This is a genomic window from Streptomyces sp. NPDC001020 (genome assembly GCF_053599115.1).
This window is the reverse complement of record NZ_JBSFLQ010000007.1, coordinates 89,988-205,330: the sequence shown is the minus strand read 5'-3', so window position 1 is coordinate 205,330 and position 115,343 is coordinate 89,988. Positions and strand designations below refer to the sequence as shown.

Below are 115,343 nucleotides of genomic sequence, written 5' to 3'. Positions count from 1 at the left end.
CGCGAAGGCAGCGAGAAGCTGGTATGGCTTTGCTGGGTGGTTCTGGAAGGCCGCCCCGAGCACGTAGCACGCACGGGGCACACCCGGACAACAGCACGGACGGGGGACGCAGATGGGAAGAGAAGCCGTATGCCCGGAATGAAGCTCTATTCGCTCGAATCCAGCGATCCGCGGCGGCTCGGCCCTTACCGACTGCTGCGCAGGATCGCCACCGGTGGTATGGGCCGCATCTATCTCGCCCGGCAGGAGGCCCCCGGGACCCCCGCCAGCGCAGCCGGGCCCACCGGCACCGTGGTGGAGCACGGGCTCGTCGCGGTCAAGACGCTCCTCGCCGAGGGGATCGTGAGCAGGCCGGACCGGGAGCGGTTCGCCCGCGAGGTGGAGCTGGCGGGGCGGGTGGACAGTGCGTACACCGCCAAGGTGCTCGACGCCGACGCGAAGGCAGAGCGCCCGTGGCTCGCCATCGAGTTCATTTCGGCGCCCAGCCTTGCCGAACTCGTCGTCAGCGCCGGGACTCTACCCGTCGACGCGGTGCGCTGGGTCGCGGCCGGGGCCGCGCGGGCGCTGGTCGAGCTGCACGGCCTGCAAGTCGTCCACCGGGACATCAAACCCCTGAACATCCTGCTGCCCCACGACGGACCGCGCCTCATCGACTTCGGCATCTCGCACGCCCATGACCACACCAGCTCGACGACGACCATCGGCACCTTCGCGTTCACGTCACCAGAACAGGCGTGCGGCAAGAGGTCAACCGCCGCATCCGACATGTACTCCCTGGGTGCCACCCTCTTCTTCCTCGCAGTCGGTCGCCCACCGTACGAGCAGACCGACCACTCCATCGGAATCCTCGCCCTCGTCCAGCGCGGCGAGCTCGACACGAGCGGGCTGCCGCCGGAACTGGAACCCCTGATCCTTCCGTTGCTGGAGGTCGATGCCGGGAGTCGTCCCACCCCGTCCGACGTACTGCGTGACGTCCTCGCCGTCCTCGACCAGGGGCCGGCGGACCTGGGCGCCGAGCGGTGGCTGCCGCAGGCCTGGACCGCGCTCATCGAGGAGTACGCGGAGCAGGGACGTCAACTACGCGACGGAACAGTGGATTTCGACGCTGCGGAAGCGCCGACCGAGATGAAGCCCGAAGGCACCGCGGAGAGCGCTGACGAGGCGATCAGCGAGATGCGCGAACAACTGGACGCCTTGCGCCGGCAGCGGGACGCCTTGGTGCGGGCGCAGGCCGAGGAGCAGGCGGAGGCGGAGGCGCGGAAGCTCGCGCGCCAGGAGGAGGCGGAGAAGAAAGAGGCCCAGCGTAAAGAGGCGCAACGCAGGGAGCGGGAGCTCAAGGAACAGGAGAGGAAGAAGAAACAACAGAAGGAACGCGAACGGAAGGAGAGGCAACGCCGGGATCGTGAGCGCACAGCGCCCAAAAAAACCGAGGCCCCCACGAAGAGCACAGGCACTGGCTCCGCCTCGATCCCGACGCCCAAGGCCCAGCCGAAGTCCACATCGGACCCGAAGCCCTCTGCGGCCAAGAAACCCACCACGAATTCGGGTTCCTCGGAAGGTTGGGGCGGCCTGCTCGTAGCCTTGCTCGTCATCGGGGTCCTGATCTGGCAGCCCTGGGACAAGAAGGACGACACCACCCCGAACAGCCACCCCAGCTCGCCTTTCACCTTCTCCCGCCGCGGCGGCACCAGCGGCCTCGACAGTAGTGGCAGCCTCGGCGGCAGCGGCGCGGGCGGCTCTTCCCGCTCGTCGGGCAGCAGCTCCGCCCGCACCGAGCCGGAACCTGAACCGGAGACCAGTTCCCCCGAGCCCGACCCCACCGAAAGCGCCTTCAAGTCCGTCTCGTTCGGGGACTGTCTGGACGTCGTCGACACCGGCTACGGCGGCCTGACCAAGTACGACTGGAGCAAGGAGGAGCCGAACACGACGTCCTGCGGCTACGGGACGCGCGTGAAAGTCACCGGCACCACCGGCGACTGCGCGTCCGGCGTGGGCAAGGCCACCTGGTCGTACTACTCCCCCAGCAGCGGCAAACGGACCGCGCTGTGCCTCACCGGCCAGTACCGCCAGGGTGACTGCCTGCTCGCCAAGCACGAAAACAACAACGTCATCAGCAGCATCGCGATGCTGTCGTCCCCGAACTGCACGGACCGGAGGGTTCCCGCCGCGTACAACGAGATCCTGGTCGTCACGGACATCTACCGGGCGACGCCGGGCGCCGACACCAAGGTCTGCCGCCACGGGCAGTACGACGCCAACACGTACTGGTCAACGAAGGTGGACGGCGGCGCGACGCTCCTGTGCCTGAAGGCGTTCGACTGACTTCGCTACGGCTGACGGGCGCGGCTCCGAGCAACAGAAAGCCCACCTCTCCGCCTATCCGTGCTACGAACTGGTGCCGGGCTCGGGGCGGTTGCCCCGAGCCCGGCACCGGCCGTTGTTCGACTACAGGTTCCGCACCCGGATGTCGCGGAACTCGATCACGTCGTTGTTGCTGTGGTTCTGCAACCCCACGAACCCCTTGAGGAACTGGCGCAGGTCCGTGGGCGGGTCACCCGCCCGGGACGACGACTTGCCGGGCGTGTTGTCGAACTCGTTGATCACCACGCCGTTGCGGATGATCGTGTAGTGCTGCCCGACCGCACGGATCTCGTAGTCGTTCCACTGTCCCTTCGGGGTCACCCCCGCCTTGTCCAGGCCCAGCGGCTTGAAGTTGTACACGGATCCGGTCTTCTGGACCTCGCCCGTCGTCCCGTCGTAGATCTGGATCTCCTGGCCACAGTAGACCGCGACCCACTCGGGAGCGGTGCGGGCCGAGCCGATGGTCCCGCAACTGCCGGGCGGGCGGTCGGCCAGCGGCGTGCGTGGGTCCGGGAACCGGATGAAGACCCCGCTGTTGGCGTTGCCGGTGCCCGGAGCCATGTCCCGGAACTGGAGCCTGACCGAGAAGTCTCCGAGCTCCTGCTTGGCGTACCACAGCATGCCCATGCCGCCGGAGCTGCGTATGGTGCCGTCGGGCTGGAGTGAGAACTTGCCGGCGCCCGCCTGCCGCCAGTCGGCCAGGCTTGCCGCGGTTCCGTCGAAGACCGGCTTGTACCCGGCGACCTTGCCGATCTCGCTCTGGGCCGCCGCCTTACTGATCGCCGACGACTCGCGGTTGTCGAGGACACCCTCCTTACGGAGGTCGTTGACCACGGCGTTGACGTGGCTGACGAACTCCCCGTGGTTCGGCCAGGAGGCCTCGTCGTCGATCAGGTCGTTGACCGTGCAGCCGCCGCCGGCGCGGTGGTTGGTCACGCCGGTGTCGGTGTCGAGCAGCCTGACGGTCGGCCGGGCGTCGGGGGCCGGGCAGCCGGCCTTGGCGTCGAACGTCGCGGTGGCCTGCTCGCCGTCGGCGAAGGTGACCTTCAGCTTCGCGTGGTAGGTGCCGTAGTCGGTGTAGGTGTGCGTCGGGTTGGCCTCGTGCGACGGCTTGCTGCCGTCACCGAAGTCCCACTCCCAGGCCACACCGCCGGCCTTGGCGCTGGAGAACGCCAGCGTCTTCGGCTTGCTCTGGGTGACCACGCGCGCCCCGGCGTCCTGCGGCTTCGGGGTGGCCGGGCCACCCTGGTAGGTGATGCGGATGAGCTTCTGGTTGTTGTGCAGGCTGAAGAAGCCGCCGGCGTAGTCGAGCATGTACAACGCACCGTCGGGGCCGAACTTGGCGTCCATCCAGCTCTGCATCTGGGTGCCGCCGCTACCGGGCGCGATGATGCTGCGCAGGTCCTCGCCGAAGGCCGGGGCACCCTGGTCCTTGACGTGGTCCGGGTCGAGAGTCACCGCAACCCGGTTGTTGGCGTTGGACTCGTCACCGATGAACCACTTGTCCTCCCAGTAAGCCGGCCAGGCCACGCCACTCTTGGTGTCCACCTGGGAGCGGTGGTAGGTCGGACCGGACATGACGGCCTGGCCGCCGCCCTTGAGGTACGGCTGGGTGTAGGTGGCCTCGCTGTCGACGTAGGTCGGGACACCGCTGCCGTCGGAGCGCTTGGGGAAGACCGGGCCGCCGCCCTGGGGCGAGTACCAGATCATGTTGTCGCGGGCCGGCGGGATGTCCACCAGGCCGGTGTTGCGCGGCGACTCGTTCTTGAGGTGGTCGCAGTCGTACCAGCCGGTGAGGACGCTGGCGTCGGTGTTGCTGCGGTCACGGTACGGCTGCCGGTTGCCCATGCAGTACGGCCAGCCCTGGTTGCCCGCAGAGGTGATGACCGTTGCCGTCTCGTACTTGGCCGGGCCCAGTTCGGGGCTCGACGCCCCCGCGTCCGGCCCGACCCAGCCTGCGTTCAGCCAGTTGTGCACCGGGTCGACGGAGAGCCGTGCGATGTTACGGACGCCCATCACGTAGATCTCCGGGCGGGTCTTGGCCGTGCCCGGCGCGAAGAGGTTGCCCTTGGGGATGGTGTAGGTGCCGTCGGACTCGGGGTGGATACGGATGATCTTGCCGTTGAGGTCGTTGGTGTTGCCGGCGGTGCGGCGGGCGTCCTGGAAGGAGGTGCCCTTGTAGTCCTGGGTCCAGTTGTTCCCGGAGTAGCCGCTGGAGCCGCCGGAGGAGTTGCTGTCACCGGAGCCGATGTAGAGGTTGCCGTCCTTGTCGAAGGACATGCCGCCACCGGCGTGGCAGCAACTGTGGATCTGGGTGCTCCAGTGCAGCAGGTCCTTGCGGGTTCCCTGGTCGATGGACTCGGTCGCGAAGTCGTAGGTCAGCCGGGAGACCGTCCGCTGGCCGATCCGCTTGTCGCGGTCGATCGACTCGTGAGGCATCCAGTAGACGTAGATCCACCCGTTCTTCTCGAACTTCGGGTCGAGGGTGATACCGACGAGGCCTTCCTCGTTCTTGACCAGTTCGTCACCGCTGCCCCGGTTGCCCATCACGTCGAGCGTGGTGAGCAGCTTGACCTTCTTGGTCTTGGGGTCCCACTGGTGGATGGTGCCGCAGCCCAGGCCGACCTTGGGGTCGTTCCAGTCGACGATCGGGCCGGACGGGCAGGCGGCCTTGCCGATGTAGAAGGCCTTGCCGTCGGGGGCCATGGTGAGACCGTGCGGCTCCCCGATCTGGTCGAGCTGGCCCGCCTTGTTCTGGTCGGTCAGCCGCTCGATCTTGTAGTTGGAGGCGATGGTCGCCTGACAGTCGCCGCGGACCATGCCGGTGGTCCACTGGATGGCGCCGAGGAGGTGGCTCTGGAACTTCGTGTCGGTGGTGTAGCTCTCCTCGGTGCGGCCCATACCGGTGTAGAAGGACCGGCCGCCGTCGTAGTCCCGGCACCACGAGATCGGGTGGAACGGGCCGTTGGCGCTGAGTCCCGGCTTGTACTTCCACTCCTCGACCTGGGCGATGGTGTGGACCTTGCCGATCGGGTTGGGATCCCAGTTTATCCACTGATCGGAGCGGGTCCAGTTGAGCGGCAGTCCCTTGTTGGCAGGGTGTTGACGGTCTGTCACATCGACAACGGACTGCTGGACCTTGGAGTCCTGCGGAGGCGTCGGGTTGGCATTGAAGAGCCGCAGTTCGGCGAGTTGGGTCAGCGGCTCACCGCTGTTCGCGGTGATCTCCAGCCGGTAGTGCTGGTACGCCTGCTTGTTGGTGAACTGGAACTGCCTGGTCTGGAACCGCGACGGGAAGGTCTCGCCGGTCCGGGTGTCGAGGGTCGTCCAGTTCTGGCCGTCCTGCGAGCCCTGCAGCTTCCAGTCCTTGGGGTCCCGCCCCGGATAGTCGTTGGCGGAGGTCAGCGCGTAGTTGACCACCGCGACCGGCTTGTCCAGCTTCATGGTGACCCAGCCGGTCGGCGCATGGGTCAGCCACTTGGTGTCGTTCTTGCCGTCGAACAGCTTGTCCTTGGTCTCGTTCGGCGGGTTGTCCTCGTTGACCGCGTACTCGACGATCTTCTCGGGGTCCGGGAGGCCCAGCGCCGGACGGGTGCCGATCAGGCCGGTGAACCAGGAGGAGTCCGCCTGCGCCCGAGCGGCGTCGTGGACGCCGACGAAGCCGCCGCCGTTGTTCACGTACGACTGGAACGCGGCCTCCTGGTCGGCGTTGAGCGTCACGCCGTCGGCCGACAGGAACACCACCCCTCGGTACTTGGCGAGGTTGGCGGCGGTGAAGACGCCGGGGTTCTCGGACTCGACGACCTCGAAGCCGTTCTTCTCGCCGAGGTTCTCGATCGCCGTCGTGGCCCGCTTGACCGGGTCGTCCTGCTTGGCGGCCGGCCCGTGGAAGACCAGGACGTTGACCTGTCTTTCGGTGTCGACGCCCTGGTCCTGGCTCTGTCCTGAGGGCGGCTGCGCGTGCGCCTGCACGGCCGGCATCGCGGACAGCCCCATGGTCAGCGCGGCGCTGGACAGCAGGACGACCGCGCGGCGCCAGGACCGTGCGTGCCGAGGGGCCCGCACCGGACGCGACGGCGGCGCTCCGCTTCTTCGTGACGGGGCGAACCGGTTTTTCATGCCCATCAGTCCTTCTTTCGAGGGAACCACCGGATTCAGCCGGTGGAGGAACCGAATCCCGGGAGCAGGTTGTGCCCGTCCCGCAAGGGATCGGTTCGGGCTGGACCGCAACCCCCGGGTTGGAAGCCCGTGTTCTTCAGGCGAGGGAGCGGAGTCACGGTTGCTCCTTGACTCGATCCGGCAACGGAAGAGTGATCAGGAAATGGAGCAAGGGCTGCCGCCGGCAGCAGCCTGTGTGGAGTTGTGATCTGGCGAGCCCAGGTCACAACTCCACAGAGGCCCTAGTGGTGGGGCATGCCGCCGGGGACCGTGCCGTCCGCCTCGGTCACGAGGAAGATCCCGGCCATGCCCATGTCCGCGTGGCTCTGGACGTGGCAGTGGTACATCCAGGCGCCCGCGCCGACCCGGTCACCCGCGATCACCTGGAACCCGAAGGAGTCAGCGGGGCCGACGGTCTTGGTGTCGATGACCCGGCTCACGTCCTGCGGACCTTGCAGGATCCCGGTGCGGTTGTCCACCCAGCGGTGGCCGTGCACATGAAAGGTGTGGAAGAACTCACCGTGCGTGATCACGATGAACTCCACTCGCTCACCGCGGACCGCTTTGAAGGTCGGTGCGTTGTGGGCGGCCTTGTTGTTGATCGTCATGTCGTTGAACACGACCGTGAACTGCTTGTCGGGCAGCACATCGCCCTTGCGGCGCACGATCACGGGACCGTACAGGCCCTTCTTGATACCGCCCGTGCCGTGCTCCGTCCCCACCTGGTGATCGTGGTAGTGCCAGTAGCCGGCGCTACCGGCCTCCCACGTCCCGTCGTGGTTCGGTCCCGGGGCGTGGGTACGCCAGACGTAGGTCCGCCGGCCGCCCGGCTCGACGACGCTGTCGTTCATCTTGGTGCCGTCGCTGGCTACGTCGTAGTCCATGCCGTGCACGTGCAGGCTCGCGGCGACGTCCAGGTTGTTGACGACCTCGATGTTCATCGTGTCGCCCTCGGTCAGCTCGATGAGCGGGCCGGGAATCGTCGCCTGGCCGGGCTGCAGGCCGTAGCCCATCTCCCCGTTCGGCAGTTTCTCCATGTACAGCGTCAGGTTGCGGACGTTCCCCTTGTTGTGTCCCTGCCCGTTTCCTTCACCGGGCTTGTCCTTCGGGGCGGCAGCGGCGGCGGTGCCCAGCACCGTGGGCACGGCCGCCGCAGCGGCCACCCCGGTGGCGAACGCTCGCCGGGAGAAAAGGCGTCTCGTGCCTTCGCCTGAGTCGGTCATCGCTCTCCAATCCTCGAAAAGCGTGCGTACCTGAAGGCGTTCGTGGTCATGGTGTGAGCCGCCGCCGACGGCATCTGTCCCGTCACGGCGGTACGCGGTGGCGCGCCGAGCGTTCGGCCCCGCGAGGCAGGCGGGGCGATCGATGGGCCGGATACGCCCGGGATCGGATCGGCCGGGCGAACAGGATTCGCCTCGAGACTGCCTCACCGTAACGGGCGCTCCACCAGTTTTTCCAGACTCAGGTCAAAGTCGGTTGGATTCTGGTCATAGGTCTTGGCGGCCAGTCAAAAGCTGAGTAGTTTCCCACCGATGCCGCATTGACGCAGTTTGTGTGAACCACGCCCTCCGGTTCGCGGTGCCACCGTCCTCACAGCGACAAGAGGCGGACGCCGCCTGTTCGTGAGTGACGGCGGCCACCGTCGTCGTCACGCCCCGGCGATCACCCGAAGCGCGGCACTCACCGCGTTCCGTCCAGGGCGCGGGTCCGGTGAGCGGAGTACTCGCGCCTCGAACACGCTCATCCCGGCGGCTGGTCGTCCACCCGGCGGACCGCAAGTTCTGCGCGGTGCCGCACAAGCGAATCCCCGAAAGGTGCAGCGGTGTTCAGAAGACTGCTCCATACCAAGACGGATCCGCCTCCCTCAAGTCCCGTGCGACGCAACAGATTCGGCGCTCATCCGGCGCTGGTGGCGCTGGTGACCGTTGTCTTCGCGGCTTTCTCCTTGGCCGTGCCGGCCGCGTACGCGGCGGTAAGTCGCCCGGCGGGGTCCACAGCCACCCAGGTACTCACCTGGACGGCCGGTGACGATTACACGCGGTACACGTCCGCCCCCACCACCGCGGTGGCCGGGCCCGCGACCATCGTGTTCGAGAACAGCGCGGCGACCGGCAACACGACGGGGATGCCGCACACCCTGACGTTCGACATCTCGAACCCCGACTACAACAACGACGTCAGCCTCAACATCCAGGCGAGCCCCTCGGACTCCAGCGGAGGCAGGCACACGGCCGAGGTCACCCTCACGCCCGGCGTATACCGCTACTTCTGCGCGATGCCGGGCCACCAGTTGATGACGGGTCTGCTCGTCGTCACCGCCGCGCCCGGCGGCGACACCACCCCGCCGGAAACGTCGGCGACGGTGTCGGGGACGAAGGACGCTTCCGGGAACTACGTATCGACCGCGACGGTGACGGTGACCGCATCGGACACGGAGTCCGGCATAGCAAGCGTCGAGTACTCACTCGACAACGCCGCATACACGGCCTACACCAAACCAGTCGAGGTGAACAGCCTCGGACAACACACCCTGGCCTACCGCGCAACAGACAAGGCCGGCAACACATCACCAACCAAGTCCGTCCAGTTCACCATCGTCGCAGCACCCCCGAACGACAAAACACCACCCGACACATCAGCAACCGTGACCGGAACCAAAGACACCTCCGGCAACTACGTATCCACCGCGACAGTAACCGTCACCGCATCGGACACAGAGTCCGGCATAGCAAGCGTCGAGTACTCACTCGACAACGCCGCATACACGGCCTACACCAAACCAGTCGAGGTGAACAGCCTCGGACAACACACCCTGGCCTACCGCGCAACAGACAAAGCCGGCAACACATCACCAACCAAGTCCGTCCAGTTCACCATCGTCGCAGCACCCCCGAACGACAAAACACCACCCGACACATCAGCAACCGTGACCGGAACCAAAGACACCTACGGCAACTACGTATCCACCGCGACAGTAACCGTCACCGCATCGGACACAGAGTCCGGCATAGCAAGCGTCGAGTACTCACTCGACGGTGCGGCTTACGTCGCTTATACGGCGCCGGTCGGGGTGAGCAGCGTGGGCCGACACACGCTGGCGTATCGGGCGACGGACAAGGCAGGGAACACGTCGCCGGTGAAGTCCGTGGAGTTCACGGTGGTGGCGGCTCCGCCGGAGGACAGGACGCCGCCGGAGGTGTCGGCCTCCGTCTCCGGCACGAAGAACAACTCCGGTGAATACGTCGGAAGCGCGACGGTGACGGTGACCGCTTCGGATGCGGACTCGGGTGTGGCCACGACCGAGTACTCCCTCGACGGCGGCCCCTACCTGCGGTACTCCGCCCCGGTGGTGATCGACAGAGCCGGAAGCCACACCTTCCTCTACCGGGCCACCGACAAGGCCGGCAACACGTCCACGCCGCAGTCACTGTCCCTCACCATCGTCGACAGCAGGCCGCCGACCGACTGCCCCGAAACGGACGACCGCTCCACCGTGTTCCTCGGCTCGCTCAACACCGGTGTCCCGAACCGCGTCACGGCCAACGGCTGCACGATCAACGAGCTGATCGAGGATCACCGCACCTGGAACAACCACGGCGCGTTCGTCTCACACGTCGGGGAGATCGTAGCGACGCTGCGGAAGGAAGGAGTCCTCGACCAACGGGAGGCCGCCGAGATCAAGAAGGCAGCCGGCCAGTCCGGCATCGGCATGCCGAACCGCGGATCCGCCGGCAACTGAGTCACGGTCCAGGGCGGTGACACCACCCCCGGCCATGTCCCTCGGCGGTCTGTAGTCAGCAGCCGCCGAGGCGACCGAACAACACGCCCAGGACTGATGGGGCGGAGAGCCGGACGGCTCGAACACATCGGTACATCGCCTGCCGGGGCACGTCCGCAAGCGCCTCGGCAGGCGCGAGTGATCAGGATGTCCCGCGTATCGTCACCGGCGGTGGACGCTGACGGCATAGCCGCCGCCGTCGTAGGGGTCGGCGTCCCAGGTGGCGAAGCGGTCGACGAGGGTGAGGCCGGCTGCGGCGCAGCAGTCGTCGTACTCGGGCAGCGTGATGCCGGGCGGCACGGGCAGATGGGCTTCGTCCAGGCCGAAGCCGGCGACCATCAGGCCGCCCGGACGCAGGGCCGCGGCCAGGCGCTCGACCACCGTGGCCTCGGTGCCGGCAGCGAGCAACGGGAAGACGTTGCCGGCAGCGACCACGAGATCGAAGTCCGCGGCGATGCCGAGCCGGTCCGGCTCGAACCCGGCCAGATCGACCTGGAACCAGGGCAGCCCCGGCGCCTGCTTCCGCGCCACCGCCAGCATCGACGCGTCAAGGTCTATCCCGACACAGTCGTACCCGAGTTCCGCGAGCCGGATCATGACCCGTCCGGTACCGCAGCCGGCGTCCAGCACCCGCGCTCCGGAAGGCACGAGAGCCGCGCAGAACCGCGCCTCGCCGTGCACGTCCTTCCCGCTACGGGCCAGGGCAGCGAACCGTGCGGCGTAGTCCTCTCCGGACGTCTCCCCGGTCAAATCCTTCCAACGGCTCATGGGGCCAACTATAGGTCGACCGCGTGCCACCTGAGGAAGCGACCGAGATCGCGACGCTGGCCGTCGCCGAGGAGGGCGGGAATGCAACCGATCGTAGGCGCGGCGACATCACCAGCACGACCGGCACGAAACTCCGGTCCCGCTATCGACCGCCGCTCCCTGTTCCGGGGAGCGGCGGGGCTCACGGCCACGCTCGGCCTGGCGGCGACGGTCAGCCTCGGAGCAGCGGGCAGAGCCTCGGCCTACGGCTGGAACCGTACCCTTCAGCAGGGCGCCTCCGGCTCCGACGTGGTGGAACTGCAGATCCGCGTCGGCGGCTGGGCCGCGTCCAGCGCCCAGCAGACCTACGTCGCCTGGGACGGCGCCTTCGGCCCGGGCACGGCCGCCGCCGTCCAGCGCTTCCAGTCCGCGTACGGCCTGAGCGCCGACGGCATCGTCGGCCCGCAGACCCAGGCCGTGCTGAACAGCCTCGAGGCCGGCGACGGATCAACCGCGCACTTCGACTTCAGCGAGTTCTACTCCAAGGACGGCTCCGGCTTCAGCGGCGGGAAGGTCGGATCCGCGACGGTCAAGGAGAACGTGCGCCGACTGATGTACAAGCTGGAAGCCGTACGCAAGAAGGCCGGCAACAGCTCGATCACGATCAATTCCGGCTTCCGCAGCATCGCGCACAACGCCGCGTCGGGCGGCGCGTCCAACAGCATGCACCTCTATGGCGTCGCCGCGGACATCGTCGTCAGCGGCCACAGCACCCTGCAGACCTACCGGATCGCCGAGACCTGCGGCTTCTCCGGCCTCGAGGCGTACACACACTCGTGGCAGCACGTCGACAGCCGCGTCCAGTACCCCTCGTACGGCTCCGGTTCGTGGTGGTGGGAGAGCGGTGTGGCGTGATCCGCCCGCTCCGGCACACCGGGCCCGTCCGCGCCGTCTCCGGCGGCGCCGGGCGGGCTGCCAGAACCGCGGAAATCAAGGAATGCTCAGTGGTGTGGGGCAGGTCTGGACGTCCAGAACCATTGTGTCCGAGTTGCCGTTGCGCCCGACTCGGGTAAAGCCGAGGGCAGTGTAGAGGTGCACAGCGGGGTTGCCGTCCTCGACGCTCAGGCTGAGTCGAGCGGCCGGGGCCAGCCCCTCGGCGGCGGCCTGGATCAGCGCCTCCATCAGGGCCCGGCCGTGCCCGCGGCCGCGGTGTTCGGGCAACAGGCCGAGGGTCAGCTCGGGAACGTCTGGAGCGACGAAGCCGTATCCGGGCTCACTCTCGGGGAGGTGCCGCGCCCAGGCCGCACCGATCGGTTCGCCGGCGTCGGTCTCTGCGATTACCCCGAAGTCGTCCCTGCGGGGCCAGCCGACGAGGTAGCGCGCGGCGTGCGGCTCAGCGGCGAGCTGCTCGGCGGTGAACCGCTGCTCGCCGTTCCAGTTGTATGCCTCGAGCAGGATGCGCCAGAGGAAATCGGCGTCGCGGGCGACAGCGGGGCGGACAGACATCGACGGCCTTCGGGTCGGGAGCGGTGTGGTGCGTAGGTGCGAGTGTCGCATCTGGGGTGATCATTGTTCAGGTGATCGCCCTGTCCTGATCCTGGGCGGTGGGGTCGGGGTACCGTCTGAGTGGTGCCGCAGAACGGAGTTCGCCATGCCGCAGAGCATCGAGGAGCACACCGGCGCTCGGATCGCCCGCATCCGCAAGCAGCGTGGCCTGACGCAGCAGGGGCTGGCGATGCGGGGTCACGTGTCCAAGTCGCTGTTGTCGAAGGTGGAATGCGGACAGAAGCCCGCCTCTCCGGCTCTCGTCGCGGCATGTGCTCGTGCCTTGGGTGTTTCCACGTCGGAGTTGCTGGGGCAGCCGTACACCGAGGAGCTACGCCGCGACCGAATGGACACGCTGATCCAGCCGATCCGTGAAGGGCTGGAGAACTGGGACATCGCTCTCGACTGGGAGACGGCTCCCCGTCCGCCTGCTTTGATCCGAGCAGATGTTCAGCGCGCTCTTGTGCAGCGCCGTCAGGCGCAGTACACGGACATGGTGCGCGATCTGCCGGCACTGGTCGACGAGTCGGTGCAGGCCGTGCACACCAGCACCGGGGAGGAGCAGCGGCTGGCCTACGAGTGCCTGGCAGGGGCGTTCCGGTGTGTGTTCACCGTGGCGTGGAACTTCGGCTACATCGACCTGGCGACCGTCGCGCTGGATCGCCTGGCGTTGACGGCACCGCGCGCCGACGAGCCGGGCTTGGCCGCCATGCACGCCTACCTTCGCGCGCAGACCACGATGTCGTCCGGCCGCTATGACGTGGGCATCCGTGTGATCGATCAGGCCCTGCGAGACCTCGACGGTCAAGATGCACGCCGCCCGGCTGGCGTTGAGGCGATGCGGGGGGTGATGCAACTGCGTGCTGCGGTGATCGCGGGCCGGATGAAGGAGCGGGAACACGCCGACGCCCGTTTGGCCGAAGCCCGCGCCCTCGCACAGATCACAGGTGAACTGCCCGACTTCGGTGTCACCTGGGGGCCGACCAACGTCGGTGTGCACGCGGTCGCCATCGCCTCCGAGATGGACGATTTCGGGCATGCGATCGAACTCGCCGATGAGGTACGCATTCCGCGCGGCTGGACCCGCTCCCGAGCCGGACACCACTGGATGGACCTCGGCCGGGCCCGTGCCTGGTCAGGCCATTCGGAACAGGCGCTGGACTGCCTGCACCAGGCCCGGCGTCTCGCGCCGCAGCAAACGCGCTACCACCCGACCGTGCGAGAGACCGTGCTCGCCCTCAAGCGGCACGAGCGGACGCGCAGCCACTCGCTGGCGCAGTACGCGGAGTGGGTCGGGATATAGCAGTTTCCGGGCAAGGACAGTTGCACGTCTTGGTGCAACTGCCGTGCACCGCTGCTCGGCAGGCTGACGTTCGTCAAAGCCCTCGCGACCAATTGGGTCTCCCTTGCTCGAACGGAGTCAGAACCAGGGGAAGAACGGTCCGAGGGCATGGCCAACGCCGACAAGGAGCGTCAACATGCCGCACTGTATCGTCCGAACTTTCGAGCCTCTACGACGGCTGATCCTGCAGCCACTCAACATAGTGAAGGTACAGGCATGGTGAGCCTGGCGGGTCGGCTGCGTCTGCTGCCCTGGGCCGGGCCGGAGGGCAAGCCGTGCTACCTCGCGGGCGAGGGGACCGGATACTTGTCCCAGCTCGCGGACAACATGGAGTCGGCCCAGCTCGGCCTGGCCGGTGAACTCCTCCAAGAAGCGAAGCATGTTCTGCACGGGCGTCAGTGGAGTCAGGGTGAACTACATCTGCTCGCGGTCCAGTTGACCGAAGCACTGATGGATGTCCACCGGATCGCGGTCAGCCGAGGGGAGCGCCTGCCTGCACCCGCCTACGAGAATCCCGACACGATCGACGACGAGGACGACCCTCGCGACCCGCGCACCTCGCTTGACTGACTGCGATGCCGCGGAGCACGCCGCCTTGCCCGCCGAGCGCGGGCAGCAGCGGCGCCTCGGACAGGAAGTGGATCCGGATCTGTCCCCGGTGGCACCCCAGCAGCGCAGGCCGGTCTCGGATCGGCGCTGCGGTGCCCGGTGCCACCCGGCCAGGACTCTCGTTCAGGTCACATCCCGGCGCGAGACGAGCAGCGCGGAGAGGCTGAGGCACACCACCACGTACGCCGCCAGCACCACGCTCGCAGCCAGTGGCCCGGAGACCGAGACGACCCCGGGGATCGAGGTGTTCGGCTCGCCCGACGGGTCGAGGGCCGTGGCGAGTGAGCCCGCGCTGGGGCCGATCAGCAAACCCTGCACCGCCTTCAGCCCGGGCAGCGTGCCGGCCAGGCCGGACACCAGGTTCTCCACCGCCAGCAGCCAGAGCAGGCCCACCCCGATGGCCGGCCCGGTGCCGCGCAGCAGGATCGACAGGAAGATGCCCAGGCTCGTCGCGGCCATGCTGATCAGCCAGACCGCGCCGATTCCGGCCAGCAGTGTCATCGCGTCCTGCCAGTGTGCGGGCCGGCCGGTGAGCGCCGCCACGAGCGCGCTCGCCCCCGCGCTCGCCACCAGCACCACCACCGAGATGCACAACGCCGCCGCCGCTGCCGCCCCGGCCTTCCCGAGCACCGCCGAGGCACGGCCGGGCCCTTGGACCAGAAGCGTGCTCCAGGTCCCCCACCGGTGCTCCCCGCCCACGAGGACAGCACCGAGAATCAGCATCAGCGCGCTGCCGAACATCGGGTACAGGTCCACGGTGCCCGACAGGAACTTGTCCGGCAGCAGACCGTTGATCAACTTCTCTGGATCGCCCGACGCCCCGGTCGGCCGGTTCCTGACGGCCAGCCAGACGACGTACGGCACCACCATGCCGAAGGCCACCGCCAGCCCGGCCCACGCCCCGCCGACGATCCAGACGCCGGGACGCTTGCGTGTCGACAGCAACTCTGCCCGAAGGACGCCGTTCAACGGTTGACCACCTCCACGGGTTCCGGTCCGGTGGGCCGAGGGTCTTCGACCAGATCGAAGAACAGGTCCTCCAGGGAAAGGACTTGCTTGCGCAGTTCGCTGACTTCCAGCCCGTTGACCACGAGCAGCCGGTTGACGGCGGCGGCCTCACGTGGGTCGACGACCACGCGTAGTTCCCCGTCGACGACCGCCGTCGAGCGGACAGCCGACATCTGGCGTACGAGTTCGGCGGCACGCTCAGGCGAGTTCACGGTCACCGACAGCCCGCCTTCGTCGGATCCGCGTCGTAGTTCGGCAAGTTCGGCCACCGTGCCGTCGGCGATCAGCCGGCCCCGGCGGATCACGCCCACCCGGTCGCACACGTGCTCCACTTCGGCAAGCAGATGACTGGACAGGAGTACGGTGCGGTTGTCGCGGCGCAGGCCGGTGATCAGGTCGCGCATGCTCGCCATGCCTTCCGGATCGAGCCCGTTGGTCGGCTCGTCGAGAATGAGCAGCGCGGGGTCCTTCAGCAGTGCGGCGGCCACCGCGAGGCGCTGTTTCATGCCGAGCGAGTACGCGCGGAAGGCGACGTCCGCCTTGGCGGACATCCCGACCTCTTCGAGAACTTCTGCGATCCGGGCTGCGGGTACGGAGGCGTATCCGGCGAGGATGCGCAGGTTGTCCCGGCCGGAGAGATGCGGGTACAGGGCCGGGGCCTCGATCAGTGCTCCTACCCCGCGCAGGCTGCTCCGGGTTCCGGCCGGGTGGCCCAGCACCCTGGCGGTCCCCGAGGTGGGCCGGATGAGCCCGACCAGCATGCGCATGGCGGTGCTCTTCCCGGCGCCGTTCGGGCCGAGGAATCCATAGACCTCCCCGCGGCGGATGCGCAGGTCGAGGTCGAACACGCCGGTTTCCGGGCCGTACCGCTTGGTCAGCCCGCTGGTACGGATCGCGATGTCGTCGCCGTCACTCATCGGTGCCCTGCCCTTCGCCGGAGCGGCCACGGGCGGCCAGCGCCAGGACACCGGCGACCACCACGGTCTCAGCGGCGAGTATCGCCACCGCCCACGTCGGCCCCACCCAACGCTGGAGGCTGTGGAACCAGACCCACATCAACGCGCAGTAGGCCGAAAGGAGAAGCAGCAGCGACCCGACTCCGTAGAGAACGTAGGTGCGGATGTCGCGGGGCGGATAGGCGCTGAGCCGTTCCCCGGCGGCGGGATCGCGCCAGCGCAGTCGCAGCCGCCAGAACCGGTAGGACTCGCGGCGCAGATCGGCGATGTTCAACGCATGGGTGAGCATCACGTAACCATCCGATCGAAGAATCGGCAGCAGATTGATCACGGCGGCACCACTGCCGAAGAGCAACAGGCCGGCGACGAGCGGACGCCCGAGCGCCCCCTCACCGGCGAGCCACCACCAGGCCGCAACCGGAACCAGTGCCAGCAGGCTGACGAAGACGCCGGCGAACGCCGTACCCACCCGAGCCCTGCGCTGGTGGAACAGCACGATGTCGTCCGTGCGGCAGTAGGGAACCAGCATGGGAAACCGCCAGCTGAGCCCGATCTCGGCGACCACCCCGCCGAAATGACGGCATGTCACACCGTGCGCGAACTCGTGAAGCACGGTGATCCCCCACAGCAGTACCGCCGACAGCGGCAGGGTGATCACCGAAGACCCCTGGTGGGTCGCCTCATGGGTCAGGGTGGCGACATGCGTCCAGACGAACACCTGGACAGCCACCAGCAGGACGAACGCCGGTATCAGGAACGCCGCACGGAAGGCGAAGGCCAGTCGAGTCGCCAAAGCGGCGCACAGCTGGTCAGGGCGCAGAATCACCCAGCGTCGGCGCAGCCAGCCCTGGCGCGCCGACTGCTTGGCCTCGTGGGCCTGCTTCAGCCTCTCCAGAGCCGCGTCGTCGGCGTGTCCGTCGATCAGTTGGTAGCGGCCGAGCATGGTGAACATCTGCTGCCAGTGCCCGGGACCGAGTCTGCGGTCGTAGGTGTCGGTGTATCTGCGGCCGATGTCCTCGAGGGTGTGCCCTCCGTCCATCAGCCCCATGATGAAGTGCTCACGGGGACCGACGCGGTAGTAGCAGCCGGTGCGTGCGTCCTTGATGTGGTGCACGGTCCTGGGTCCTGACCGCATGGCCGGACCGAGTACCACCTCCGGCCGGAGCCGGGGCCGGTCGTAGGTCGTGTCGGTCACCGCAGCGCCTCCTGGGGTGCCATGTCGGCCAGCGCCTTGCAGAGGACGTACGACAGGTAGATCTCGTCGAGGATGCTCACCCCGAGCCGGTTGTTGGTCATGTGGACGTAGGAACTGAGCACGATGGCCAGCGCGGTCTGCGGGTCATGTACGGGTCCGTCGCGGAAGGTCAGGGACCCCGCATCGGCCAGGTCCAGTACTCGGTCGCGGAGTTCGCCACAGTGGGCGAGCCAGGACCGCTCCAGAGGGGTCGGCGCGGCCGGGGAGTCGTCGCGGGTGCTGTCCCGCACATGCTCCACCCGGGTCACCAGCCGGCCCTTCATCCGCTCGTAGCTGCGGTCGAAGCGCTCGTGCTGGCTTTCGCTGGGCTCCTGGTACGAGGTCTCCCACATGGTGCGGTAGCGTTCCAGGAACCGGGCCACCGCCTCCTCGTCACGCAGGAACGCGAAACACAAACCCGCAGTCAACTGCGCGGCTTGGCCGAGCAGTACGGTGCGTACGTGGACATTGGTGGTCTCCAGCAGGGTCATCACCGTCTCGCTGGATTCCTGGAAGTGCCACTCGGCGAGTTCCATGCCGGCCGGGCCGCCGTACCGGTCCAGCTCCCGCTCGTAGGGGATGCGGGCGACGCTGTTGTTGTCCCGGAACGGCATCGCGCCGTCGGCACCGTACAGCTCGTTCCAGCGCTCCTCGGTGTATTCGGCCAGGAACATGTTCTTGTACAGGTCGCCGCTGGCGTTGCGGTCCTCCTCGTACAGGGCGGGACGCCCGCGCAGGTACTGCTCGAGCGCCGCCCTCGCGGTCCGGGCCACTTCCGCGGTCACCGACACGTCGGTCGGCAGCAGGCGCAACCGGATGTGCGGGCCCTCCAGCCAGTAACGGATGAAGAACCAGGAGCGCAGCAGACCTCGTTCACGCAGGCGTGCCACCAGCGGCCGCACACAGTGGACCAGTACCGGATTGGCGTTGGCGGCGTAGAAGACATGAAAGCTGATCCAGCCGTCGCCGTCCGACTCGGCCTCGATGTGCTTGCCGTCGTTCGCGTCCTGATCGCCGCCCATCACCGCTCCGCATCCGTTGCGTTGATTCCGTTGAGTTCGACCGTGAGTTCGGTGACGTACCGCTGTCGGTCGTCGCGCAGCCACAGTTGGTCGGGGCCGGGCAGCATCTCGGTGAGCGTCACCGCCGAGTCGCTCTTGCGGACCGCGGTCTCCAGCAGCCGGAGGCACGCATACGAGTCGAAGTCCACGTACTGCGGTTTGCGTTCACCGCCCAGGCCGGCGAACACGTGGCGGGGCAGCCCGGCCCGCCGCTGCCACTCCCGCCACGCCAGGAACCACTCGTGGTCCGACTGTCCGGCCGTGACGGGCGGAAGCTGGTCGGCGGCGAACCGCCAGGACTTGCGCTGCAACACCACATTGCCGAGCCGGACGCGAGGAAGGACGCCGCTGTCACCCTCCGGGATGCCGGTGCCCTCCCACACGTCGAGCTGGACCATGGTGGTGCAGGAGAAGTTGAGCAGCACCTGCTGCACCTCCGGCAGTGCCATCGGGAGCAGGAAGCCGAGGTAGACGGGGATCACCTCGACGCCCAGTCTGCGGGAGCGCAGGAGCAGCCGGTCGGTGGCCGCTTCGTGCTCGACGACGAGGTCCTCCACCGGGATCTGCTCGTGCGGCGGGCGGAAGCTGGTTTCCCCGGGGCAGACCACCTCGTAGGGCGTGACGACCGGGTGCAGGTTCAGGTTCGTCGTGTCGTAGCCGCCCTTCAGCTCCGCGAACACGGCTCCCTTCGGTACGGCGTCGTCCAGTGACCGGCGCAGTGAGGTGGTGAGACCTTCGTCGAGGCAGTGAGCGAATCGCGAGAAGAGCAGGGTGAGGCCGGAGTAGATCCGGTTGACGACCACCAGCGGGTCGTCGGCGCCGTTCTCGGCGAGTTGGAGGAAGAACGACAGCGAGCGCAGTCGCTCCGGCCTCGGCAACAGACCCTCTACGGTGGCCAGGAAGTCCTCGTCCAGCTCGATGTCGGCTCCGGCGGCGGAGGCGGTCCGGTACCGGAGGTTCATCTCCTGGGCCACTGCGGATCGCGCGCGGTCGATGCTCGCGATCTCCTCCTGCCGGAACCAGTTGTCGTACGTACGGAAAGCGGTGCCGTCGAACCGCTGATGGCGCATCAGCCGCTTGTTGTAGTTCTCGTAGAAGTCCTGGTTGAACTGGTGGGCGAAGGCGAGGAAGTCATCGCAGCGCCCGCCTTTCCCGTAGCGTGCCTGGAAGAATCCCTTGGTGACGAGTCTGCGTATCAGGTTTCCGTCGAACGCCGGGAGGACCCGGGCCAGTTGTTGGAGCCCGGGAGCGAGCTGCCGGGTCCAGGTGGAGGCGTCACCGGTCACCTCCAGTCCCGGCAGGGTGGTGTCCTCGTAGACCAAGGTGCGCAGCACCGGTGTGTCGTCGCGGCCCAGGACGCGGTGTGTCTGTGCAGCCGACTCCTTTATCCGCGCGAGCAGTTCACGCCTACGGGTCAGTCCGGCGTCGGCAAACCGTTCGACGTCCGCGCCCATCCTTTCGACGAGCACGGCGATGTCGTCGGCCCAGCCCGCTTCCAGCCGCGACAGCCCTTTGCGGTAAGTGGTGACCGGATCCGGGTCGTGGATGTCGATGTGCAGATCCGGAACGACGAGCAGTCCCAGCCTGAGCAACTGGGCCAGGTATCGCTCCACTTCCTGTTCCGTCCGCTTCGTGTCCATCGCGCACAGCCGCTGCACGACGTCGCCGAACCGCAGTGCCCCACCCTCGGCGAACAGCGTGAGGACATCGGCGAGGGTTTCCCCACTGGGCAGGAAGAAGAGGCTCTCGTGCACGGCGTCCAACGTGACCGCAGCGTCCGCATCACCATCGGCGCCGCGCAGCTTGCGCAGGTAGCGCACCTGGTCGCGGTGCATCTGCGTGCCACTGGTGGCTCGGACCGGCAGATCGCGGCGGACCTGTGGGTCTGCGGTCAGCTGTTCCGAGAGCCTGGCGAGCAGCGCGATGTTCAGCCGGGTGCTGCCCCGTTTCTCCCACCCGCGCACGGACGCGGCGAGCGGCCTGCCGTCGGCGTCGGCGAAGGTGCCCGCGGACACCGCCGTCAGCGTGCTGAACGGGCTCGTCTTGCACGCCGTGCGCAGCAGGTACTCGAGGAGCGACCGTTCTATGCGCCGTTCCCGCTTGCTGAGCGGTCCGTCGGCGCGCCGCAGGTAGTCGTCCAGATACTCGTCGAGCGACGGGGACGACAACTGGATGCCGTAGCGCAGGTCCGTCTCCGTCGCGATGCGACGCAGTTCCCGTCGGGCCGCTGTGATCTCGTCGCTCAGGACGCCGGAACCGGTCCGTAGCAATTCCTCGTGTCGCTGCCGGTCGGCCGACCACGCGCGCAACTCGTCGAGTTCGTCGGCCGGCAGCAGTGGCTCGGCCGCGGTCAGGCCGCGCGGAGCACGGGCGTTGAAGACGTCTCGGCGTAAGTTGATCAGCGTCCGTCGTGCCTGAGGATCGTCGAGGCTGTGGGCCACGCGTTCTTGCAGGGAGTCGGCGAGCCGGGCTCCGCGCTCGCGCAGCCGCTGCCGCGCGTCGAGCACGTCGTCCGCCCATGCCGCACTCGCCGGAGTGGCCAGCGCGGCCGCGGTATCGAAGGGCAGCCCACCGACGCGCAGCATGAACCTCGGCACCAGGTGCCATGTCACGCCCTCCGCGCTCTCGTGATCGGACGGGATCGTGGCGGACGCCATGCGGGGCGATGTCGATGGCAGCGCGCTGGATGTCACGGATCAGCCCTCTCAGACCAGCCGATAGTCGAAGTCCGCGCTGTCCGCGCGTTCGTGGCCGAGCAGCAGGAACAGGAAGGTTCGCTCGTCTCCGTCGTCGAGGCCGACCGCCTCGTCGATGGCGATGTTGTCGAAACCGAGTACCGCCCCGCAGCCGACGTCCAGCGCGGCAGCGGCGGTGTAGGCCGTCTGCGCCACTGCGCCCACCTCGGAGTTCAGCACTCGATAGCCCCGGCTGCCGTAGGCGTCGAGCGTGCTCCGCCATCGCCCCGAGATCGCCAACACGGCGCCGACCTGTTCCAGGTTGTAGTTGCTCAGGTAGTAACTGCGTTGCAGCTTCTCGGCGAGCGGCATCTCGCGCACGACCCGCAGTCGGTGTCCGGCACCGTCATAGCGGTAGGTGCCGCTGGGAAGCCCGGTGACGCGGTTCGCCAGCACGTACAGACCCGTCAACCCGACCTCGTCGGGCACCACGTCCGAGAGGTATCGCTGCCCAGCGACCGTGCCCGCAAGTACGGTCGCCAACTCGTCCAGGCGCAGGGGGCGGGAGCGCGTGAACGAGCCGAAACTGGTCCGCCGGGAACGCAGTGTCTCCCCGATGTCCCGGCCGAGGCGGTCGGTCAGCGGCTCCGGTAGCTCGACGTCCTCGCCCCCGGCGGGCGGGATGGGTACGAGGCGCCGCGCCACCGAGGGCCCCGGACGTTCACGGCGGTCCGCCAGGACCGCCCGGTGCACCCGCTCGATCTGCTCGAAGGTGCGGGGGCGGGCCGATCTCTCGAAGCTCGGCCGGTCGACGAGACCGCCGCGGTCCACCGGATCGAAGTGGGCTGAGCGCTCCGCGAGTGGGCCGAAGGGCAGGGGGACGACGGCCAGTGCGGTCTCCTGGTCGGTTTCGAGCCCGAGCAGCCGGTTCAGCCGCTCGTCGTCGAACCACAGCACGCGAGTGAGACGTCTGCCCGTCCCCCGCGCGATCAGTTCCCAACTACCCAGCAGAGCGCCTGCATCCTGTGTCACCACGTGGTAGCAGAAGCTGTTGTACTTGAAGGAGTTCTTCCAGAAACGCACGGTCACCACGAGGAAGCCGTCCGCCGTCTCGGCCCCGCTCCCGGGCTCGCACGCCGCGCGCACCTCGTGCGAGAGGTCACCGACGAGCAGGCGCTCGAAGCTGTGGTGTGCCGTCGAGTAGTGGTAGACGCCGGGGGCCAGCGGGCTGCCCGGGCCGGCCACCCAGTAGACCTCCAGCGGGTACATTCCTCCCCCGGAGGCGGTACCGCGCCCCCACAGTGCCTCCGGGTAGAGCACCCGCACATGGCTGTCCTGGTTCCAGCTCACCCGCAGCCTGCGGTCCAGTACGCCGTACGACAGCCGCAGCAACGCGGCGAGCGAGTCGGTGGTCCAGGGCTGTCCATGGCCGGCGGCCGGTTCACCGAAGAGCACCTCCGCTGTATCCGCCAGCGGCAGACCGATGCCCGGTGGGAGCGGGAAACGCCGCACGCCCAGGTAGGTCTTGTGTCGGGACGGCTGGTCCTCCCAGTCGGGGCTGAAGCCGACCGGCTCCATCGGCTCCCGACCGCGCCGGAACACAGACTCGACATAGTCGCTCACGACCTGCGTTCGGTCTACGGACACGGGGTCTCCTCCTTCGGCCCGCGGGGGCCGACGTTACGGACGGGGCGCACGGCCGGCTTCGGCGCTGCGGGGACGGCTCGAGGAGCCCGCCGGCGACGGCTCAGGGGAACGGGTGCGGCCTGCGGTTCAGCCCCGTGGGACCGAACCCCTCATCACGGGTGTGGATCTCGGCCAGTGCGCCGTCGAGGTAGGCGTGAAGCCGCGGGTGTTCCAGCACGCGCTGCCGCTCCCAGCCGAAGTCGATCGGCACCAGTCCCGGGGCCAGCACGCACAACGTGCGAATGCCGGTACCGTGCTGCTCCGGGCAGGTCTGGTCCACCGCCACGACATCGCTGCCGACGTCGCGCAGCCGTTCCATCACGAACCGCGCGTCATCCGCCAGATCCAGGGTCTCGGGTCGCTGGGCGAGCCACGGACCGTACAGCTCGTCCATCGACCGGGGCGGTGCCGCGTCCAGCAGGAAGTCGGCTGTCGACGCCATTTCCGGCAGGCCGTACAGCAGCGCGTGGTGGGTGAGTTCGTGCACCCTGTTGTAGTCGGTGGCCATCGCGCGCAGGTCCGGCAGTTTGGCCTCCACCCGCTCGTCCATTCCCGGGATGTAGGAGGCCGTCTCCGCGATGGCGGCGCGCACCGCCTCCACCGGATCCAGGCTCGCGCCGGCGGCGAAGCACAGCCTGCCCAGCCCTCCGTCCAGCCGCTCGGCCACCGCCATCACGGCGGGCACCGGGATGTCGACGCGCATGTCGAACAGCCGCATCCGGTAGCCGAGGCGTGCCACCCGGTCCAGTACGAACTGAATCTCCTCGTCCACGCAGGTCGCCTGGTCGATCTCCGGCAGCTTGGCGCCGCCGTACCAGCACAGCAGGAACGCGTCACGCTCGATGAGTTCGAGCATGCCGTGCAGCAAGGCCTCTTCGACGCTGCTGCCGCTGGCACAGCCGTTGGAACACTCCTGGACGAACTTCCGGTCCTGGCGTCGATCCAGGTAGAAGACGAGTTGCTCGGGCACGAGCAACGGCCGTTGCTCACCGAAGGAGTAGCCCCACACCCAGTGGGTCGGGGTGTCCGGGTGATACGGCTGGTAGTAGTCGTGGTGTCCGGCATAGAACTCCGGACTGTACGAACCCATGGTCGTGGGGTCGAGGGCGTTCGGCTTCAGTTCACGGTAACTGGCGTACGTATTCGGCTGCTTGGCCCGTGGAAACTGCCCCGCGTACCGCTCCAGGCCTTCCAGGATGCCGTACCGCTCGCTGCTGGCCGAGCTCTGTGACTGCCCACTCCACCACATCTCGTGGTAGTCGTACTTGCTGCGGACCCTGAAGTACCCGCTGACCGGCAAAGTCGCGCTGCACTGGTACACGCGGCGTGCCGTGCTCGCCAGTGCTCCGCACACCTCATTGACCAAACCGGCGGCCGGCAGGGCCAGATCCGCCGCCGAGGCCCCCCGGTAGCTGGTCGGGCCCGTCTTCGGGCGCGGGCCCAGCGGGAGCATCGCGCCCTCTGCGGTGTCCTGCACCGGCGTGGCGCACGACTCGCACTCGGAGTCGGCGATCAGATCATGGCGGTTGACCGTCAGGTCGCCGGTCCGCAGTTCTACGATCCGCCCGATCCGCCGTTCTCCTATGGCTAGTTGGACGTCGGTCGTCTCCGCGCGGACGATCTGCGCCACCTGTTCCAAAGCGAAGGCCGTGAGCGAGGAATCGTCACCCGCGACCCACACGTCCGCGCCGTCCTCGATCGGTTGACGCTCCTCGACGGGACGCAGCGCCAGCCAGCGGCGTTCCAGGCAGCGTCCGCACGGCTGACTCGTGCCGTCGGCCCGGTGCAGTGGCCCCATCAGCACCGTCCCGCCGTACAGGCGCACCGGGTAGACCAGACCGTCGGCCGCCCGTGCCGCGCTCGGCGCGGACCGCTCGGGCAGGCCGAGCACCCCGACGTCGACCGTGACACCCGCAGGGGCAATCCCGGCCAGATAGCCGCGGACGACGTCGATCGTCCCACGGTCGGCCGAGACCGTCGCGGTGGTCACCGCGCTCGACTCCACATTCATCCGTCCACCCAGTCGATGAGAAGATAGAGGGTGTGCGGCTGCTTGCCACTTCTCGGACGAGACCCTCTTGCCGACGGGTACCGTCTTGCCAAGCAGCCGCACTTGTCAGCCGGAGTGCCGGGTCCGTGGCAGGTGCCCACCGACCCGATCAGCCACCGACGTCAGCTGGTGCTGGAGGAGCAGGAGCAGCAGCTGCTGGTGGAGCAGGAGCAGCAGCTGGAGCAGGAGCAGCTGGAGCTGGACCACGCCAGCTCGACGGACTCGTCCGTCATCTCCTCGATCTCGAACGTCGCGCTTTCCAGAACACTCAGTTCGTCCTTGAGCTCAGCGGACATGGCGATCCTCTCTTCGGTGGGATGTCCTCTGGATGTGCCCCTCGGAACGGATGTCCCGAGAACCGTGGCGCGCCTCAAGTGGGCGCGGACCAGCCCACTGCTGAGCTATTTCGCAGCGAGCAGGATCGTGCCTGTGACCATTCCGCGGACTGCCTGCAGGTCGATCGTCGTGGTGTCGACGAAGAGAGCGCGCGTGCCGTCGGCTTCCAGCCGGGCGAGCGCCTCGGACATCGGCACCCCGGCTTGACCGAAGGACCATTCGACCTTCGCGTCGTCCTGGGCAAGGGTCCTCGGGTCGAGGTCGGTCATCAGCGGGTCGCCGAAGTCCATGGGTGCGCCCTCGTAGTGCCGGCCGACCGCGAGTCCGACGGCGTCCCGCACCGCCTCGCGTACCGCGGCGCGCACGGACAACGCCGACCCGATCGCCCAGTCGATCGCCCCCTCGGCGCCCTCGACCACGGCGAGAACGGCGAAGCACGGTGCGGCACCGGGCAGCGCGTACACCCGGGCGTGCCGGGCGATGGGCCGCAAGCTGCCCAGCACGTAGGCCGTCTCGTCGTCTCCGCCCAGCCACTCCTCGGAGAGGGGGACGGCCGGTTCACCACCGTGTAGCGCGCGGACGAGTCCGCGGTGCGCGAGCGCCGAGCACAGACCCCTGTCCTGTACCTCCTCGACGGTCCAGCCGACCGCCGCGCCCGCGGGGCTCGGCTCGAACATCAGCCGGGAGTTGGCCGGTGAGAGCGGGTGGACGGCCGCGGCCGGCACCTGCCACCGGCGCTCGTCGTACAGTGACACCGCGGTCACCGCCGGGCCGACCGATACCGATCGCTCATCGGGGGCGTGCAAGCCGCTGAACAGGTCGAGCCGTTCGGCCGGAACCACTTCGACATCGTCCGGAACAGGCCCGTCGGGCAATCCGACGGGGCCGAGCCGTCCCACGTAACAGGCGACCGCCGACTGCACCGAGCGAGTGCGCGCGACGAGGGCCGTGTCGATGTCGAACGCGACGATCTCGCGCGCCTCGTCGCTCAGGGCCGCGGCCGGCCCCAGTCGCACCCGGCCCGTCTTGAGCGGTATCTGCCGGATCGATTCGTCGGTCCATCCGGACAGGATGCCGAATTCCGGGGAGACCAGGACAGCCGCGCGTCCGTAGGCGTCGCTGTCGTCCGCGGGCGGCTGCTGGACTTCGTCGGACGGCACCCCTTGGTGGCGCAGCGGGCATCCGGGGTGAGGCAGCACTCGTTCGCGACGGGACTCGAGCGTGGTCAGATCCTGGATCACGGCGTGCCGCTCGTCGTCCATCTGCAATTGGCCGGTGCGCAGCCGGAAGATCTCGAACGCCAAGGCGTTGCCGACCATGGACTGTGTCATCGGGCTGCCGCTCGGGGCCTCGGTACCGGTCGGGCCGACAGCCAGCCCGCGCCAGAAGTCGGCCATGCGACGCGGGTCGGAGTTGGCGGACAGGCGGAGTTGCGCGCACACCCAGCACGGCTGCTCACCGGGTCCGGAGATCGGACCCACCACCATGCGGTTCGGGTCGGCCACCACCGTAAGCAGTCGCGGGCCTTGCGGAGCACCGTGCAGACGTCTGGTCAGGTCGAGCAGCGCAGCGCTGCCCGACCCGTCGGCGACAGCCACCACGACGTCGAACGCAGTCAGATCCTCGGGGGTCGACGGCAGCACGACGACGTGTGCCGGTGCGCCCCCTTCGGCGAGCCGAGCCGTCTCGCTCTCGAAGTCCCGTCCCCAGGCGGCGTCGTCCAAGGACACCTCGGCCAGTCCGTTGCGCAACAGGCCGCGCACCGCCGCTGCCGCGACGCCATTCGGTGAGCCGCTGACCAGGACCCGGGAAGAGCGGAAGCGGGCGAAGAGCTCCTGCGGCGTCCGCTGATCCGCGTGCATGAAATGCTCTACGAAATTGATCTGCGGCGCGAACGAATCCAATACGCCGACCGGCAGCATCCGCACGTCAGGGCTGGGGACGGCACGAGCGAAACCTCTGTCGAGCAAGGTACGCATCAGGCCGACGGCGGTCTTACGTCGATTTCCGTCCAGCCCTTCACACAATTCCCCGATAGTGTGCTCCCCGGTCATTCGAGGACCGAGAGCGGACATCCATTCATAGGCGCCGGCACCTTTGAGGACACAAGAAGTCTCTGAACTTCTGAGATAGATACCGGTATCGACACGGAGGAATACAACGTCGTTACGCAACCGGGGTCTTATCTCTGTCAGAGATGCACCTTCGACCGTTCGCATATCGTCCTCTCGCAGGATGGTACGCCGGCGGTGGGGCGACGCTACCCGCGTCCACCGGGGAAGAGTGTGTGGCCAGCCGAGGGCGGCGTCAACACTTCGTGCAAACGTCGACAAGCGGTGCCCGATTGGACCACTTTTGGAATCACGAGTGGATCATGAAGGAAGCAGGGCCAAAACACCACCGCCGCCGTTGCATTATCGCGGCCCGTCGGCGGAGATTCGGAGGCCGTTAGGACCCTCGGCCTTTGACCCTGGTTTGCTGAACGGAACACAGCACCCGGCCGGAATCCCCAGACAAGCGGCGATCAAGGAAGCGTAAGCGGCTTGAGTGAAGTCGCCGTGCCGGCGGCGTTAGCCCAGTGGTTTGCGCCGGCCCACCCGGAATAATGGTTCCGGGTGCAAAGGAGCCGGCAGACTCATGGATCACCGGCTTTGAGCTACTGGCGGGCACCTTCCTGATGACCGGAAGCCCACGGTGCGGTGAGGATCGCGACGGCGCCCGCCGCACCTACTGCCCACACCGCGACAACCGTCGAGGACAGAGTGAGCGGCACCCTGGAGGGAGAGAAGGTGTGAGGGCGGGAGAGGAGGCGTGATGCGAACCAGCGACGAGATCTATCACCGGGTCCGCTGGGACCCGCGGTTCGACCCGGCCAGGTTCGTGCTGGGGATCAGCCAGCGCGGGGATGCCGTCAAACGCATCCCGCTGTCTTCCTTCGTACCCGGGGGCGACATCCCGTGGCATCGGGTGGTGTTCGTCGAGGCGGACGGCGAGGTGGTCTGGGACCGGGCCACGGGTGTGGACCGCATCGACGCGTCGGGCGCCGGCCGGGTACGGGAACCTCAAACGGACCCGGGATTCGGCAAGAACTCGGGCAGAGTCGAGCCCGTCGGTGTCCTCGACGTGCCCCCGACGGCCCGCACTGCGGTGGCCTGGATCCCGCCCGCGGAGCTGTGGCCGCCGATCCAGGACATCCGCCGGGATCACGACCCGCAGATCCACCGCTGGCCGCCACACGTCAATGTGCTCTTCGGCTTCGTGCCGGAGTCCGACTTCGAGCGGGCGGCCCCGCTGCTGGCCGCGGCGACGGCCGAGACCCCGGTCTTCACCGCCCGGCTGGACGGAGTGCGCACCTTCCGGCACCGGGCGTACTACACCGTGTGGCTCGACCCGACGGCAGCCGGCGATGCCCCGTGGGCGGACCTGCACCGCGTACTGCAGCAGCGGTTCCCGCGCTGCCGCGGGCCCGCCAGGGCTTTCACCCCACATCTGTCCCTGGGCCGGACGCGGGATCCACGACGAGTCACCGCCGACTGCGCCACCCGGCTCGACGCCATGACGGCGACGGTCTGGGAACTCGTCCTCCTCTCACGCAGGGGAGACGAGCCGATGCGGCCACGGGCCACGGTCGCCCTGCGAACGGGCGAGGTCCGCCGACTGCCCGCGCCCGGCGTCGAAGCGCCGGGTCCGGAGGACACGGCATGGCTCTCCGCGATCACCGACAGGTGAGGCCGTCTCCCACATGTCCTCGGGTAGACCAAGCCACCTCGGAGTCCGCGGCTCGAAGTCCGTAGATCGCCCACGCCGGTCAGGCCTCCACGGGTTCGGGCGAGCCGGTGTGGCGATGGGTGACGGCCAGCGTGGGGTAGTCGGTGTATCCGATCTCGCCACCTGTGTACATCGCGTACTTGTCCCGTACGTGATTGAGCGGCGGACGAGACGGCGGCCGGAGGGCCGTATCCCTGGGCCGCGCGTTCGGCAGGACCTCAGGGGCGAGCCTCCGGCTTCTCTGCGTCACACAGGGAGCCCGAGCCCGGGTTCTCCGCGTCCGGTGCGGCGGTGAGAAGCCGATGCGCCTCCTCGGTGGCCAGGGCCGGGTCCAGGGTGTGCAGCGCCAGCCAGGTGGCGCCGCCGAGTCCGTCGCGGGCGATACGCAGGTCGTGCCCGGCCAGCGCCGCTCGCAGCCCGTGCCCCACCGGGGAGAGGGTCGCGGCCACACCCCCCGCCAGGACCAGGGGAGCAGCCGCGTCCCCGCCTTCCTGCTGCGCGCGCAGGCCGAGGGAGGACAACAACTGTGTTGCTCGGCCCACGATGTCCGTGGCCTCCGTATCGCCGGCGTCGCATGCCGAGTCGACGGCACGGGAAAGCCCGGCCAGCCGCACCGGCGGCCCCGCGTACGCGGCGAGGATCAGCTCCTCCCGCAGCGCGTTTCCGGACGGATGCGGCCCCTCGCCCAGCAGCGACTCCACGACCCGGGCGCCCAGCACACCCAGTGGCTCGCGGGCGTCGAGGGCGCGCAGGGTGGCGCGCAGCCCCTGCCGGCCGAGCCAGAAACCGGACCCGTCGTCGCCGAGCAGCCAGCCGTGCCCGTCGAAGGACCGGACGACCACGTGGTCACGTACGACGCCCGCCGCGGCGCCGGTTCCGGCGACCAGCACCGTGCCGTGCGGCGCCGGAGTGCCGGAGGCGAAGGCCGCCTCGAGGTCCGAGCAGTGCCGCGGCACACACGAGGGAACGGCCTCGGCCCACAGACGCCCGAAGACGCTTTCGTCCCCGTGGTCGCCGGGCGGGGTGCCTCCCGCGGTGCCGACGACGGCCGACACCACACGCGCGGGGTCCACACCCGCCAGTGCCGAGGCCAGAGCCTTCTCCAACTCCTCGGCGGCAACGCCGCGATGACTGAGGGGGTTGCCGCCGCCCGCCGTGCCCCACCCGACGGGACGCCCGTCGAGCGAGGCGACGAGTACCCGTGTCGAGGTCCCGCCGAGGTCGGCGCCCAGCACCAGCGGACCGGCCAATGCCGTCAGCCCTTGCGGAGCGTCACGAGGGCGAACGCCCCTGGTGGCAAGGTGAGTCGCACTCGGCCGTTCGTCTCGTAGGGCGGCCGCTTGCCGGGACGCGGGTCCATGACGACACGGCTGACGTCGGCGCCGGGTGTGAGCATGACCTGCGCGGCCGCGTCATGGTTCCAGTTGGTGACGACCAGTGTGCGTTCCGCGGCGTCCGGCGCGTTGGCGAACTGCCCTATCACCACGGGGTCGCCACCCGCGTCCGCGACCCACGTGTCGGGCACGAAGGCGGGCAACCCCGATGGGGGCGACGCCACTTGGGTCAGTGACACGGACTGGCTGGTCAGCGGAAGGATACGGGTACCCACGTACTGGAGCACGGGGTTGATCGCCTTGGCCGCGTACCACAGCGGTGTCCGCTCGCCGTCGACGGTGATCAGGGCCGGCTCGAAGGCTTCGCCACGTGCCACATCCGGTGTCCAGTACGTGAAGTACTGGATGCCCTTGTACCCATAGGCGAGCGCGACGCCGATCTCCCAGCTCAACTCCTTCGCGTCGGGCATGCGGTGACCCGAGTACTTGATGCTCTGGATGAACGTCCAGTACGGGATGCCCGCTTCGAGTGCGACCGTCCGGGCGATCGCCAGGTTGTTGAACCACCCCTGGTCGTCGCCGTCCTGGAGCAGCGGGTAGCGGTCGAAGGAGAGTATCGACGGCTGCACCGCCTGAACGAACGACCGGTAGTAGTCGATGTTCCCGGACGGCAGAAGGTTGATGTACGGCAGTGCGTCCGGGGCGAGTTGGCGCATCGCCGCCACATACCTGGCGAGTGTGGCGAACTTCGCGTTGCCCGGCTCGTCGTACAGGTTGATGCCGCCGAACGCGGCTCCGGAATAGCGCGGAAGGGTGCCACGCACGGCCTCGAGGACTTCCGCGTCGCTCAGCATGAACGCCTGTTTCGCGGGGCCGCCCGCGTCGAACCGGTGGGTGAGGGTGGTGATGTCGGGGTCGACCGGGATGAAGTCGATCCCGTGCGCTGCCGCCAGGGAGAGGACCCGGCGGCTGATGATGTCGTCGTTGAGGTAGTTGCCCCCGACGGCGAAGGTGAATCCGGCCTCGGCGATCTCCGCGTAGCGCGCGTCGGTGGACTCGAAGGGATGCGGTGGCCACCACATCCCGATCGGATACCGGTTCCCGTTCAGCATGCGGGGAACGGGAGCCGTCGCCGCGGCGCCGGTGGTGGGTGTGGCGGCGGACGCGTGGCCGGAGGCGGCGGTGGGCAGGACGACTCCGGCCGCCCCCGCTCCGGCCAGCGCCATCAGTGATCTTCGCGTGAGCCTGCTCATGTGCTTTCCTTCCGTGGCTGGTACGGGAGTTGCGAAAGCCGTGCGTGTGCTCGTGTCGCGTCGGTCAGGTCAATCGGGCTGTCTTTCAAGGCACATCAGGTGGCATCCCGGCGGATGCGGCCCGCGTAGCGGGCCTCCAGCTCCTGGTTGTGCTCGTCGCCTCCTGGGACGTTGGCCGAGAGATAGATGGGCGGCTGGTGGCCCCGGGCCACCAGCAGGCCCACGGCGTCCGCGGTCATCATCTGCGCGGCCATGGCCGCGGTCACCGAGGAGACGGCGCAGACGGACCCCCCGCCGGGCAGCGGGAGTACGGCGTCACCGAAGGGCGCGCAATTGTCGATCACCACATCCGCCACCTCGAACAGCCGTTTCCCGGAAGGATGCCGGCTCACCACCTGACGTGAGTGGTCGAGGGAGGTGAACGCGATCACCTGGTGCCCGCGTTCCTTGGCCAGCACCGCCATTTCCACCGTGGAGCCGTTCCCGCCCGAACTGGACGCGATGACGAACGGATCGGCCGGGCCGATCGGCGCCAAGTCGTAGATACGCCGCGCCGTTGCGGGGTCCCGTTCGGTCAGCGGGTCGAGGTCCTGCGGCGAGTCACCGCCGTAGAGGATCCCGTCACGCAGCGACAGCATGTTGGTCGGCACCAGGCCACCGGCCCGGCCCGCGACCTCCATGGCCAGGGCCGTCGAGTGACCGGTCCCGAAGGCCTGCACCACGGCGCCCGCCTCCACCGCGTCGGCGACGATCTCCGCGGCGGCCCGTATGTTCCCGGACTGGGTGGCCACCAGACGCTGGACGACCTCGGTGAGCGCGGCGGTGTAGGCGGCCTGGCCTACGGGTGTGGTGCTGGACATGGGCGACCCCTCATGACGGCGGCGGGACTGTGTGCGGACTTGCCTTCGGCGGTGCGTCGTTGACCTTGGATGTGTCGTCCGGGGCGACGTGGTTCCGCTGTCGATGCGTCAGCCCGCCACGACGGCCGGACACCGCCTCACGCGCCGCGGTCAGGGCTTGCTCGCTCGCCGCGAAGGTGTGCTGGGCGACGCCGAGATAGAGGCAGTCGATGAGCAGCATCTGCGCGTGCCGCGCCGCGATGCCCCCCGATCGGAACCTCAACTCACGTGTGGCGGTGACCAGTGCGAAGTCAGCGGCCCTGGCGAGCGGCGACCGGGGGAAGTTGGTGACGGCGACGGTGGTGGCCCCGCGCCGGCGGGCGAGTTCCAGGGGTTCGGTCACCTCGTCGGTCTCGCCGGAGTGCGAGATGCCGAGTGCGACATCGCCGGGCCCCAGCAGCGCGGCGCTCGCCAGGGCGTCGTGCACGTCCGTCCAGACGAACGCGATGCGGCCTATGTGGTGCAGTCTCAGTCGGAGTTCGGCGGCGATGGTCCCGCTGCCGCTCACCGCGTAGATGTCGGTACGCCGGGCCGCCGCCATGGCACGGACTGCCTTCTCGACGACCTCCACGTCCTGGCGGGCCGCGGTCTCCACCAGCGCCCGCCCGTCCGCCTCCACAAGTCCCGTCAGCACGCGATCCATTCCGTCGTCCGGGCCGATCTCACCGCCGAACGCCTCCGACCAGCCGAGAGAGCGGTCGCGCCCGGCCTCGGCGGCCAGCGCGTGGCGCAGGTCGGCGTAGCCGCCAAGGCCCAGCGCGCGGCAGAACCGGGTGACGGAGGTCAGCGAAGTCCCCGCCCGCGTCGCCAACTCGGCGATCGTGGACCGCCCGGCGAGTGCCGGATCCGCGAGGACCGCCTCTCCGACGCACCGCTGGGAGGGCGTAAGGGAGGGCAGCAAACCTCTGATCAGCACTGTGACACCGCTGTCGTCGGTGCGTGTGTCATGGGCGGAGGGCCGGGGACCGGAAGTCACCCCCTGAGGGTGACGTGAGCGATTCACGTGAACAAGACCCCGGAGGTGAAATATTTTCACCGGCCCGACCGAAGGGCCCGCTGCTCCCGGGATCAAGGGCCGTTCGAGGGCCCTCGGGGAGCGACGGACAGGCGCGCGCGGCCGTGTGAATTGACCCTTGATTCCATAGCGGAATTGCACCTCCTGCAAGGGCCTTTCCGTTTCCTACAGTTGTGATCACACCGACGCGAACACACTTCGAACTCCCAGGAGGCCGACGCCATGATGAGCACCAACCACGACTTCGCCCCCGTCCTCACCCGGGCCGTGGATGCCGAGACGACAAGCGATCCCAGCAGCACCATGACGCTGCTGGCCGACTCCGACACCACCGGCGGCCTGCTGACCAGCTACCGATCCTCCTTCGCCCCTGGGGCCGTCGGCGCACCGGCGCACTTCCACACCCGCGCCGCCGAGGCGTTCTTCGTCATCGACGGCTCACTGCGGGTGCTCGTGGACGAGGAGATCAAGGTACTGAACGCCGGGGACTTCCTCCTCGTACCGCCGAACACTGCGCACGCCTTCGCCGCCGCCCCCGGATGCGAGGCCGACGTCCTGTTCACCTTCACGCCCGGCATGGCACGCTTCGACTACCTGCGGCTGCTGGGCCGCGTCATGCGCGGCGAGGCGAGCCCCCAGGAGATCAAGGACTCCTCCGAGCGCTTCGACAACCACTACGTGAACAGCCCCGCCTGGAACGCTGCCCTCGGCGTCCAGTGACATCCAGCGGCGAACGACGGGAGCTGGTCTGCTGTGGACGGGCGTGCTGGAGCACATGGTCCGCGGTGCCGATCGGCGCCGTCGCCGTCTGGGTCACCCTAGGAGGCCCGGCTCCCCCGGTCGCCGCTCCCGCCTCCGCACCCTCCACTCCCTCCGGCACGGTCCGCCCGGCCGCGCGACGCGACCAGTGGCGACGCGGACCTATGACCACGATGCATGAGTTGCGGCGTGGATGGGGTCCTTGCAGGCTGTATCTGGCAAGCGACCTTGATGACGTGGAGAGGTGATCGGGTTGCAGGACCATGCGCGCCCGGTCAGCCCTCCGACACGTTGGTGTGGGTGACGCGTGCCGCCTCATGAGCCGGTATCGCCGGTGAGCCCGGCCGTGATTCTTCGACGACCGGCCCCAGCGCAGGCATCAGTCGGACGGGAGCCGGCTCGGCAATCCCCGTCCCACTCCGGAGCGGATGTCCGGAGTGCTTCTTCGTGGCACGCGCTGTGGAATCCCCGCTCGACCCGTGGTCTCCGCTGACTCTGCGGTCCGCCGTGACCCGAATGGGCGACGCGTACGACCACGGTCGCCACTGCCCGCCACCAACGACAAGGAGCGACAGAACATGGGTGGAAAGCAGAAGACACTCGCCATACTCACCGGAACCGCGCTGGCGGCCGGAATCGCCAGCCCCGCCTTCGGGTCCAGCGTCCCTCACTCGCCGGCCCCGCCCACCGCGGCCACGGGGTCGGCGACATCGGTCGTGGAATGGAACCGCGAGCTCATCACCATCCTCAGCGATCCGAAGGCGCAGCCGGCCACCGTCCACCCCACCCGCAGCTTCGCGCTCCTCCAGGCCGCCGAATACGACGCGGTGGTATCGATCACCCGGGCAGGTCCCGCCTACATGTTCTCGGTGTCGGCGCCACGAGGCGCTCGTGCGGATGCCGCAGCGGACCAGGCAGCCCACGATGTGCTGGTCGCCCTGTACCCGGCCAAGCGCGCAGGCGTGGACCAACGGCTGCGCAGCCAGTTGTCCGCGATTCCCAACGGCCCGGGCAAACAGGCGGGCATGGCGGTGGGAGCCGCGGTCGCCCGTCGACTGATCAGCCTACGGTCCCACGACGGGTCCTCAGCGAAGCCGCCACGGTTCCGCCCCGGCGACGCGCCCGGTGACTACCGGACCACCCCTCCCGACTTCCCGGCGCCCGTGTTCACCAACTTGGGCTCGGTCAAGCCGTTCGTGCTGGCCAACGGACGCCAGTTCCGCCCGGCGGCGCCACCGGCCGTGAGCAGCGCCGCGTACGCCACCGCCTTGAACGAGGTCAAGCGCCTGGGAAGCAAGACCAGTACCACCCGCACCCCTGATCAGACCGCGGCAGCGAAGTTCTGGGCGGCGGCGCCCGTCTGGAACGTCTGGAACCAGATCGCGCAGGACCTTGTCACCTCCCAGAACGCGAGCCTGGAGAAGGCGGTCAAGGTCTTCGCCCGGCTCGACTTGTCCCTCGCCGACACCGCGATCGCGATGTACGACGCCAAGTACACCTATCGCGTATGGCGGCCCGTGACCGCCGTCCGGCTCGGCGGTACCCACTACAACCCGCGCATCGTCGGCGATCCCAACTGGACCCCTCTGCTTGAGACCGCCCCGGATCCGTCCTATCCCGGCGCTCACGGCGCCCTCAGCCAGGCGGCGGCAACGGCGCTCGCCGGGTTGTACGGTGCGCGGCAGCATCTCGCGGTGACATCGAAAGGCATCACCCGAACCTTCGCCGGCTTCCAGGACGCCGCCACCGAAGCGTGGCTGAGCCGGATCTGGTCCGGCCAGCACACCTCTATCGACAACCGCGCGGGCCAGCAACTAGGCACGCAGGTAGCCGACTTCGTGGCGGGCCGCCTCTGACCGTCCGCACCGGGCGACATTCCTCCGAGACATGGCGGTGGCCAGAAGCCGGTGGGCTGTCCGGCCCACCTCGCAAGGCGGTGGTGCGCACTCGATACGCACCACCGCCGTCCACGCTGCGACTACACGACCACAAGGCGCACCGAGTACGCATCGGCCGGTGTGGGATGCACAGTCCTTGCCTGCTGGACTCGTGTGCGCTGTGAAGTGTGGACACGCTGGGGCTCCGGTGGTCGTGAGGTGCCTGACTGTTGCCGGTCAGACACCTCATCCTTGGGTGCCCGGCCTGGTGCGAGCCCCGTTATTACTGCAGCACTGCCTTCATGACGCTGCGGGAGCCGGCCTGCAACTGCGATCCCGGGCATCGTGGCCGTAGTCAGTCGGGCGTGTCTCAGGAGAAACCTGACGGGTAGTAGTGCCATGCAAGCACCATAGCCCCGTAGTTCGCACGTGAGTTCGGGCTCCCCTGTCGCTTCCAACGGGTCGCCGACCAGAGCTGATGTACGCAACGAGCCGTACCCCGGCTTCCGCAGACCTCACCACGTTGCCAGACCAAAGCCCCGCCGGTTCGGCTGAATGCCTCCTTCGCCGAAGCAACGCCCACTGCTAGCGTCGGGCGAAGCGGGAGACGGGGGCAGGCGATGGCAGCAGCCGAGGTGATCGATCTGGTCGCGATGGGCGAGGACTTCGTCCGCGACCCCTATCCGGTTTACGCGGCGCTGCGGGAGCGCGGCCCCGTGCACAAGGTGCGGATTCCAGAGGGTACGGAGGCCTGGCTCGTTGTCGGGTACGAGGCCGGCCGGGCCGCACTCGTAGATCCGCGGTTGTCCAAGCAGTGGAAGAACGCCTCGCCCTCCTTTCCGATCCCCAGTCCCTCTGCGGGGCCGCACATGCTCAACTCCGATCCGCCGGACCACGAGCGGCTGCGCAAGCTGGTCGTCCGCGAGTTCACCCCGCGCCGGATCGAGCAACTCGCGCCGCGTGTACGGCAGATCACCGACGAACTGCTCGACACGATGGTGGCGCTTCCGGAAGGGCGGGCCGATCTCGTCGAGGCACTCTCGTTCCCGCTGCCGATCTCGGTGATCTGCGAGCTGCTCGGTGTGCCGATGCTGGACCGGGCCGCTTTCCGGGCCTGGACCGGCACGATCCTCACCGACCCCAACCCGGGGGCGCGGCTGGCGGCGACGGGTGAGGTGTCCGCATATCTCGTCGACTTGCTGGAGCGCAAACGCCTGACCCCGGGCGAGGACCTGATGAGCGCTCTGATCCGCACCACCGACGAGGACGGTGACCGGCTGTCGGCGGACGAACTGCGCGGTACCGCCTGGCTGCTACTGGTCGCGGGGCATGAGACCACGGTCAATCTGATATCCAACGGAGTGTTGGCCCTGCTGACTCATCCCGGCCAACTCGCCGCACTGCGCGAGGACATGGCGCTCATCGACAACGCGGTGGAGGAGATGCTGCGCTACGACGGGCCGGTGGAGACGCCGACATTCAGGTTCACCACAGAGCCCGTCGAGATCGGCACTACAGTCATCCCCGGCGGTGGCGAACTGGTCCTCGTCGCTCTGGCGGACTCGAACCACGACCCGGCACGGTTCCCCGACCCCGGCCGCTTCGACATCCGGCGGGCCGCGGGCGGTCATGTCGCCTTCGGTCACGGCATCCACTACTGTCTCGGCGCGCCGCTCGCCCGTATGGAAGCTCGTATCGCGATCCGAGCCCTACTGGAGCGCTGCCCCGACCTCGCGCTCGACGTCCACCCGGCCGCCTTGATCTGGCGCCACGGCCTGCTCATCCGGGGCCCGCGTCAGCTGCCGGTGCGGTGGAAGTCCTGACCTTGAGCTTGCACGATGGCCCACCCGCCGACATCGATTCGGTCATGGTGGCACAAGGCCGACTCTGGCTGCGGAGACGACCTGCCCACCCCGAGCACGAGAGCCCGGGGCCAGGTTCCGCGGCCCGCACCCGGCCAACGGGGCCGCCCCGCACGCGCGGGGATGGCGGGTTCCCTACAGCCAGCCCTCCAGGGCGTCACGCAGGTGGTTGTCCGGACCGCGCAGGAACAGTGCGGGGATCTCGGTGTCAGGTGCGGTCGCGGGCCGGTCGTCGTCTTCGTCCAGGCCATCATCACCAGGGCCGATGATGAATGGCCGGTCGCTGGGATCGTCAGTGGGGCGCCGTTGCCAGACCATGGCGTGGTTGCGGACGAAGACTTCGCCGAAGTACCAGTAGGCGACCTGCACGAACGGGCTGTCCTCGACGTCCTGGATTTCCTCGTAGCTGGTGAACCGGTCACGGATCACCTCTTCCAGCCGGTCGAGGGAGTCCATGGTGAAGTCCCACACTCCGCCCACCTCGGCCTCCCACGCGGCAAAGGCGTCCTTCTGAGTGGCCAGCCAGTTGACAAGTGTGGCGTTTGCGGTCCAGCTCTCGTTCCCCGTCATGCCGGTGATCATACGTACCCCACACCGAACGATAACGATCCGGCACTGCATGGATGTTGAAGCTCGGCACGCCAGCTTTCCGTTGTGACGCCGACGAGTTGACCCCCTAGGCTGAGGCGCTTGGTGCCGCCAACGACCACGGGGGCCCCTGGCGTCACACGGGACCCATCCCGCCCTTTCTGGGCCCTCACGGGAGAACACGTGAGCCACCCCATACCCAGACGCAGTGTGCCGCGCATACTGCGCACCGCACTCGCAGTCGCCTGCGCGGCAGTCATCACCGCAACCGGGCTGCCCCAACTCACCGGAACCGCGGACGCAGCGCCCCGCAAGCCGAAGAAGGGCAAGGTCTGCGACGAGCAGTTCGAGACGTCCGGTACTCCGGCCCCGGACGGCTCCCTGCCCTGGGAGACCGACAACAGCGTGCGCCCGGCAATGGACTGGGACTCCTACGGCTACGACAACCCGCGTCAGTCGTTCGACGGGCTGACGCTCCCGGATGACCCGGTCGAGCGGGAGAAGTTCCTCAAGGGCATCGGCGTCAACTACGAAAAATACGACAAAGACGACCCGCGCCGCATCTACGCCCGCTACTACCGAAACCAGCGACTCGGCAACCGCAAGGCGCCCTCATTTCAGGCGTACCTGGACACCGACTACATCGGCACCTACGGCAACAACAGCCGCGGCAATGCCTTCCACGGCAAGCTGGTCAACGATCTCAAGCTGCACGGTCCGGACTGGATCTGCGAAGAAGAGATCGAGGTCACCGACCCCAGGACCGGCAAGAAGGTCATCCGCCGCCTGGATGCGGTCAACTACAAGACCAAGGAGTTCGTCGAGGCCAAGGCCGGAGGCGCCCACGACTCCAAGCAGAACAACTCCACCCGCGGCCTGATGAACGACCCCCGCTTCAAGGACTTCCGCATGCGCTACGTCTTCGGCGGGCAGCAGGAGAAGGACACGCGGAGTCTGATGGACAAGTACCGCCAGGAGTTCGGCCGAGACTCCCGCGGACGCCCTCGCCTGACGACGTACGAGCACCGCTCCGTGGGCATCCCCCAGTACCAGCGGGGCAAGTACTCCCGCCTGGACACCAACCTCGCCCCGCCCGGCCGCTACTCCTACGCCGGCGGAGCAACCCGCGTGGTGGAGGGCTCCGCCCCCAGCAGGGAGATCGCCCGCAGGGAGAACGCCTACGTGCGTACCCTGGATCCCTCCGGAAACCGGGTCCGTACCCCTGGAGGAGTCGACTTCACCACCCTTGAACTGCGGTATGTGGGCAAGCCGGTCAAGGGCAAGGGCCTCGACTACGCGTTCTCCGCGAAGAAGAACCCCGACCCCGACGCTGAGCCGGGCTTCGGCGGCAAGGCCAAGTCGAAGCTCATCTCGGATTCCTTCTTCACCTGGCTGGCGCTGACCCCGGAGAAGTTCTGGGTCAATCTGAACCCGGACCAGCCCGACAAGGTCATGGACGACAAGTTCGGCAAGACCGACGCCGGACGCGTCCTCCTCGAAGCCGACCTTCAGATGAAGCACGACTTCTTCAAGGCCATGGACCCCAAGACTGATCTCGGGAAGCGGTTCTGGGCGGCACTGCCCAGGGAGAACGGCCGCCCGTGCTTCGACGGGATACGCAACTGGATCGAGCCCAAGCCCGCTGAGGTCCGCGAGCAGGACGGCGGCGTCTACATCCTGGATGCCCCCCTCAAACTCCAGTCCACCCCGCAGGACTTCGCCACCCAGCCCGGCAGCGAGAGGATCTGCAACCCGTCCAAGGCCGAACGGGACCAGGCGCAGCGGGTCATCAACCAGATGATCGTGCCCGAGGTCGAGAAGACCATCAACACCGCCCCGCAGTACGCCGACCTGCGCCGCGTCTACACCGCGCGGGTGGCCGCCGAGTGGATCCGCCTCCAGGATGCCAAGTCACCCACCGACTACCACAAGATCATCAACAGCAACGATGTGAAGCCGTGGCCGATCGCCGCCCCCAACCAGAACTGGGACAAGAACGAGCTGTTCCAGCGCTACCGGAAGATCTTCCTCAACGGCGAGTTCGAGTACGACGTGGACACCGCCCAGGGCTTGATGGTCTACATCGTCGGCGGCGTCGACTTCTCCAAGTCGCCCAAGCGCAACATCACCGGCCGACGCTTCCGCACTGAGCACCGCAACCTGCCGCGCACCACGACCCTCAGCGTCAAGGCCATGGCCGACGATGCCGAGGACGACAGCATGCTGTACCTGGGCGGGAACACCGCCAACGATGCCACCGGCGGAGGAAGCGACCCCACCCCGACGCCGACACCTACGGACACCGGCAAGCCCACCCCGAGCCCCACCGACACCGGCAAGCCCACCCCGACTCCGACCGAGACGGGCAGCCCGTCGAGCCCGGCACCGAACCCGACCCCCACCAGCGGCACTCACACACAGCCGCCGACGGACCAGGACCCGGACGGTAACCTTGCCGACACCGGCTCCGACACCCCCATCGGCATGCTCTCCGCCATCGCCGCCGCCCTTGCGGTGGCCGGTGGAGCCCTGGCGTGGTGGATGCGCCGCCGCAGGACGACCACGCAGTAGGCCGACCACGCGCACAGCGCACCACGGCCCCCGTACCCAATGTTCCCTGGGTACGGGGGCTTCCCCACGTTCCAGGCGAAGCACAGCGACTGCACGTGGTCCAGGCCGGTGTGCGAGGTCACCGTGTCGAACCAGGCATCGACCAGGAAGAGGGTCCCAGCCGCGGCGGCCACCGGAGAGGCCCGTCCGTCCCTGCGCCGCACCGGCCATGCGGTGCCGATCCGTGCCTGCCGGCCGGGCGGCGAAGGCGCTGTTCTACTGTCCTAGGAGCGAATGAGCGTGGTGCGGGCTTGCTGGATCCACCCCGACACAGCCTTGGCATCGCAGCTCTCGGCGACCGACTCGGCCTCGTCGAGGTGGTGGAACGCCGCCGATGCGTCGCCGGTTTCGGCCGAGAGGTAAGCCAGCGCCACCAGGCCGGCCGCTTCCCCGGGCCTGAAGCCGATCTCCCGGCGCAGGGTCACCGATTCGGTCAACCGCTCGCGGGCCTGATCGAAGTGGCCCGCGTCCTTGTCGGCGAAGCCGAGATGGCGTATCGCGTAGGACATCGTCATCCGGTCGTCGACGGATTTCGCCAGCTCGTAGGACCGCTCGAAGTATGGCCTGCCGGTGGCACCGTCGCCCTTGACCACCTGGTGCCAGCAGCCAACCCAGAACAACGCGTCCGCCTCACCCGACACGTCCCCCAGACGCTGGTACAACGCAGCCGCGCGCTCGAACAGCACCAGTTCCTGGCTGTTCTCATCGCGGTCGTTCAGGAAGCGGACGTGCAGTACCTTGCCCCGCGCCATGGAAAGCGGCGCCTCGATCGCGTCCAGCACATCATCGGACCGGTCCAGCGCGGACGTGTCCCCGCCGAACATCGCCACTTCGAACAACTCTCCTGCACGTTCGATCCAGTCCTGCCCTTGCATAACTTCCAGCCCTCCCCGTTGGACGATGGCAGCGCCGAGGCTGTCTCCTCACTCCCGGCGAAACTAAGGGCAGAGGACACCCAAAAGTCAGCGCCAGCATCCGCCGCTTGACGGTGGAGGGCTTCGGTGCCCTCCCGGCCTCATGGGCGGCCTGCCGCGGCAGAGTCTCGCATAGGCTCCGCGCATGGCCACCCATGAGCGTGAAATCACCGCCCCCGTCGACCTGTGCCTGCCGGACGGGCGGCTGAACCATTCGGCCGTCGGATGGTCCAGACAGCCGCTGCACCGGGCGAACCTGCGGGGCTGGGGCCGGACCAAGCGCTGGGAGTACTGGTGCGTGACCACACCGACCCACCTCGTCGCGCTCACCGTGAGCGATCTCGACTTCCTGACCCTGGACACCGTGTACGTGCTGGAGTACGGACCGGAGGACCGGCGCGAGTCCGGGAGCCCGTACGGACCGGAGGACCGGAGGCGGCCGGGCGCCTCCGGCGGGCCGCGAGTGCGTGAGTTCGAGCGCACAGCGATCGCGCCCGGCTGCCGGAGCGACCGCCTCCCGGAGACGATCGCGGGAGCGGCCGGCTCCCCCGCCGCGGTGGTCGGCCCGCCCCGCCCCACCGGCGGTAGGGTCAGGATCGAGATCCGCGAGGAGGACGGCGGCACCCGTCTGCGAGCCCGTTGCCTGACCCCGTCCTCGCCGAAGGAGACCGTGGAGGTCGACCTCTTCGCCGCTCTGCCCGTCGGCCACGAAACCCTGTCGGTCGTCGTGCCGTGGGACGAGCGTCGCTTCCAGTACACGTCGAAGCACACGGCCCGCCCCGCCTCCGGCACCGTCCGGATCGGGGGCAGGGTCCTGGATTTCGGTGAGGACGCCTGGGCCGTACTCGACCACGGGCGGGGCCGCTGGCCGCGCTCGGTCGACTGGAACTGGGGAGCCGCCTCGGGCCGCACGGGCGGTCACACGGTGGGGCTGCAGTTCGGCGGACGCTGGACACGGGGCACCGGCGCCACCGAGAACGCGCTCTGTGTGGACGGCCGACTCACCAAAATCGGGGCGGAGTTGGAGTGGCGCTGGACGCCCGGCGATGTCATGGCCCCGTGGACCATCACCTCGCCGGGCGACCGGCCCGCGGTGGACCTCACCTTCACCCCCTTCCACAACCGCTCAACCCGCACCGAAGCCGGTCTGATCGCCAACCGCACCGACCAGTGCTTCGGCCACTACTCCGGCCATGTCCGCGACGACGAGGGACACGAGATCACCGTGGACCGGCTGCTCGGATGGGCCGAGGACGTCCACATGCGCTGGTGAACCCGCGCGCCGAGCCCCGCGCCCGACACCGCCCCCGCCGCCCATCTCGCGAAAGCCGCCGCGCGCCGATTGTGACTGTGTGCCGGACCGTGGAGGCCCTCACGCCATCCTCCAGTTGAAATGACTGTCCGTCAGATCTCGTCGCTCACCGAGACGCTCGGCGTCGCCCTGGTCGTGGTGGGCGTGGTCCTGTGTGCGACATCCCGCGAGTCCCACTGAGCTCTGTCAAGGACTCCCGCGCCGCAGTCATCACCTCCGCCCCATACGACGTCTGTCCGAAGGACGAGGCGCGCCGGGCTCACTGGCAGGGGACTCGTGCCCGCCCCCGCCATGACGACATCACGCAGTCAAAGTCAGTAGTGCTGGTGTTCTCGCGCTTGGCAGTCAGGATGGCTGGACTTGGTCGAAGAGGGCGAGGGCTTCGGCGGGGTCCGGGCTCACGAGGCGCTCCAGACCGGCGGTCGTGATCTTGGCCCACCTGCCGGCCCGCTCCCACATCTGTTCCTCGAAGGCGCGGACGGCCTCGTCCAGATCTCCAGGGCCGGTGGCGATGGACTCGGCGAGTTCGGCGCCTTCCAGCATCGCCAGGTTCGCGCCCGCTCCCAACGGGGGCATCAGATGGGCGGCGTCGCCCAGTAGCGTCACTCCGAAGACGTGGGTCCAGGTGTGGGACACGGGCAGGACGTAGAGGGGGCGGTGGAAGAAAGCGGTGCCATGGCGGAGGAGGTCGAGGACGGGAGCGGCCCAGCCGTCGAACAGAGCCAGCAGACTCGATCGCACGGCCTCGACGTCAGCCAGGTCCAGGTATGTGTGCCAGTCCAGCGGCGCGCGGAACTGGGCGTACACCTTGACGTGGCCGCCGCTGTTGCGCTGGGCGACGAGCGCTCGGTTCACGCCGTACACAGCCACGGAACCGTCGCCGATCAACCGGGCGAGGCCAGGGTGGCGGGTGTCGACGTCGTCGAGGGAGGTCTCGACCAAGGTGACGCCCGGCCGCTTCCCGGCGCTGGCCAAGGCCGTGTACGACGGCACGGACGTGGACGCCGAGGCGTCCTTCGCGACCGGCTTGGAGTGGGTCCTCGACGCCGTGGCCGCCAAACTCACCCGGCCGCCGGCGTGACTCAACTCCTGCCGAATGTGGGCGAGGTGGGGGTCGGTGTTTCCACGGGCCGTGCGGGCCTGCGCCGCCACCACTTCATAACGTCGGTGCTGCTCCCGGGTAGGTGGGCCCCTACCTGGTCACGCCGTGGCTGACGCGAGAACGCTCCCCTCCTCGGCAGGGAGCGGGTCGTCAGCGTCCTGCGCCGCTGGCGGCCGTCGCCGGGGCCTCACTCCTCGTCGGTGACGTCCGGTCCGTGCAACGGACGCAGGCCTGGCCCTATGCACGACACCCAGGCGCTGATCCCGCAGGTGAAGGGCATACCACCGATCCGCTCTCGGCGCGGACGCCGGCGACGTCCGGGCAAGCTCCACGCCGACAAGGGTTACGACTACGACCACCTGCGGCGACGGCTGCGCCAGCGCGCCCAATCCCCAGGCCGCTATCGGGTGCTATCTCCAGGTTCTGTCGACCGGGTGGCCTGATGTTCCCAGGCCGCGCGGGTCCCTAGCGTCGTGCAGGTACCTCCCACCCGATCCGAGGAGCACGATGCGCGTCGTCCGTCTGATCACCGCGGGTCTCGGCCTGACCTGCTTAGTTGCGGGCGGCATGCCCGCATCTGCCTCACCCGCCCCGGCTACCCGCTCCACCGAGTCGCCCCGTCACCCTCTCGTCTGGAGCACCTGTTCACCGCAGCAGAAGGAGCTGCGCGCCGCAGGCGCACGGTGCACGAAGGTGACCGTGCCACTCGACTACGCCGACCCCGACGGCCCGACGATCAAGATCGCGGTCTCGCGGATCGCCGCGACGGGAGCACATGGGAAGCGCCGGGGCATCCTACTGTCCAATCCGGGCGGTCCCGGCGGCACGGGCCTGGCCAACACGCTGTACTTGCGGACCGCGTTGAAGGACACAGCGGACCATTACGACCTGATCGGCTTCGACCCGCGTTTCCTGGGCGAGTCCACACCCCTCGCCTGCGCCCCCGCAGCCCCGGCGCCCGCTCCCGGCCCCACCACGACCCGTCGTGAGGACTTCGACCGGTCGGTACGCGACGCCCGCGACACCGCACGCCGTTGCCGGGAACACGAGGACAACGCCCGGCTTCTGCCCCACGCCACGTCCCGGAACGTCGCCCGCGACATGGACACGATCCGCGCGGCGCTGGGCGAGCCCAAACTCTCGTACTACGGCGTCTCGTACGGTGCCGACCTGGGCGCCGTCTACACCCAGATGTTCCCTCGCCGCGCCGACCGGATCGTCCTCGACTCGTCCACGGATCCCACCGCCACCCAGTACCAGCTGTTCCAGCGTGCGGGCCGGCCCCTCGAAGAAGGACTGGACGCCTGGGCCGGATGGACTGCCCGGCACGACAAGACCTACCGCCTCGGCAGCACACCCGCCCGCGTCCGCACGCAGGTCCAGGAGTTGCTCGACGGTGCCGAACGGCGCCCGGTCGTCGTCTCCGGCGTCCGCCTCGACGCACCATTGCTGCGACTGGTGCTGCGGCAGTTCATCCAGCACGAGGAGTACGACCCGGCGCTCGCTTCCACGGTGCGCGACCTGGTCGGCGCCGCCGCGGGCCGGCCGGTCGAGCCCGGTCCGGAGCTCGCCGCCATGCTGGAACTGCTCGCCTCCCCCGATCTGGCGGACAGCATGCTGGGCGGGGCGCTCTTCATGTGCGGAGACCGCGGCTGGCCCGCCGGGGGCTGGCCCAAGAACCCGGAGACGTACTGGCGGAATATGGAACGCAGCCGTGTGAGCCAGCCCGTTTTCGGTCCGCTCGTCAACGGCATGACCGCGCCATGCGCGTTCTGGACGAGCACGTCCCGCGAGCCCGCGACGGTGATCGGCAACGATGTGCCCCTGCTGATGCTCCAAGCTCGGCACGACAACAACGTGCCGTATGAAGGGGGCCTGGCCCTGCACCGCCGCCTGACCGGTTCACGGCTGGTGACGGCGGACATCCGGGCGCACGGAGTGTTCGGGCGCGGGCTGGACGGCCTCACCCCCGTTCCCTGCGCCGACCGAGCCGTTGTCGACTACCTGCGGGACGGCACGCTCCCCGCCGCCGACCTGACCTGCCACCGTACCGAGGGGGCCCGGTGATCCACAGGAGACGGTAGCTGTTGAGTCGGCACGGAGCGCGGTGCCGGTGTTGCCATCGCTCCGTTTCTCCGTGCCGCTCGCCGAACCCGGCTCACCCGTCTGCTGAGTACCAGGGATTCCGCTGTTCAAGAGTGGTTGAAGCGACTCCAGGGGGCGGAGATCGTGCCAGGTCGCCGGCTTCCGGGGGACTGGCTGCCCCGCAAGGCCGTACTCGATCAGGAGCACCGCATGCTCTTGCCCGCCGTGCTGACGCAATGTAGGGCCTCGATCGAGGCGCCGCCATCCTGCACAACCTGCTGGACGGCCTCATCTACCGGGTCCACTCCAACCTGGGGCGGCATGCTCTGGGAAACCTACGCAAGGGGATGTTCGTAGCCGCGCGCATCGTGCCCGTCCACCCCGACGCCGACGCCTGGGTGGTCAGCGGCAACCTCGCCACCTACCCACCCGGCGACGGTTCGGAGTGGCGCAGGTCGCCGTTGCGGGCACCGGCCCCGGCACCCGCACCCTGTAGGCTGCGGTCTCGGCGCAGTCGATGAGCACGACGGTGGCGGTGTTCGCCGAACACCCCGCCCAGGGCGAGCGACGGGCCGCTCCGGTCCATCTGGCCACCTCGGCGGCCTGTGTGGCGCAAGCCCACGTAGCTCAGGCGCAGTCGGCTGCGGACGGGTGACACACCGGCTTCCCGAAAGGTACCCCCGGCCACTCGCCCGATCGCATGGTCTGTCCGCCCCTGGCAACCGTTCCTTGAGTGCGGGTGGGAATTCCTCACTGCTGAACATGCCGCGGCCTAGGGTTCATGAAGGTTCCGACGCGTCACCAGGCCGCGAGTGGAACCGCCGCCGAGCTGATGGACGGCCTGCACCGGCAGGTCCTCGACGGGAACGGCGAGGGAAGGAACAGGCGAATGATCCCGCTACCGGCGCAGCGTACGAGGAATGCGGGCGTGCCCGATACCGGGGACAGCCAACAGCGACGCAGACGGGATTGCGATCCCCTCTCAGACAGGCACCGGCCTTGAACGCGCCGCTCGCGGAGACACTCTCCGCCGCTCTCCTGGTGGCAGTCCTTGCCTGCGCGGTGATCCGCCCGTGGGGCTGGCCGGAGGCCGTCGTGGCAGTCCCCGCCGCCGGCGTGGTCATCGCCGTCGGCGCGATCTCCCTGCACCACACGGCGGCCGAGGCCGCCCGGCTGGGACCGGTCATCGGCTTCCTCGCCGCGGTCCTGGTCCTGGCCCAGTTGTGCGACGACGAGGGCCTGTTCCACGCCTGCGGTGCCTGGATGGCCCGCAAGGCTGCCGGCAGCTCGCGCCGACTGCTGATCCAGGTGTTCACGGTCGCCTCGCTGATCACGGCGGTACTGAGCCTTGACGCGACGGTGGTCCTGCTGACCCCGGTAGTGTTCGCCACCGCCGCCCGGCTCGGCGCCCGTGCCAAACCGCATGTGTACGCCTGCACCCACTTGTCGAACACCGCGTCGCTGCTGCTGCCGGTCTCCAACCTCACCAACCTGCTGGCCTTCGCCGCCAGCGGTCTGAGCTTTACCCGCTTCGCCACCCTGATGGCGCTGCCCTGGCTGGTGGCCATCGGTGCCGAGTACGTGGTGATCCGCCGCTTCTTCGCCACCGACCTGGACGCAGGGGCTCAGGCACCGCCCACACCGGAGCCGCGCGAGGTGCCGGTATTCGCCCTGGCCACGGTGGCCTGCACCCTGGTCGGCTTCGTGGTGACCTCCGCGTTCGGGGTCAACCCGGCATGGGCGGCGGCCGCAGGCGCGGCCGTGCTGGCCGGACGTGCCCTTGCCCAGCGCCGAACCACCCCCACCGCGATCGTGCGCGCCGCGGCGCTGCCGTTCTGCGCGTTCGTCCTGGCCCTGGGCATCGTGGTCCGTGCGGTCGTCGACAACGGCCTGGCTGCCGCGCTCGGTCACGTCGTGCCCGGCGGCACCGGCCTGCCCGCACTGCTGGGCATCGCTGTCCTGGCCGCCGTACTGGCCAACGTCATCAACAACCTGCCCGCCGTCCTGGTGCTGCTGCCGCTGACCGCCCCCACCGGGCCCGGCGCCGTCCTGGCGGTGCTGCTCGGGGTGAACATCGGCCCCAACCTCACCTACGCCGGATCCCTGGCCACCCTGCTGTGGCGGCGCATCCTGCGCGAACACGACAGTGACGTAGACCTGGGCGAGTTCACCCGGCTCGGGGCTCTCGCCGTGCCCACCGCCTTGCTGCTCGCAGTCGTGGCACTGTGGGCCTCGCTCCACGTGATCGGAGGCTGAACCCGTGACTGTCATCGCCTGGATCGTCGAAGGCACCTGGGCCGCGTGCATCGACGCCATCCGGATCCACGCACCCGAGGGCACCGACGTCGTGCTGTTGCACGTCACCGGATCTGAGGTACCCGGAGCTGCCCACGGTGCCTACGCCGGACTGCTGGGCCGCGCACGCCCCGACCGGGACCCCGGCACTGCGGTGGAACACCTCGCTGCCGCGGCCGGCGAACACCTCCTGGACGCCGCGGCCGCGCGGCTGAAACGCCCGTGCACCCGCATCGAGCGTCACGGCCGCATCGAACGGGAGGTTGTGGCCGCCGCGGAAGGTGCCGACCTGCTCGTCCTCGCGCGCGACGGCGACCGCACCCACCTGGGGCCACGCAGCCTCGGCCCCGCCAGCCGCTTCGTCGTCGACCACGCCCCCTGCCCCGTCCTGCTCATCTGGCCACAGGCCGCACCCAGTACGGACACCATCCCACCACCACCCCACCCCCCGCACCGTCGGTAGCCGGCCGTCGGGCGCTGCGTTCACCGCCGCTTCCTGGGGTGAGCCGGGGCGCGGGAGCTGTCCCGTCCCGCAAGGCGCTGCGTCGTACGGACTTCGGTCAGCGACGCGGCCGTGCTGCGAGCATCGCGTCGTGAAGTTCCTCGGGGCCGGGAACGGGTGGCAGCGGCGACGTGGGCCCGTCGGGGCGGCAGGAGTCGAGCAGCAGGGAGACCAGGCGCTGCCAGGCGCCGGGGGCGGCGTGGCGGGTGGAGGACAGTACGCCGGCGTTGGCCATCAGGAACAGGATGACGTCGCTGCTGGTGATCTCGGGGCGCAGGCGGTGTTGTTGCTGTGCGCGGCGGATCAGTGCGTCAAGGGCTTCTATGGCGCGGGACCGTGGCTCTTCCATGGCCGGTGAGTCGGGGAAGCACGCGGTGAAGCCCTCGGTGACGGCGCGGTCGGCGGCCTGCATGGCGCAGATGCGCTCGACGAAGCCCTTGAAGCCTTCCCAGGGGTCGGGGTTGAGCGTCGCGTTCTCGGCGAGGCGGGCCAGTTCGGTCATGCGGTCGGTCAGCACCGCCTCGATCAGGGCTTCCCGTTCGGGGAAACGCCGGTAGAGCGTGGCGATATTGACTTCGGCCTGTCGCGCCACGTCCTCCAGGGGCGCGCCCAGCCCGCGCTCGGCGAACACGGTGCGGGCAGCCGCCATGATGCGTTGCCGGTTGACCTCGGCGTCCCTGCGCAGCCCTCGGCTCTGCTCGGTTCCCATGGCCCGGATCTTACAAGTGAAGGTGGCACTGCGGTTTCTGATAGCTTGAGGGCCACACTAAACCGCAGGGGTTCCTTCACTTATGGAGTGTGCTGTGCCCGTCGTCCTGTGGGTCGCCCAGGCCCTTCTCGCCGTACTGTTCACCGCCGCCGGCGGGATGAAGCTGGTCATGTCCCCGGACGCACTGGTCCCGCTCATGCCGTGGGTCGTGGACTTCCGCCCCGAGACGATCAAAGCGATCGGAGCACTGGAGGTACTTGGCGCGGTGGGGCTGATCCTTCCCCGCGCCACGAACATCGCCCCGGTACTCACCCCGGCCGCCGCCGCCGGCCTTGCCTGCGTCATGGCCGGCGGCGCGGTCGTGCATGTCACCCGAGGTGAATATCCCCACAGCATCGGCAACATCACCGTGTGCACGGTGGCTCTGTTGACCGCCTGGGGAGCACTTCGCTCTCTCTCCGCCCACTGATCCCTCCCTCACATCACCCCGGAACGCCGGACGGCTTCGCGTCGCGTTTCGCCTTCGGTGACGTGTCGTTGCACGCGAGACCCCGGGCCCTGCCATGACAACCCGGGGTCTCTGTGTGCGCGGTGTGGCTCCAGCCTGACGCTTCCGCCTTCGATGCGCTCACCCACGTCACCATCCGACTTGGGCCCGAAGAAGCTGCGCCCGTTGCGCTTCTGCGAGTAAGGCGTTCAGGGTCTGAGCCTTTCCGGGGTGGAATCCTGGCGCGGCGGACGGCCGCGCCAGGGTTGACTGCGGCTGGCGTCGAGCACGCTGCAGCCCTTGGGAAGTATTGGAAATCAGCGGTACGCCACCGGAACTCGTGGACCTGGTGTCCTCTCCACGCCGGCGGGGCTTAGCGCCGGTTTTCGTTCGGATGTTCCTGGGCCGGTTCGCCGGCCCTGACGAGCCGCAGGGTGGGGCACGGTGGGGCGAACCCGCCGGGTTCCAGTGCTGCCTCGCGTCAGTTCGCGGCCAGTTGGAGCAGGCGCTCGTTTCGTGGCGGAAGCCGGGCGGCGGGGTGTTCGGGACGGTCGGCCACAGGCATGTCGTCGTCGATGGCCTTGGGTCATCCGCCGTGGTTGCCCTTGGCGGCGGCGGTGACCTGGCCTTCGAGGGTCTTCTCCCGGATGTAGTTGCGCTCGATCTGACCGGCGACGGCGGGCACGGCGAAGAACATGGCGCCCCTGCCGTTCGGGTCGTAGTTGCCGGTGAGCGAGCCGGTGAGGAGTTCGAGCTGGATGCCGTCGGCCTGGAACTCGGTGGACGGCGTCATGAGTTCGGCGGCGTTGCGGGCGAGGTGCTTGAGCTCGTGAACGGTGAAGGTGACCGGTGTCTCGGGCGCGGCAGCTTTGTGCCGTTTTCCTCGGCGCGGTGATGGCTGCGGCACGTGCCGGAGGCCGGGAAGGCCTGTGTGGCTGCTTGCGACGGAGTCAGCAGCTGTTGTGGCCGCGCAGTGCGTCCTGGAGCCACCGGCTCCAGGACAGGGCCGCCGCCGCGTGGTCGTCGGTGCGGGGCGCCAGGCGGACACGCGGTCCCACGATCTGGATCGCGGCGATCACCTCACCGCGGAAGTCGCGGACTGGTGCGGCGATCGAGTACAGGCCCGGTTCGGCCTCCTCGTCGATGACGGAGTAGCCGCGCTCGCGGGTCCCCGCGAGGCGGTGGAGAAAGTCGTCGACGCTGGTGGGGGTGTTGGGTCCGTGGCGCACGAAATCGGTGCGGGCGAGGACCGAGGCGACCTCATCGTCCTCGGCGTCGCACAACAGGGCCTGGCCGCAGTCGCTGCAGTACGCCGGGTAGGGCCGCCCGATCCAGGAGCCGATCTGGTTGCTGCCCGGCGGCACCCGTTCCGCGATGGTGACGGTGGCGTCGCCGACGAGTATGCCGAGGTAGCAGCTCTCGCCCGTGTCGGCGGCCAGCCCTTCCAGCGCCGTCTGCCCGTCCGTGCGCAGCCGGTGGGCTGTGAGCTCCTGTGCGTCCGCGTACAGCCGCCAGTGCGGTGCGAGGGTGCGTGACGCGGCGTCGCGCAGGAGGAATTCCTCCTCGGCCATGGCGTTCAGGGCCCGGGACACCTGACTGCGGTCGCGCCCCATGTCGCGGGCCAGGTCGCTGATCGAGACGCCGTGATGGTTGGCCACCGTGCGACCGGTGAGCGCGGACAGTATGTCAAAGCCCCGGCCCACACTCGATTCCATGCGCGGCAGCCTACCCGGCCCGGAAACCACCCAGCGATCACCTCGGTGGTCACCCGGCGAATCTTTTCCAAGTCGTGCAACATTCACATCTTGTCGTGCACTTAATGCACGCATAGCATCACGGTCAATCGAAGAAGGGAAGTCACACACATGACCACCGCCAGGACGGCATCGGCACTCGATGGAGCGCCGGCACGACCGCCCCTCGGGGACATCAAGCTCCGCTCAGTCCGGTCGATCCGGGTGTACTGGCCGGTCACCGGTGAGACACTCGCCGCCCTGGGAGCGGGCCACACCGAGACGCTGCGCGACGACGCGGCATTCGGCTCGCTGCTGCAGGTCCTGCGTTCGACACCGTGCGCGGGCGACTTCGGTGTCTACAGCGACGTCTTCGAGGTGGGTGTCGGCGTGGAGGGCTTCACCACGGAGCCGGGTGCCCACCCGACCTTCGGCTCCGTCGGTGACAGTTCCTTCTCCCCCACGCTCACCGTCACCGTCCACATCGACGCTCATACGCCGGACGACGAGGTGTCGCGCGTCCTCGGCCGCATCCTGCATGCCCATCCCTGGGAAGTCCCGGTCGTCGAACTGTCCGCTCCGTTCGACCTCGTCCACCGCGCCTGACCGACATCGCAGCCCGCAGGCGCTCCTCCCGGCCGCGGCCGTGCGGGGCCACCCGCGCGCCACAGGCCCCACCACTGGCATCACCCCTTCGCCATGCGTTGCCGTCCCCAGCCGCTGCCCCCAAGGACACGTCATATGCCCCTGCCACTCACGCCGGGAAGCACCCCGGCACAGCCGCACACAGCGCCTTCGTCCCCTCCCCCGTCCCCCGCACCGTCGCCCGTCCCGCCCGGATCCCCCGAAGCGCCCCGCGAGGCACTGCGCCGCTCCATGACCACCCGCCACCTCGTCATGATCGCGATGGGCGGCGTCATCGGCTCCGGGTTGTTCATCAGTTCCGGCTTCACCATTTCCCAGGCCGGCCCTCTCGGCGCCGTGCTCGCCTACCTCGTCGGCGCCTTCGTCGTCTACCTGGTCATGACCTGCCTCGGTGAACTCGCCGTCATCTACCCCGTCTCGGGGTCCTTCCACATCTACGCCGCCCGCTCCATCAGCCCGGCGACCGGATTCGCCACGGCGTGGCTGTACTGGCTCACCTGGGCCGTCGCTCTCGGCTCCGAGTTCACCGCCTGCGGTCTGCTGATGCAGCGCTGGTTCCCCTCGGTGAGCGTGTGGGTCTGGTGCGTGGTCTTCGCCGCGGTCGTCTTCGCAGTGAACGCCTTCTCGGCACGGATCTTCGGTGAGACCGAGTACTGGTTCTCGCTGATCAAGGTCGTCGCCGTGGTCGCCCTCATCGTCCTGGGCGGTGCCGCCCTGGCCGGCTTCCGCCCGCTCGCCGACAGTGGCCAGGCGTTCCCGTCCCTCTTCGAGAACTTCACCACCGACGGCGGCCTCTTCCCCCACGGCTTCTCGGGCGTCCTGGTCACCGTCCTCGCAGCCTTCTACGCCTTCTCCGGGTCCGAACTCATCGGCGTCGCCGCGGGCGAGACCGCAGACCCTGCCACCGCCGTCCCCAAGGCGCTGCGGGTGACCGTCGTCCGGTTGCTGCTCTTCTTCGTCGGCGCCATCACGGTGATCGCCGCCATGATCCCGTACGAGAAGGTCGGTCTCGACGAGAGCCCCTTCGTCACCGTCTTCTCGACCGTCGGCATCCCGTACGCGGCGGACCTGATGAACTTCGTGATCATCACGGCGTTGCTGTCGGCCGGGAACAGCGGACTGTATTCCTGCGCCCGCATGCTGTTCTCCCTGTCGGAAGAAGGACAGGCACCACGGGCACTGCGCCGGCTCAACTCCCGCGGCATCCCCATGACCGCGCTGCTGCTGAGCATGCTGGGCGGCCTCGCCTCCCTGCTCAGCAGCGTTATCGCGGCGGAGACGGTCTACCTGGTGCTCGTCTCCGTGGCAGGCTTCGCCGCTGTCGGCGTCTGGATGTCCATCGTCGCCTCCCAGTTCCTGCACCGCCGACGGTTCGTCAAGTCCGGCGGAGACATCAGGACTCTGGCCTACCGGACCCCGTTCTATCCGGTCGTGCCGGTACTCGCCTTCACTCTCTGCCTGGCATCGCTCATCGGTATCGCCTTCGACCCGGCGCAGGTCACCGCCCTGTACTTCGGCATCCCGTTCGTCGGAGCCTGCTTCCTCTACTACCGCCTGCGATACGGGGCCGGGCAGTCGGCCAAGGCGACGGAGACGGGATGTTCATGAACCCGACCTGTATCCTGCTGGACCTCGACGGCACCCTGGTCGACTCGGCGCCGGGGGTCACCGCCAGTGCCGCGGCCGCGCTGCGCAGCGTGGGTGCAGGGGTGCCGGACGAGCCCACCCTGCGCTCCTTCGTCGGACCGCCGATGTACGAGTCCTTCCGGTACGTCGTCGGCCTCGACGAGGAGACGGCGCGGCGGGCCCTGCACATCTACCGGGCCGACTACGCGGAGCACGGTGCCCTCGACAGCTCGCTGTTCACCGGAGTTCCGGAGATGCTTGACGCCCTGGCCGGACTGGGGATGACGATGGGCGTGGCAACGTCCAAGGTCGAGGACCAGGCCGAACGCGTGACCCGGCACCACCGTCTGAACGCCCGTCTGGCGGCAGTCTGCGGCATCGACGAGTCGGCGGGACGGACCACCAAGCGCCAGGTCATCCGGGTCTGCCTCGCCCGGCTGCGTGCACGTGGTGTCGATGTCTCCCGGCCGCTCATGGTCGGCGACCGGGCGTACGACGTGCAGAGCGCGGCGGCCGAGGGGATTCCCGCCATCCATGTGCGGTGGGGGTACGGCGGCCCCGAGGAGGCCGCGGGTGCCGTCGCGTCCGTCGCCGAGCCCCCGGAACTGGCCGACCTGCTGACGAACGATCCGACCTGACGGGCCGAGCGACAGCCTGCGGCCCCGAAGCAACCCACCACACTGGCCGGCCCGTGCGCGTCGCACGGGCCGGCGCCCGCCCACGACACAGAGACAAGGTTGAACAGCACATGGACCGCTTCCCCGAACCCCGCCTGTGGGCCGCTTTGCGCGAACTGACCGAGACGTCCGTCCACACGGACCTCACCCACGCCTTCCACCCGGGCCAGCCGCACTTTCCGGCGTTCCCGGACGAGCGCCGCGAGATGCTCTTCGACATGAAGCGCGGCGACGGCTTCAATGTGCACCTCTACACGCTCGTCGGCCAGTGGGGCACCCACGTCGACCCGCCCGTGCACTTCGTGGACGGCGCGCGCACTCTGGACGACATCCCCGTCGAGGAAATGCTCCTGCCGCTGGTCGTCCTCGACATCACCGACCGTGTCGAGGCCGACCCCGACTCCGTGCCCACGCTGGACGACGTGACCGCTTGGGAAGGCCGCAACGGCCCCATACCGGCCGGGTCCTTCGTGGCCCTGCGCACAGGCTGGAGCCGCCGCTGGCCGGACCCGTCCGCCATGGCCAACCGGGACGAGGCGGGCATCAGCCACGCGCCGGGCTGGTCGGGCCCGGTGCTGCGCCATCTTTTCGAGGAGGTGGGCGTCACCGCCATCGGTCACGAGCAGACCGACACCGACCCCGGTCTGGCCACCTCGGCAGGTGACTTCAGCCTGGAGCGGTATGTCCTGGAGCGCGACCGGTGGCAGATCGAGCTGATGGCCAACCTCGACCGGGTCCCCGAGGCGGGCGCCCTGATCGTCGCGACCTGGCCGAAGCCGCAGGGCGGTTCCGGCTTCCCGGCCCGGGTGTTCGCCCTCCACGGGGCGGAGTGCACTGTCCGGTGAAACGGCCGGAGCGGTAACCGATGCCCCCGCCCCGGCGGCCAGTAGGCCGCCGGGGTCCTTTCACGACCAGGACCAGGAGTCGAGGCCATGGACGCTGTCGATGAGAAGATCATCGCTGAACTGACCCGCAACGCCCGCATCACCCACGCCGAACTCGGCCAGCGTGTGCAGTTGTCCAGGAACGCCGTGCGCCAACGGGTGGAACGTCTCGAACGGCAGGGGCACATCGGCGGCTACACCGTAGTCCGCCCCTCCGGCACGGCTGCCGGAGACCTCGTCCGCGCCCATGTCCTCGTCTACCGGAAGGACCGGATGCGCGGCGGCGACGTCCTCGCGGCGATCAGACGCATCCCCGAAGTCGTCTCCTGCGACGTGCTCAGCGGCGAGTTCGACCTGCTGGTCAGTCTGGAGGCACAGTCCCTGGAACGCGTAAGGGGCATCTGGAACCACATGGCCCAGATGCCCGGTGTACGTGACACGGTCACCACTCTCACGCTGTCCCGCGTCGTCGACCGCACCCGATCCTGAACCGCAGGGCCGAGGGAGCCGCTGCCCCCGGCGGACCGGCGGACAGCAGCGGTACGCGGGCTGCCCTGCGGGGCCGGCCGCGTCTCATGACCCAGGGGGACTGCGGGCGTCCCGTCAGACGTCCGCCCGAAGCAACCGCTCGGCGCTGTCACGGTCGAGCAGTCCGCTGTCGACGACGACGTCCAGCACGTCGGCACCGGTGGCCAGCGCCTGCCGGGCGGCCTCGGCCGCCGCCGCGTACCCGATGCGGGGCGTCAGCGCCGTCACCGCCCCGACCGACCGCGCGGCCTGCCGCGCCAGCCGCTCCTCGTTGGCGGTGATCCCGACCACGCACAGGGTGCGCAGAGTGGCGCAGCCGCGAGTCAGCCACGCGATGTGCTGGAGCAGCAGGTGGCCGATGAGCGGCTCGAAGGCGTTGAGCTGCAACTGCCCGTTGTCGGCGGCCATGGTGATCGCCATGTCGGCCCCGGCCGTGGCGAACGCGATCTGGTTGACCAGTTCCGGGATCACCGGGTTGACTTTGCCCGGCATGATCGAGGAGCCGGCCTGACGCGGCGGCAGGTTGATCTCCCCGAGGCCGGACTGCGGGCCGCTGGACAGCAGCCGCAGATCGCTGCAGATCTTCGACAGCTTTACCGCCGTGCGCTTGAGGACCCCGGACGTCTGGAGGAACACACCGGTGTCGGAGGTTGCTTCGACCAGGTCGGACGCCGCCTTCAGGTCCAGCCCGGTAAGCGTCCGCAGATGCCGGACAGCGGCCTGGGCGTATCCGGGTGCCGCGGTGACGCCGGTGCCGACCGCGGTGGCGCCGAGGTTGGTCTCGGCGAGCAGCGGAAGCGTCTCGGCGATGCGGGCCCTGTCCTCGGCCAGAGTGACGCCGAACGCGGCGAACTCCTGACCGAGCGTCATCGGGACCGCGTCCTGCAACTGGGTGCGGCCCACCTTCACGACATTCCGGAACTCCCTGCCCTTGGCGCTGAACGCCTCGGACAGCAGGCCGAGTTCGACGGAGAGGTCGGCGAGGGCCGCACTCACGGCGATCTTCAGGGCCGTCGGATAGACATCGTTGGTCGACTGGCATCGGTTGACATCGTCGAGCGGGTGGAGGACGTCGTACCGTCCACGGACGCAACCCAGGCGTTCCAGAGCGAGGTTGGCGATGACCTCGTTGGCGTTCATGTTGGTGCTGGTGCCGGCTCCGCCCTGGACGACGTCCACGACGAACTGCTCGTGGTAGCGACCCCGCTCGATGTCGGTGCATGCCTCGGCGATGGCCTGTGCCTTGCGCGGCTCCAGAGCACCGACCTCCTCATTGGCCATGGCCGCCGCGTGCTTCACGGCGGCCATGGCCCGCACCAGGTGCGGATGGGAGGCCGCGGAGACACCGCTGATCCGGAAGTTCTCCAGAGCGCGGGCGGTGTGCACGCCCCAGTACGCTGCCTGGGGGATCTCCACCTCGCCCAGCGAGTCGGACTCGATGCGGAAGCCGCTCACCGGCCTTCGCCCGTCCCGTTGAAGCAGACGACCTTGGGCTGGGTCATCTCCTCGTAGGCGAACCGCACCCCCTCACGGCCCATGCTGCCGTACTTGAACCCGCCGAAGGGCATCGCGTCGAAGCGGTAGTCGGAGGAGTCGTTCACCATGACACCTCCGGCGTCCAGCCGCCGGGCAGCCGCCAGGGCACGGTCCAGCCGGGTGGTGAAGACCCCGGCGTGCAGGCTGAACTCGATCTCGTTGGCCCGCTCGACGGCCTCCTCGAACGAGTCGAAGGGCTGGAGGACGACGACCGGCGCAAACGCCTCGTCCTGCCACACCGCAGCCGTGCCCGGGACGTCCTCCAGGACCGTCGGGGCATAGACACTGCCGTCGAGCCGATTGCCGCACAGCAGAGTCGCCCCCTGCTCGAGCGCCGCGTCGACGAGGGCCTTGGCTGCGGCCGCCGACCCGGCAGTGATCATCGGCCCAACATCCGTACGCTCGTCCGTCGGATCGCCCGCCCTCAGCCGGAGTGTCCGCGCGACGAAGGCGTCCCGGAAGGCCGCATACACCTGGCGGGCGACAAGGACCCGCTGGACGCCGATACAGTTCTGGCCGGCCGCCCAGAAGGCACCGGAGACACAGCCCTCCACGGCAGCGTCCAGGTCGGCGTCCTCCATGACGATCACGGGCGCGTTGCCACCGAGATCCATCGCGAGTTTCTTCAGTCCCGCCGAGCGGGCGATCGCCTCACCGGTGCGGAAACCTCCGGTGAAGGACACCATCCGCACGTCGCGCGAAGCAACGAGGGCCGCACCCAGCTCGGGCCCGCCGTTGACGACGGTCACGACCTCCTCGGGCAGACCGGCCTCGACCAGGGTGTCGACGAGGCGCAGCGCCGACAGCGGTGTCAGCGCGGACGGTTTGAGTACCACGGCGTTGCCGCCCGCGACGGCGGGCCCCAGCTTGTGAGCGACCAGGTTCAGCGGGTCGTTGTACGGGGTGATGGCGGCGATGATCCCCAGCGGCTCCCGGGTGAACCACCCCTGGCGGTCCTCGGAGCCCTCGTACGCATCGAAGGGCACCACCTCACCGGCGTTCCGCCGGGCCTCGGCGGCCGACAGACGCAGGGTGTTGACCGCGCGTGCCGTCTCCTTGCGGGCCTGCACGATGGTCTTCCCCGCCTCACCCACGATCAGCCGGGCGAAAGATTCGGCGCGTTCCTCCACCAATCGGGCCGCCTCGTCGAGGACCTTGGCCCGGGCGGCCCGCGACATGGCCCGCGCCGTGGCGCGGCCGTCACGGGCCCGCAGCATCACGGCTTCCAGGGCGTCCGCGGCGACGGCACAGACCGAGCCGATCGTCTCGCCGGTGTAGGGGTTGCGCACAGGCGCCATGTCGTCGCCGAGGTGCAGCGCGGTGTTGATCACGGTCTCAGACACGGTTCGTCTCCTCCAGCTCACGTGCACCGTCCACCGGCGCGCCGGAGCGTGACCTGCCGGTGGCTCCCTGGGTTCCGGTACCGCGGTCGTTGCGGCTCTCATGGATGCTGATGATGTCCGACAGCAGGGCGTACGCGGTCTCCTTGCACCCTGCGCCGGGCCCGGAGACCGTAACGGTGCCCAGCAGGTCGGTGTGGAAGGCCACCGCGTTAACCGGTCCTGAGACCCCGGCCAACGGGTGGCTGTCCGGCAGCGCCATGGGGGCGACGCGCGCATCCACGGTGCCGTCGGGGCGCCGGGCCGCGGATCCGACCAGTTTCCAGCGCAGTCCTTCGGCCGCGGCAGCACGTATGTCCTCGGCGGTGATGCCGGAGATGCCTTCGCAGGGCACGTCGGCGCGCTTCAGTTCCGTGCCCAGCACCTCACCGGCCAGGATCATGACCTTCAGCTGGACGTCGTGCCCCTCCACGTCGGCGGTGGGGTCGGCCTCCGCGTATCCCAGCGCCTGGGCCTCGGCCACCGCGTCGGCGAAGTCCATGCCGCTCTCCAGCCGGCCGAGGATGTAGTTGGACGTGCCGTTCATGACGCCCTCGACGGCCGACACCCGCAGCCCCCCGAACATCCGCCGCGCCGTGCGCAGCACGGGCGTACCGCTGAGCACTGATCCCTCGCACTCGAAGGCGACGTCATGACGCCGGGCCAGTTCCTTCAGCGCACGCCCGTGCAGTGCCACCGGGCCCTTGTTGGTGGTACAGACGTGCTTACCGGCCTCCAGCGCCCATCGCACGTGCGACAGCGCGGGCTGGCCGTCCTCGGGATTGGTGAAGGTCGCCTCGGCGACGATGTCGGCCGGGACCTCCCGGATCACCCACTCGTTGCGGGGATCAGGGCTGCCGCCCGCCATGCGGGAGAAGTCCAGTTCGCTGGGCGTGGCCGCGAGCAGCGGAGCCAGTTCGATGCCGTCGGCGCGCACCAGCGAACCGGCACGCAGATCGGTGATGGCCACCACGCGCAGGCCGAACCCCAGTTCGGCGGCGAGTGCGTCGCCCCGCTCGGTGATCAGTTCGGCGAGCGCGCGGTTGACGCCTCCGAATCCGATGAGCGCGAGGTCGTATCGGGTCATCCGGTTCTCCTTCACATGGACCCTGTGCGTGCTGAACAGCGTCGCGCCCGGGGCGGTCATCCAGACCATGCCGATGTGACCGAGCATCATGACGATCCGCTCCTTCGACGAGCGGATCGCTATAGTGCCGACGTGACAGCATTCGGCCCCGACGAGCGATCCGAGCGGTCCGTGCAGGGCGGCGACGCCCCTGACCAGCCCGGTCCTGGAGAGTCCGGGCCGTCCGGGAGGGGCGGGGCCGGGAGCGGCCGGCCGGGCAGGAGCGACTCTGGGAACTCCACGGCCTCGTCGCTACGCGCGGCACTGCGCCTCGTCGACGCCGTCATCGACCGCGAGCGGTCCGGGCGCACCGGGTTCAACGTCAGCAGGCTCGCCGACGAGATGGGCCTGGAGCGCAGCAAGGCCTCACGGATAACGCAGGAGCTGTGCGAAAAGGGCTTCCTCGAACGCCGCGAGGACTCCACTCTGCGCGCCGCCCACGAGTTCTTCGCCCTGGCGGCCTCCCTCAACCCCGGTCTGCTGCACAGCAGCCGGGCGGTTCTGCGCCGCCTCGCGATCCGGCACGGGGCCAGCGCCCGGCTGTCCGTCCGGGACGGTGTCCTCGTACGTCTGCTGCGTGCCGAATCCTCGCCCGGCATGGCCGACCAGTGGCTGACCAGGGCGACGTTGGTGACCCCCTGCTGGTGTACGGGCGCGGGACGCGCACTGTTGTGGGATCACACCGAGGAGGAGATCGCCATGCTGCTGGTGGGTTACGAACTGATCGGTGTCGGCGGCCCCAACGCCGCCCACTCGGCGGCCGAGGTCGCCCGGGCCAACGCACGCGACGCGCCCGGAGGTCTGGTCACCGCGCACGGGGAGTTCGAGCACGGCATCACCGAGTACGCCGCGCCCGTGCGCGACGCCCGGGGCCGGGTCTTCGCCGCCGTCGCCGTCCTGGGGCGGCAGAACGACCTCGCCCCGCACGAGGAACTGGTCCGCGCTGATCTGACGGCGGCGGCGGCCGAGTTGGGGAACCTGTCCTGACCAGGCCCGCCAAGCAACGGCCTGTCAAGGTCCGCCCGATGCTGGCCGGTTCTCATCACATCACCGTCAAAGATCGGCACAGAGGCCGTAGCCGGCTGGTTGCGCCACTGCTTCGCGGCAATGTGGCGCCGTCCCGAGACGGGTGGACGTCCGGTCGCGGTTTCCGCGACTGGCGGCACTCCGCCATGCCACCGCCTTCGTATCGCATGCCGGAATGAACTCCGTTATGGAGGCGCTGCATTACGGGGTTGGCCTCGTCGCCGTCGCGCAGACACCCCGATCCTGGCCACCGCCAACTCGGCCTTGAATTTCGGACTTTGGGTTAAAGACCAAGCTAGCTGCTTTCGACGTCCACGATGTCCCCCACCTGCAACTGCCCGTACAGCCACTGGGCGTCGGCGGCGCCCAGTGCGATCCAGTCGTGCGTTCTGTCGGCGTGGCTGGGATCCCTGGTGACGGAGGGCATGCTGCAGAGGTAGGTGGTCGTGCCGTCGTCGCCGCGGAGCTCGACCAGCCAGCGGATCTTGGCGGTGCGGGCGTTCCTGAGCCCGAGTGCCGTGCCGGGCATGACCTTCACCTCCGCGCGCGCGGCGACTGTCATTCGCCTCTCCGGCGCCGAGGACCGCCACTGTCCCGCGGAAACCGTCAGTGAGCGGTCGCCGACGGTGAGCACCCTCCGGGACAGATCCACGGTGGCGAGGGGCTGCGCGCTGGTACTGGGTGTACTGGCCGGGGAGGGGCGGTCGGCCGCGTCCGGGCGGGTGAGGTTCAGCAGCAGTGTGAGACACAGGACCGCCGCCGAGCCGCCGGCGACTGCGGCGGTCGTACGACGGCGGCGGCGTGCGCCTGCCCGGCGGCGAATCTCCGTCCCGGAAACGGGGGGTGAGGCCTGCCCGGAGCCGGCCAGCTCGCGCAGCCTGGTCGTGAGGTCATCGGACACGGTCGGCCTCCCTTTCGTCCTCGTCGGTGGCCAGTTGCCGCGCCAGCGCCGCCCGGCCCCGGGACAACCGGGCCTTGACCGTCCCCATCGGAACACCCGTTTCGGAGGCTACCTGCTCGACACTCAGGTCGCACAGATGGTGCAGGACTATGGCCATCCGCTGCGCCTCGGGCAGTCTGCGCAGCGCGGCGACGAGCGCGGCCCGCTCGGGGTTGGGGCCAGGCATGTGCTCGGGCGGCGGGGTACGACGCATCAGGTCCAGCCAGCGGCGCGCCCGTCGCCAGCGGCTGACCGCGAGCCGCATCGCCACGTTCCGTATCCACGCCTCGGGAGCCGCGTCGGCGAGGAACGTACGGCGCCGGTTCCAGGCACGTATGAACGCCTCCTGCACAACGTCCTGCGCCTCGCCGTGGTCCCCGGTGAACGCGTAGAGCTGACCGGTCAGTCGGGGGAATGCGGCGGCGTAGAACGCGTCGAACTCCTCCTCAGTCATACCCCGCCACGTCCTTGCTCATGGCTCCGCCACGAAGTGCTGCGAATTCTCCGGAGCCCCGTGCAACCCAGCCGTCTCCCCGTGCGTACAGGTGGTGTACGTCCGCACATCCAAACACATCCCAGGGGGGACACATTGACCAGCAAGCCCCGGAACCAGCGCCGCGCACTGGCCCGGACGAGCATCGCGGTGTGCACACTGGCGGCGCTCGCGGGCTGCGGGCAGGCGGCAGGATCCGCCGCCGACACGACATCGGACTCGGCAGCACCTCGTGCGACGGCCGCTTCCCAGCCCGGGCCCGAGCCGCTGAAGCGGCTGAGCGGCGCGCACGTCAACATCGCCGACGGGCAGACGGTCGGTGTCGGCATGCCGATATCTGTCACCTTCAGCCGTCCCGTGCCGCAGGCCCGGCGCGCCGACACCGAGCGGCAGTTGAAGGTGGTCGCCGGTGCCGAGGGCTCCTGGAGCTGGGTCAAGGACCGCAATCTGCTCGACGGTCAGCGTGTCGACTTCCGACCGCGCACCTACTGGAAGCCCGGGACCAAGGTCACGGTGCACGCCGGTTCCGGTATCACCCGACACTTCACCGTCGGCCGCTCCCTCGTCGCCACGGTGAACGTGCGCACCCACACCATGAAGGTCGTCAAAGACGGCTCGACGCGCACCGTCCCGATCACCGCAGGCGCGCCCGGGATGGACACCTGGAACGGCACGATGATCGTCTCCGACAAGGCGCGCAAAGTCTTCATGGACTCACGGACCGTCGGCTACGGCGATGCCTACGCGGACTACTACCGCTACGCCGTGCACCTCACCGCCTCGGGCACGTACCTCCACCAGAACCCGAAGGCGGACACGTACGCGGGTCGCCAGAACGTCACCCACGGCTGCGTGGGCCTCGCCACGGACGGTACGGCCAAGCGGTTCTACGACGAGGTCATCCCCGGAGACGTGGTGACGGTCGTCGGCTCGAAGGAGACGGTGGCGCCAGGCAACGGCTACGGCGACTGGAACGTCAACTGGGCCGACTGGCGGGCGGGGAGCGCGCTTGGATGAGCACCGCCACCGGTACGGCGTCCGCGCGCGCCGGAACCACGGTGGGGACGGCACCGCCGTCAGCCGTGGCCGGGGCGCCGTGCGACCGCCCGCCGACCGGCCTTGCCCACCCACCCGACCAGAGGAACACGCCCCGTTCCGCAGTACGAGACATCCGCAGCCGCCGCGAACACCGACTTCGCCGCGTACTCCGCCGCGTCCTGGACCCGTCTGGTGCGCGTCGCACACCTGCTCACCGGCGAGTCCACGCTGCTTCGCCCCCACCGGGGGCTTTGGTGAGGGCGCCGTCCACGGCGATCTGGTCGAGGACGAGGCCGACGATGCGGTCATAGGCTTCGAGCGCGATTTGCTTCAGGCGGGCGAACAGGCCCAGGCGTATCCACTGGTCGCGGCGGTTGCGGACGGTCGTAGCCGAGCGAGTGGAGTCCGCGGCGCCCCGTAAGAGCAGCCGAACCGGAGGACGTGGAGCAGCTTGTCGAAGACGATTCGGTCGCTGATCCGGCAGCGGTGGCAGCCCAGCGGGTGGGTTGGCTCGTACTCCGGCCGCTGCGGCAGCAGAACCATGAATTGGTTCCACAGCGGCTCGGTCAGCCATGACGGCAGCGCGGGCACAGGACTCCCTCAATAAATACAGAGCGTGACTTCATGATCGCCGGGGCTGTGTTCCACGCTGCCGCGGGGGTCCAAGAACGCCGACATCTACCGCCTGCAGGAGCAGGCTGTGGAGGTTGTGCTCTGTTCCTGGAGCTGAACCCGAGTCAGCCGAGTTGGTGCCAGGCGCGCGCGTAAGTGGTCGTGTCGCGCAGGTCGCGCAGCATCGGTTCGGAATCGCGGGCGGTAAGCAAGGCCTGCGGGTCGAGGTTGGCGGTGATCAGTTCCGGCTGTTCCGCGCCGGCCTCGGCGAGCGGCCGCCCGTCCGGGCCCCAGATGGCGCTGGAGCCGCAGGCGTTCCAGCCCCCCGTAGTGCCGATGTGATTGGCCAGCACGGCGTAGCAGGTGTTGTCCAGGGCCCGTGCCGGGAACCATGTGCGCGACTCGTGGTAACCGTTGCCGATGCTGAACAGGCCGCCGACGACGTAGGCGTGGCAGCCGTCCAGCGCCGCCGCACGTGCGTGCTCGGGAAAGCCGGAGTCGTAGCAGATACCCAGCCCCAGGCGCCAGTCCTCAAGCTGAAGGGTGCACCCGGCTGCGCCCTCGCGATAGATCTTGCGTTCTGACTTGAACAGGTTCTGCTTGTCGTAGCGGGTGACGGGCTCCCCGTTCGTATCGATGACCAGTGCCGAGACGTACAGATCACCCTGATCGTGGAACGCAGCGCCGACAACGGCAACCGTGCCGGTCTCCCGGCAGGCGTCGGCGATGGGGTCCAGCCGCGGGTCGCCGGGCTGTACGGCGTATCTGTGTGGGTCGGCCTGGATGAGATCGGGCTCGTAGCCGCTGAGGAACTTCTCCGGAAAGACCACGAGTCGGGCCTCAGCCCGGGCAGCGTCGTGGACCATGGCTGCCACGGTGGCCACGTTGGCCTTGACATCACCGGCCTCGGCCTGAGCCTGGGCGGCAGCTATGCGTAGCGGACGCGAGGGGAGCGGGTGGACCCGGTGCTGGGCTGCGTGTTCTGTCACGGATCTTCACACTACCGCCTCGCACTCACCGACACCTATGCGCGCGAGTTCCAGAATCGGCATTCACTGCGGCAGTTACTCATGAGGGCAACCCTTTATCGATTCGGACTGCTGGTGAGTTGGCGGAGGTCGGTGGCTTCGGCGATGGCGTGGTGTCCGCGGTCGTTCGGGTGGAGGTGGTCGCCGGAGTCGTAGGCGGGACGGATGCGAGTGTGATCGGCGGGGTCTTTGAGGATGCTGTCGAAGTCCAGGATGCTGTCGAAGAGGCCACTGCGGCGGATGTAGGTATTGACGGCCTGGCGGCAGTGCTCACCGGCCGGCTCGTAGCGGAAGAATCCGTTGTAGGGCGGGATGGTCGTGGCGACGACGCGGACACCGCGGGCGTGGGCGCGGGACACGAATTCTTTGAACCCGCCGATGATTGCCTGCGGATCGTACTGGTGCGGGGTCTGCTGGATGTCATTGATGACGTCGGTGAGCACGATGGTGTGCACGCCGGGGACCGCGAGCGCGTCGCGGTCCTCGCGTTCCAATGCGCTGGGACGGCCGTCGTCGTTCTTGGTGAGCAGCCGGGTGGCGCTGATGCTGGCGTTGACGACCGAGACGGGCAGGCGGGCTTGTTTGAGGCGCCGCTCTATCTGTTCGGGCCAGGCTGCGCCCGGTGTGTTGCTGTAGCCGCCAGAGACCGATGCCCCGATCACCACCACGGTGTGGTGTGAGGAGGAGACGGTCAGCGCGGTGACGTTCAAAAGTGCGCACAGGGCGAGCAGGGCGGCGGTGAGGCCGGCAGTCCGGGACCGCCCGAGGACAGGCGCCATGTCAGCGTCCGCCGTTGGCTGGACGGCTCGCGGTGCGAGACCCTCGGAGGATCCATCGTCGGCCGGGTTGCTCGATCCAGCGGTACAGGGCCCAAGACAGGCCGAGGGAAACGGTGCAGACAGCGGTGGCGAGAGCCAGGGCGTGCGCTGTCTCGAGTTCGGGTCTCTCGCCGAGCATCTGCTCGACGGCCCGCATGACGAGAAGGTGGATCATGTAGAAGGCGAAGGACCACTCGCCGAGCCGTACCAGCCACGGTTGGCGCCACAGTGACGGGGCGCCGCGCAGGTCATTGAGCGCGGCCGCAGGTATGAGACAGGCCAGCCCGATCACCGTGAACGCCGCGTAGCTGCCGCCACCGGGCACCTGATGTGCGAGGAAGTAACCGATGAGGGTGAGCCCCATGGCTGCCTCCGACCCCGGCCCGCGCCACTGCCCGATCCGGACCAGGCGGCCGATGGCCACGCCGAGGACAAACTCCGGAAACCGGGCCAGGGGAAACGAATACAGTCTCCACCCCAGGTCGAAGGACGAGTTGACCCAAGGCAGAAAGATCACTGCGCCGGTGCATGACATAGCCAGGGCGGTGAGGCCGCGAGGGCTCAAGCGGAGCAGGCCTGCGTACAGGGCGGGGAAGGCGGCGTAGAAGAACGCCTCGCAGGTCAGCGACCAGCTGACCGGGTTCAGCGCCTGCCACCAGTGCAAGTTCCAGGAGCTCACGAGCAGCAGGTTCGCTCCCGTTTCTGCGGGGCCGCTGGGACGCAGACCCGGCACCAGGGTGAAGGCCAGTGCCAGGGCTGTCGCCGCGGTGACCAGGTGCACCGGGTATATCCGGGCGAGGCGCCGCCGCCAGAACGCCCGCGCACTGTCTCCCGGGCGGGCCGACCATGCCAGCACGAAGCCGGACAGGATGAAGAAGAACGACACTCCCGTCGCGCCGGCCCCGAACGCCCAGTCGACGATTCGGGCGCTCTCGCCGCGGAAATAGCCGAAGTTCCGCACGTGGTAGACGAAGACTACGAACGCCGCAGCCCAGCGCATACCGGTCAAGGACGGCAGCGCAGATACTGACGTCTGTGACGCTGCGGCTGTCTCGGTGCGGGTTGCCTGGAGCGTCATGGCTGCACCTGGCCGGTGTACGGGGACGGCAGACCGGTGAGAAGGGCAGCACAAATCAGCGCATGCATGGAGGAGGTCCTGTCACGAGGATTCGGTCGTCACCTCGTGTATGCAGGGCGCACGGGCACCGGCGAGGTAACGCGTTGATGGTTCGGCTGGGCGGTCCGCCCGTCTGGGCAGGCGGGCGGACCGCCCAGCGCTTCGTCAGCCTGCGCGGCCGCGTGTCTGTCCGGGCTTGTCAGTGACGCTGCGGCTCAGGACAGCGCTGGTGGCGGTGACCTGACCGGCCTTGGACCAGCGGGTGTCCTTGAGCATGACGCTGCGCTCGCCGAGGAATTCCAGGGTGTGCTTGTCGAAGATCCACTCGGTGCGCTCGCCGTCGCGGACGCGGGCGACGGCAACGCCGTGGCGGCCTGCGGCGTCCACGGCATCGCCCACGACGGTGACGCCGGGGATCTTGGCTGCGGCCTTGTACAGGGCGGCACTGACCTTCGGCGGTGCGAGCTGCTCGCGCAGCAGGTCGCCGATCGTCACGAACGCCTCCTGGTCCGGGCCGGACCCGGCGCCCTTGGTTTCGTCGTAGATCTTCTTCAGCAGCGCGTCGGGGTCGGTGGGCAGCGACTCCAGGTAGCGGTAGGTCGGGCTGTTCAGCGTGGGTGCCGCATGGCCCTGGGGCTTCACGGTTACAGGACGTCCGGAGCCGGCGCCATCCCCTTCACTGACAGTTACGCCTTTCTGCTCAGTGCCCAGCTTTGTGTCCTCGCCGTTCTCGCGCAGCAAGCCGGGGCGAGTTCCGTCGACGGAGAGCCAGATCTGCCTCAGGTGCGGCTCGTCCAGGCGCATGACGGGGCCGTCGCTCTGGCTGGAGTAAGCGACCTTGCTCGAGATGTACACGTACTGGTCGTCGCGGACGGCAGGCGCGGGCTTGGACGCGGCAACGGTGGCAATACGGTCCAGCAGCACCGCAGCCGGTGTGACGTTGGTTCCACGTGCCGACGGGCCGGAGGCCACCGTCGAGCCGGAGCCGGCAGTGGGGTGCTGTTCGAACACACCGCCGACGGCCAATGCGACAGCCATGCCTGCGGCCAGCGGGATGGCCGTAAATGCCAGGCGGCGGCGATGTCGGGTCCAGGGCTTGGCGGCGGCATCGGTGCTCTGCTGGATTTCGCGCATCAGGTGCTCCTTCAGGAGCCGGTGGCGGCGCCCAGGCAGGTCCCGCTCCGCCGGGACCGGCAGCAGCCGGGTCATCTCCTCGCGCTCGGCCTGGGTTGGCCTGGGGGGCTTAGGGCTCATCGGGACTCCTCCTGGGTGGGCCGGACCGCAGGGACGCGGTCACCATCTACCTGTCCATAGCCCGCGTCCGAGTTCCCGCTCTTCAACCCAACCTCGGCACCAGCGAACCTGCGGAGCTTCTTGCGGGCGCGCGAGAGACGAGATCGGACAGTGCCCACCGGGATGCCCAGCGCCTGGGCCGCGGCCGCGTAGTCCAGGCCGGACCAGATACACAACGCGACCACCTCACGCTCCGCGCGGCGCAGTTGGGACAACGCTGCCTGCAGCACCGCAACCTGGCCCGCCTCGTCGATCCGGTCGACCAAATCCTCGGCGAAGTCCGGGAACACCTCTTCGCGCGGCAGACGGCCGACAGCCGCCTCGTGCCGCCGCGCGGCCCGGCGGATGTTCCTCGCGGTATTTGTGGCGATACCCAGCAGCCAAGGCCGCAGTGACCCGCCGTCCAGGTCCACCGTTTCGCGCCGCCGCCAAGCTTCCAGGAAGGTCAAGGACAGCACGTCCTCGGCCGCTGACCAGTCACCGGTCAGCCGAAAGGCATGGTTGTACACCGCCCGGGCGTAGTCATCGAAGAGAGACCCGAACGTATCGGTATCTCCCGCCCGTATCCGGGCGCGCGCACTCATCTCCATACCATCGGACTGTCCGGTCGGCCCGAACTAGTTCCCGGAGCGTGATGCACGCCACTCAGAGATCGCGCAGACAGGCGGATGATCACGGCCGGCGGTGCGGGCGCCCATACCAGCGGTGAGTGGTCCGGGCTCGGCGGTCAGGCTGCGTACAGTGATGATCGCGTCTGGGAGGTCGAAGAAGGCCTCAATGACGGTGGTTCGGCGTGCGTGGCAGCGCGCGAGCCGGTGGAAGGCGTTCTGCCAGGCATGGGTGCGTCGATGTGCCACCGCTGAACAGCCTGGACCGGCGCCTTGGTTGCCTTGTGCGCGATCCGGCCGTGCAGGCCACGTTCGGCAAGCACGGTGCGGGACTTGGCCGAGTCGTAGCCGGCATCAATAGAACGCGGTCTTGCCCACTCCGGCGGGCGGCCACCTGGCCCATGCGCAGCCCGGCGTATCCCGATTCCTGCAGCAGCTCGAACGTGGCATCGGTCTGCCGGAGTGTGAACTTCCGGCAGACCGACGGGAGCGTCAACGTCCGGTGCGGTGCGTCACGTCACCTTCGCGGTCCGATGCGCATACCTTCGGGCGCGATGTCACTTGCCGTAGTAGGCGTTGTGGATCGAGACCATCGAGGTGTTGCCCTGCTTGTCGGTGATCGCGGCGCGCAAGGAGATGCCCTTGCCCTTGGCGGGGTTCCTCACGGTGATCCTGCCACCCGTGACCGTCACCTTCTTCCAGCTACGGCCGTCGTCGTAGGAGACGCGGACGGTGAGGGACTTCAGGTTGCCGCCCCCGGCCGCGCCCTGGACGCTCACCCCGATGCTCTGCGTCTTACCGGCGGGCGCCTTGCTGTCCAGGCCGAGTGCCGCGTTGAAGCGCGCGGTGGACAGCGGCAGCTTCTTCTGTGTCGTGGTCTTCTTGGAGCGGAACGTCCAGTTGGTGTCGATGCGTGTGGAGGCCGCGCCGACCTTGGTGCTGCGCCGGACGGACGACGTCAGCCTGTACTCGGCGTCCCCTGCTGGGACCTTTAACTCGCCCGTCCCGTCGAGCGGGTCGGCGTTCTCGACGAGCTTGGTGCCGTTCCGGTGGAGCGCCGTCCTGACCGACAGATACGTCGACGAGCCTTCGTGGCTCTGGCCATCGGAGTAGATGGGCAGGCGGCCCACGATGGTGTTGCCGTCCCTGAAGACACCGTGGTTCCCGCTCATCAGGGGTCCGAAGACGCCTGTGTTGAAGGTCTTCCGGTAGGTCTTGCCCGCCTCGAAGGTCTGCGGCGTCCTGCTCCAGTAGGTCGCCTCGATGCTGGGAAGGCCGTCACTGTCCGAAGCGCCGTACTGTTTGAAGTCGAAGGTCCACGGCACATTCGTGGACAGGTACAGCGTGCGCGTGCTGGGGAGCTTCTGCTCGACGTAGATCGCGGAGGCAACGCCCAGCCCCGGCGGATCGAACACGGCCGTGACCGATCCTTCCTTGCCCGCCGAGGAGGCGCCCAGCCCGGCCCGGACCGTGGCCAGGTCAGTGGCCTTGTAGTGCTTGGTGAAGCCCGTGGCGAGCTGCTTCACCGGCGTGGCGGCCGTCGTGTCGTACTCGGCGGTCGCACCCTTGGTCCAGTGTCCGTCCCACTGCTGGAACAGTGAACCGTCGGTGATCTGCGGACCGAGGTGACGGGTGCGGAGGTTGGTGTAGCTGTCGAGCCAGGCGCCGGCGCTGATCACCTTGCCGCCCGCCCGGAGCGTGTAGGACGGCGAGGCGAGGACCGGCTTCGCCGCGGCGTCCGGCACCGTGATGTCCACCGGCTTGGTGGTCCGGGCGTCCACGGTGATCGTCTTGTCCTTGGTGACACTCAGCTTCGGCTGGGCCAGCCAGTCCATGCCCTTGCGCGCGTTCTTCGGATCCATCACGATCCGCGAGTCCAGGAGGTAGTCGCCCTTGGGGACGCGGACCCTGACCGTGCCCGACGGGTCGTACGGAGTGAGGTCGATCCCGTTCGCCAGGCCGGACAGGCCCTTCAGTGCGGTGGTGTACTCGGACGAGGGCCGCCCGTCGCGACCGATGTGCTTGACCGTCAGGTCGTAGGATTCGACCTCGCGGGTCACCGTCGCGGCCGTGCGTACGGACTGGCCGCCCTGTGTGGCGGTGACGTACGCCGAGTAGGAACCGTCCAGGGTGCCCTTCCTGGTGTCGGCGGTGACGGTGACGGACGCCGTGCCGCCGGCCGGGACAGTGACCGTCTGCGCACCGAGCTTGAAAAAGCCGTCGGGGGCAGCCTGTCCCTTGGAGTCTTTCGCGGTCATGGAGAGGCCGAGTGTGATCTCGACCTTGCCCAGGTTGCGGTACGTCAGCTGCCTGGTGACCGCGGCGTCGTCGGTGTGCGGCCACTGCTGCGTGCCGAAGTTCAGCGACACCGGTTCGGCGACCAGTGACTGCTTGATGGCCTTGTCGACGGAGACACGGCCCGCACCCTGTTCATAGGGCGTGTAGCCGCCGCCCTTGGCCGAGCCCGTCAGCGCGCCCTTCAACTCGGCGTACGTCCAGTCCGGGTGCTCCTGCTTGAGGATTGCGGCGGCGCCGGCGACGTGCGGGGTCGCCATCGACGTACCGGAGATCGTCAGATAGCCCGGCGGCCTCTCACCGACCTCGCGCACGAGAGCGCTGCCCGGTGCCGCGGCCGCGGTGATGTCCACCCCCGGCGCGGTGACATCGGGCTTGATCGCGCCGTCACCGACGCGCGGGCCCGTGCCGGAGAAGTCCGCCAGCCTGTCGTTGCCGTCGACCGCTCCGACAGTCAGCGCGGCGTCCGCGCTGCCGGGGGAACTCAACGTCTGCGGGCCGTCGTTGCCGGCCGCGACGGCGAAGAGGATGCCCTTTTGCGCGGAGAGCTTGTTGACCTCCGCCTCCAGTGGGTCCACTCCGGGGCTGTCCTGGCTGCCGAGGGAGAGGTTGACGATGTCGGCGCCCTGCTCGGCCGCCCACTCCATGCCTGCGAGGATTCCGGAGTCGTCGCCTACGCCGTCGTCGTCGAGAACCTTGCCGTTGAGCAGCTTGGCGCCTGGCGCGACGCCCTTGTACGTGCCGCCGGACTTGGCACCCGTGCCGGCCGCGGTGGACGCGACGTGTGTGCCGTGCCCCTGGCGGTCCCGGGCGTCGGCCGACGCGGTGAAGTTCTTCTCGGCGACCACCTGGTTCTTCAGGTCCGGGTGTGTGGCGTCGACACCCGTGTCCAGCACGGCGATCTTCACGCCCTTACCGTCGTACCCTGCCGCCCAGGCGCTGGGCGCACCCATCTGCGCAACGCTCTTGTCGAGGCTCGCCCTACGCACACCGTCCAGCCAGATGTGCGAGATTCCGGAAGCAGTGGTGCGGAAACCACCCGCCTGCTCGCGGGTGAGTGCGTCCCACAGGCCCTTGGTGTCGCCGCGGGGGACGACGACGGCGTCCGCGTCGAGGTTCTTCAAAGTCCTGCGCACCTGGGTGTCGCCTGCGGCGCGCACCTGGGCACGGGCGGCCGCGGCGGTCGCGCCCTGGTAGCCGACAATCACCTTCAGGCCCTTCTTCTGGGCCTTGCGGACAGCGGGTCGGTCGAGCTCGGTGACGTCGAAAAGCCGTTGGTCGAGCCTGCCGGCGGCGATGAGACGTTCGGCGTCGAAAGGCACCACCAGGGTGTGACCGTCGGCAGTGCGCGTCCGGACGGGTACGTGTTCACGTCCCTTTGCCCGCTCGAATCCGACAGCGCGTCCCGCGGCGTCCACCAGGACCCGGTCGCCCGTGATCAGCGTGATGCTGTGCCTGGCGGTGAGCGAGCGGCTCGACCCGGCGTCCCCCGCGCCTAAAAGAGCGTGCCCCGTGCTGCTTCCGCTCGCAGCCGCCGGGCTTGCCACGCCTGCTAAGAGTGCCACGGCGACTGCCGTGACCACGGCGGTTGGGAATACTGTGTTCACTTGTTTACGCAAGTCCTCACCTCGGTGAATGTTCAGGAAGAAAGGAGTCCCTCCGCCCCGCCGGCCGGGACTGATCAGGCTGATGTGGCCGGTTCGTTGGGCTGAAGGGGTCGGCCGCACCGCCGAAGCGGGTCGGTCGAGGAGCTGATCGATCTCCGTGAGCAGACCCTAGAGGTGCGTCACTTCGGCGGGGACCGAACCATGGCGGTGAACACGCTCCGCCCTGCTGAAAGCGATGCCCGGATCACCACGTCGCCGGTCCCACCGGACGCGCCCCGAAGAGAACAGCCTCAGGGGCACAGGGCGCCGACGTGGTCGCCAGAACATGCCTCTGCCCGCTCCTGCCGGCTTGTCGGGCGGTACGTGGACGAGAAGTTCCCCCGTTGCGGTGTGCGCTGATCCCTCCCGCACGCACACCCCCGGACGCGGAGTTGCAGCTGTCTCGGGGCTCGCCGGGACCACTGTGCTAGAAAGGTGTGATGGCGAGGTTTTTCGCCAGGGTGCGGTGTATCTCGCCGCGGTTGGTCGGCAAGAGGCCGCGCAGTGTCGCTGCGCAGGTGTTCCTTCTGCAGGTGGCGCTGGTGCTGCTGCTCGTGGCCTGCAGCGTCTTCGCCCTCGTCCTGCAGTCCCAGCGGGACGACTACGCAGAGGCCAAGCGCCGGTCCATCGCCGTCGCCCAGGCCTTCGCGCACTCGCCGGGCATCGTGCCGGCGCTGCGGAGCCCTGACCCGACGAGGGTGCTCCAGCCGCTCACCGAGGCGGGGCGCAAGGCTGCGCGCGTCGACTTCATCGTGGTCATGAACACCAAGGGCATCCGCTACACCCACCCCGTCCCGAGCCTGATCGGCAAGCGCTTCGTCGGCGCGATCGGGCCCGCACTGGCCGGGAAGGTCTCCACCGAAACCGTCCACGGCCCCCTGGGCTCCGAGATGCAGGCGACCGTCCCGGTCAAGAACGGCGGCAAGGTGGTGGGCCTCGTCTCCGCCGGGTTGAAGCTCAAGAGCGTGAGCAACCAGGTCGATCGGCATCTGCTCTTGATCCTCGCCGCCGGGACCGGCGGGCTCGCGGTGGCCACCGGCGGAACCATGCTGGTGGTCAGGCGGCTGCGACGGCAGACCCACAGCCTCGCCCCGGACGAGCTGGCCCGTATGTACGAGCACCACGACGCGGTGCTGCACTCCGTGCGCGAAGGGGTGCTCATCATCAGCGTCGACCGGCGCCTGCTGCTGGCCAACGCCGAAGCCCGGCGGCTGCTGGAACTGCCCCCCGACGCCGAGGGACGGCATGTGTCGCAGCTGAACCTCGGCCCGGACACGGTGGCGTTGCTCGCCTCCGGCCGCGAGGCCGCCGACGAGGTGCACTTCGCCGGGGATCGGCTGCTGGTGGTCAACCAGCGGTCTACGGGCCGTAAGGGAGGTCCCGAGGGCACGGTGGTGACGCTGCGCGACTCGACCGAACTGCAGGCGGCGTCCGGCAGGGCGGAGGTCGCACGGGCACGGCTCAAGCTGCTCTACGACGCCGGCCTCGGCATCGGCACCAGCCTCGACGTGGTCCGCACCGCCGAGGAGTTGGCGGATGTCGCCGTCCCTCGCTTCGCCGACTTCGTCACCGTGGACCTGGCCGAGCCCGTACTGCGTGGCGAGGAACCGGCCCACAGCACACAGGCCATGCGCCGCACCGCCGTGTGCGGCATTCGGGAGGGCCATCCGCTGTACGAAAAGGGCACGCTGATCGACTTCTTGTCAGCCACCCCCCAGGCGCGCTGTTTGCGCACCGGCCGCTCGGTGCTGGTGGCCGACCTGTCGACCGACCCGGACTGGTACGCGCAGGACCCGGAGCACTGCGAGAAGGTCCTCGCCCACGGCATCCACTCCCTCATCGCCGCCCCGATCCGGGCCCGTGACGTCGCACTGGGCATAGCCGAATTCTGGCGTACCAAGCAGCACACCCTCTTCGACGAGGAGGATCTGAATCTGGCGGACGAACTGGTGGCGCGCGCCGCGGTCAGCATCGACAACGCCCGCCGTTACACCCGCGAGCACGCCCTGGCCGTCACTCTCCAGCGCAGCCTGCTGCCCCGTGCCCTGCCCGAACAGAACGCCCTGGAGGTCGGCCACTGCTACCTCCCCGCCCAGTCGGGCGTGGGCGGAGACTGGTTCGACGTGATACCGCTGCCGGGAAGCCGGGTGGCGCTGGTCGTGGGTGACGTGGTCGGCCACGGCCTGCACGCCGCAGCCACGATGGGGCGACTGCGCACTGCGGTGCACAACTTCTCCTCGCTCGACCTGCCGCCCAACGAGCTGCTGAGCCACCTGGACGACCTGGTGGGCCGCATCGACCAGGAGGAGACGAGTACGGAACCGACCGCCGGCATCGTGGGCGCCACCTGCCTGTACGCGATCTACGACCCGGTGACGCGCCGCTGCACCATGGCGCGCGCCGGCCACCTGGCCCCCGCACTGGTCCAGCCGGACGGCAGCGTCACCTTCGTCGACCTGCCTGCCGGGCCACCGCTGGGCCTCGGCGGCATGCCGTTCCAGAATGCCGAGCTGGACCTCGCAGAGGGCTCCCAGCTCGTCCTCTACACCGACGGTCTCGTCGAGGACCGCACCCGCGACCTGGACGTGGGCATGGAGATGCTGCGCGCCGCGCTGACGGGTCATCCCGGCCGGTCGCCGGAGGAGAGCTGCCAGGCCGTGCTGGGCGAGTTGCTGCCCGCGCGACCCAGGGACGACGTGGCCCTGCTCATCGCCCGCACCCGGGCGCTGCCACCCGACCGGATCGCCGACTGGGATGTGCCGGCCGACCCGGCCGCCGTAGCCGGAATGCGTGGGGCCCTGTCCGCCAAACTCGACGAGTGGCAGCTCTCCGAGCTGGGTTTTGGCATGGAACTCGTACTGAGCGAGCTCATCACCAACGCCATCCGCTACGGCTCCGAGCCGATCCACGTCCGGCTGATCTTCGACCGCACGCTGATCTGCGAGGTGTCCGACGGCAGCAGCACCTCAGCGCACCTGCGGTACGCCGCGACAACCGACGAGGGCGGCCGGGGGCTGTTCCTCGTGTCGCAGATGGCCGAGCGCTGGGGCACCCGGTACACGGCCCGGGGAAAGGTGATCTGGGCCGAGCAGGCGCTGCCGGCACCCGAACCGTCGTTGTGAACATCTTGGTTCGTCCAGGGAAGGCAATGAGCGGGTCCACGCGAGCCCGCCACGTGCTTCTTCACCGTGGAGACGCTGATGCGCAGGACCTGGGCGACCTCCATGTCGTCCCGTCCGGTGGCGCAGAGCCGCAGCACCTCCACCTCGCGGGGCGTCAGGTCCTGCGGCGCGGAGGACGACGGTTGCGACGCGACTGCGGGCGGGGTGCCGACGAACATGGCGATCGCCGGGTGAGCACGGTGCACACCGCCGTTGTCAGGTTCTCCGGGGAGACGTCCTTCGGCGGGAAGCCACAGGAGACAAGCACGCGGCATTCCGGCCGCTCCGCGGCCAGCCGGCGGGTGGCCTGCACTCCGTACAGGACCGGCATGCGGATCTCCATGAGCACCACGTCCGGGCACAGGTCGTGTGCCAAGCGGGCCGCCTCGGCACCGCGCCGGCCTCACCGACCACGTCGATCCACGAAGCGGTGCGTAGGATGAGCGCCAGGCCCCGGCGGACCAACGGCTGATCGACGGCGATCAGCACCCGGACTGCGCTGGGAACGGAGCAGTCTTGTTCGTCCCCGGCTCGCCCGGCATCGGGCCTGTCCCCCTCTCTTCCTTCTTCTGCCGGTTCTCGTCGTCCGCCAGGTGGGCCGGCAGGCGTGCCGCCACCCGGAAGCCGCCTTCGCGGCGTGCGTCGGCCTCCAGCGTCCCGCCGTGGAGCGCGACGCGTTCGCGCATGCCCAGCAGACCGTATCCACCGGATGCACCGGCCGGGGCCCCGCGGCCGTCGTCGCACACCTCCACCGAGATGTCGTCGGCCCCGTAGTCCAACCGCACCCGTGCCACGGCGCGCCCCGCGTGCCGACGGCTGTTGGTGAGCGCCTCCTGCACGATCCGGTAGACGGTCAGGCCCACGGCCGGCGGCAGCTCACGCGGTACACCGTGCACTGTCAGCTTGGTGGGGAGACCGCCGGCGCAGGCCTCGTCGGCCAGCCGGTCCAGGTCCGCCACGCCAGGCTGTGGCGCGGCAGGAGTCCCGTCCGGCTCGTCGGTTCCGCGCAGCACCCCGAGCAGTTGCCTCATCTCTCGCAGGGCCATCCGGCCCGAGGACTCCAGGTCGACGAGGGCGTCGTGGGCGAGTTCCGGGTCACTGCGCAGGTTCGCCCGGGCGCCGCCGGACATCAGGTGCATGGTGGTGATGTGGTGGGCCACGATGTCGTGCAGTTCCCGGGCGATCCGGCGGCGCTCCTCGGCCACTGCACGGTCGGCCTGCAGTCGCCGGTTGGTCTCCACCTGCTGCTGCCACTGGCGCACCGTGATGCCGAACGCGACGACCGCCAGCGCCGAGGCCGCGCCTGCCACCGCCAGCCACGAGGCGGCGCTCAAAGACCGCAGCACCTGTGCTGCGGCGGTCACCAGTGCGGTGACCGCGGCCGTGACCGACCGTGATCTCGTGGCCACCGAGTACAGCGCGACCGACAGGGCGGCGTGCAGCCCGACCGGGGTGGCACCAGCGAGTTCCGACGCCCAGCCGCACAACAGGACGGCGGCGAGCACCGGGACCGGCCAGCGGTGCCGGGCCAGGAGCGGGAGTGCCGCGACGACCGCCAGCAGAGCGCCTGGGGCAGTTGCGGCCATACCTTGGTCCTGGCAGGCGAGGAGGTAGCCGAGCATGTCCGCGGCGGCTGCGCCCACGGTGACCAGTCCGTCGCTGCGGCTCCACCCCCATGGGCCGCACCGCCCGGTCGTCCCCGGCTCCGCCATCGGTGCGGCGGAAAGCGCAGCACTCATCCAGACACCATCCTTTCGACATCGTTCGGCCGCCTTCTCGGCGGTTGCTCCGCGCCAGATCATCGCCGAACTGTCCGCCCGGCAACCACTCCGGTCCTTATGTCCGTGGTCGCGCTGGGCACCGACTACAACATCCTGGTCAGTGACTGTCGACAGCCACTCGCTGAGGACTGTTGACCACCACTGGCGCTGTGTGGCGGACGGCGAGCCATGTTCGTGGCCGCGGCTCATTGCCGCTTCAGGGGGTGGGGCCGGCATTCCACCACGTGGCGTTCGCGACGGTCAGCCTTGCCGATCTTCGGTGGCCGGCCGCGATTCGAACATGGCGTCATCGAGTACGCCTTCCCCGTCCGGGACTTCATGTTGCGCATCCGCGTATCCGCGCGGCCGTGTCCGCGGCAGGCAGGCAGGCAGGCAGCGCGACCTCGTGCCGCACGAGCAGACGATCCACACAGACACGCGGCTCCCTGCTGAGGGCGTTGCGCGATGCCCGGGGCGGCCGGTTGCCGGGATCAGGCGTGCCGGCTCGGGGGACCGCCATTGGTGGCGCTGGTGCGGTGGCGTCGATGGCGTCGCCGTCGTTGTGTCGTGCTTGAGCCGTGGTCGTGCGTCCCGATCACCGGTCACCCACTTTCCGCGGGCCCGGCGACCGCCGGCCCACCGGCGGAGCATCTGTCATGGGTTCTTCTCCCGGGGCCCCACTGGTGGGCCACCCATTTGCTGACGAGTTCCAGGACTTGGGTGCTCACCGGCTGCCTGATGGCGCGCCGGTAGCCTTTGGGGCCCAGCGATCGCGGGTCCGGCCGGAAGAGGTGGTTGAGGTCGGCGACGATGTGCCCTTGGAAGGGGCCGTGTACCAGGCGGCCGATCGCGTCGACGTCCTCGGGCGGAACCTGGAGATCGCCGCCACCTGTGATCGCGAGGACCGGAACCGCGATCCGGGCGAGCGCAGGCGCCGGATCGTAGGCGACGAAATCACGGGTCCACCGCGCGTTGACACGCTGTCCCTGAAGACGTATCTCAGCGTCGCCGGAGGCTGTGATCCTCTCCAGATTCCTGCGCTGGAGGCGGTGGACGTCCGTGCGCAGCACACGCAGGACGAGTTTCACCGGCAGCGGCAGCCTGGTGGCCAGTTGCTCGGCCTGCCAGGCGAGAATGTCGCCGCCGGGCCGTGCGGCGGCGGAGAGCAGGACCACTCCGGCCACGTGGGCGTCGGAGGCGAGTTGTGCCGCGTACCAGGCGCCCTCGCTGTGTCCGACGACCAGGAGGGGGAGGCCGGCGGCTCGGTCGGCGAGCCAGTTGAGCGCGGCCTGTGCGTCAGCCAGCCCGTCCCCCATCCCGGCATGCAGGAAGTCTCCGCCGCTGCCCCCGACACCGCGCTTGTCGTAGCGAAGTGTCGACACTCGCGCCTTTGCCAGGGCGTCTGCGACAGCGCGGGTGACTCCCGTCCTGAGCATCGGTCCACCGGGCAGCCGTACGTCCGAATCGCGGTTCACCCTGCCGGATCCGGGGAGCAACAGGGCGGCGGCGACGGGGTTGGCTGCCTCGGTGAACGTCCCGGCTAGTGAACAGCCGTTGCTGTCGATGACTACCGCCTCGTCGACCACTAGTTTCTTTCTCTCTTCCTCTTTGTCGCCGACTGCCGCGTCACCGCGGAGAGCAGCGGCCTTGACTTGTGCGAAGGCGGGGTCAGTTGGGCAGGGCGTCTTCAACGAGTGCCACCGTCGCGTGAGGATCGGAAACCTGGATCACGAGGCGGGCGTAGCGCTCGTCGGCCAGTTGGATGACCACTGCCTTCGCAGGGTCGCGGACGTCCCAGAAGACCCGTTCGCCATCGACGTGGAAGGTGCCGGCGGTGACGACGCCCGGGACATGGGTGCCCGGGGATCGGAGCCCCTTGGGCTCCTTGACGATCCCGGGGTCAGCCGTGGCGCCGCGCACGTGGGCCAGCGGAATGGTCAGGCGGCTCTTGAGCGCCCAGAGTTTGTCCAGCCCCTCGATCTCCACGATCAGGTTGTCGTCGTCGATGCTGATGTGCGCCATGATGCTTCCTTTGCTGTGAGAGTGTCAGGGTCGGCCGTGGCGCTGCGCCAGGCCGACGCCGGCTCGGATGATGTCCTCGTCGGTCGTGCCGGACCTGGCCCGTGTGCGCAGTCCGATGAGCAGCGCGGTGGCCGCTGCGGGAGCGACGCGGGCGTCACCGTTCTCGGCCGCGCGGTCCGCGTCGCCGACTGCCCTGTCCAGCGCGGTGAACGCCTCGCCGACCAGTCGTGCCACCTCGGCGTCCACCGGTGCCCGCTCGACCGCGGCCAGCAGGACCAGGTCGAGTTCTGTTCCGGTGACCGCGTCGGCGAGGACCTCGTACGTCCCTTCCGTGCGGCCGCCCGCTTCGGCGACGCGCTCGGCCAGCCTGGTGACCTCGTGGTCCAGGGACCACTTCAGCGCGGCCAGGTAGAGCCCGCGTTTGCTGCCGAACGTCTTGTACAGGCTGTTTCGGTGTACACCGAGGTGCGACACCAGGTCGTCCACGGATGTGCCGTCATAGGTCCGGATGGCGAAGAGTTTCGCCGCCGACCGGACTACGTCAGCCTCGTCGAATCCTCTTGGTCGTCCCATGGAAAGACCGTACACGGTTTAGGAATGACCAGTCAAGAACGATCGTTCCTTAACTCTGTCCCCGGTCTCACGTGACGGGAACGGTTCGGCGGGTGCCGAAGTGACCCGCCTCTACGCTTCGATCATGAAGATCGTTGAGCTCCTCGACCGACCCGGCTCCGGCACCGACCCCTGTGTCTCCATAGAGCCGAGCGTTCTGTACTTCGGCACTCCCGTGGTACTCCTGTCCACCGAGAACCCGGACGCCTCCGTCAACCTGGCGCCGATATCGTCCGCATGGGCGCTGGGGCAGGTGATCGTGCTCGGTCTGGGCCCGGACGGACAGACCGCGCACAACCTTGCCGTCCGTCCAGAACTCGTGATCAACATCGCCGGTCCCGGTCAGTGGCAGGCCGTGGAGCGTCTGGCTCCGCTCACCGGACGCCACCCCGTACCCTCGACCAAGCACGACGGTTGCCGCTTCGAGAAGGACAAGTTCGGCGCGGCGGGGCTGAGCAGCCGCCCGTCCCATACGGTCCGGCCGCCGCGGGTCGACGGATGTCCTCTCCAACTGGAGGCGCGTGCCGAGCGCGTCCGGCCGGACGCCTCCGGTGAGTTCCTCATCGTCGAGGCCCATGTGCTGAAGGTGCACGCCGACCCTCATATAGTCGTCCCCGGTACCGATCACATCGACCCGGCCGCGTGGAGCCCGCTCATCTACAACTTCCGGCACTACTTCGGCCTCGGCCCGGAACTCGGCCACTCCTACCGCTCCGCCACACCACGTGAGCAGATGGCAGAAGCACCCAGCAGCGAAGCAGGCGTGCACCCGTGACGGCGCCACATGTCCATCACTACGGTGCAGAAAAAGGGCCTGCACCATGGAAGAGGAGGTCGCCAAGCACCTCGTACAACGCAGCTATGGGCGGTGGCAGTGGCGCTTCGAGCCCGCAGCCATTGTGACTGCGTGTTCTGAGAGGGCGTTAAGTCCGTTTCTGGTAGCGGCCGCGTCCGGGTTGTTCGAGGAGTCCCTGGCGGACGAGTCGTCCCAGGCGGGAGCGGGTGACGTTGATCGAGGGCTCGTCGGTGGGCAGGCCGAGGTGCTCGTGCAGATCGCGGACGCGGAACACCTTCCCGGGGTGCTCGTTGAACGCGGTCACGATGCGCTGGTAGATGGTGGCGGTCTCCGCGGGGGCCGTTGCGTGGTCGGGAGGGGTGAGGCCGTCGATGACCTTGCGGATGGCGGCGAGCTCGGCCGGCGGGCTTCGGTCTCGGCGAGGGCGGTGGTGAGCCGCTCGATCTGCTCGCGCAGGGTGTCGGCGCGTGCGGCGGTCATCAGCTACGAAAACGCAACGAGGACCGCGACCGTAAGGTCGAGGCCCTCGCTTGCGTATCGTTTTAGCGAGTGTCCGAGGTCCGAGTTGACCGCTATCGATACGCTCGCGGTCGCGCAAGGACGGCGCCTGATCGTAGAGGGGCGACCGCATCCGCAGCCGCCCCTCTGTACGGGTTCAGGACACCTTCGGAGTGGCTCGCACCCCGTAGTGCACGTACGGCTCTCCTGTCGGCAGTTTGTAGAACATCACCGGCGTCCAGAACTTCCCGCCCGGTTCGCGGAACAGGAACAGCGTGTCCGAGATCGGCACCAGGTCGAACTCCTGTGTCTTCTTCGGCATGAGTTCCGCCAGTGCGCCGGTGGTGGTGTGCACCAGGCGCAACCCGTTCGGGCCCTCCGACACCTCAGCATGGACGCCGGCCCGTTCGTAAACGCCGAGGTGCCGGCTCGCGTCCACCGTGACCGGGTCCGACGGCGGTTCGAGCGGGCGTGGCATGGCCGCGTCGGCGAGTTCGGCGAAGATTTCCTGGTACAGCTCCACATACAGGTCGCGGGCGTGCCCGCCATTCGTCAGCAGCGTGACCGCGAGGCCCTGGTCCGGCAGCAGCCGCAGGAACGCGGACTGGCCGATCGTGTTGCCGTCGTGGCCGATCACGCGACGGCCGTTCCAGTCGTCACGGATCCAGCCGAGGCCCCACGAATCGCCGAGGGTGTGCGGGTTCGGCACCTCAGCCTGCTTCTCCGCCATCGCCGCGGCCGATTCTTCCGACAGGATCCGCGAGCCGTCCGCGGTCAGACCGCCGGTGAGGTGCAGTCGGGCGAACGCGAGCACGTCCGCGCTCTGGGCAGTGATCAGACCGGCCGGACCGGCCGAGCGCGGCAACTGCCAGGTCGACGCCGGCTCCGGCTCGGCGTCGTCCAGGGCGATGTGGCCGACCGCGGCGCGGAACAGCAACGCCTCTTCCGGCAGCGTGACCGTGTGCGTGAGCCCGAGCGGAGCGAACAGCTTGTCCCGCATGACGGCGTCCCAGGTCTTCCCGGTGAGCTTCTCGATCACCCGTCCCATGAGGACGAAACCCGAGTTGCAGTACGAGAACGTGACGCCGAGCGGGTGGTTCTGCGCGGCGTCTTGCAGCAGGTCCACATACTTCTCGACACAGTCGTCGCCGCGGCCGGTGTCGGTGAAGATGTCGCCGTCGATGCCGCTGGTGTGGGTCAGCAGGTGCCGCATGGTGACGCGCTTGGCCACCTCTGGATCGGCCAGCCGCAGTTCGGGCAGCACGTCGATTATCGGCGCGTCGAGGTCGAGCAGACCCTCGTCGACCAGCTGCATCACCACCGTCGACGTCCATACCTTGGAAATCGAGCCGATCTGGAACAGCGAGTCCTCGGTGACTTCGACTCCGGTGGTCGTGCTCAGCACGCCGTGGGTCGCGAGCACCTCCTCGCCGGTCTCGACGCGCAGAATCCCCAGCGACGCACCGGGAACGCGGTACTTGCGCGCCAGCTCCGCCAGCCGACGGCTCCAGTGCGCGGCCTCGATCGGCACCCGCGAAACCCCGCCGACCGCAACCGTGTACTGCTCAACCCACTCGACGACGCGCCGGTTGTAGTCGACGCGGTGCGATGGCGGACCGTCCAGAATGAACAGATGCGAGCCGCCGGGGTACAGCACCAGCCGCGAAGGCACATCGCGCTCGCGCAGCGCGGTGAACCACTGCTCCGCCTGCCCGACCGGGCACCGGATGTCCTCGGCGCCCTGCAGAATCAGCGTCGGCGTGCGGACCTGCTCGACCTGCGAGTGCGGGGACGACCTCTCGTAGTTGCTCGTCGAGGCGCCGGAGAACTCGTTGACCGCCAGGAAATGCCCGCCGTCGGAGGTGCCGGCCAAGCTGGTCAGATCGCTGACCACACCACCGGCGACGGCGGCGGCGAAGCGGTCGTCCCGGCTGGTCAGGTAGCAGGTCATGAAGCCGCCGTAGCTGTACCCGGTGACGGCGAGCCGGTCCGGGTCGGCGAGGCCCTCGGCCACGAGCTGGTCGATCGGCTCCAGGAAATCCGCAGCGTCCGCGTGGCCCCACGCGCCGACCGCGGCGGCGTAGAACGCTTCGCCGTAACCGTCGCTGGCACGCGGGTTGAGCAGCAGCACCGCCCAGCCGCGCTCCGCAAGCGCCTGGTGGTAAAGGTGAATCGAGTCCGCGGCACCGTTCCAGGCGTTGTGCGGACCGCCGTGGATGTCGATCAGCAGCGGCTGCGCGCCCGTGCGCTCGGGGTCGCGGATGAGCCAGCCTTGCACGACCGTGCCGTCGCTGATGGTGAACTCCCGCGCCTCACGGGAGAACAGTTCCGCTTCGGACACTGCCGCACCGTGCTGTGTGCGCACGTCGAGCGAACCCGTGGCGCGGTCGAGCACCGCGATCTCGCCAAACGAATCGGCCGTGGCCAGCACGATCGCTGCCTGGTCGCCGACCAGGCCCATTCCTGACACCACGTTGTCGGCGCCGGTCAGCACCGGGCGCGGTTCCCCGCCGGCCAAGTCCGCTTCGTACAGATGGGTGCACCCGCGGTCGCGGATCGCGAACAACACGACGTCGCCCGCCGCGGTGAGCTGTGGCAGCGCGCCCGGATAACCGGGGCCGCCGGGCATCACGTTGCGGTCGAGGGAAGCGGCCAGGTTGACCGGTTCGCCGCCGTCCAGCGGGACGCGCATCAGGCCGAGGTGCCCGGTAGCCGTGTCGGTGCGGCCGACCACCAGCAGCGCCGTGCCGTCGGCGGTCCAGCCGACCGTGCCCGCCATGCCCTCAGCGGAACCGACCAGCTTCGGTTCGGACTTCCGCTCGGTGACGTCGAGGACGTAAGCGGCGGACCGGAAGGTGAGGTCGGCGTCGTCGTCCTGTGCCGCGGTGAACGCCACGTGCGTGCCGTCGGGCGACCACGCGGGTTCGCCCGCGTGCCAGTCTCCGAAGGTGAGCTGCCGGACTTCGCCAGTGGCGACGTCGAGGACGTGCAGGTGGCTGCGAAGAGTCTTCAGCAGGCCGGGACCGTCGGACTTGTAGTTCAGCCGCTCGGCCACGATCGGCGCGTTCGCCGCGGGGGCCTCGACGGTGGCGGCGAGATCGGTCGCCGCCGAGAAGGCGATCTTGCTGCCGTCCGGGCTCCACAGCGGTGCGCCCGCGCCGAGCGGGAGCTTGGTGATCTGCTCGGCTTCGCCGCCGTCCGCCGGGAGGAACCACACCTGTGGCGGACCGTCCTGGGCGCGCAGGAACGCGAGCCGGGCGCCGTCCGGAGCCCACTTCGGTGCTGCGTCAGCGTTTCCACGGGTGAGCTGCCGGGCCTCGCCCGACTCCGTGGCCACCGTCCAGAGCGCGTCGACGTTGCGGTCCTCGTCCCGGTCCGCGGTGCGGAGCACGTAGACGATCCGGCTGCCGTCCGGCGAAAGCGCGGGCTGGCTGGGCGCGGCGATGTCGTACAGGTCTTCGATGCCGAGACGGCGGGTCATACGCTGGCTCCTCTGGAGATCGCGGGCTCGTGGCCCTCGGGTTCTCTGAAGTGGCAGGCCGCGGCGTGTCGCCGGGGCGCGGCGTCCTCGGCCGGATCGACGCGAAGACAGATGTCGCGGTCGGTGCGCACGAGCGGGCCGACCGGGCAGCGCGGGTGGTATCGGCACCCGGCGGGCGGGTAGTGCTGGTCCGGCGGTTCCGCGTCCGCGGTCGCGCTCGGCTCGAGGTCGAACAGCGACTTGTGCGCCGACGGGGCGGCGTCGAGCAGGTCGCGGGTGTAGGGATGCTGCGGATCAGTGAGCACCTGCTCCGCCGGACCGGCCTCGACGATCCGGCCGAGGTACATCACCGCGACGATGTCGCTGAGATAGCGCACGACGGCGAGGTTGTGCGAGATGAACAGCATCGACAGGCCGAGCTGCCGCTGCACCGACCGCACCAGATTGAGCACCACGCCTTGCACCGAAACGTCGAGCGCGGAGGTGATCTCGTCGGCGATCAGCGCCTGCGGCCGCCCGGCGAGCGCGCGGGCGAGCGCCACGCGCTGGCGCTGCCCGCCGGACATCTCCCCGGGCAACTGCCCGGCGCGGTCCGGATCAAGATTCACCAGTTCCAGCAGCCGCGCCACTTCCGCCCGCCGAGCCGCCTTGCTGTCCCGCGGCATCGCTTCGTTGATCGACTCGCCGATGGTCATTCTCGGATTGAGCGACGAATAAGGATCCTGGAACACCATCTGCAGCGGGCGGCGGCGCGGCAGCTTCCGCACATCCACTCCACCGAGCAGCACCCGGCCCGCGCTCACCGGCGACAACCCGACCGCTGCCCGAGCGAGCGTCGACTTGCCCGAACCGGACTCGCCGACCAGGCCGACGACCTTGCCCGCGGGAACGGTGAGGGAAACCCCGTCCACCGCGGTAAGTCCGCGCCGTCCGCCGTACCGCACGCTGACGGAATCGAAAACCAGCTCGCTCATTCCGCGCCTCCCGCCACGACGACGGCACCCACTGCTTCCGACATCGCCTCCTCCGGATGCCAGCACGCCACCCGATGCTCCGGCGCGATCACAGCCAGTTCCGGGTCTTCCGTGCGGCACTGGTCCGTCGCCACCGGGCAGCGGTTCGCGAACGCGCAGCCGGCCGGCATCCGGTGCGGTTCCGGAGGGCGGCCCGGGATCACCGCGAGCGGCGCGTCCGGGTCGGTGTCCAGGTCGAGCGTCGTGGCCAGCAGCGCCCGCGTGTACGGGTGCCGCGGCCGGATCTCCGGACCGGTGGCAGGCAGGTCCTCCACGATCCGCCCGGCGTACATCACCAGGACCCGTTCGCACGTCTGGGAAACGACCGCGATGTCGTGGCTGATCAGGATGATCGCGGTGTCCCGTTCGGCGCGCGTCTGCGCCAGCAACCGGAGCAGCTGCCGCTGCACGGTCACGTCCAGCGCCGTCGTCGGCTCGTCCGCGATGATCAGCCTCGGGTCGCCCATCAGGCCCATGCCGATCATCGCGCGCTGGCGCATGCCGCCGGAGAACTCGTGCGGGTACTGCCGCGCCCGCCGCTGCGCCGCCGGGATGCGCACGGCGCGCAGCCGGTCGACCGCCCGCGCGAGCGCCTGGGTCCGCGAAAGCCCTTGGTGCTGTTCGGAAACCTCGGCGAGCTGCTTGCCGATCCGGCGGGTCGGGTTGAAAGACGTCATCGGGTCCTGGAACACCATCGCCAGCGACGTGCCGAGCAGCGGCCGCAGTTCGCGTTCCGGCGTGGTGAGCACCGGCGTACCGGCGAAATCCAGCCGGTCGGCGGTCACCGAGCCAGGCGCTTCGATCAGCCTCGACACCGCGAGTCCGGTCAAGCTCTTGCCCGAACCCGATTCGCCGACGACGCCGATCGCCTCGCCCGCCCGCACTGTGAAGCTCACGCCGCGCACCGGCACCGTCCAGCCGGACGGCTGCGGGAAGGCGACTTCCAGGTTCTCGACCACCAGCACGGTGTCGTCCTTCGCCACTGCCGGATCCACTGTGGACTTTCGGACCGGCCGAGGGACCAGCCGCGGCAGCCGGGTCCGGACGCCGATCACCCCGGCGACCGTCTCACCGAACAGGTTGAACGCGAGCCCCGCGACGACCACCGCGACACCGGGTGCGAGCGCCGCCGCCGGGTTGACGTATATGCCGTTGAGGCCCTCGTTGAGCAGCCGTCCCCAGTCGTAGTCCGGGGCCTGCACGCCGATGCCGAGGAAGGACAGCCCGGAAAAGGCCAGCAGCGCACCGCCCGCGCCGATGGTGGCGTTGATCGCCACAGGCTCGCCGATGTTCGGCAGGATGTGCCGGAACAGCAACCGGATCCGGCCCACTCCCGCGACCCGCGCCGCCGACACGAAGTCCCGGCCGGCCACCGACGCGGACAAGGTCTGCGTCAGCCGCGCGAACTGCGGAGCCAGTGCGAATCCGATCGCCATGACCGCGCCTTGCGTGCCCGCGCCGAAGATCACCGCGAAGAACAGCACCAGCAGCAGCCCGGGGAACGCGACCGCGATGTTCACCGCCGCCGCCAGCAGCCTGCCGAGCGGACGCGGCAGCACCGTCGGCAGCATGCCGAGCACGAGTCCCGTCGCTACGCCGATCACCGTTGCGATCAGCGCCAGCAGCACCGAAAGCCGGGACGCCACCAGCACCCGGTAGAAAATGTCGCGACCCAGTTCGTCGGTGCCGACCCAATGTTGCGCAGATGGACCCTGGCCGATCGCGTTCGTGTCGACCACCGAAGCCGCGTCCTGCCACAGGATCGGGCCCAGCACCGCGACCGCGAGCACCAGCAGGAGCAGGGCGGCCGCGAACCCGCCCAAGGGAGTGCGCAGGGTCGCGAGCCACTGCGCTCCGCGCCGTTTCGCCATCTCAGTTCTCCCGGATCGTCGAACGCGGATCGAGGACCGCCAGCAGCAGGTCCACAACGAGGTTCACCAGCAGCACGCCGATGCCGTACACGAGCACGATCCCCTGCACCAGCGGGTAATCCTTCTGCAGGATGGACTGCGAGATCGTCGAGCCGAGGCCCGGCCAGGCGAAGACGTTCTCCACCAGCACGGTGCCCGCGACCATGGTGGTGAGCATGAGCCCACCGAGCGTCAGCGTCGCGGTGAGCGCGTTCGGCAGCGCGTGCCGCAGGTAGACCAGCCGGGCAGGCAGCCGCTTCGCTCGCGCGGTGCGGATGAAATCGTTGCCCAGTACGGAAAGCGTCTCCACCCGGACAATCCGGGAGAGCGTCGACGTCGGGCCGAGCGCCAGCGCGACGATCGGAAGGACCAGTGAGCCCGCACCGTCGTGCCCGGCCACCGGGAACCAGCCGAGCTGCACCGCGAAAAACGCCACCAGCGCCACCGCGACCAGGAACTCCGGGATCGCGGCGAACAGCACGGTCGTCGAGGTGAAGGTCAGCTCGCTGCCGCGGCGGCGGCCGCCGCGGGTCAGCACGGCGAAGGTCAAGCCGAGCGGGATCGCGAGCGCGATGACCACCACGAAGGCGGGCAACGCCAGCTGCAAGGTCGCGGGCAGCCGGGTGGCGATGATGTCGCCGACCGGTTGCCCGCTCAGCATCGACGTGCCGAAGTCGCCGCGGAACAGCCCGCCGAAGTAGTCCAGGTACTGCTGCCACAGCGGACGGTCCAGCCCGAGCGCGGTGCGGCGGGCGTTCACCAGCTCGATCGGCGCGGTCAGGCCGAGCGCCGCGCGCACCGGGTCGCCCGGGATGAGCTGGATCATCAGGAACGCCATCGTCATCAGCACCCACAGCGACACGACGAACCGCCCGAGGCGGCGGGCGGCGAAGGTCAGCCAGGGGCTGACCTTCGGGCCCGCAACGGCGATCGCGCCGGCCATCAGGAGTACATCCGGATGGAGGACGGCTTCAGGAAGCTGTTCGCGATCTCGAACCGGGCGTTGTTCCCGAAGGTCGGAATCACCGAGTTCGCGAACTGCACGACGTCCTGCCTCTCGAACAGCGCCGATTCAGCGGCCAGCCAGTCCGTGCAGCCCGCTGTCCCGGCCTGCGAAGCCGCCTTGGCGACCAGCGAGTCGTACGTGGCGTTCTTGATGTGCGCGAAGTTCGTGCCCTTCGGGGGCTCCCCGCCGGAAACGAACGGGATCAGCTGGCTCGGCAGGGTCAGGCCGAGCGGCGCCATCGAGATGTCCCACTCGCCGGTGGCGAACAGTGCCTGGCTGAGGCCCGGACTGTCGACCCCCTTGAGCGTGACGTCGATGCCGACGTTCTTCCAGCCCTGCTGCATCAGCTCGGCGCCAGGAGCCATGGTCGGGCCCAGCTGCGTGCCGTAGACGGCGGTGAGCGCGAGGCGCTTCCCGTCCTTCACCCGGATGCCGTCCGGACCCGGCTTCCAGCCTGCCGCGTCGAGCGCGGCCTTGGCCGCGGCGACGTCGAAGCCGGGGATCTTCCCGGTGACCGAATCGCCGTCGCACGGCGAGGGATTACCGGTGACCATGCCCTTGACCGGGGCGCTGCCGTCCCGGGTCAGCACCTTCCCGACCTGGGCGAGGTCGAGCGCCTGGACCAGCGCGCGGCGCATCGCCCGGTCGGCCCCGAACCGGCCGGGCGCCTGATTGAAGAACAGTTCCCCGAACGGAACGGTGAGGTCGGTGTGGAACAGCCGCCGCGCCCGCAGCCGCTGCTGGTCCTGCCCGGTGACCGAGGCGGCGTTGACCTCGCCGGACAGCAGCAGGTTCGACATCGTCGTCATGTTCGGGATGACCCGGATGACCACCTTGTCCGGCAGGCCCGGCTGCTTCGAGTCGAACTGGCCGGGACCCCACGTGTAGTCCTTGCGCCGGGTCAGCGTGTAGTGGTCGTTCGGGACGATCTCGGACACAGTGAACATGCCGGTGCCATTCTCACCCTTGGCCAGCGTCTTGCGGTCGGCCAGCCCCTTCGCGCAGACGATCGGCACGTTGACGAGACTGCGGAGCAGGAACGCGTCCGGCGCGCCGCTGGTGACCTTGACCGTGCCCGCGGCCTCGTCGGCGACCGCCTTCGTGCCCGCCTTCACCGTGACGCCCGCGATCGGCGACTTGTTCGCCGGGTCGCCGACGAAGTTGATGCTCCCAGCCACGTCCTTCGCGGTCAGCGGGCTGCCGTCGGCGCAGGTGATGCCCTTGCGCAGGGTGAAGGACGCGGTGGTCGTGGAGGCTTCCCACTTCTCCGCGAGCGCCGCCTGCGGCTGCCCCTTCGTGTCGAGGTTGATCAGGCCGTCGTAGAGGAACTGGTCGACGCCGCGGGCGATCGAAAGCAAGGTGATCGCCGGGTCGAGCGTTCCCGGATCCGACGAGATGGCATAGGTGAAGGTCTTGCCGTCGGTCAGTTTCTGATGCGCGGTCCGGTCCTGCCCGGATTGCGCTGATCCCCCGCACGCGCTCACGGTCAAGGCCACCACGCACGCCATCGCGGCGGTGAGCCGAGCAGTTTTCATGGGGTTTCCTTAGGAACGTTGGGCGGTCCGGGAGGACCGGGTGTGGCTGATGGGGTGTCTGCCGTTGATGGCTCCAGGAGAATGGCCGCCCCGTCCTCCGGGACGCTCCGACTGCTGATGGAGAACAGCGGGCATCGCCGGTTAAGGACCTGTCGGCGCAGGGTTCCCCGGGCCGCGGAAGTGCTGGTCACGGAGGAACGGAGCAACACGGTTGACCGGGCGTCACACGCGCATACGGGTCGGCATCGACGCCGGCAAGGGCCACCACTGGGCAATGGCGGTGAACGCCGACGGCGAGACGCCGTTCTCGACGAAGGTGATCAACGACGAGGCCCGGGTCCTGACGCTGATCGACATCGCCCGGCAGAAGGCCGACGAGGTGCGGTGGGTGGTGGACAGACATCGTCGGTGATCTGTCCGGCTACCGCGGCGCCGGCCGCCTGGCCTTCCACGCGGGCCTGGCGCCCGCGAGCCGCAGAACCGGCGACTACCCCCGGCCCAAGCGTGACAACCGGCGCCTGCGCCGGCTGTTCTACATGTCCGCGCAGTCCGCAATGATGCGACCGGACCCGTCGAGGGACTACTGCCTCAAGAAACGCGCCGAGGGTCTGAACCACACCCAGGCATTGCTCGCGCTCGCCCGCCGCCGGGTCGACGTGCTGTGGGCGATGCTGCGTGACATTCACCTCCGCCCCGCCGGTCACGCAGACGGCTTGACACGATCACTCCTAGCGGGTCGCGCTCTGCGCGCGTGGAGGTGGTCGACAGCCAGCCGGGCGGCGGCGCCGATGGACGCGTCGACCGCGGGAAGGCGGTCTTCGAGGGAATGGGCGCGGGTGAACACCGCGACCGCGAACTGGCGACCGTCCCCCAAGGTCACCACTCCCGCTTCGTTGCGGACGCCGGGCAGCGTCCCGGTCTTCGCCGCGATCCGCACTCCGGACGGGAATCCGGACGACAGCCGGTGCGGCCAGACCTGCTGGGCCATGATCTTGCGGACCCGTTCGCAGGCTTCGGGTTCGCCTGCCCGATCGGTCCAGATCGCGTCGAGCAGCGCAGTCATCTCGCGCGGCGTCGACGACGTCGTACGTTCCGGGTCGCGCACCGAGAGCTTCAGCATCTGCTCCGGCGTGGCCTCGCCCAGCAGCGCTTCGAGGTCGGAGTCCGAGTTCCCGCCGAGGTCCGCCACGACGGATGCGAACAGGTCCTCGCAGCAACCGATCAGCCGGGTGCGGGCCAGCCCGAGGTCGGCCAGCACCCGGTCCACCGCTTCCTGGCCCACGCGGTGGAACACCAGGTCGGTCGCGGCGTTGTCGCTCATCGTGAGCATGAAGTGCGCGAGGTCGCGCCAACTCATCTCGACATCGTCGGCGCAGCCCGCGGTGCCGATACCGCCGATCCGGTACCGTGCGGTCACCAACGTCTGCTCGGTCTCGTCGAGCCGTCCCGCCACGACTTCGCGGGCGTAGGCGACGGCCACCGGAATCTTGAACACCGACGCCAGCACCACCGGGTCGTCGCCGCCCGCCGACACGTCGGGTCCGTCCGGCACGCCGACTTCGCGAGCGTGCAGGAACCCTTCCGCGCCGGCTTCGGCGAAGACGGCTTCGATCTGTTCACGGATCTCACTCACTGGGACCTCCGTCGGTCGGCGCGTCCGGTGTGGAGGAACTGGGCGCGGCCGGTGCCGTCGTCGCCGACGAACGCGTGTGCCATATAGACACCCGGGACCTGCGGGACGTTGGCGACGAACGTGTCGCCGAGGTAGGGCAGCAGTTCCTCCTTCGCCGGGGGCCCACCGCCGAGTTCGGCGAAGATCCCCTTCGGGGTGCGCTCCATCCACAGCTTGCCGTCTTCCGCGGTAACGACGGTATCGGCGACCATCGACGAGTATTCGCCAACGTACCGGGACAGGTCGGCCTGGGCGGCCGCGGGGTTCGGCTCCGGCAGTGCCGGGAGCTTGACGTCGGCGAGTTCGTCAAGCAGCTTGCCGAGGACCTGTTGGTAGACCTGCAGCGGCTGCCCGCCGTTGGTCAGCAACGCGACCGCGACGTTACGCTCCGGCACAACGCGCAGGAACGCCGACTGGCCGATGGTGCCGCCGTCGTGGCCGATCACCTCGTCGCCCTCCCAGTCGAAGAGCATCCAACCGAGACCCCAGTGGCCGGCCATGATGCCGAGCGCGGGCACCTCCACCTGCGGCTCGCGCATCGCGGCCAGCGACTCCGGCGACAGCACCTGGGTGCCGTCGTCGGCCTTGCCGTCGTTCAGGTGCATTCGGACGAAGGTCAACAGGTCCCGCGGGCGCATCGCGAGCGTCGAACCGGCCGGGGCGTTCGAGCGGGTGAGCGCCCAGATCGGCGCGGGCACCGGCTCCTCGCCCGGCTTCGGGGCGACGTGGCCGATCGCGGCGCGGTAGCGGATCGCGTCGTAGGGACCAGCTGCGGCGTGGGTCAGGCCGAGCGGCACGAAGAGGTGGTCGCGCACGCAGTCGTCCCAGCACTTGCCGCGCAGCACCTCGATGATGCGGCCGAGCACGCAGTAGCCGGCGTTGTTGTAGGAGAACCGCTCGCCCGGCGGAAAGAGCTGCGGCACGTCGGACAGCGTCGCGATGAGCTTCTCCACCGCGTCGTCGCCAGGCCCGGTGTCGGTGAAGATGTCGCCCTCGAAGCCGGCGGTGTGGCAGGTCAGCTGCCGGACGGTGATCGCGGCCGCGGCCTTGTCGTCGCCGAGGGCGAGCTCCGGCAGGTAGTCGCGCACCGGCCGGTCGAGGACGAGGCGGCCCTCGTCGACCAGCTGCATGATCAGGGTGGTCGTCCACACCTTGGTGATCGACCCGATCTGGAACAGCGAGTCCACAGTGGACTCCACCCCGGTGGCCTTGTTCAGGACGCCCGCCGCGTGGTCGACCACCTCGCCGTCGACGAGCACCGCGATCGCGGCGCCGGGAACCTGATGCTCGGTCAACAGAGCGGCGAAGTTCTCCTGGAGCCAAGTCTCGATTTCAGAAATTTTCGACATGTGCACCTTCCGTCCGGGTGAGGATGGTCCGGCGTTTCCGGAATGCTAGGTTGGTGGTCTGCGTCACTTGTTCGTCAGGACCGAGGAGAGCGCGGGGAAAGTTCCTCCGCCCGGACGGATCAGGCTGTGCGCAGCGACTCCACTGCCGTCGCCGCGGCGAAACCGATGAATGCGTCGCGCTCGGGGACCCGGGAACGGGTCCGGGGAGCAACCGGGACGGCGGTCAAGCCTCTTCAACCGGAAGGGCTTTTCCCTCCCGCGGCAGCAAATGCAGCTGCACCATCGCCGCGAACCGGTCTCGCGGGTCGTCGAGATCGATTCCGCCGACCTCGACGAGTCGGCGCAACCGGTACCGGAATGTGCTCGGATGCACGTACGCGACGGCCGACGCGGCACCGATGTCGCCGAAAGAATCGAGCCAGCACCGCAGCGTGTGCACGAGCTGCGATTGATGCTTCGTGTCGTAGGCCAGCAGCCGCGCGATCGGCCCGGTCGCGACATCGCCGCGTGCCGCGGAGAGGTCCGCCAATTCGAGCATCAGCGCTTCGATGTGCGCGTCCTCGGCGGTGATCACTCGCTTTGTGCCGCCGTTGGTGAGCAACACGCGCAAAGCGCGGTCGGCCCCGTCGCGGGATGCGCGCAGGCCCGAGCCGTCGAGCGCGAGCGGTCCGACGCCGATTGCGGCGGCGGCCCGGCGGCCGGTGCGTTCCAGGAAGGTCGACGCGACCCGCACCGAGCGTTCGCGGCAATCGCCGTGGTTCCCGGGCATCGGGACGATGCCGTACGCGACATCGCCGACAAGCGCTACCGCCGACCGGGGCTGGACGGCGCTGAGGTGCATGGCGAACGCGTCGGCGACTCTCTGGCGTTCCGCTACGAGCCGGAGGTCGTCGTCGGGGACCTCGAGGAGTCCCATGGCGAGCACGATGGTGGGCTGCCCCAGCAACCCGAGGCGTGCGATGGCTTCCGGCGCGCCGGAGCCGCCTTCGAGCGCGGTGCTCACCAGATCGGCCCGCAACCGGCGCTCGACATCGGCACCCGCGCGCAGCCGAAGCATATGCAGCGCAACGATCTTCGAGGCGTCGACCAACGCCGCGGTACGTTCCTCGCTGAGCTCGTTGTCGACTGCGGCCCAAATCGAGCCGAGGACCTCGTCGCCGGCTCGGACCGCGACCGCGACCCTAGGCATGGCGATGTTCTCGTCGTAGCCGTCCGGGTAGACGTAAACCGGCCAGTGGTCCCGGTAAAGGCGTTCGAAAACGCCTTCCTTCTCCAACTCGCGGGTGAACCGTTCGGGCACCTGGCGACCGAGAATCGTTTCGACGCGGGAAGGATCGGCCTCGTCCTGGCGGCCGGAGAACGCGAGCACGCGCGAGTTGCGGTCCTCGATGGTGACCGGCGCGTCCAGCAGCGCGGCGACCGCGTTGGCGAGCGCGAACAGATCGCCGGACGGTATCCCGCCGAGCGTCTGCGGGGAAACATCGCCGACGTCGCCCTCGGCGAGCAACGTGCGGAGCATCGCGGCGAGCTGCGCCCACGACGCCCCGCTGGCCAGCCCGAGCAGCGCGACCCCGGTGGAGTTGGCCGCTCGGACCAGCTCCGTCGACGCGGAGACCGGCGACCGCACGACCAGCGCGGCCGCCCCACGTTCGCCGACGGTGTGCAGCAGCTTCGCGATCGCGTCGGTTTCGCGCACGCCGACCCCGAGGACGACCGCCTTGGCGGGGAACTCGGCGTCGTCGTGCGGATCGTGGATCACCACGCCGCCGAGCTGCCGCCGGGTGTCCCGCCCGACGGCGACCGGCTCGAGGAGCACGTCCCCGAGGGCTTCGAGGACGCGACCCAGACTCGTGTGCGCCTTGGTCGGCACGGGTGTCAGCACTCCCCGAAGGTAGACCCGGCCTCGGTCGAACCGGGTTGTTCGATTCGGCCGAATCTACCCCCGGAATTCGTGCCGGGCTACGAACCGATCCACACCTTCGCGGTGGTCACCTCGTCGAGCAGCTCCGGAATCGGCGCCACGCCGAGGCCCGGACCGGTCGGCACCGGCAGGTGCCCGTCGGACAGCACGAACGGCTCGGTGATGTCGGTCCGGTAGAACCGGTCGGACGCGGAGGTGTCCCCGGGAAGCGTGAAGCCCGGCAGCGAGGCCAGCGCGACGTTCGCCGCCCTGCCGAGGCCGGTCTCGATCATCCCCCCGCACCACACCGGAACCGCGTGCGCCGCGCACACGTCGTGCACCCGCCGCGCTTCGAGGTAACCGCCGACCCGACCCGGCTTGATGTTCACGATCTGGACCGCGCCCAGCTTGATCGCGTCCGCCGCCGCGCGCGCCGACACGATCGATTCGTCCAGGCAGATCGGCGTCTTGATCCGGCGCGCCAGTTCGGCGTGGCCGAGAACGTCCTCCTCTTCCAGTGGCTGCTCGATCAGCAACAGGCCGAACGGATCGAGGCCGGCCAGCTGCGGCGCATCGCCCAGGGTGTAGGCGGTGTTGGCGTCCACCTGCAGCAACACGTCGTCGCCGAAGCGTTCGCGGACCGCGCGCACCGGCTCGACGTCCCAGCCCGGTTCGATCTTCAGCTTGATCCGCACGTAGCCGTCGTCCAGGTACCCGCCCACGACGTCGAGCAACTGCGGGATCGTGTCCATGATCCCGACCGAGACACCGCACGGCACGGTGTCCCGCACCGACCCCAGCTCGGCCGCGAAGGATCGCTCGCTCGCGCGGAGTTCGGCGTCGAGCACCGCCATCTCCAGCGCGCCCTTCGCCATCCGGTGGCCCTTGTACTTGGCCAGCAACGGCGTCACCTTCGCCGCGGTCACGTCCTCTGCGGCCAGCAGCGCCGGGACGAGGTAGTGGCGCAGCACATGCTCGGCGCCGTCGTTGTACTCCGACGAGTACAGCGGGCCGGCCATCGTCACGCACTCGCCCCAGCCCTCGCCCGCCGGCGTCACCGCCCGCAGCAGCAGGAGTTCGCGCGCGGACTGGGTGCCGAACGAAGTCCGGAACGGGGCGACGAGCGGCATCCGCACCCGGCGCAGTTCCACACCGCTGAGTTTCACTGCTCCTCCTTGGAAATCACGTAAAAGCCGGCCCGGTCGAAGCCGTTCACCCGGCCCCCGGCGGACATCAGTCCGCCGAGCGTTTCGCGCAGCGCGGCCCGCCACGCGGCTGCTTTGCCGGGGTCGGTGCCGCGCAAGCCTTCGATGTCGGCCGGGACGGCGACGACCACCACCGGGGCATCTGCCGAGCCCGTCGCCGGGCCGCCGTCGGCGTCCACCGAGAGCGCCACGGCAGCGCCCCGCTCGAGCAGGGCCTTCGCATCGGTCCGGATGGGCTCGCCGAACGCGGCGGCCCGCACTGCCGTGCCGGCCAGGTCCCAGGACACCATCAGCCGGTCGGTGTCGCCCGAACCGTTGATGCCGTCCGTCATCGGCCCGTAGAAGTCGCGCAGATACAGCACCGGGAGCGCACCGAGTTTGCCGAGGTTGAAATAGGCGTTGCGGCGCACCAGCGGATCGAACGTCCACTTGATCGCCGAGACGTCTTGCGCCAATGCCCAGCCGCGCTGGTGCAATTTCAGTGCATACCCGATTCCGCGGCCCGCACCGGCCTTGGCGACTCCGGCGATGTGACTGTGCAGACTGCCTTTCCCGGGATTTCCGAAGAATCCGACGCACGCGCCGAGCAGCTCGCCGCCGACAAACGCGCCAGCCACGTAATTCCCGGCCGCCGACAGCGCGCGCAGCAGCTCCGTGGTCACCGGCCGGGTGCCTGGCGCCGACCGCCAGATCGTCTCGAATAGCACTCCGACCGCGGTCAGTTCGGCCATCTCGGTGATCTCCCGTACCTCGACCCCCGACGCGGCGGCCGCCGCCCGCGCGGCCGCGACCGCCTCGTCGCAAGTTTCCGATGTGACCGGCCGTTCCGTGTTCATCGCAAGATTCGTCACGGGATGCTCCTTTCCCGGCTTGCCCCGGAGAGTCACCGTCGGGCTCGACCAGAATTGTTCGCCGGATTCGTCAGAATCGACGGACTCCCCTTCGCCAACACGTTTTCCACCAGCGCGAACAGCAACGTGGTCCGCCACGGCAATTCTTCGATCAGGACATGTTCGTGATCCGCGTGCGCCCCGCCGCCGACCGCGCCGAGACCGTCGAGAGTCGGCACTCCCAGACCCGCGGTGTAGTTGCCGTCCGAAGCACCGCCGACGGTCGCCTCGGTCAGTTTCGGCAGCCCCATTTCCGCGGACAACTCCCGCGCCAGCCCGAACAACGCGGCCGAAGAATCGGCATCCAGCGGCAGACGGTTGATCCCGCCGCTGATCCGCACCTGTGCGTCCGCCAGCACCGGCTGCAACGCCCGCACCGCCCGGTCGACGCGGAGCTGTTCCTCCTCGTCCCACACCCGCACGTCGACCTCGACCGCGGCCGCCACCGGCACGGTATTGACCGTCGTGCCAGCCGAAAGCACTGTCGGCACCACGCTGGTCCCGCGCTCCGCATCGGCGAGTGCGGCGACCGCGAGCACCTGGTGCGCGATCTCGATCCCGGCGTTGATCCCCTTCTCCGGTTCGAGCCCGGCGTGCGCGGCGCGGCCGGTCACCTCGATCCGGTAGTGGGAAACGCCTTTGCGCCGGGTCTTGATCGCGCCGCCGTCCGCCGAAGCCTCCAGCACGAACGCCGCCTCGCAGCCGCGTGCCTCGTCCTCGATCAGCCCTCGCGACGACGGTGAGCCCAGCTCCTCGTCGCCAGTGACCAAAATGGACAATCCGGCCCGGCGCGGCAATGCCGCGGCCGCATGCAGCGCCATCACGACGCCCGCCTTCATGTCGAAGCAGCCCGGCCCCCGCAAGACCCCGTCTGCCACGGAAAACGGGTGCGTTTCCAGGGAACCCAGCGGCCAGACCGTGTCGTGGTGGCCGAGCAGCAGCACGCGCGCCGGGCCGTCGCCGAACCGCCAGCGCAGATGCGTCCGGCCGTCGAGGACGATCCGCTCCGGCTCCACGCCGAGCAACGCCTTGCCGAGGTCCGCCAGCACCTCGGCGCTGCGCGCCACCGCGTCGAGGTCGGACGACGGGGATTCGCAGCACACCAACGTTTCGATGTCGGTGAGCAAAGCTTCCAAGTTGAATTCCATCATCGTGGCTCCCCTCGCAGCGGCTGGCCAGGGTACGCGTCGGTGAGCAGCTGTCCGTCGCGGACCACTGGGGTGCCCGCGACGAACAGGTGCCGGACGCCGACCGAGGGCCGGGTCGAATCGAAGTACGTGGCCGTGTCGGTGATGGTGGCGGGGTCGAGGACGACGATGTCCGCGTCCGCGCCGACGTTCAGCCTGCCCTTGGTCCGCGCGCCGGGCGCGACCTCGTCGAGCACCCGCGCGGGCAGGTAGGAGCAGCGCCGGAACGCCTCCAGCCAAGTCCAGACCCCGGCCTCGCGCACCATCAACCGCAGCGACTTGGAGAACGTGCCCGCCGTGCGCGGGTGCGTCGCACCGCCAGGGGGCAGCGGCCATTCGGTGGATTCGTTGCCGGCGTTTCGCCAGTACACCGGCATGGCGTCGCTCGCGACGATCGAATCCGGGAAGGCGAGCGTCTGGTGCAGCAGGTCCCGGTCCTTCGGGCTCTGCTCGTCGAGGAACTCGAGGATGCACGGCGCACCCGGGTCCTCGGTGCGGACCTGCAGCAGCCGGGCCTCATCGGCGATCCGCTCGCCGGTCTCCAGCATCAGCACGCGCGTCGGGTCGAGGCCCTTCATCTTGAGCCGCTCGGGCGAAAGGAAAGCCGCGCCGATGCCGGTGCTGCCTGCACCGTAGGGATAGGCCTCAATCGTCACCCGCGACCCGGCGGAACGACCCGACTCCAGCGCGGCGAGCACCCGGTCGACGTGCCGTCCGGACGTGCTGTTGACGTGACAGTGGTGCATCGCGGCACCGGTCTCGGCCGCGACGATCGCGATCTCCTGCGACCCGTCGACCGGCGTGGCCGGGTCCATCTCGACCAGCTCGCGGACGTGCGTGTACGTGGGCGCTTCGGCCTGCTTGGCCAGCTTCGCCAACGCCAGGAACTCGGCCGGATCGCTGGCCGGGGCGTACCCGAGCAACACGCCGACGCCGAGCGCGCCCGCCGCCAGCTCACCCTCCACAAGGGACAGCCAGGCGGCCAGTTCGGCCTTCGACGAGGACCGCTGCCAGGCCGGATTCCCGAGCACGGCAAGCCCGGTGTTGATGTTCGCGTCCGGTTCGATGCCGGCGAGCACCTTGGCCCGCGCGGAACCCCAGGAGGCCGAGAAGCCGTAGTGCAGCGGGCGTCCCGCCGCGGCCGCCTCGGCGTAGGCCCGTTCGACGGGCATCATCCCGGCTTCCAGATCGAGCGCCGTCGTGACGCCGTCCATCGCCTGCAGCCGCTGGCCCGCGATGGAGTGCACGTGGCTGTGCAGATCGATGAACCCGGGCCCCACGATGTACCCGGCGACATCAATGTCGACCTGGTCGTCGGCAGCCGGCAGCCCGTCTCCGACGGCGATGACCTCGCCGTCGGAGACCAGTACGTCAGCCGTGCCGTCAAAGCCCGTAGCCGGGTCGATGACGCGACCGCCCCGCAACAGTGTCCGCATGCTTCGCCTCCTAGCCTCGCTGCTGGCGACCCTAGGAGCTTTACCGGACGGTCCGTTCGTCTCGCGCGACGAATCCGGGGCGGCAGATCCATCCGAGTACACGAACCTGAACGCCTCGACCGGTCCGCCGGCGGCGGTGGCCCAGGGCGCCGGTACGGGTTACCGCCGAAGCCAGTCCACCGCCCGGGCGGCGGCGAACCCGATGAAGGCGTCACGTTCGGGAACTCTCGATCGGGCGTCGACGGCCCTGGTGAAGACACCGACTGCGTACCGGCCGCCGTCCGGGTACTCCACCACGCCGATCTCGTTGCGCAGCGAGGGCAGCGTTCCGGTCTTGCCGCTGATCCTGACGTCGTCGTCCGCGAAGCCGGAGCGCAGCCGGTGCGGCCACAGCTGCAGTTCCAGCCAGCGCCGGACGTCGGCGCACGCCGCCGCGGGCGCTGCTTCGTCACGCCAGATCAGGCCCAGCAACCGGGTGCTTTCCGCGGCGGTGGTCCGGCAGGTCTCTTCGGGTGTCAACGCACTCAGCTTGGCGAGTTGTTCGGCTGGCAACGCGGCCAGGATCCGTTCGTCGTCCTGGTAGTCGATCCCGAGGTCCTCGCCGATCGTGCGCAACAGCTCCCCGCAGTCGTGGGGGACGGCCGTGTGCGGGAGGTCGAGCCGCCGCAGTGTCTTGGCGACCGCGGCCTTTCCCACCTTCCCGAGGATCAGGTCTGTGGCGACGTTGTCGCTGATGCCGATCATCAGGACGGCCAGGTCGTACCAGGACATCGTGACGTCGTGGCGGAACGTCGCAAGGCCGTACGGGCTGGCGGTCGGATGTCCCGGTGCCACCGCGATCCGCTCCGCGAGGTCGACTTCACCGTCGGCCGCCTGCCGGGCGAGTTCCACGGCCACGGGAACCTTGAAAACGGACGCGGTGACCACCGGCTCCTCGGCGTCGATGCCCATCTGTCGCGGGCCGTCCAGATCGGCCGCGTGCAGCCAGACGCGGACGCCGACTTCCGCCGCTCGGGCGGTGATTGTCGCGACCACTTCCGATTCGGTGACCACGGGGTGATCCCTTCTGTCTTTACGGTGTGGACTTTCTGTCCGGCTGGATATGTTTGCTGGTGCGCCGGTCGGCTACTTGGTGCCGGTCGACGGGAAGTCGAACTCTTCGGCGCGCTGCGGCACCCAGAACGCGAGCACTGCGGTGAGCAGCGTGGTGCAGATCAGGAAGCCGAACGCCGCGGTGTAGGAGAACGTGTCCGCCAGCCAGCCCATCGCCAGCGGCGCGATGACGCCGGCGACCTGGCCGCCGAAGTTCGTCATCCCGGCACCGAGTCCGGCCACCGCCGTGGGAAGCACCCGCAGCGGAAGGCCGAAGACGCACATCGTCGCCATCCCGAACACTCCGATGGCCAACGTCTCGTAGACCGTGAATGTCGCCGCGCTGCCCGCCGACACCATCAGGGCGAGCAGGACGGAGGTCACCGTCGCTATGGACACCAGGTACCACCTGGCCTTGTCATGGAAGTACCGGTCGAACAGCCAGCCGCCGAAGATGGTCGTCGCGAAGCCCACCAGACTCGGGATCGCCGACAGCACGCCGGTCGCGTTCAGCGACAGGTGCCTGGCCTCGAGCAGGTAGCTGGGCACCCAGGTGACCAGGCCGTAGCTGAGCATGTTCATCGCGCAGAAAAGCACGGCGAACTTCCACACACCCGGGGACTTCAGCACTTGCGCACGCGAGACTTCGGGCGTCGTCACCGCCGTTTGCGGCAGCCGGCTGAGCCGGTCCGGCAACGCCTTGGGCAGGAGCGCCCACAGCCCGATGCCGATGGCCGCGCCACAACCCGCCATCCAGAGGAAGGTGTGCCTCCAGCCGATGGCTGTCAGCAGTGGGGCGACGAGCAGGGGGGCGAGGCCGGCGATCCCACTGGCGGACAACATCACGCTGGTGGCGGTCCCCCGTCTCTCCGGTGTCGTCCGTTCCGCGATGGCTTTGAACGACGCCGCCGGGAAGGCACCCTGACAAGCACCGAACAGGCCACGGAACAGCAGGAGCAGACCGAAGGTGCCGGCCATCCCGGTCAAAGCGGTGAACAGCGACCACAGCACGAGCGTGATCAGCATCGGTTTGCGGGAGCCATACCGATCGGCCAGGTAGCCGGCCGGTATCTGGCAGATCATGTAGACCAGCGCGAAGACGGTGACCAGCGAGCCCTGCGCGGTCTTGCCGAGATGGAACTCCTCGCCGATCGACGGCAGAGCCATGCTGATGGAGAACCGGTCGATGTAGTCGATCGACCAGGCGCACAGCATGACCACCATCGTGATCGTTGCTGTCCGGTTGACCCGCTCAGACGTCCAGGTGTCCTCGGTGACCACTGCGGTCATGGCTACCTCCGTACCGCTGTGTCGGGGTTGACGGCCCATCCTGGACATCAGGTGACGCAGCCGATTCGTCGAGATCCACGAATCTTCAGGTGGTATTCGAGCGGTGCGGACGAATGTTGACTCGTTGCGGTGCTTCTCCTCATGGTGCCGGGCAGGTGGAGCCGGAGTTGCAGCGTCGCCCCGAACCGCTCGCCAGGGTCGTCTAGATTGATCTCACCGACCTCTGCGACCCGGCACAGTCGGTACCGGAAGGTGTTGGGGTGCACGTACGCGCCATGGCGGACGCGGCACCCACGTCACCGAAAGCGTCCAGCCAGCACGACAGCGTGTGGACGAGCTGCGACTGGTGCCGGGCGTCATAGTCGAGCAGACGGGCGACCGGCCCGGTCGCCACGTCCCCGCGCGCGGCGGCCAGATCGTTTCCCGCCCAGCCGCCGGACCACGTCGTCGGCCGACGCCTCCTCATCCAGCCCCTCAAGGGCCGCCCTCGCCTCGGCGGTCATCTCCGCGGCCTTCGCCAGCGCCAGCTGGACCGGGCCGTCAGCGTCGATGTCCTTGAGCACGGTGCGGTAGTTCCCGATCAGGGCCTCGGCGATCTCCCGCTCGGCCAGCCGGATCTCCTCCAGCCCCATCTTGGCCTTCTTGATCTTCGTGGCCACTCGCTTGCAGAACATCGTCGCCAGGTCGTCACGGACCCGCATCCTCGCCTTGTGTACCAGGCACGCGATCAGCGCGAGGCACTTGACCGGCGTGTAGTCCCGAAGTGCCGGGGCGTCCCCTGCGTCCGCCTCCTCGGTGAAAGAGCTGGTCATCGCGACGGGGCGGAAGGCCGCACGGCCCGTCCAGTGGCGTGAGGGATCCCGGCCCGGCACCGGCCGTTCCGGCTTCAAGCGCATGTACTCGCGGTTCGTGGCCCTGCGGGTCCGGCCTGCCGGGCGCGAGATCCGGCAGGCCACCGACAGCCCGGAACCGCCTGAGTGCTGGCTGCTGGCCGAGTGGCCCGCCGGGGAGAGCGAGCCGGTCCAGTTCTGGCTGTCCGACCTGCCCGACGACCCCCCGCTGACCACCCTGGTCCGGCTTGCCAAGCTCCGCTGGCGTATCGAGCACGACTACCGCGAGATGAAGCAGGCCTTCGGCCTGGCCCACTTCGAGGGCCGCACCTGGAACGGCTGACACCACCACGTCACCCTCGCCTCCGTCGCGCACGCCTTCTGCACCCTGCAACGACTGGCCCGTGCCCCCAAAAGACACGGCGCCGGCCTGAGCCTCTACCGAGTAGTCCGCGAACCGCAGACCCTCCTCGCCCTCTGGACCGGCGCCTGCCCCACCTGCCACCACGACATACCCACCCCGATACGAACCTGACCAAGCACTACTAGGTCCTCTCTTCCGGATCCTGCTGGACGCGCGACGCCGGGTATCCCTTCCCTAACCCCTAGGGGACGGGGGATCCGCGCGCTGATCCGACAAGCCCGGAAGATAGGGAGGCCGCGCCGAGTGGGACGACGCGCCGGCCTGGCCGCCACTGCCGCTCCCGAGGAGCTCGCCGCCGACAAGAACTTGGCCACCGGTCGGGCGCTCGACCCGCGCCGATCCACCCGTACCACCGCCGACACCGCCGAACCACTGCATGGGCCGATCACACCGGGCCCCTGCTGTCTGCGTGTGGGTGCCGACGGTGGCGGGGCGTCAACTAATTGACACCGCCTTGCCGTTGGCTTCCGTCCGCCGGTGTGGGCGGTCGCGAAGAGCGGCAGCCCGGTCGGCGTGGTGCGCAACAAGGTCGGCTTCGTCACCCATCCCGGCGAATGCCGGAACGCGGCAACCGTGTTGACCGCTTCCGCCCGGGCGCCGACGACACAGCGATCGGCCGCGCCGGCGGCGCTGAGGCCGCCTGTGCCATCGCTGCGCTGCGGGCCGGGGTGTCCACGGCTTACTGCCGGTAGGTGGCCGATCGGCCGCCCACCCTGACCGATGAACGACAAGGAGCAGGACTCCAGCAGGACGTCGGTGCGTCGTCGTACGCCACGAGATGGATCACGAGCCCATCCCCGCGCCGTACGAGGTACGAGTGGGGCGGAACAGAGACTGGAGGCGATCCGAGACACTGATTCTGTACAGAGGACTGGCATGGCTCTACGAGGTGGACGAACGATTTCCGTGCTGACGGTCGGCGCGGTGACGACCGTGATGGCAGCGCTCAGCCCCGTGACGGCGATCGCGGCGGGGGATCCGCTCCAGCAGTACGCGCAGCAGAAACTCCGTTGGCAGCGCTGCGATACGGGCCGGCCGGCGGCGTTCGAGTGCGCGAAGGTCAAGGTGCCGCTGGACTACAGCGACCCCGGGGGCCGGAAGATCGACCTCGCGATATCGCGGATCAAGGCGGGCAGTACGAAGGAGCGGCACGGCGTGCTGCTGATGAATCCTGGGGGCCCGGGCGTTCCGGGACTGACCATGCCCATGGAGATGGAGCCGCTGCTGCCGGCGGAGGTACGAGACCGGTTCGACCTGGTCGGCTTCGACCCGCGCGGGGTCGGGCAGAGCTCGCCGATCGGCTGCGACCTGACGGGCGACGAACAGACCTTCCAGCACCCCTACACCGCAAGGATGTTCGCGAAGGACGTGGCCCGGGCCCGGATGGTGGCCGACAAGTGCCGGGCCAAGGCGGGTGACGTGCTGCCGCACATCACCACCCGCAACACGGCACGGGACATGGACGTCGTCCGGGCGGCACTGGGCGAGAGGAAGATCTCCTACTTCGGGTACTCGTACGGCACGTACCTGGGCGCCGTCTACACGCAGATGTTCCCCCGGCATTCGGACCGGTTCGTGCTCGACAGCGCGCTCGATCCGAAGCTCGCGTGGCGAGGGATGTTCCGGGGGTGGTCGGCGGGGGCCGAACTCGCCTTCACCCGGTGGACCGAGTGGGCCGCCGCGCGCAACGCCACGTACGGGCTGGGCCCGACTCCGGCGGAGGTCCGGAAGACGTACGGGGAGCTCATCGCCCGCGCCGACCGCACGCCCGTCCCGACGACGGGCGGGGCGCTCAGCGGCGGCGCCATCCGTTCCGAGTACGGTGCGTTCGTCCACGTCGCGACCGTCACCCCGTGGATCGTCGCGTTGAAGGCCGCGGCCGCGGGCGGACCGCCCGCGCCGGCCACGCCGACTGCGACGGCGATGCCGGACTCCGTCCCGACCCCGTCCGCCGACGCGGAGGCGGGGGCGTTCGGTGCGGACGTTCCGGCGGACAACCAGTCCGCCGCCGTGTGGGCCGTCTTCTGCGGCGACACCCGTAGCTGGCCGCGCAACCCCGAGCAGTACCGCCGGGACGCGATCCGAGACCGAGCCAAGTACCCGTTGGCCGGCGACCTGGGGGCCAACATTCAGCCGTGCGCGTTCTGGAAGTCGGCGGGAAGCGAGCCGGCCACCGTGGTGAGCAACGACGTCAACGCGCTGATCGTGCAGAACCAGTGGGACCCGCAGGCGACGCTGGCCATGGCGCAGGGCATGCGGCGGGCGCTGCACGGTGCGCGGATGGTTACAGTGGCCGGCGGTGAGGGCCACGGCGTGGTGGTGGCCGGCCCGTCCTGTGCGGATGCCAGCGTCACGCGGTACCTGACCACGGGCCGGCTGCCCGCGAAGGACCTGAGCTGCGGCGGCTAGCTAGCGCCGCGGCTCTACCGTTGGCTGCTTGGCAGGAACGTCGTCTCCGGTCGAGCGGGGCAGCCGGCGGAAAGCGACGACGCCGAGCGCGAGGTGAAGCAGGCCGGCCGCGGCTGCCGCTACGTGCAGGCCGGCGACGAAGGCTGACTTGGCGCTGGTGACCAGCGTTTCTGCCAGGCCTGGGAGTTGAAGCGTTTCGTCGAGGGTCGGCGCGAGGCCGGGGCCTTGGAGCCGGAACAGCAGGGCGGCAAGCGAGCCGAGGAGTGCGATACCGAGGGCGTTGCCGATCTCGTTACTGGTCTCGGCGATCGCCCCGGCTGAGCCTGCCCGCTCGGGCGGAACCGCACCGACGGCGGTGTCGGCGACGACCGCGAACGAGATGCCGTAGCCGATGCCGGCGATCGCTGTGGAAAGGACGTACCAGCCGATCCCACCGGTGACGGTGATGGGCAGGAGAAGGAGGAGTCCGATGGCGATGGAGAAGTGGCAGACCAGCAAGGCGGTGCGCTTGCCGATGCGATCGACCACCGCTGGGGTCACGATGCAGGTCGTGGTGAGCGCGACGGCCCCCGGCAGCGCCAGCAGTGCGGCTTGCAGAACGGGAATGCCGAGGACGGACTGCAGGTAGATGCCGGCCAGGTAGGCGGATGCCGACCATGCGGCCAGGGGCAGCAGGCCGGTGATCACCGCGATGGCGAAGACCCGGTCGCGGAACAGCGAGAAGTCGATGAGCGGATGGTCCAGCTGCCGCTGGCGCGCTCCGAACCATACGAGCACGACGATCCCGGCAAGTCCGGCGAGCACCGCCGAGACCGAGAGGCCCTCGGCTGCAGCGTGCTTGAGACCGTAGGCCGCCAGGAGCAGACCGACTGCCGAGGTCGCCACGCTGAGGACGTCGATTCGGCCGGGCCGGGTGGCCCGTACATCCCTGAGCAGGGCGGGTGCGCAGCACAGGAACAGGACGATGACGGGAAGATTGATCAAGAAGACCGATCCCCACCAGAAGCGTTCCAACAGGACGCCTCCGATGACGGGGCCGATCGCGAATCCCGCGGCGAAGGCGGCGGCGAAGATGCCGATGGCCTGCGCCCGTCGCTTCGGATCGGTGAACAGCTCGCTGAGCACCGCCAGGGCGGACGGAAGCAGGGTGGCTCCCGCGACCCCCATCAGGGCACGGGCAGCGATGAGGAGCTCGGGAGTGGGGGCGAATGCGGCGGCTGCCGAGCCGATACCGAAACAGGTCGCGCCGGCCATGAGGAGCTTGAGTCGGCCGTACCGGTCGCCGATGTTCCCGAACGCGATGAGCAGGGAGCCCACGGCGAAGCCGTAGCTGTCCAGGATCCACAGTGCCTGGCCCGCGCTGGGGTTGAGCGCTTGGCTGACCCTCGGCATGGCGAGGAACAAGATGGAGCCGTCCATCGAGACCAGGAGCACGGGACCGAGGACGACAAGCAGACCGAGCCAGGCCCGGACACCGCTGCCGCGGGTGGTGTGTTGCGTCATGCAGGCAACGCTCGATACCGGCGCATCCAACAGCCAGCCACCTGCCGTGGGTACACCCATCAGGTACACCCAGCCGCGGGCGGAGGCCGCCTAGTCTCGATGTCGTGGAAAGCCTCGGAGCGTTCTTGAAGAGCCGCCGCGATCGCGTGACCCCGGACCAGATCGGGCTGCGCACCTATGGGACCGCCCGGCGCGTACCGGGGCTACGCCGCGAGGAGCTTGCCCACCTGGCAGGGGTCAGTGCCGGCTACTACACCCGACTGGAGCAGGGCCAGGCAGAGACGGCTTCCGAACAGGTTCTCGACGCACTCGCACGTGTGCTGGAACTGGACCCAGTGGAGAGCGCACACCTTCACAATCTGGCCCGGCGATCCTCACGGCCCGGCCTGGCCGAACCTCCTGAGGAGAAGCCCCATCCACGGGTTCTCGCACTGCTCGCAGCGCTGGCCGAGACGACCCCGGCCATCGTGCTGGGCAGACGCGGAGACGTACTCGCCTGGAACCGCACCGGCCACGCACTCCTCGCCGAACACGTCGACTACGAGGCGCCCCACCACCCGCAGTCTCGTCCCTCGATTCCGAGGATGTTCTTCCTGGACCCTCTCACCAGAGATCTACACCGCAACTGGGAGGAGCTCGCCCGCGTCCACGTCGCCTACCTGCGACTCACAGCCGGGCGCTACCCGACCGACGCGCGCCTGGCGAACCTCATCGGCGAGCTCACGATGCGCAGTGACCAGTTCGCCACGATGTGGGCAACCGGTGAAGTCGCCGACTGCACCACCGGCGACATGCACCTGCAACACCCCACCATCGGCGCCGCGAGCATCGCCTACCACGTCTGGCTCCAACCCGACAGCCCAGACCACCGCCTCGAGATCTACACCCCCAACGACGCCTCCTCCGCAGACGCATTTCAGACCCTCACCCAGCACGTTCCTGGAGAGGACCATCCGGCCGCGGGGCTCCTCGGATTCTCCCGGTCACGACCGCCCGGTCATGAACGTCCTGCCCCCGGGCACGTAGTGGTGTGAGCGGTCGTGGTGCTCCAGTCTGCCCCAGTGGGTGCGTCCGTGGCCCTCGACCCAGCGGATCTGGCAGGTAGGGGTGCTCCGGGAAGTAGTCGATATGGAGGTGACCGCCAGCCTCGGCGGTGGCCATGGCATGCAGATTTTCTGCCAGGACAGCCCATGGCGACGCCGCAGCAAGCACCCGAGAGACGCAGACACCCGAGCAGGCCCAAGCACGCAACGCGATCAAAGGCTGTGAGCGCCGGATCGCCCGCTACCAGGCCGCTCTCGAAGCCGGAGCCGACCCAGCCGTCGTCACCCAGTGGATCAACGAGGCACAGAAAGACAAAGAGGCGGCGCGGAAGAAGCTGGAAGCGCTCCCCACCGCCATTCGAAAGAAGGAATCACCATTCGACGCGCAACAGATCCGAGAGATCACAGTGAGTCTTGGAGACGTTGCGCAGCGCATCCATGCGGCGGACGCCGACAAGAAGGGCCCGCTCTACGAAGCCCTCGGGATCGAAATCACCTATGAACACGCAACGAGGACCGCGACCGTTAGGTCAAGGCCCTCGTCTCCGTATTGTCAATCGTTGTGTCCGAGGTCCGAGTTGACCGCTAACGATACGCTCGCGCAAGGACGGCTCTGGTAAACACGTTCCACCCCGCCCGGTCAGGTGGCGCGAGGCAAGGAAAATGCTCGTGACGGGACACTCGCCGGGGTGGCGAGCACCGGGCGCACCGAGCCCTGAATCAAGCGGCCCGCTCAGCCTGCTGCCAGAAACGATCACCGAGCCAGGACAAACGGACCCTGGCGATCTGTTGACGAGATCTGCTCGGCGATACCCTTCGCGAGTACCGACATGCAGCCTGAGCTGTGCGGATGAATAATCGGCACCCGCACGGTGGTTGTCACCGGGATGCAAGAGATTGCTCAGCGACACAGGGACTCCAAGAGGGCTGCCGCTTGGGCTCTGACCGAGGCCGGCCAGCTGGCGCTTGCGGAGATCGGAAAGCTCCAGGAGAAGAAGGTTGCCACCGAGGGCCCCAGCCGAGCCAGCGCCTGCGGCTCCCGCTGTCCAACCGACTTTCACGGCCTGACGGCCCAGGAATTAAGTATCTCATTCCTGCTACGAGGCCATGCCGCTTCGGGATAAGCTGACGTCGTGTCTGCTAGTGAGATGCCTGATCCACGGATCGCCTACAGCTGGCATATTAGCCAGGACACCAAACGCGTTGCGTCGAACGAGGATGAAGCCTGCTCAGACGCGCCCGATAACCCGCCTCTGGCGCCCCTACCTCGACGGCCCCGGCCAGCCCACCCGCAACCGGAGGTCCCCACCCGACGCAACCGCCCCAGGTGGCCCGATCCGCCCATAGCGTCGCGTGCGCCGGACGACGTCAGGGGCAGGCTTTCAAATCTGCGGCGATCAGCTCGGCGACCAATCGAAAGCGCTCCCGAGGCGCTTCAACGCCAGGCCGAGCCTGAGCTGATCAATGAAATCCTCGCGAGTGGCGCCGTAGCGGCCTCTGTGACCGCCGCCGCGACCGTTGCCAAGGCGAAGATCGAAGCCAACACACAGCGGCGGAGGGACGCCTTGGACGCAGAGACTGAACGACTCAAGATCGAGTCCGATGAACGTGTGGCGAAGTTTCAGGCCACGAAGGCAGCTCAGAGAGCTCGATTCCAGGCCCAGCAGACCACTGACTGAGGTAGAGGGGGAAGCCTTGAGGCGAGGCACGGCGAAGTACCTGGCCGCGCTGCTCCAGGGCCTTCCAGCGCAGGTGCTCCGTCGGATGCGGTTGTTGGTGCGACCGGACACCGTGCTGCGCCGGCACCGCGACTCGCCCGCCGCCACGCCGCCCAATCCCGTCCCAAGCGCCCAGGCCGACCGCGCACCATACGCTCCATCCGCGCCCTGGTACTGCGTCTGGCCGCAGAGAATCCGGGGTGGGGCTACCGCCGCCTGCACGGCGAGCTGCTCGTTCTCGGCATCAAGGTCGCCGCGTCCACCGTCTGGGAGATCCTGAAGGAGGCCGGAATCCCACCGGCACCCGAGCACACCTCCAGCATCTGGACGTCCTTCCTGCGCTCCCAGACGGACGCGCTCCTCGCCTGCGACTTCTTCGAAACGGTCACCCTGTCCGGTGCCCGGCTATATGTGCTCGCGATCATCGAGCACGCCAACCGCCGCCTTCGGATCCTGGGCGCGACCGCTCATCCGACCGCGTCCTGGGTGGCCCAGGCGGCGAAGAACCCCGTCATGGACCTCGAAGACGCCATCTGCCGGGCACGGTTCCTGATCCGGGACCGGAACGGGAAGTTCCCCGAACTGTTCGACGCTGTCCTCGCTGACGCGGGGATCAAGGTCGTGCTCAGCGGGGTCCGCATGCCACGCATGAACTCCCTCATCGAGAGATGGGTACAGACCTGCCGACGCGAGCTGCTGGACCGAACCCTGATCTGGTGCCAGCGCCACCTCCTGCACGCGCTTACGTGAGTTCGAGAAGTTCTACAACGAGCACAGGCCACACCAGGGCATCGCGAACGCCCGCCCCCTCCGCGCCCTTCCCGATCCGATCGACAACCCGGAGCACATCGCACGGCTCGGCATACGCCGAACCGACCGCCTCGGCGGCCTCCTCCACGAGTATCAGCGTGCGGCCTGAGCAGGGCGGATGGCGTTTTCGGCTAGGACAGGTCTCCGTGAGGCCGCCCCTGCACGTTCAAAGCCCCGCTACACTCCCGCCACCCGGTGAAACCCACAGGTCAGACACCGAAATCCTGCTGGAGTACTAACGGGGAACGACGGCGCCGAGCGCGCTCCGGCCCAGGTCAGGGGCTCCGCAGGTCAGCAGTCGACCGCAGCACTGATCTTCCAAACTGGTACACCGCCGATCAGGGCGGGAAAATTCCCGTCCCGGTCCCGAATCAGGAACCTGGCCCGGATGCCGGCGTCTTCGAGGTCCATGACGAGGTTTTTCGCGGCTTGAGCGCGAAGATGATCCGGTGATCGAAGATGTCGCGGTCTACGCTTTCAGGCAGTGCGGTCACGGCGCTCGAGCCGGGATCAGTGCCTCCTGGGTCACCGGCGACGAGGCCTACGGCCAGGACCCTCACCTGCGCGCGGCCCGGAGGCCCGCAAGGTTGGCTACGTCCTCGCGGTCGCCTGCACCACGAGGCTGCGGATCAACCATGGCCGCACCCCGATCCCGGCACAGGTCGTCGCCGACCGGCTGCCCGCCTCGGCCTGGCACCGGCAAAGCGCCGGAGCAGGCGCGAAAGGCCCGCGCTACTTCGGCTGGGCCTGGTTCCACAACGGCGACGACGACCACGGCTACCTGCTTATCCGCCGCAATCCCAGCACCCGTGAACTGGCCTTCTACCTGTGCTGGTCACCCGCCCCGGTGGCGCTGTCCGAACTCGTACGCATCGCCGGCATTCGCTGGAGCATCGAGGAATGCTTCCAGGCCGCCAAAGTCCAGACCGGCCTGGACCACTATCAAGTGAGGCACTGGACCGCCTGGCACTGACACATCGCCCTGGCTATGGTCGCCCTCGCCTTCCTCGCCGCGGTTGCCTCGAGCGCGGCCCCGAGCAGGCGCGCCGACACCAACCGCCCACCCGCAACAGCGAGCCGATCAACCTGATCGTCCCAGCGATCCGACACCTTCGCGGGGCGATCCTCAGACGGCTGCTGCCCTCACCTGGGTACCTGCTGCGCTGGTCAACCTGGGGCAGCGCCTAGCGACGGGCCCTCGCAGCCACTCCCAACGACGGCTCACCGCAGCCTCAAACGCATCGATCACGAAGACCGTGGTGTCCGGTGGCTGTGGCCCCAAGGCGGATTGAGGTGTCAGAGCGTGCGGAGGGCTTCCTCGGAGGGTGAGCCGGGTTCGACGGGGTACAGGCCGAGGGTCTGGCGCGGGGCACCGGCCGGCGTGAACGCCTCGAATCCGAGGGTGAGTTCGCCGGCGAGCGGGTGGCGGTAGCGCTTGGCGCCGTACGTGGGTCGATACACATCCTGGTCGTTCCAGAGACGCCGGAAGTCGGGGTCGGCGGTCAGATCCTCGACGATCCGCGCGAGGCGCTCGTCCTGCGGGTGGCGGCCGGCGTAGAGGCGCAGCATGCCGACGTTCTCGCGGGCGGTCTCGTCCCAGTCGACGTACAGCTCGCGGGCGGCGGGGTCGAGAAACATGAAGCGGGCCATGTTCCACTCGCCCGCCGGGAGTTCGTCAAAGGTCGGGTAGAAGGTGCGGGCCAGCCGGTTCATGGCCAGGACGTCGAGACAGTGGTCGAGGATCAGCGCGGGGATGCTGGTGATGTTGTCCAGGGCGTGGAGCAGGCCGGGGCGTACTGATTCGGGTGCCTGGTGGGGCTGCGGCCGGGTGGGCTTGGCGAGGGCGAAGAGGTGGTCGCGTTCGGCGGCATCCAGCTTCAGGGCGCGGGCCACGGCGTCCAGGACGGCGGGCGAGGCGTGCGGGTTGCGGCCGCGTTCAAGGCGTACGTAGTAGTCGACGCTGACGCCAGCAAGCTGGGCGACCTCCTCGCGGCGCAGGCCGGGGACGCGGCGTATGCCGGGAGGTCGGGGCAGGCCCGCGGCCTCGGGGCTGACGCGGGCGCGGCGGGAGCGTAGGAAGTCCCGCAGGTCACTGTCGGTCATGGCTGGCGAGAGTAGCCGACCGGGGTGCTCAGAGGGGGGTAAGACGTACCCCCCGTACGCCGTGCCAGGGGTTCGGTTCCCGTCTGCCGCCCCCTTCGCGGCGGTGGTGATCTGGATACGTCGCAACCGAAACCCACCTCTTCCGAGATCCCGAAGGGAACGAGCCATGAGCACGTCCAAGATCGTTCTGATCACCGGTGCCTCCAGCGGTATCGGCGAGGCCACCGCCCGCCGGCTGGCCGCGGCCGGCCACCACGTCGTCCTCGGCGCCCGCCGCGTGGACCGTCTCGCCCGGCTGACGGCCGAGCTGAAGGAGGCCGGGTACGACGCGGAGTACGCGGAGCTGGACGTCACCGACCTCGACAGCGTGCGCGGCGTCGTCGACGACGTCCTCGCCCGGCACGGGCGGCTCGACGTCCTGGTGAACAACGCGGGCATCATGCCGCTGTCCATGGTCGAGGAGCTCCGGGTCGACGAGTGGAACGCGATGATCGACGTGAACCTGCGCGGCGTGCTGCACGGCATCGCCGCCGTCCTGCCGTCGATGCGCGGACGCCGCTCCGGACAGATCGTCAACGTCGCCTCCACCGCCGCCAACCGGGTCGACCCCACCGGCGTCGTGTACTCCGCGACGAAGTACGCCGTGCGCGCCGTGTCCGAAGGGCTGCGCCAGGAGACCCCCGACATCCGCGTTACCGTCGTCTGCCCCGGCCTCACCCGCAC

86 protein-coding genes and 13 pseudogenes (1 of these 99 only partly in view) are annotated in these 115,343 nt (G+C 69.0%); 36 read left to right on the top strand and 63 right to left on the bottom strand.

Annotation, left to right across the window (positions count from 1 at the left end; translation table 11 throughout):
• The first annotated feature begins 129 nt into the window (after nt 1-129).
• On the top strand, nt 130-2,322 hold the full coding sequence (locus tag ACWDEX_RS09035) for a protein kinase domain-containing protein (protein ID WP_450462597.1): 2,193 nt from the start codon (nt 130-132) through the stop codon (nt 2,320-2,322).
• 123 nt (nt 2,323-2,445) lie between these two features.
• Here ACWDEX_RS09035 and ACWDEX_RS09030 read toward each other — a convergent pair.
• The 4 genes and pseudogenes from ACWDEX_RS09030 to ACWDEX_RS09015 all read right to left on the bottom strand — a co-directional run.
• Nucleotides 2,446-3,582 (bottom strand): annotated as a pseudogene (locus ACWDEX_RS09030) (family 16 glycoside hydrolase); the annotation flags it as partial.
• 6 nt (nt 3,583-3,588) lie between these two features.
• A pseudogene (locus ACWDEX_RS09025) lies at nt 3,589-5,538 on the bottom strand (ThuA domain-containing protein); the annotation flags it as partial.
• Nucleotides 5,539-5,544: 6 nt separating this feature from the next.
• Nucleotides 5,545-6,342, bottom strand: a pseudogene (locus ACWDEX_RS09020) (ThuA domain-containing protein); the annotation flags it as partial.
• 419 nt (nt 6,343-6,761) lie between these two features.
• Nucleotides 6,762-7,742 (bottom strand): multicopper oxidase domain-containing protein, encoded by a 981-nt coding sequence (locus ACWDEX_RS09015; RefSeq protein WP_450462596.1) that lies wholly within the window; start codon nt 7,740-7,742, stop codon nt 6,762-6,764.
• 722 nt (nt 7,743-8,464) lie between these two features.
• On the opposite strand from ACWDEX_RS09015, the gene ACWDEX_RS09010 reads away from it, so the two are divergent.
• Complete coding sequence (locus tag ACWDEX_RS09010; protein ID WP_450462643.1) at nt 8,465-10,258, top strand: OmpL47-type beta-barrel domain-containing protein; 1,794 nt, start codon at nt 8,465-8,467, stop codon at nt 10,256-10,258.
• 201 nt (nt 10,259-10,459) lie between these two features.
• Here the strand turns inward: ACWDEX_RS09010 and ACWDEX_RS09005 are convergent, their stop codons facing one another.
• Nucleotides 10,460-11,065, bottom strand: coding sequence for a class I SAM-dependent methyltransferase (locus ACWDEX_RS09005; RefSeq protein WP_450462595.1), 606 nt, complete (start codon nt 11,063-11,065; stop codon nt 10,460-10,462).
• A gap of 81 nt (nt 11,066-11,146) precedes the next feature.
• Here ACWDEX_RS09005 and ACWDEX_RS09000 point away from each other — a divergent pair, with 81 nt between their 5' ends.
• A complete protein-coding gene (locus tag ACWDEX_RS09000) occupies nt 11,147-11,959 on the top strand; it encodes a D-Ala-D-Ala carboxypeptidase family metallohydrolase (protein ID WP_450462594.1) in 813 nt (270 codons plus the stop codon).
• A 75-nt stretch (nt 11,960-12,034) separates the two neighbouring features.
• Here ACWDEX_RS09000 and ACWDEX_RS08995 read toward each other — a convergent pair whose 3' ends face one another.
• Nucleotides 12,035-12,550, bottom strand: coding sequence for an N-acetyltransferase family protein (locus ACWDEX_RS08995; protein WP_450462593.1), 516 nt, complete (start codon nt 12,548-12,550; stop codon nt 12,035-12,037).
• Nucleotides 12,551-12,695: 145 nt separating this feature from the next.
• Here ACWDEX_RS08995 and ACWDEX_RS08990 point away from each other — a divergent pair, with 145 nt between their 5' ends.
• Nucleotides 12,696-13,892: a helix-turn-helix domain-containing protein gene (locus tag ACWDEX_RS08990; protein WP_450462592.1), complete on the top strand. Its 1,197-nt coding sequence runs from the start codon at nt 12,696-12,698 to the stop codon at nt 13,890-13,892.
• Between the two features lie 255 nt (nt 13,893-14,147).
• Entirely contained in the window at nt 14,148-14,501 is a 354-nt protein-coding gene (locus tag ACWDEX_RS08985; RefSeq protein WP_450462591.1) for a hypothetical protein, read from the top strand.
• Nucleotides 14,502-14,663: 162 nt separating this feature from the next.
• On the opposite strand, the gene ACWDEX_RS08980 is transcribed toward ACWDEX_RS08985, so the two are convergent.
• From ACWDEX_RS08980 to ACWDEX_RS08940, 9 genes are all read right to left on the bottom strand, one after another.
• Nucleotides 14,664-15,509, bottom strand: a complete 846-nt coding sequence (locus ACWDEX_RS08980) for an ABC transporter permease (protein ID WP_450462590.1) — start codon at nt 15,507-15,509, stop codon at nt 14,664-14,666.
• On the bottom strand, nt 15,506-16,465 hold the full coding sequence (locus ACWDEX_RS08975; protein ID WP_450462589.1) for an ABC transporter ATP-binding protein: 960 nt from the start codon (nt 16,463-16,465) through the stop codon (nt 15,506-15,508). The genes ACWDEX_RS08980 and ACWDEX_RS08975 overlap by 4 nt, the downstream gene beginning before the upstream one ends.
• Nucleotides 16,458-17,699 carry a M50 family metallopeptidase gene (locus ACWDEX_RS08970; protein WP_450462588.1) on the bottom strand — a complete coding sequence of 414 codons (1,242 nt, stop codon included), beginning with the start codon at nt 17,697-17,699 and terminating at the stop codon, nt 16,458-16,460. The genes ACWDEX_RS08975 and ACWDEX_RS08970 overlap by 8 nt, the downstream gene beginning before the upstream one ends.
• The gene (locus ACWDEX_RS08965; RefSeq protein WP_450462587.1) at nt 17,696-18,760 is read right to left on the bottom strand and encodes a thiopeptide-type bacteriocin biosynthesis protein; all 1,065 of its coding nucleotides are present in this window, start codon (nt 18,758-18,760) and stop codon (nt 17,696-17,698) included. Before ACWDEX_RS08965 ends, ACWDEX_RS08970 begins: the two co-directional genes overlap by 4 nt.
• A complete protein-coding gene (locus ACWDEX_RS08960; protein ID WP_450462586.1) occupies nt 18,760-21,456 on the bottom strand; it encodes a lantibiotic dehydratase in 2,697 nt (898 codons plus the stop codon). The genes ACWDEX_RS08965 and ACWDEX_RS08960 overlap by 1 nt, the downstream gene beginning before the upstream one ends.
• Before the next feature lie 48 nt (nt 21,457-21,504).
• Nucleotides 21,505-23,121: a SagB family peptide dehydrogenase gene (locus ACWDEX_RS08955; RefSeq protein WP_450462585.1), complete on the bottom strand. Its 1,617-nt coding sequence runs from the start codon at nt 23,119-23,121 to the stop codon at nt 21,505-21,507.
• Between the two features lie 100 nt (nt 23,122-23,221).
• Entirely contained in the window at nt 23,222-25,150 is a 1,929-nt protein-coding gene (locus ACWDEX_RS08950; protein ID WP_450462584.1) for a TOMM precursor leader peptide-binding protein, read from the bottom strand.
• A gap of 126 nt (nt 25,151-25,276) precedes the next feature.
• Complete coding sequence (locus ACWDEX_RS08945) at nt 25,277-25,417, bottom strand: hypothetical protein (RefSeq protein ID WP_450462583.1); 141 nt, start codon at nt 25,415-25,417, stop codon at nt 25,277-25,279.
• A gap of 194 nt (nt 25,418-25,611) precedes the next feature.
• Nucleotides 25,612-27,765 carry a TOMM precursor leader peptide-binding protein gene (locus ACWDEX_RS08940; protein ID WP_450462582.1) on the bottom strand — a complete coding sequence of 718 codons (2,154 nt, stop codon included), beginning with the start codon at nt 27,763-27,765 and terminating at the stop codon, nt 25,612-25,614.
• 595 nt (nt 27,766-28,360) lie between these two features.
• Between ACWDEX_RS08940 and ACWDEX_RS08935 the strand changes: the two genes are divergently transcribed.
• Nucleotides 28,361-29,275 carry an RNA repair domain-containing protein gene (locus tag ACWDEX_RS08935; RefSeq protein WP_450462581.1) on the top strand — a complete coding sequence of 305 codons (915 nt, stop codon included), beginning with the start codon at nt 28,361-28,363 and terminating at the stop codon, nt 29,273-29,275.
• A gap of 257 nt (nt 29,276-29,532) precedes the next feature.
• Here the strand turns inward: ACWDEX_RS08935 and ACWDEX_RS08930 are convergent, their stop codons facing one another.
• The 4 genes from ACWDEX_RS08930 to ACWDEX_RS08915 form a co-directional block, all read right to left on the bottom strand.
• Nucleotides 29,533-30,564 (bottom strand): N-acetylglucosamine kinase, encoded by a 1,032-nt coding sequence (locus ACWDEX_RS08930; protein ID WP_450462580.1) that lies wholly within the window; start codon nt 30,562-30,564, stop codon nt 29,533-29,535.
• A 5-nt stretch (nt 30,565-30,569) separates the two neighbouring features.
• Complete coding sequence (locus ACWDEX_RS08925; RefSeq protein WP_450462579.1) at nt 30,570-31,901, bottom strand: hypothetical protein; 1,332 nt, start codon at nt 31,899-31,901, stop codon at nt 30,570-30,572.
• Nucleotides 31,902-31,996: 95 nt separating this feature from the next.
• Nucleotides 31,997-32,761: a sugar isomerase domain-containing protein gene (locus ACWDEX_RS08920; protein ID WP_450462578.1), complete on the bottom strand. Its 765-nt coding sequence runs from the start codon at nt 32,759-32,761 to the stop codon at nt 31,997-31,999.
• A gap of 10 nt (nt 32,762-32,771) precedes the next feature.
• Nucleotides 32,772-33,776: a MurR/RpiR family transcriptional regulator gene (locus tag ACWDEX_RS08915; protein ID WP_450462577.1), complete on the bottom strand. Its 1,005-nt coding sequence runs from the start codon at nt 33,774-33,776 to the stop codon at nt 32,772-32,774.
• A 261-nt stretch (nt 33,777-34,037) separates the two neighbouring features.
• Here ACWDEX_RS08915 and ACWDEX_RS08910 point away from each other — a divergent pair, with 261 nt between their 5' ends.
• The 3 genes from ACWDEX_RS08910 (at nt 34,038) to ACWDEX_RS08900 (ending at nt 38,274) form a co-directional block, all read left to right on the top strand.
• Complete coding sequence (locus ACWDEX_RS08910; protein ID WP_450462576.1) at nt 34,038-34,535, top strand: cupin domain-containing protein; 498 nt, start codon at nt 34,038-34,040, stop codon at nt 34,533-34,535.
• A gap of 617 nt (nt 34,536-35,152) precedes the next feature.
• The gene (locus ACWDEX_RS08905) at nt 35,153-36,430 is read left to right on the top strand and encodes a vanadium-dependent haloperoxidase (protein ID WP_450462575.1); all 1,278 of its coding nucleotides are present in this window, start codon (nt 35,153-35,155) and stop codon (nt 36,428-36,430) included.
• Nucleotides 36,431-37,071: 641 nt separating this feature from the next.
• Nucleotides 37,072-38,274, top strand: coding sequence for a cytochrome P450 family protein (locus tag ACWDEX_RS08900; protein ID WP_450462574.1), 1,203 nt, complete (start codon nt 37,072-37,074; stop codon nt 38,272-38,274).
• Nucleotides 38,275-38,448: 174 nt separating this feature from the next.
• Here ACWDEX_RS08900 and ACWDEX_RS08895 read toward each other — a convergent pair whose 3' ends face one another.
• Complete coding sequence (locus ACWDEX_RS08895; RefSeq protein WP_450462573.1) at nt 38,449-38,883, bottom strand: hypothetical protein; 435 nt, start codon at nt 38,881-38,883, stop codon at nt 38,449-38,451.
• Between the two features lie 201 nt (nt 38,884-39,084).
• Here ACWDEX_RS08895 and ACWDEX_RS08890 point away from each other — a divergent pair, with 201 nt between their 5' ends.
• Nucleotides 39,085-41,472 carry a hypothetical protein gene (locus ACWDEX_RS08890; protein ID WP_450462572.1) on the top strand — a complete coding sequence of 796 codons (2,388 nt, stop codon included), beginning with the start codon at nt 39,085-39,087 and terminating at the stop codon, nt 41,470-41,472.
• 263 nt (nt 41,473-41,735) lie between these two features.
• Here ACWDEX_RS08890 and ACWDEX_RS08885 read toward each other — a convergent pair whose 3' ends face one another.
• On the bottom strand, nt 41,736-42,386 hold the full coding sequence (locus tag ACWDEX_RS08885) for a tetratricopeptide repeat protein (RefSeq protein ID WP_450462571.1): 651 nt from the start codon (nt 42,384-42,386) through the stop codon (nt 41,736-41,738).
• A 184-nt stretch (nt 42,387-42,570) separates the two neighbouring features.
• Between ACWDEX_RS08885 and ACWDEX_RS08880 the strand changes: the two genes are divergently transcribed.
• Nucleotides 42,571-43,698 carry a DUF2804 domain-containing protein gene (locus ACWDEX_RS08880; RefSeq protein ID WP_450462570.1) on the top strand — a complete coding sequence of 376 codons (1,128 nt, stop codon included), beginning with the start codon at nt 42,571-42,573 and terminating at the stop codon, nt 43,696-43,698.
• 384 nt (nt 43,699-44,082) lie between these two features.
• Here ACWDEX_RS08880 and ACWDEX_RS08875 read toward each other — a convergent pair.
• Nucleotides 44,083-44,688 (bottom strand): annotated as a pseudogene (locus ACWDEX_RS08875) (FAD-dependent oxidoreductase); the annotation flags it as partial.
• Here ACWDEX_RS08875 and ACWDEX_RS08870 point away from each other — a divergent pair.
• The 6 genes and pseudogenes from ACWDEX_RS08870 to ACWDEX_RS08845 all read left to right on the top strand — a co-directional run.
• A pseudogene (locus ACWDEX_RS08870) lies at nt 44,687-44,818 on the top strand (TetR/AcrR family transcriptional regulator); the annotation flags it as partial. The pseudogenes ACWDEX_RS08875 and ACWDEX_RS08870 overlap by 2 nt on opposite strands.
• A gap of 260 nt (nt 44,819-45,078) precedes the next feature.
• Nucleotides 45,079-45,222 (top strand): annotated as a pseudogene (locus ACWDEX_RS08865) (IS5/IS1182 family transposase); the annotation flags it as partial.
• A gap of 124 nt (nt 45,223-45,346) precedes the next feature.
• Entirely contained in the window at nt 45,347-46,906 is a 1,560-nt protein-coding gene (locus tag ACWDEX_RS08860; RefSeq protein ID WP_450462569.1) for an alpha/beta hydrolase, read from the top strand.
• Nucleotides 46,907-47,441: 535 nt separating this feature from the next.
• Nucleotides 47,442-47,579, top strand: coding sequence for a hypothetical protein (locus tag ACWDEX_RS08855; protein ID WP_450462568.1), 138 nt, complete (start codon nt 47,442-47,444; stop codon nt 47,577-47,579).
• 344 nt (nt 47,580-47,923) lie between these two features.
• Complete coding sequence (locus ACWDEX_RS08850; protein ID WP_450462567.1) at nt 47,924-49,180, top strand: SLC13 family permease; 1,257 nt, start codon at nt 47,924-47,926, stop codon at nt 49,178-49,180.
• Between the two features lie 4 nt (nt 49,181-49,184).
• Nucleotides 49,185-49,682 (top strand): universal stress protein, encoded by a 498-nt coding sequence (locus ACWDEX_RS08845; protein ID WP_450462566.1) that lies wholly within the window; start codon nt 49,185-49,187, stop codon nt 49,680-49,682.
• 97 nt (nt 49,683-49,779) lie between these two features.
• Here ACWDEX_RS08845 and ACWDEX_RS08840 read toward each other — a convergent pair whose 3' ends face one another.
• Nucleotides 49,780-50,430: a TetR/AcrR family transcriptional regulator gene (locus ACWDEX_RS08840; RefSeq protein ID WP_450462565.1), complete on the bottom strand. Its 651-nt coding sequence runs from the start codon at nt 50,428-50,430 to the stop codon at nt 49,780-49,782.
• A gap of 94 nt (nt 50,431-50,524) precedes the next feature.
• Here ACWDEX_RS08840 and ACWDEX_RS08835 point away from each other — a divergent pair, with 94 nt between their 5' ends.
• A complete protein-coding gene (locus tag ACWDEX_RS08835) occupies nt 50,525-50,899 on the top strand; it encodes a DoxX family protein (protein ID WP_450462564.1) in 375 nt (124 codons plus the stop codon).
• A gap of 604 nt (nt 50,900-51,503) precedes the next feature.
• Here the strand turns inward: ACWDEX_RS08835 and ACWDEX_RS08830 are convergent.
• Nucleotides 51,504-51,824 carry a recombinase family protein gene (locus tag ACWDEX_RS08830; RefSeq protein WP_450462563.1) on the bottom strand — a complete coding sequence of 107 codons (321 nt, stop codon included), beginning with the start codon at nt 51,822-51,824 and terminating at the stop codon, nt 51,504-51,506.
• Nucleotides 51,825-51,867: 43 nt separating this feature from the next.
• The gene (locus ACWDEX_RS08825; protein WP_450462562.1) at nt 51,868-52,632 is read right to left on the bottom strand and encodes an IclR family transcriptional regulator; all 765 of its coding nucleotides are present in this window, start codon (nt 52,630-52,632) and stop codon (nt 51,868-51,870) included.
• 150 nt (nt 52,633-52,782) lie between these two features.
• On the opposite strand from ACWDEX_RS08825, the gene ACWDEX_RS08820 reads away from it, so the two are divergent.
• From ACWDEX_RS08820 to ACWDEX_RS08800, 5 genes are all read left to right on the top strand, one after another.
• The gene (locus ACWDEX_RS08820) at nt 52,783-53,256 is read left to right on the top strand and encodes a hypothetical protein (RefSeq protein WP_450462561.1); all 474 of its coding nucleotides are present in this window, start codon (nt 52,783-52,785) and stop codon (nt 53,254-53,256) included.
• Nucleotides 53,257-53,526: 270 nt separating this feature from the next.
• Nucleotides 53,527-54,903, top strand: coding sequence for an amino acid permease (locus ACWDEX_RS08815; RefSeq protein WP_450462560.1), 1,377 nt, complete (start codon nt 53,527-53,529; stop codon nt 54,901-54,903).
• Nucleotides 54,900-55,559, top strand: a complete 660-nt coding sequence (locus ACWDEX_RS08810) for an HAD hydrolase-like protein (RefSeq protein ID WP_450462559.1) — start codon at nt 54,900-54,902, stop codon at nt 55,557-55,559. The genes ACWDEX_RS08815 and ACWDEX_RS08810 overlap by 4 nt, the downstream gene beginning before the upstream one ends.
• A gap of 110 nt (nt 55,560-55,669) precedes the next feature.
• Entirely contained in the window at nt 55,670-56,443 is a 774-nt protein-coding gene (locus tag ACWDEX_RS08805) for a cyclase family protein (RefSeq protein ID WP_450462558.1), read from the top strand.
• 87 nt (nt 56,444-56,530) lie between these two features.
• Nucleotides 56,531-56,971 carry an Lrp/AsnC family transcriptional regulator gene (locus tag ACWDEX_RS08800; protein ID WP_450462557.1) on the top strand — a complete coding sequence of 147 codons (441 nt, stop codon included), beginning with the start codon at nt 56,531-56,533 and terminating at the stop codon, nt 56,969-56,971.
• 114 nt (nt 56,972-57,085) lie between these two features.
• Here ACWDEX_RS08800 and ACWDEX_RS08795 read toward each other — a convergent pair whose 3' ends face one another.
• Genes ACWDEX_RS08795 through ACWDEX_RS08785 form a run of 3 tightly spaced genes read right to left on the bottom strand, consistent with a single transcriptional unit; the run spans nt 57,086 to nt 61,102 of the window.
• Nucleotides 57,086-58,465, bottom strand: coding sequence for an aspartate ammonia-lyase (locus tag ACWDEX_RS08795; protein WP_450462556.1), 1,380 nt, complete (start codon nt 58,463-58,465; stop codon nt 57,086-57,088).
• Nucleotides 58,462-59,889, bottom strand: coding sequence for an aldehyde dehydrogenase family protein (locus tag ACWDEX_RS08790; RefSeq protein ID WP_450462555.1), 1,428 nt, complete (start codon nt 59,887-59,889; stop codon nt 58,462-58,464). Before ACWDEX_RS08790 ends, ACWDEX_RS08795 begins: the two co-directional genes overlap by 4 nt.
• Complete coding sequence (locus ACWDEX_RS08785) at nt 59,882-61,102, bottom strand: homoserine dehydrogenase (protein WP_450462554.1); 1,221 nt, start codon at nt 61,100-61,102, stop codon at nt 59,882-59,884. Before ACWDEX_RS08785 ends, ACWDEX_RS08790 begins: the two co-directional genes overlap by 8 nt.
• A gap of 42 nt (nt 61,103-61,144) precedes the next feature.
• On the opposite strand from ACWDEX_RS08785, the gene ACWDEX_RS08780 reads away from it, so the two are divergent.
• The gene (locus ACWDEX_RS08780; protein WP_450462553.1) at nt 61,145-62,038 is read left to right on the top strand and encodes an IclR family transcriptional regulator; all 894 of its coding nucleotides are present in this window, start codon (nt 61,145-61,147) and stop codon (nt 62,036-62,038) included.
• 334 nt (nt 62,039-62,372) lie between these two features.
• On the opposite strand, the gene ACWDEX_RS08775 is transcribed toward ACWDEX_RS08780, so the two are convergent.
• Together ACWDEX_RS08775 and ACWDEX_RS08770 are read right to left on the bottom strand one after the other, a co-directional pair.
• A complete protein-coding gene (locus ACWDEX_RS08775) occupies nt 62,373-62,978 on the bottom strand; it encodes a L,D-transpeptidase family protein (RefSeq protein WP_450462552.1) in 606 nt (201 codons plus the stop codon).
• The gene (locus ACWDEX_RS08770) at nt 62,968-63,471 is read right to left on the bottom strand and encodes a SigE family RNA polymerase sigma factor (RefSeq protein WP_450462551.1); all 504 of its coding nucleotides are present in this window, start codon (nt 63,469-63,471) and stop codon (nt 62,968-62,970) included. Before ACWDEX_RS08770 ends, ACWDEX_RS08775 begins: the two co-directional genes overlap by 11 nt.
• Before the next feature lie 135 nt (nt 63,472-63,606).
• On the opposite strand from ACWDEX_RS08770, the gene ACWDEX_RS08765 reads away from it, so the two are divergent.
• The gene (locus tag ACWDEX_RS08765; protein ID WP_450462550.1) at nt 63,607-64,527 is read left to right on the top strand and encodes a L,D-transpeptidase; all 921 of its coding nucleotides are present in this window, start codon (nt 63,607-63,609) and stop codon (nt 64,525-64,527) included.
• 247 nt (nt 64,528-64,774) lie between these two features.
• Here ACWDEX_RS08765 and ACWDEX_RS08760 read toward each other — a convergent pair.
• The 8 genes and pseudogenes from ACWDEX_RS08760 to ACWDEX_RS08725 all read right to left on the bottom strand — a co-directional run.
• Nucleotides 64,775-65,139: pseudogene (locus ACWDEX_RS08760) on the bottom strand (transposase); the annotation flags it as partial.
• Nucleotides 65,140-65,285: 146 nt separating this feature from the next.
• Nucleotides 65,286-66,149, bottom strand: coding sequence for a carbon-nitrogen hydrolase family protein (locus tag ACWDEX_RS08755; RefSeq protein WP_450462549.1), 864 nt, complete (start codon nt 66,147-66,149; stop codon nt 65,286-65,288).
• A gap of 95 nt (nt 66,150-66,244) precedes the next feature.
• Complete coding sequence (locus ACWDEX_RS08750) at nt 66,245-66,967, bottom strand: GDSL-type esterase/lipase family protein (RefSeq protein ID WP_450462548.1); 723 nt, start codon at nt 66,965-66,967, stop codon at nt 66,245-66,247.
• Nucleotide 66,968: 1 nt separating this feature from the next.
• Nucleotides 66,969-68,006, bottom strand: a complete 1,038-nt coding sequence (locus ACWDEX_RS08745) for an acyltransferase family protein (RefSeq protein ID WP_450462642.1) — start codon at nt 68,004-68,006, stop codon at nt 66,969-66,971.
• 282 nt (nt 68,007-68,288) lie between these two features.
• Nucleotides 68,289-69,377, bottom strand: coding sequence for a CU044_5270 family protein (locus ACWDEX_RS08740; protein WP_450462547.1), 1,089 nt, complete (start codon nt 69,375-69,377; stop codon nt 68,289-68,291).
• Nucleotides 69,374-70,006 (bottom strand): RNA polymerase sigma factor, encoded by a 633-nt coding sequence (locus ACWDEX_RS08735; protein WP_450462546.1) that lies wholly within the window; start codon nt 70,004-70,006, stop codon nt 69,374-69,376. Before ACWDEX_RS08735 ends, ACWDEX_RS08740 begins: the two co-directional genes overlap by 4 nt.
• Before the next feature lie 82 nt (nt 70,007-70,088).
• Nucleotides 70,089-70,386: pseudogene (locus ACWDEX_RS08730) on the bottom strand (IS5/IS1182 family transposase); the annotation flags it as partial.
• A 195-nt stretch (nt 70,387-70,581) separates the two neighbouring features.
• Nucleotides 70,582-73,926, bottom strand: coding sequence for a S8 family serine peptidase (locus ACWDEX_RS08725; RefSeq protein WP_450462545.1), 3,345 nt, complete (start codon nt 73,924-73,926; stop codon nt 70,582-70,584).
• A gap of 479 nt (nt 73,927-74,405) precedes the next feature.
• On the opposite strand from ACWDEX_RS08725, the gene ACWDEX_RS08720 reads away from it, so the two are divergent.
• On the top strand, nt 74,406-77,087 hold the full coding sequence (locus ACWDEX_RS08720) for a SpoIIE family protein phosphatase (protein ID WP_450462544.1): 2,682 nt from the start codon (nt 74,406-74,408) through the stop codon (nt 77,085-77,087).
• 101 nt (nt 77,088-77,188) lie between these two features.
• Here the strand turns inward: ACWDEX_RS08720 and ACWDEX_RS08715 are convergent.
• The 5 genes and pseudogenes from ACWDEX_RS08715 to ACWDEX_RS08695 all read right to left on the bottom strand — a co-directional run.
• Nucleotides 77,189-77,305, bottom strand: a pseudogene (locus ACWDEX_RS08715) (DNA-binding response regulator); the annotation flags it as partial.
• A 303-nt stretch (nt 77,306-77,608) separates the two neighbouring features.
• The gene (locus ACWDEX_RS08710) at nt 77,609-78,865 is read right to left on the bottom strand and encodes a sensor histidine kinase (RefSeq protein ID WP_450462543.1); all 1,257 of its coding nucleotides are present in this window, start codon (nt 78,863-78,865) and stop codon (nt 77,609-77,611) included.
• A gap of 623 nt (nt 78,866-79,488) precedes the next feature.
• Complete coding sequence (locus ACWDEX_RS08705; RefSeq protein WP_450462542.1) at nt 79,489-80,472, bottom strand: alpha/beta hydrolase; 984 nt, start codon at nt 80,470-80,472, stop codon at nt 79,489-79,491.
• Between the two features lie 82 nt (nt 80,473-80,554).
• Nucleotides 80,555-80,908 (bottom strand): hypothetical protein, encoded by a 354-nt coding sequence (locus tag ACWDEX_RS08700; RefSeq protein WP_450462541.1) that lies wholly within the window; start codon nt 80,906-80,908, stop codon nt 80,555-80,557.
• Nucleotides 80,909-80,932: 24 nt separating this feature from the next.
• Nucleotides 80,933-81,481, bottom strand: a complete 549-nt coding sequence (locus ACWDEX_RS08695; protein WP_450462540.1) for a TetR/AcrR family transcriptional regulator — start codon at nt 81,479-81,481, stop codon at nt 80,933-80,935.
• Between the two features lie 124 nt (nt 81,482-81,605).
• Here ACWDEX_RS08695 and ACWDEX_RS08690 point away from each other — a divergent pair, with 124 nt between their 5' ends.
• Complete coding sequence (locus ACWDEX_RS08690; RefSeq protein WP_450462539.1) at nt 81,606-82,295, top strand: flavin reductase family protein; 690 nt, start codon at nt 81,606-81,608, stop codon at nt 82,293-82,295.
• 148 nt (nt 82,296-82,443) lie between these two features.
• Here ACWDEX_RS08690 and ACWDEX_RS08685 read toward each other — a convergent pair whose 3' ends face one another.
• The 6 genes from ACWDEX_RS08685 to ACWDEX_RS08660 form a co-directional block, all read right to left on the bottom strand.
• Nucleotides 82,444-82,620: a type IV toxin-antitoxin system AbiEi family antitoxin domain-containing protein gene (locus tag ACWDEX_RS08685; protein WP_450462538.1), complete on the bottom strand. Its 177-nt coding sequence runs from the start codon at nt 82,618-82,620 to the stop codon at nt 82,444-82,446.
• Between the two features lie 351 nt (nt 82,621-82,971).
• The gene (locus tag ACWDEX_RS08680) at nt 82,972-86,295 is read right to left on the bottom strand and encodes a serine hydrolase (protein WP_450462537.1); all 3,324 of its coding nucleotides are present in this window, start codon (nt 86,293-86,295) and stop codon (nt 82,972-82,974) included.
• Complete coding sequence (locus ACWDEX_RS08675) at nt 86,292-87,269, bottom strand: ABC transporter ATP-binding protein (protein ID WP_450462536.1); 978 nt, start codon at nt 87,267-87,269, stop codon at nt 86,292-86,294. The genes ACWDEX_RS08680 and ACWDEX_RS08675 overlap by 4 nt, the downstream gene beginning before the upstream one ends.
• Complete coding sequence (locus ACWDEX_RS08670) at nt 87,266-89,179, bottom strand: dipeptide/oligopeptide/nickel ABC transporter permease/ATP-binding protein (protein ID WP_450462535.1); 1,914 nt, start codon at nt 89,177-89,179, stop codon at nt 87,266-87,268. Before ACWDEX_RS08670 ends, ACWDEX_RS08675 begins: the two co-directional genes overlap by 4 nt.
• Before the next feature lies 1 nt (nt 89,180).
• The gene (locus tag ACWDEX_RS08665; RefSeq protein ID WP_450462534.1) at nt 89,181-90,161 is read right to left on the bottom strand and encodes an ABC transporter permease; all 981 of its coding nucleotides are present in this window, start codon (nt 90,159-90,161) and stop codon (nt 89,181-89,183) included.
• Nucleotides 90,161-91,759 (bottom strand): ABC transporter substrate-binding protein, encoded by a 1,599-nt coding sequence (locus ACWDEX_RS08660; RefSeq protein WP_450462533.1) that lies wholly within the window; start codon nt 91,757-91,759, stop codon nt 90,161-90,163. The genes ACWDEX_RS08665 and ACWDEX_RS08660 overlap by 1 nt, the downstream gene beginning before the upstream one ends.
• A 274-nt stretch (nt 91,760-92,033) precedes the next feature.
• Between ACWDEX_RS08660 and ACWDEX_RS08655 the strand changes: the two genes are divergently transcribed.
• Together ACWDEX_RS08655 and ACWDEX_RS08650 are read left to right on the top strand one after the other, a co-directional pair.
• Nucleotides 92,034-92,171: a hypothetical protein gene (locus ACWDEX_RS08655; protein WP_450462641.1), complete on the top strand. Its 138-nt coding sequence runs from the start codon at nt 92,034-92,036 to the stop codon at nt 92,169-92,171.
• A pseudogene (locus tag ACWDEX_RS08650) lies at nt 92,158-92,476 on the top strand (transposase); the annotation flags it as partial. The gene ACWDEX_RS08655 and the pseudogene ACWDEX_RS08650, both read left to right, overlap by 14 nt.
• On the opposite strand, the gene ACWDEX_RS08645 reads toward ACWDEX_RS08650, so the two are convergent.
• The 11 genes from ACWDEX_RS08645 to ACWDEX_RS08595 all read right to left on the bottom strand — a co-directional run bounded on the left by ACWDEX_RS08645 (nt 92,460) and on the right by ACWDEX_RS08595 (nt 104,592).
• Nucleotides 92,460-93,392, bottom strand: a complete 933-nt coding sequence (locus tag ACWDEX_RS08645) for a serine hydrolase (RefSeq protein ID WP_450462532.1) — start codon at nt 93,390-93,392, stop codon at nt 92,460-92,462. The pseudogene ACWDEX_RS08650 and the gene ACWDEX_RS08645 sit on opposite strands and share 17 nt — an antisense overlap.
• Complete coding sequence (locus tag ACWDEX_RS08640; protein ID WP_450462531.1) at nt 93,389-94,780, bottom strand: serine hydrolase; 1,392 nt, start codon at nt 94,778-94,780, stop codon at nt 93,389-93,391. Before ACWDEX_RS08640 ends, ACWDEX_RS08645 begins: the two co-directional genes overlap by 4 nt.
• A gap of 223 nt (nt 94,781-95,003) precedes the next feature.
• Nucleotides 95,004-96,662, bottom strand: a complete 1,659-nt coding sequence (locus ACWDEX_RS08635; protein WP_450462530.1) for a PucR family transcriptional regulator — start codon at nt 96,660-96,662, stop codon at nt 95,004-95,006.
• A gap of 77 nt (nt 96,663-96,739) precedes the next feature.
• Entirely contained in the window at nt 96,740-97,846 is a 1,107-nt protein-coding gene (gene menC / locus ACWDEX_RS08630; RefSeq protein WP_450462529.1) for an o-succinylbenzoate synthase, read from the bottom strand.
• The gene (locus ACWDEX_RS08625; protein WP_450462528.1) at nt 97,843-98,736 is read right to left on the bottom strand and encodes a GNAT family N-acetyltransferase; all 894 of its coding nucleotides are present in this window, start codon (nt 98,734-98,736) and stop codon (nt 97,843-97,845) included. Before ACWDEX_RS08625 ends, menC begins: the two co-directional genes overlap by 4 nt.
• A 32-nt stretch (nt 98,737-98,768) precedes the next feature.
• On the bottom strand, nt 98,769-99,926 hold the full coding sequence (locus ACWDEX_RS08620; RefSeq protein ID WP_450462527.1) for a M20 family metallopeptidase: 1,158 nt from the start codon (nt 99,924-99,926) through the stop codon (nt 98,769-98,771).
• Nucleotides 99,923-101,500: an amidohydrolase family protein gene (locus tag ACWDEX_RS08615; protein ID WP_450462526.1), complete on the bottom strand. Its 1,578-nt coding sequence runs from the start codon at nt 101,498-101,500 to the stop codon at nt 99,923-99,925. Before ACWDEX_RS08615 ends, ACWDEX_RS08620 begins: the two co-directional genes overlap by 4 nt.
• Nucleotides 101,501-101,557: 57 nt before the next feature.
• Nucleotides 101,558-102,451 (bottom strand): serine hydrolase, encoded by an 894-nt coding sequence (locus tag ACWDEX_RS08610; protein WP_450462525.1) that lies wholly within the window; start codon nt 102,449-102,451, stop codon nt 101,558-101,560.
• A gap of 72 nt (nt 102,452-102,523) precedes the next feature.
• A complete protein-coding gene (locus tag ACWDEX_RS08605) occupies nt 102,524-103,780 on the bottom strand; it encodes an MFS transporter (protein ID WP_450462524.1) in 1,257 nt (418 codons plus the stop codon).
• Between the two features lie 47 nt (nt 103,781-103,827).
• Nucleotides 103,828-104,046: a helix-turn-helix domain-containing protein gene (locus ACWDEX_RS08600; protein ID WP_450462523.1), complete on the bottom strand. Its 219-nt coding sequence runs from the start codon at nt 104,044-104,046 to the stop codon at nt 103,828-103,830.
• Nucleotides 104,047-104,136: 90 nt separating this feature from the next.
• Nucleotides 104,137-104,592 (bottom strand): hypothetical protein, encoded by a 456-nt coding sequence (locus tag ACWDEX_RS08595; protein WP_450462522.1) that lies wholly within the window; start codon nt 104,590-104,592, stop codon nt 104,137-104,139.
• Here ACWDEX_RS08595 and ACWDEX_RS08590 point away from each other — a divergent pair.
• Together ACWDEX_RS08590 and ACWDEX_RS08585 are read left to right on the top strand one after the other, a co-directional pair.
• Nucleotides 104,573-105,025: pseudogene (locus ACWDEX_RS08590) on the top strand (transposase); the annotation flags it as partial. The gene ACWDEX_RS08595 and the pseudogene ACWDEX_RS08590 overlap by 20 nt on opposite strands.
• A 915-nt stretch (nt 105,026-105,940) precedes the next feature.
• Complete coding sequence (locus ACWDEX_RS08585; protein WP_450462521.1) at nt 105,941-107,443, top strand: alpha/beta hydrolase; 1,503 nt, start codon at nt 105,941-105,943, stop codon at nt 107,441-107,443.
• Here ACWDEX_RS08585 and ACWDEX_RS08580 read toward each other — a convergent pair whose 3' ends face one another.
• A complete protein-coding gene (locus ACWDEX_RS08580) occupies nt 107,444-108,946 on the bottom strand; it encodes an MFS transporter (protein WP_450462520.1) in 1,503 nt (500 codons plus the stop codon).
• Between the two features lie 104 nt (nt 108,947-109,050).
• On the opposite strand from ACWDEX_RS08580, the gene ACWDEX_RS08575 reads away from it, so the two are divergent.
• Entirely contained in the window at nt 109,051-109,980 is a 930-nt protein-coding gene (locus ACWDEX_RS08575; protein ID WP_450462519.1) for a helix-turn-helix transcriptional regulator, read from the top strand.
• On the opposite strand, the gene ACWDEX_RS08570 is transcribed toward ACWDEX_RS08575, so the two are convergent.
• The gene (locus ACWDEX_RS08570) at nt 109,871-110,107 is read right to left on the bottom strand and encodes a hypothetical protein (RefSeq protein WP_450462518.1); all 237 of its coding nucleotides are present in this window, start codon (nt 110,105-110,107) and stop codon (nt 109,871-109,873) included. The two genes, ACWDEX_RS08575 and ACWDEX_RS08570, sit on opposite strands and share 110 nt — an antisense overlap.
• Here ACWDEX_RS08570 and ACWDEX_RS08565 point away from each other — a divergent pair.
• From ACWDEX_RS08565 to ACWDEX_RS08555, 3 genes and pseudogenes are all read left to right on the top strand, one after another.
• Nucleotides 110,100-110,609: a hypothetical protein gene (locus ACWDEX_RS08565; RefSeq protein ID WP_450462650.1), complete on the top strand. Its 510-nt coding sequence runs from the start codon at nt 110,100-110,102 to the stop codon at nt 110,607-110,609. The genes ACWDEX_RS08570 and ACWDEX_RS08565 overlap by 8 nt on opposite strands.
• 1,144 nt (nt 110,610-111,753) lie before the next feature.
• A pseudogene (locus ACWDEX_RS08560) lies at nt 111,754-112,626 on the top strand (integrase core domain-containing protein).
• Between the two features lie 394 nt (nt 112,627-113,020).
• Nucleotides 113,021-113,809 (top strand): annotated as a pseudogene (locus ACWDEX_RS08555) (IS701 family transposase); the annotation flags it as partial.
• 4 nt (nt 113,810-113,813) lie between these two features.
• Here the strand turns inward: ACWDEX_RS08555 and ACWDEX_RS08550 are convergent.
• Complete coding sequence (locus ACWDEX_RS08550) at nt 113,814-114,620, bottom strand: helix-turn-helix transcriptional regulator (RefSeq protein WP_450462517.1); 807 nt, start codon at nt 114,618-114,620, stop codon at nt 113,814-113,816.
• A gap of 166 nt (nt 114,621-114,786) precedes the next feature.
• On the opposite strand from ACWDEX_RS08550, the gene ACWDEX_RS08545 reads away from it, so the two are divergent.
• Nucleotides 114,787-115,343, top strand: partial view of an SDR family oxidoreductase gene (locus ACWDEX_RS08545; RefSeq protein ID WP_450462516.1) — the 5' portion only. The gene runs 178 nt beyond the window's last position; 557 of the gene's 735 nt are visible here — the first part of the coding sequence; the start codon lies at nt 114,787-114,789; its stop codon lies off the right edge, out of view.

Bases quoted from the DNA above. Each gene is read 5' to 3' on its own strand.
- ACWDEX_RS08690 (WP_450462539.1), top strand. From the start codon at position 81,606: ATGAAGATCGTTGAGCTCCTCGACCGACCCGGCTCCGGCACCGACCCC.
- ACWDEX_RS08740 (WP_450462547.1), bottom strand. From the start codon at position 69,377: ATGAGCCCTAAGCCCCCCAGGCCAACCCAGGCCGAGCGCGAGGAGATG.
- ACWDEX_RS08680 (WP_450462537.1), bottom strand. From the start codon at position 86,295: ATGACCCGCCGTCTCGGCATCGAAGACCTGTACGACATCGCCGCGCCC.
- ACWDEX_RS08995 (WP_450462593.1), bottom strand. From the start codon at position 12,550: ATGTCTGTCCGCCCCGCTGTCGCCCGCGACGCCGATTTCCTCTGGCGC.
- ACWDEX_RS08855 (WP_450462568.1), top strand. From the start codon at position 47,442: ATGAGCACGACGGTGGCGGTGTTCGCCGAACACCCCGCCCAGGGCGAG.
- ACWDEX_RS08710 (WP_450462543.1), bottom strand. From the start codon at position 78,865: ATGAGTGCTGCGCTTTCCGCCGCACCGATGGCGGAGCCGGGGACGACC.
- ACWDEX_RS08895 (WP_450462573.1), bottom strand. From the start codon at position 38,883: ATGACGGGGAACGAGAGCTGGACCGCAAACGCCACACTTGTCAACTGG.
- ACWDEX_RS08860 (WP_450462569.1), top strand. From the start codon at position 45,347: ATGCGCGTCGTCCGTCTGATCACCGCGGGTCTCGGCCTGACCTGCTTA.
- ACWDEX_RS08670 (WP_450462535.1), bottom strand. From the start codon at position 89,179: ATGGCGAAACGGCGCGGAGCGCAGTGGCTCGCGACCCTGCGCACTCCC.
- ACWDEX_RS08825 (WP_450462562.1), bottom strand. From the start codon at position 52,632: ATGGAATCGAGTGTGGGCCGGGGCTTTGACATACTGTCCGCGCTCACC.
- ACWDEX_RS08660 (WP_450462533.1), bottom strand. From the start codon at position 91,759: ATGAAAACTGCTCGGCTCACCGCCGCGATGGCGTGCGTGGTGGCCTTG.
- ACWDEX_RS08745 (WP_450462642.1), bottom strand. From the start codon at position 68,006: ATGCGCTGGGCTGCGGCGTTCGTAGTCTTCGTCTACCACGTGCGGAAC.
- ACWDEX_RS08720 (WP_450462544.1), top strand. From the start codon at position 74,406: ATGGCGAGGTTTTTCGCCAGGGTGCGGTGTATCTCGCCGCGGTTGGTC.
- ACWDEX_RS08785 (WP_450462554.1), bottom strand. From the start codon at position 61,102: ATGATGCTCGGTCACATCGGCATGGTCTGGATGACCGCCCCGGGCGCG.
- ACWDEX_RS08665 (WP_450462534.1), bottom strand. From the start codon at position 90,161: ATGGCCGGCGCGATCGCCGTTGCGGGCCCGAAGGTCAGCCCCTGGCTG.
- ACWDEX_RS08920 (WP_450462578.1), bottom strand. From the start codon at position 32,761: ATGTCCAGCACCACACCCGTAGGCCAGGCCGCCTACACCGCCGCGCTC.
- ACWDEX_RS08620 (WP_450462527.1), bottom strand. From the start codon at position 99,926: ATGATGGAATTCAACTTGGAAGCTTTGCTCACCGACATCGAAACGTTG.
- ACWDEX_RS09000 (WP_450462594.1), top strand. From the start codon at position 11,147: ATGCAACCGATCGTAGGCGCGGCGACATCACCAGCACGACCGGCACGA.
- ACWDEX_RS08820 (WP_450462561.1), top strand. From the start codon at position 52,783: ATGACCACCGCCAGGACGGCATCGGCACTCGATGGAGCGCCGGCACGA.
- ACWDEX_RS08990 (WP_450462592.1), top strand. From the start codon at position 12,696: ATGCCGCAGAGCATCGAGGAGCACACCGGCGCTCGGATCGCCCGCATC.
- ACWDEX_RS08810 (WP_450462559.1), top strand. From the start codon at position 54,900: ATGAACCCGACCTGTATCCTGCTGGACCTCGACGGCACCCTGGTCGAC.
- ACWDEX_RS08800 (WP_450462557.1), top strand. From the start codon at position 56,531: ATGGACGCTGTCGATGAGAAGATCATCGCTGAACTGACCCGCAACGCC.
- ACWDEX_RS08655 (WP_450462641.1), top strand. From the start codon at position 92,034: ATGGCGGTGAACGCCGACGGCGAGACGCCGTTCTCGACGAAGGTGATC.
- ACWDEX_RS08750 (WP_450462548.1), bottom strand. From the start codon at position 66,967: ATGGCGCCTGTCCTCGGGCGGTCCCGGACTGCCGGCCTCACCGCCGCC.
- ACWDEX_RS08805 (WP_450462558.1), top strand. From the start codon at position 55,670: ATGGACCGCTTCCCCGAACCCCGCCTGTGGGCCGCTTTGCGCGAACTG.
- ACWDEX_RS08935 (WP_450462581.1), top strand. From the start codon at position 28,361: ATGCGAACCAGCGACGAGATCTATCACCGGGTCCGCTGGGACCCGCGG.
- ACWDEX_RS08700 (WP_450462541.1), bottom strand. From the start codon at position 80,908: ATGGCGCACATCAGCATCGACGACGACAACCTGATCGTGGAGATCGAG.
- ACWDEX_RS08675 (WP_450462536.1), bottom strand. From the start codon at position 87,269: ATGAGCGAGCTGGTTTTCGATTCCGTCAGCGTGCGGTACGGCGGACGG.
- ACWDEX_RS09005 (WP_450462595.1), bottom strand. From the start codon at position 11,065: ATGAGCCGTTGGAAGGATTTGACCGGGGAGACGTCCGGAGAGGACTAC.
- ACWDEX_RS09035 (WP_450462597.1), top strand. From the start codon at position 130: ATGCCCGGAATGAAGCTCTATTCGCTCGAATCCAGCGATCCGCGGCGG.
- ACWDEX_RS09015 (WP_450462596.1), bottom strand. From the start codon at position 7,742: ATGACCGACTCAGGCGAAGGCACGAGACGCCTTTTCTCCCGGCGAGCG.
- ACWDEX_RS08840 (WP_450462565.1), bottom strand. From the start codon at position 50,430: ATGGGAACCGAGCAGAGCCGAGGGCTGCGCAGGGACGCCGAGGTCAAC.
- ACWDEX_RS08975 (WP_450462589.1), bottom strand. From the start codon at position 16,465: ATGAGTGACGGCGACGACATCGCGATCCGTACCAGCGGGCTGACCAAG.
- ACWDEX_RS08640 (WP_450462531.1), bottom strand. From the start codon at position 94,780: ATGTCGAAAATTTCTGAAATCGAGACTTGGCTCCAGGAGAACTTCGCC.
- ACWDEX_RS08900 (WP_450462574.1), top strand. From the start codon at position 37,072: ATGGCAGCAGCCGAGGTGATCGATCTGGTCGCGATGGGCGAGGACTTC.
- ACWDEX_RS08605 (WP_450462524.1), bottom strand. From the start codon at position 103,780: ATGACCGCAGTGGTCACCGAGGACACCTGGACGTCTGAGCGGGTCAAC.
- ACWDEX_RS08770 (WP_450462551.1), bottom strand. From the start codon at position 63,471: ATGACTGAGGAGGAGTTCGACGCGTTCTACGCCGCCGCATTCCCCCGA.
- ACWDEX_RS08580 (WP_450462520.1), bottom strand. From the start codon at position 108,946: ATGACGCAACACACCACCCGCGGCAGCGGTGTCCGGGCCTGGCTCGGT.
- ACWDEX_RS08595 (WP_450462522.1), bottom strand. From the start codon at position 104,592: ATGACCAGCTCTTTCACCGAGGAGGCGGACGCAGGGGACGCCCCGGCA.
- ACWDEX_RS08880 (WP_450462570.1), top strand. From the start codon at position 42,571: ATGGCCACCCATGAGCGTGAAATCACCGCCCCCGTCGACCTGTGCCTG.
- ACWDEX_RS08960 (WP_450462586.1), bottom strand. From the start codon at position 21,456: ATGGCGTCCGCCACGATCCCGTCCGATCACGAGAGCGCGGAGGGCGTG.
- ACWDEX_RS08815 (WP_450462560.1), top strand. From the start codon at position 53,527: ATGACCACCCGCCACCTCGTCATGATCGCGATGGGCGGCGTCATCGGC.
- ACWDEX_RS08570 (WP_450462518.1), bottom strand. From the start codon at position 110,107: ATGGCCACCGCCGAGGCTGGCGGTCACCTCCATATCGACTACTTCCCG.
- ACWDEX_RS08965 (WP_450462587.1), bottom strand. From the start codon at position 18,760: ATGGGCGGCGATCAGGACGCGAACGACGGCAAGCACATCGAGGCCGAG.
- ACWDEX_RS08940 (WP_450462582.1), bottom strand. From the start codon at position 27,765: ATGCGAACGGTCGAAGGTGCATCTCTGACAGAGATAAGACCCCGGTTG.
- ACWDEX_RS08550 (WP_450462517.1), bottom strand. From the start codon at position 114,620: ATGACCGACAGTGACCTGCGGGACTTCCTACGCTCCCGCCGCGCCCGC.
- ACWDEX_RS08985 (WP_450462591.1), top strand. From the start codon at position 14,148: ATGGTGAGCCTGGCGGGTCGGCTGCGTCTGCTGCCCTGGGCCGGGCCG.
- ACWDEX_RS08910 (WP_450462576.1), top strand. From the start codon at position 34,038: ATGATGAGCACCAACCACGACTTCGCCCCCGTCCTCACCCGGGCCGTG.
- ACWDEX_RS08735 (WP_450462546.1), bottom strand. From the start codon at position 70,006: ATGGAGATGAGTGCGCGCGCCCGGATACGGGCGGGAGATACCGATACG.
- ACWDEX_RS08695 (WP_450462540.1), bottom strand. From the start codon at position 81,481: ATGGGACGACCAAGAGGATTCGACGAGGCTGACGTAGTCCGGTCGGCG.
- ACWDEX_RS08905 (WP_450462575.1), top strand. From the start codon at position 35,153: ATGGGTGGAAAGCAGAAGACACTCGCCATACTCACCGGAACCGCGCTG.
- ACWDEX_RS08885 (WP_450462571.1), bottom strand. From the start codon at position 42,386: ATGCAAGGGCAGGACTGGATCGAACGTGCAGGAGAGTTGTTCGAAGTG.
- ACWDEX_RS08925 (WP_450462579.1), bottom strand. From the start codon at position 31,901: ATGAGCAGGCTCACGCGAAGATCACTGATGGCGCTGGCCGGAGCGGGG.